Annotated in this window: 111 protein-coding genes (2 of these 111 only partly in view); 64 read left to right on the top strand and 47 right to left on the bottom strand. The window is 70.0% G+C overall.

Annotated elements, in window-relative coordinates:
* From AC1ROY_RS26570 to rpe, 9 genes are all read right to left on the bottom strand, one after another.
* Positions 1-378, bottom strand: the 5' end (the start) of a protein-coding gene (locus tag AC1ROY_RS26570; protein ID WP_493151936.1) for a class I SAM-dependent methyltransferase. It extends 582 nt beyond the left edge of the window; the window shows 378 of its 960 coding nt (coding positions 1-378); the start codon lies at positions 376-378; its stop codon lies off the left edge, out of view.
* Positions 368-1,696, bottom strand: a complete 1,329-nt coding sequence (locus tag AC1ROY_RS26565) for an aspartate aminotransferase family protein (RefSeq protein ID WP_493151935.1) — start codon at positions 1,694-1,696, stop codon at positions 368-370. Before AC1ROY_RS26565 ends, AC1ROY_RS26570 begins: the two co-directional genes overlap by 11 nt.
* Positions 1,697-1,733: 37 nt before the next feature.
* Positions 1,734-2,972 carry a NupC/NupG family nucleoside CNT transporter gene (locus AC1ROY_RS26560; RefSeq protein ID WP_493151934.1) on the bottom strand — a complete coding sequence of 413 codons (1,239 nt, stop codon included), beginning with the start codon at positions 2,970-2,972 and terminating at the stop codon, positions 1,734-1,736.
* On the bottom strand, positions 2,969-4,393 hold the full coding sequence (locus AC1ROY_RS26555; RefSeq protein WP_493151933.1) for a DNA recombination protein RmuC: 1,425 nt from the start codon (positions 4,391-4,393) through the stop codon (positions 2,969-2,971). The genes AC1ROY_RS26560 and AC1ROY_RS26555 overlap by 4 nt, the downstream gene beginning before the upstream one ends.
* Before the next feature lie 75 nt (positions 4,394-4,468).
* Positions 4,469-5,137: an aspartate/glutamate racemase family protein gene (locus AC1ROY_RS26550; protein WP_493151932.1), complete on the bottom strand. Its 669-nt coding sequence runs from the start codon at positions 5,135-5,137 to the stop codon at positions 4,469-4,471.
* Positions 5,138-5,148: 11 nt separating this feature from the next.
* Positions 5,149-6,738: a bifunctional phosphoribosylaminoimidazolecarboxamide formyltransferase/IMP cyclohydrolase gene (purH, locus tag AC1ROY_RS26545; RefSeq protein WP_493151931.1), complete on the bottom strand. Its 1,590-nt coding sequence runs from the start codon at positions 6,736-6,738 to the stop codon at positions 5,149-5,151.
* Positions 6,739-6,749: 11 nt separating this feature from the next.
* The gene (locus tag AC1ROY_RS26540; protein ID WP_493151970.1) at positions 6,750-7,859 is read right to left on the bottom strand and encodes a glycosyltransferase family 4 protein; all 1,110 of its coding nucleotides are present in this window, start codon (positions 7,857-7,859) and stop codon (positions 6,750-6,752) included.
* A gap of 16 nt (positions 7,860-7,875) precedes the next feature.
* Complete coding sequence (locus AC1ROY_RS26535; protein WP_493151930.1) at positions 7,876-9,513, bottom strand: heparinase II/III family protein; 1,638 nt, start codon at positions 9,511-9,513, stop codon at positions 7,876-7,878.
* Entirely contained in the window at positions 9,513-10,169 is a 657-nt protein-coding gene (gene rpe / locus AC1ROY_RS26530) for a ribulose-phosphate 3-epimerase (RefSeq protein WP_493151929.1), read from the bottom strand. The genes AC1ROY_RS26535 and rpe overlap by 1 nt, the downstream gene beginning before the upstream one ends.
* 110 nt (positions 10,170-10,279) lie before the next feature.
* Here rpe and AC1ROY_RS26525 point away from each other — a divergent pair, with 110 nt between their 5' ends.
* The 9 genes from AC1ROY_RS26525 to AC1ROY_RS26485 all read left to right on the top strand — a co-directional run bounded on the left by AC1ROY_RS26525 (position 10,280) and on the right by AC1ROY_RS26485 (position 17,791).
* Positions 10,280-10,654 (top strand): bleomycin resistance protein, encoded by a 375-nt coding sequence (locus AC1ROY_RS26525; RefSeq protein WP_493151928.1) that lies wholly within the window; start codon positions 10,280-10,282, stop codon positions 10,652-10,654.
* Positions 10,655-10,769: 115 nt separating this feature from the next.
* Positions 10,770-11,735, top strand: coding sequence for a Bug family tripartite tricarboxylate transporter substrate binding protein (locus tag AC1ROY_RS26520; protein ID WP_493151927.1), 966 nt, complete (start codon positions 10,770-10,772; stop codon positions 11,733-11,735).
* 203 nt (positions 11,736-11,938) lie between these two features.
* The gene (locus AC1ROY_RS26515) at positions 11,939-13,204 is read left to right on the top strand and encodes a glutamate-5-semialdehyde dehydrogenase (protein ID WP_493151926.1); all 1,266 of its coding nucleotides are present in this window, start codon (positions 11,939-11,941) and stop codon (positions 13,202-13,204) included.
* A gap of 75 nt (positions 13,205-13,279) precedes the next feature.
* Complete coding sequence (locus AC1ROY_RS26510; RefSeq protein WP_493151925.1) at positions 13,280-14,131, top strand: 2-keto-4-pentenoate hydratase; 852 nt, start codon at positions 13,280-13,282, stop codon at positions 14,129-14,131.
* The gene (locus AC1ROY_RS26505) at positions 14,128-14,751 is read left to right on the top strand and encodes a nicotinate-nucleotide adenylyltransferase (RefSeq protein ID WP_493151924.1); all 624 of its coding nucleotides are present in this window, start codon (positions 14,128-14,130) and stop codon (positions 14,749-14,751) included. Before AC1ROY_RS26510 ends, AC1ROY_RS26505 begins: the two co-directional genes overlap by 4 nt.
* A 16-nt stretch (positions 14,752-14,767) precedes the next feature.
* On the top strand, positions 14,768-15,643 hold the full coding sequence (rsfS, locus tag AC1ROY_RS26500; RefSeq protein WP_493151923.1) for a ribosome silencing factor: 876 nt from the start codon (positions 14,768-14,770) through the stop codon (positions 15,641-15,643).
* Between the two features lie 70 nt (positions 15,644-15,713).
* Complete coding sequence (locus tag AC1ROY_RS26495) at positions 15,714-16,175, top strand: 23S rRNA (pseudouridine(1915)-N(3))-methyltransferase RlmH (RefSeq protein ID WP_493151922.1); 462 nt, start codon at positions 15,714-15,716, stop codon at positions 16,173-16,175.
* Positions 16,176-16,222: 47 nt separating this feature from the next.
* Complete coding sequence (locus tag AC1ROY_RS26490) at positions 16,223-16,891, top strand: NnrU family protein (RefSeq protein WP_493151921.1); 669 nt, start codon at positions 16,223-16,225, stop codon at positions 16,889-16,891.
* A 60-nt stretch (positions 16,892-16,951) separates the two neighbouring features.
* Complete coding sequence (locus AC1ROY_RS26485) at positions 16,952-17,791, top strand: ion transporter (RefSeq protein ID WP_493151920.1); 840 nt, start codon at positions 16,952-16,954, stop codon at positions 17,789-17,791.
* Position 17,792: 1 nt separating this feature from the next.
* On the opposite strand, the gene AC1ROY_RS26480 is transcribed toward AC1ROY_RS26485, so the two are convergent.
* The gene (locus AC1ROY_RS26480; RefSeq protein WP_493151919.1) at positions 17,793-18,152 is read right to left on the bottom strand and encodes a DUF2306 domain-containing protein; all 360 of its coding nucleotides are present in this window, start codon (positions 18,150-18,152) and stop codon (positions 17,793-17,795) included.
* A 53-nt stretch (positions 18,153-18,205) separates the two neighbouring features.
* On the opposite strand from AC1ROY_RS26480, the gene AC1ROY_RS26475 reads away from it, so the two are divergent.
* Positions 18,206-18,733: a TetR/AcrR family transcriptional regulator gene (locus AC1ROY_RS26475; protein ID WP_493151918.1), complete on the top strand. Its 528-nt coding sequence runs from the start codon at positions 18,206-18,208 to the stop codon at positions 18,731-18,733.
* Between the two features lie 34 nt (positions 18,734-18,767).
* Here the strand turns inward: AC1ROY_RS26475 and AC1ROY_RS26470 are convergent, their stop codons facing one another.
* Genes AC1ROY_RS26470 through AC1ROY_RS26460 form a run of 3 tightly spaced genes read right to left on the bottom strand, consistent with a single transcriptional unit; the run spans position 18,768 to position 21,681 of the window.
* On the bottom strand, positions 18,768-19,736 hold the full coding sequence (locus tag AC1ROY_RS26470; protein WP_493151917.1) for a Bug family tripartite tricarboxylate transporter substrate binding protein: 969 nt from the start codon (positions 19,734-19,736) through the stop codon (positions 18,768-18,770).
* A 38-nt stretch (positions 19,737-19,774) separates the two neighbouring features.
* The gene (locus AC1ROY_RS26465) at positions 19,775-20,230 is read right to left on the bottom strand and encodes a GNAT family N-acetyltransferase (protein WP_493151916.1); all 456 of its coding nucleotides are present in this window, start codon (positions 20,228-20,230) and stop codon (positions 19,775-19,777) included.
* On the bottom strand, positions 20,227-21,681 hold the full coding sequence (locus AC1ROY_RS26460; protein WP_493151915.1) for a M81 family metallopeptidase: 1,455 nt from the start codon (positions 21,679-21,681) through the stop codon (positions 20,227-20,229). The genes AC1ROY_RS26465 and AC1ROY_RS26460 overlap by 4 nt, the downstream gene beginning before the upstream one ends.
* A gap of 76 nt (positions 21,682-21,757) precedes the next feature.
* Between AC1ROY_RS26460 and AC1ROY_RS26455 the strand changes: the two genes are divergently transcribed.
* Positions 21,758-22,723, top strand: coding sequence for a TAXI family TRAP transporter solute-binding subunit (locus AC1ROY_RS26455; RefSeq protein WP_493151914.1), 966 nt, complete (start codon positions 21,758-21,760; stop codon positions 22,721-22,723).
* Here the strand turns inward: AC1ROY_RS26455 and AC1ROY_RS26450 are convergent.
* From AC1ROY_RS26450 to AC1ROY_RS26440, 3 genes are all read right to left on the bottom strand, one after another.
* Positions 22,704-22,979 carry a hypothetical protein gene (locus tag AC1ROY_RS26450; protein ID WP_493151913.1) on the bottom strand — a complete coding sequence of 92 codons (276 nt, stop codon included), beginning with the start codon at positions 22,977-22,979 and terminating at the stop codon, positions 22,704-22,706. The two genes, AC1ROY_RS26455 and AC1ROY_RS26450, sit on opposite strands and share 20 nt — an antisense overlap.
* Before the next feature lie 111 nt (positions 22,980-23,090).
* Complete coding sequence (locus tag AC1ROY_RS26445) at positions 23,091-23,363, bottom strand: hypothetical protein (protein WP_493151912.1); 273 nt, start codon at positions 23,361-23,363, stop codon at positions 23,091-23,093.
* Positions 23,364-23,487: 124 nt separating this feature from the next.
* On the bottom strand, positions 23,488-24,618 hold the full coding sequence (locus AC1ROY_RS26440) for a M20/M25/M40 family metallo-hydrolase (protein ID WP_493151911.1): 1,131 nt from the start codon (positions 24,616-24,618) through the stop codon (positions 23,488-23,490).
* Positions 24,619-24,660: 42 nt separating this feature from the next.
* Between AC1ROY_RS26440 and AC1ROY_RS26435 the strand changes: the two genes are divergently transcribed.
* The gene (locus AC1ROY_RS26435) at positions 24,661-25,395 is read left to right on the top strand and encodes an aspartate/glutamate racemase family protein (RefSeq protein ID WP_493151910.1); all 735 of its coding nucleotides are present in this window, start codon (positions 24,661-24,663) and stop codon (positions 25,393-25,395) included.
* A 247-nt stretch (positions 25,396-25,642) separates the two neighbouring features.
* Here AC1ROY_RS26435 and AC1ROY_RS26430 read toward each other — a convergent pair whose 3' ends face one another.
* From AC1ROY_RS26430 to AC1ROY_RS26410, 5 genes are all read right to left on the bottom strand, one after another.
* Positions 25,643-26,632: a Bug family tripartite tricarboxylate transporter substrate binding protein gene (locus tag AC1ROY_RS26430; RefSeq protein ID WP_493151909.1), complete on the bottom strand. Its 990-nt coding sequence runs from the start codon at positions 26,630-26,632 to the stop codon at positions 25,643-25,645.
* A 46-nt stretch (positions 26,633-26,678) separates the two neighbouring features.
* A complete protein-coding gene (locus AC1ROY_RS26425) occupies positions 26,679-27,482 on the bottom strand; it encodes a class II aldolase/adducin family protein (protein ID WP_493151908.1) in 804 nt (267 codons plus the stop codon).
* A gap of 98 nt (positions 27,483-27,580) precedes the next feature.
* On the bottom strand, positions 27,581-28,486 hold the full coding sequence (locus AC1ROY_RS26420) for a LysR family transcriptional regulator (RefSeq protein ID WP_493151907.1): 906 nt from the start codon (positions 28,484-28,486) through the stop codon (positions 27,581-27,583).
* A 323-nt stretch (positions 28,487-28,809) separates the two neighbouring features.
* The gene (locus AC1ROY_RS26415; RefSeq protein ID WP_493151906.1) at positions 28,810-29,676 is read right to left on the bottom strand and encodes a DMT family transporter; all 867 of its coding nucleotides are present in this window, start codon (positions 29,674-29,676) and stop codon (positions 28,810-28,812) included.
* Between the two features lie 18 nt (positions 29,677-29,694).
* Complete coding sequence (locus tag AC1ROY_RS26410; protein ID WP_493151905.1) at positions 29,695-31,140, bottom strand: NAD(P)-binding domain-containing protein; 1,446 nt, start codon at positions 31,138-31,140, stop codon at positions 29,695-29,697.
* 109 nt (positions 31,141-31,249) lie between these two features.
* Between AC1ROY_RS26410 and AC1ROY_RS26405 the strand changes: the two genes are divergently transcribed.
* The 13 genes from AC1ROY_RS26405 (at position 31,250) to AC1ROY_RS26345 (ending at position 42,487) form a co-directional block, all read left to right on the top strand.
* Positions 31,250-32,206 carry a fatty acid desaturase gene (locus AC1ROY_RS26405; protein ID WP_493151904.1) on the top strand — a complete coding sequence of 319 codons (957 nt, stop codon included), beginning with the start codon at positions 31,250-31,252 and terminating at the stop codon, positions 32,204-32,206.
* Positions 32,207-32,308: 102 nt separating this feature from the next.
* A complete protein-coding gene (locus AC1ROY_RS26400) occupies positions 32,309-33,910 on the top strand; it encodes an ABC transporter substrate-binding protein (RefSeq protein WP_493151903.1) in 1,602 nt (533 codons plus the stop codon).
* 20 nt (positions 33,911-33,930) lie between these two features.
* Positions 33,931-34,932, top strand: a complete 1,002-nt coding sequence (locus AC1ROY_RS26395) for an ABC transporter permease (RefSeq protein ID WP_493151902.1) — start codon at positions 33,931-33,933, stop codon at positions 34,930-34,932.
* Positions 34,929-35,762: an ABC transporter permease gene (locus AC1ROY_RS26390; RefSeq protein WP_493151901.1), complete on the top strand. Its 834-nt coding sequence runs from the start codon at positions 34,929-34,931 to the stop codon at positions 35,760-35,762. The genes AC1ROY_RS26395 and AC1ROY_RS26390 overlap by 4 nt, the downstream gene beginning before the upstream one ends.
* Positions 35,759-36,703 carry an ABC transporter ATP-binding protein gene (locus AC1ROY_RS26385; RefSeq protein WP_493151900.1) on the top strand — a complete coding sequence of 315 codons (945 nt, stop codon included), beginning with the start codon at positions 35,759-35,761 and terminating at the stop codon, positions 36,701-36,703. The genes AC1ROY_RS26390 and AC1ROY_RS26385 overlap by 4 nt, the downstream gene beginning before the upstream one ends.
* Positions 36,700-37,644, top strand: a complete 945-nt coding sequence (locus tag AC1ROY_RS26380; RefSeq protein ID WP_493151899.1) for an ABC transporter ATP-binding protein — start codon at positions 36,700-36,702, stop codon at positions 37,642-37,644. Before AC1ROY_RS26385 ends, AC1ROY_RS26380 begins: the two co-directional genes overlap by 4 nt.
* Positions 37,641-37,967 (top strand): YbaN family protein, encoded by a 327-nt coding sequence (locus tag AC1ROY_RS26375; protein ID WP_493151898.1) that lies wholly within the window; start codon positions 37,641-37,643, stop codon positions 37,965-37,967. Before AC1ROY_RS26380 ends, AC1ROY_RS26375 begins: the two co-directional genes overlap by 4 nt.
* 127 nt (positions 37,968-38,094) lie before the next feature.
* Positions 38,095-38,280: a hypothetical protein gene (locus AC1ROY_RS26370; RefSeq protein WP_493151897.1), complete on the top strand. Its 186-nt coding sequence runs from the start codon at positions 38,095-38,097 to the stop codon at positions 38,278-38,280.
* 11 nt (positions 38,281-38,291) lie between these two features.
* On the top strand, positions 38,292-38,819 hold the full coding sequence (locus tag AC1ROY_RS26365) for a hypothetical protein (protein ID WP_493151896.1): 528 nt from the start codon (positions 38,292-38,294) through the stop codon (positions 38,817-38,819).
* A gap of 10 nt (positions 38,820-38,829) precedes the next feature.
* Positions 38,830-39,252, top strand: a complete 423-nt coding sequence (locus AC1ROY_RS26360; RefSeq protein ID WP_493151895.1) for an ester cyclase — start codon at positions 38,830-38,832, stop codon at positions 39,250-39,252.
* A gap of 3 nt (positions 39,253-39,255) precedes the next feature.
* A complete protein-coding gene (locus AC1ROY_RS26355) occupies positions 39,256-39,846 on the top strand; it encodes a TetR/AcrR family transcriptional regulator (protein WP_493151894.1) in 591 nt (196 codons plus the stop codon).
* Between the two features lie 200 nt (positions 39,847-40,046).
* Positions 40,047-41,333 carry a family 8 glycosyl hydrolase gene (locus tag AC1ROY_RS26350; protein ID WP_493151893.1) on the top strand — a complete coding sequence of 429 codons (1,287 nt, stop codon included), beginning with the start codon at positions 40,047-40,049 and terminating at the stop codon, positions 41,331-41,333.
* The gene (locus AC1ROY_RS26345) at positions 41,330-42,487 is read left to right on the top strand and encodes a hypothetical protein (RefSeq protein WP_493151892.1); all 1,158 of its coding nucleotides are present in this window, start codon (positions 41,330-41,332) and stop codon (positions 42,485-42,487) included. Before AC1ROY_RS26350 ends, AC1ROY_RS26345 begins: the two co-directional genes overlap by 4 nt.
* 21 nt (positions 42,488-42,508) lie before the next feature.
* Here the strand turns inward: AC1ROY_RS26345 and AC1ROY_RS26340 are convergent, their stop codons facing one another.
* The 5 genes from AC1ROY_RS26340 to AC1ROY_RS26320 all read right to left on the bottom strand — a co-directional run bounded on the left by AC1ROY_RS26340 (position 42,509) and on the right by AC1ROY_RS26320 (position 46,177).
* Entirely contained in the window at positions 42,509-43,387 is an 879-nt protein-coding gene (locus AC1ROY_RS26340; protein ID WP_493151891.1) for a sigma-70 family RNA polymerase sigma factor, read from the bottom strand.
* The gene (locus AC1ROY_RS26335; protein ID WP_493151890.1) at positions 43,374-43,838 is read right to left on the bottom strand and encodes a carboxymuconolactone decarboxylase family protein; all 465 of its coding nucleotides are present in this window, start codon (positions 43,836-43,838) and stop codon (positions 43,374-43,376) included. The genes AC1ROY_RS26340 and AC1ROY_RS26335 overlap by 14 nt, the downstream gene beginning before the upstream one ends.
* Positions 43,839-43,968: 130 nt before the next feature.
* Positions 43,969-44,721: an SDR family NAD(P)-dependent oxidoreductase gene (locus tag AC1ROY_RS26330; RefSeq protein ID WP_493151889.1), complete on the bottom strand. Its 753-nt coding sequence runs from the start codon at positions 44,719-44,721 to the stop codon at positions 43,969-43,971.
* 64 nt (positions 44,722-44,785) lie between these two features.
* Positions 44,786-45,547, bottom strand: coding sequence for a short-chain dehydrogenase/reductase (locus tag AC1ROY_RS26325; RefSeq protein WP_493151888.1), 762 nt, complete (start codon positions 45,545-45,547; stop codon positions 44,786-44,788).
* A gap of 6 nt (positions 45,548-45,553) precedes the next feature.
* Positions 45,554-46,177: an FMN-binding negative transcriptional regulator gene (locus AC1ROY_RS26320; protein WP_493151887.1), complete on the bottom strand. Its 624-nt coding sequence runs from the start codon at positions 46,175-46,177 to the stop codon at positions 45,554-45,556.
* Positions 46,178-46,281: 104 nt separating this feature from the next.
* Here AC1ROY_RS26320 and AC1ROY_RS26315 point away from each other — a divergent pair, with 104 nt between their 5' ends.
* A complete protein-coding gene (locus AC1ROY_RS26315; protein WP_493151886.1) occupies positions 46,282-47,703 on the top strand; it encodes an amidase in 1,422 nt (473 codons plus the stop codon).
* A 34-nt stretch (positions 47,704-47,737) separates the two neighbouring features.
* Here AC1ROY_RS26315 and AC1ROY_RS26310 read toward each other — a convergent pair whose 3' ends face one another.
* Positions 47,738-48,973, bottom strand: coding sequence for an argininosuccinate synthase (locus AC1ROY_RS26310; RefSeq protein WP_493151885.1), 1,236 nt, complete (start codon positions 48,971-48,973; stop codon positions 47,738-47,740).
* Between the two features lie 270 nt (positions 48,974-49,243).
* Between AC1ROY_RS26310 and AC1ROY_RS26305 the strand changes: the two genes are divergently transcribed.
* The 3 genes from AC1ROY_RS26305 (at position 49,244) to AC1ROY_RS26295 (ending at position 50,570) form a co-directional block, all read left to right on the top strand.
* Complete coding sequence (locus tag AC1ROY_RS26305; RefSeq protein ID WP_493151884.1) at positions 49,244-49,897, top strand: hypothetical protein; 654 nt, start codon at positions 49,244-49,246, stop codon at positions 49,895-49,897.
* A 98-nt stretch (positions 49,898-49,995) separates the two neighbouring features.
* Entirely contained in the window at positions 49,996-50,256 is a 261-nt protein-coding gene (locus tag AC1ROY_RS26300; protein ID WP_493151883.1) for a CopG family ribbon-helix-helix protein, read from the top strand.
* A complete protein-coding gene (locus AC1ROY_RS26295; protein ID WP_493151882.1) occupies positions 50,253-50,570 on the top strand; it encodes a type II toxin-antitoxin system RelE/ParE family toxin in 318 nt (105 codons plus the stop codon). The genes AC1ROY_RS26300 and AC1ROY_RS26295 overlap by 4 nt, the downstream gene beginning before the upstream one ends.
* Before the next feature lie 6 nt (positions 50,571-50,576).
* Here AC1ROY_RS26295 and AC1ROY_RS26290 read toward each other — a convergent pair whose 3' ends face one another.
* From AC1ROY_RS26290 to AC1ROY_RS26275, 4 genes are all read right to left on the bottom strand, one after another.
* Positions 50,577-51,785 carry an MFS transporter gene (locus AC1ROY_RS26290; RefSeq protein ID WP_493151881.1) on the bottom strand — a complete coding sequence of 403 codons (1,209 nt, stop codon included), beginning with the start codon at positions 51,783-51,785 and terminating at the stop codon, positions 50,577-50,579.
* A 76-nt stretch (positions 51,786-51,861) separates the two neighbouring features.
* A complete protein-coding gene (rlmN, locus tag AC1ROY_RS26285; RefSeq protein ID WP_493151880.1) occupies positions 51,862-53,082 on the bottom strand; it encodes a dual-specificity RNA methyltransferase RlmN in 1,221 nt (406 codons plus the stop codon).
* Entirely contained in the window at positions 53,061-53,600 is a 540-nt protein-coding gene (locus tag AC1ROY_RS26280; protein ID WP_493151879.1) for an invasion associated locus B family protein, read from the bottom strand. The genes rlmN and AC1ROY_RS26280 overlap by 22 nt, the downstream gene beginning before the upstream one ends.
* 232 nt (positions 53,601-53,832) lie before the next feature.
* A complete protein-coding gene (locus AC1ROY_RS26275; protein WP_493151878.1) occupies positions 53,833-54,156 on the bottom strand; it encodes a TIGR02300 family protein in 324 nt (107 codons plus the stop codon).
* A gap of 82 nt (positions 54,157-54,238) precedes the next feature.
* Between AC1ROY_RS26275 and aroA the strand changes: the two genes are divergently transcribed.
* The 4 genes from aroA to AC1ROY_RS26255 all read left to right on the top strand — a co-directional run bounded on the left by aroA (position 54,239) and on the right by AC1ROY_RS26255 (position 59,198).
* Complete coding sequence (gene aroA / locus AC1ROY_RS26270) at positions 54,239-55,588, top strand: 3-phosphoshikimate 1-carboxyvinyltransferase (RefSeq protein ID WP_493151877.1); 1,350 nt, start codon at positions 54,239-54,241, stop codon at positions 55,586-55,588.
* Complete coding sequence (gene cmk, locus AC1ROY_RS26265) at positions 55,585-56,220, top strand: (d)CMP kinase (protein WP_493151876.1); 636 nt, start codon at positions 55,585-55,587, stop codon at positions 56,218-56,220. The genes aroA and cmk overlap by 4 nt, the downstream gene beginning before the upstream one ends.
* 198 nt (positions 56,221-56,418) lie before the next feature.
* The gene (gene rpsA / locus AC1ROY_RS26260) at positions 56,419-58,137 is read left to right on the top strand and encodes a 30S ribosomal protein S1 (RefSeq protein WP_493151875.1); all 1,719 of its coding nucleotides are present in this window, start codon (positions 56,419-56,421) and stop codon (positions 58,135-58,137) included.
* Positions 58,138-58,472: 335 nt separating this feature from the next.
* A complete protein-coding gene (locus AC1ROY_RS26255) occupies positions 58,473-59,198 on the top strand; it encodes a response regulator transcription factor (protein WP_493151874.1) in 726 nt (241 codons plus the stop codon).
* Here the strand turns inward: AC1ROY_RS26255 and AC1ROY_RS26250 are convergent, their stop codons facing one another.
* Positions 59,199-60,635: an FAD-dependent oxidoreductase gene (locus AC1ROY_RS26250; RefSeq protein ID WP_493151873.1), complete on the bottom strand. Its 1,437-nt coding sequence runs from the start codon at positions 60,633-60,635 to the stop codon at positions 59,199-59,201. It lies immediately after the preceding gene.
* 56 nt (positions 60,636-60,691) lie between these two features.
* Between AC1ROY_RS26250 and AC1ROY_RS26245 the strand changes: the two genes are divergently transcribed.
* Together AC1ROY_RS26245 and AC1ROY_RS26240 are read left to right on the top strand one after the other, a co-directional pair.
* Positions 60,692-61,513, top strand: a complete 822-nt coding sequence (locus AC1ROY_RS26245; protein ID WP_493151872.1) for a DUF2272 domain-containing protein — start codon at positions 60,692-60,694, stop codon at positions 61,511-61,513.
* Entirely contained in the window at positions 61,510-62,625 is a 1,116-nt protein-coding gene (locus AC1ROY_RS26240) for an NADH:flavin oxidoreductase/NADH oxidase (protein WP_493151871.1), read from the top strand. Before AC1ROY_RS26245 ends, AC1ROY_RS26240 begins: the two co-directional genes overlap by 4 nt.
* A gap of 12 nt (positions 62,626-62,637) precedes the next feature.
* On the opposite strand, the gene AC1ROY_RS26235 is transcribed toward AC1ROY_RS26240, so the two are convergent.
* Positions 62,638-63,057 (bottom strand): CBS domain-containing protein, encoded by a 420-nt coding sequence (locus tag AC1ROY_RS26235; RefSeq protein WP_493151870.1) that lies wholly within the window; start codon positions 63,055-63,057, stop codon positions 62,638-62,640.
* Positions 63,058-63,138: 81 nt separating this feature from the next.
* A complete protein-coding gene (locus tag AC1ROY_RS26230) occupies positions 63,139-64,101 on the bottom strand; it encodes a Bug family tripartite tricarboxylate transporter substrate binding protein (RefSeq protein WP_493151869.1) in 963 nt (320 codons plus the stop codon).
* 61 nt (positions 64,102-64,162) lie between these two features.
* Here AC1ROY_RS26230 and AC1ROY_RS26225 point away from each other — a divergent pair, with 61 nt between their 5' ends.
* Both AC1ROY_RS26225 and AC1ROY_RS26220 read left to right on the top strand, forming a co-directional pair.
* The gene (locus AC1ROY_RS26225) at positions 64,163-64,780 is read left to right on the top strand and encodes a DUF1194 domain-containing protein (RefSeq protein WP_493151868.1); all 618 of its coding nucleotides are present in this window, start codon (positions 64,163-64,165) and stop codon (positions 64,778-64,780) included.
* Positions 64,781-64,819: 39 nt separating this feature from the next.
* Complete coding sequence (locus tag AC1ROY_RS26220; protein ID WP_493151867.1) at positions 64,820-65,734, top strand: DUF1186 domain-containing protein; 915 nt, start codon at positions 64,820-64,822, stop codon at positions 65,732-65,734.
* Positions 65,735-65,747: 13 nt separating this feature from the next.
* Here the strand turns inward: AC1ROY_RS26220 and AC1ROY_RS26215 are convergent, their stop codons facing one another.
* The 3 genes from AC1ROY_RS26215 to secA form a co-directional block, all read right to left on the bottom strand.
* Complete coding sequence (locus AC1ROY_RS26215) at positions 65,748-66,326, bottom strand: glutathione S-transferase family protein (RefSeq protein ID WP_493151866.1); 579 nt, start codon at positions 66,324-66,326, stop codon at positions 65,748-65,750.
* Between the two features lie 4 nt (positions 66,327-66,330).
* Entirely contained in the window at positions 66,331-67,314 is a 984-nt protein-coding gene (locus AC1ROY_RS26210) for a Bug family tripartite tricarboxylate transporter substrate binding protein (protein WP_493151865.1), read from the bottom strand.
* A gap of 201 nt (positions 67,315-67,515) precedes the next feature.
* Positions 67,516-70,242, bottom strand: coding sequence for a preprotein translocase subunit SecA (gene secA, locus AC1ROY_RS26205; RefSeq protein ID WP_493151864.1), 2,727 nt, complete (start codon positions 70,240-70,242; stop codon positions 67,516-67,518).
* A gap of 184 nt (positions 70,243-70,426) precedes the next feature.
* On the opposite strand from secA, the gene AC1ROY_RS26200 reads away from it, so the two are divergent.
* The 5 genes from AC1ROY_RS26200 to AC1ROY_RS26180 are packed head-to-tail and all read left to right on the top strand — an operon-like array spanning position 70,427 to position 74,981.
* Positions 70,427-71,422: a peptidylprolyl isomerase gene (locus AC1ROY_RS26200; protein ID WP_493151863.1), complete on the top strand. Its 996-nt coding sequence runs from the start codon at positions 70,427-70,429 to the stop codon at positions 71,420-71,422.
* Positions 71,419-71,973: an NADPH-dependent FMN reductase gene (locus tag AC1ROY_RS26195; protein WP_493151862.1), complete on the top strand. Its 555-nt coding sequence runs from the start codon at positions 71,419-71,421 to the stop codon at positions 71,971-71,973. The genes AC1ROY_RS26200 and AC1ROY_RS26195 overlap by 4 nt, the downstream gene beginning before the upstream one ends.
* 13 nt (positions 71,974-71,986) lie before the next feature.
* On the top strand, positions 71,987-73,216 hold the full coding sequence (argJ, locus tag AC1ROY_RS26190; RefSeq protein WP_493151861.1) for a bifunctional glutamate N-acetyltransferase/amino-acid acetyltransferase ArgJ: 1,230 nt from the start codon (positions 71,987-71,989) through the stop codon (positions 73,214-73,216).
* Positions 73,197-74,147: a bifunctional GNAT family N-acetyltransferase/(deoxy)nucleoside triphosphate pyrophosphohydrolase gene (locus AC1ROY_RS26185; RefSeq protein WP_493151860.1), complete on the top strand. Its 951-nt coding sequence runs from the start codon at positions 73,197-73,199 to the stop codon at positions 74,145-74,147. The genes argJ and AC1ROY_RS26185 overlap by 20 nt, the downstream gene beginning before the upstream one ends.
* 48 nt (positions 74,148-74,195) lie before the next feature.
* Positions 74,196-74,981, top strand: a complete 786-nt coding sequence (locus tag AC1ROY_RS26180; RefSeq protein ID WP_493151859.1) for a competence/damage-inducible protein A — start codon at positions 74,196-74,198, stop codon at positions 74,979-74,981.
* Positions 74,982-74,984: 3 nt separating this feature from the next.
* Here the strand turns inward: AC1ROY_RS26180 and dgoD are convergent, their stop codons facing one another.
* Genes dgoD through argE form a run of 3 tightly spaced genes read right to left on the bottom strand, consistent with a single transcriptional unit; the run spans position 74,985 to position 78,243 of the window.
* Positions 74,985-76,133 (bottom strand): galactonate dehydratase, encoded by a 1,149-nt coding sequence (gene dgoD / locus AC1ROY_RS26175; RefSeq protein WP_493151858.1) that lies wholly within the window; start codon positions 76,131-76,133, stop codon positions 74,985-74,987.
* Positions 76,130-77,092 (bottom strand): M14 family metallopeptidase, encoded by a 963-nt coding sequence (locus tag AC1ROY_RS26170; protein ID WP_493151857.1) that lies wholly within the window; start codon positions 77,090-77,092, stop codon positions 76,130-76,132. Before AC1ROY_RS26170 ends, dgoD begins: the two co-directional genes overlap by 4 nt.
* Entirely contained in the window at positions 77,089-78,243 is a 1,155-nt protein-coding gene (argE, locus tag AC1ROY_RS26165; RefSeq protein WP_493151856.1) for an acetylornithine deacetylase, read from the bottom strand. Before argE ends, AC1ROY_RS26170 begins: the two co-directional genes overlap by 4 nt.
* Positions 78,244-78,289: 46 nt before the next feature.
* Here argE and AC1ROY_RS26160 point away from each other — a divergent pair, with 46 nt between their 5' ends.
* Positions 78,290-79,834 (top strand): M81 family metallopeptidase, encoded by a 1,545-nt coding sequence (locus AC1ROY_RS26160; protein WP_493151855.1) that lies wholly within the window; start codon positions 78,290-78,292, stop codon positions 79,832-79,834.
* A gap of 102 nt (positions 79,835-79,936) precedes the next feature.
* On the opposite strand, the gene AC1ROY_RS26155 is transcribed toward AC1ROY_RS26160, so the two are convergent.
* The 3 genes from AC1ROY_RS26155 to pdxA form a co-directional block, all read right to left on the bottom strand.
* Positions 79,937-80,077, bottom strand: coding sequence for a hypothetical protein (locus tag AC1ROY_RS26155; protein WP_493151854.1), 141 nt, complete (start codon positions 80,075-80,077; stop codon positions 79,937-79,939).
* A 61-nt stretch (positions 80,078-80,138) separates the two neighbouring features.
* Entirely contained in the window at positions 80,139-80,858 is a 720-nt protein-coding gene (locus tag AC1ROY_RS26150; RefSeq protein WP_493151853.1) for a pyridoxine 5'-phosphate synthase, read from the bottom strand.
* Positions 80,858-81,826: a 4-hydroxythreonine-4-phosphate dehydrogenase PdxA gene (pdxA, locus tag AC1ROY_RS26145; protein ID WP_493151852.1), complete on the bottom strand. Its 969-nt coding sequence runs from the start codon at positions 81,824-81,826 to the stop codon at positions 80,858-80,860. The genes AC1ROY_RS26150 and pdxA overlap by 1 nt, the downstream gene beginning before the upstream one ends.
* A gap of 120 nt (positions 81,827-81,946) precedes the next feature.
* Here pdxA and AC1ROY_RS26140 point away from each other — a divergent pair, with 120 nt between their 5' ends.
* Positions 81,947-82,351, top strand: coding sequence for a hypothetical protein (locus AC1ROY_RS26140; RefSeq protein WP_493151851.1), 405 nt, complete (start codon positions 81,947-81,949; stop codon positions 82,349-82,351).
* On the opposite strand, the gene AC1ROY_RS26135 is transcribed toward AC1ROY_RS26140, so the two are convergent.
* Positions 82,332-83,483, bottom strand: coding sequence for an aminotransferase class V-fold PLP-dependent enzyme (locus AC1ROY_RS26135; RefSeq protein ID WP_493151850.1), 1,152 nt, complete (start codon positions 83,481-83,483; stop codon positions 82,332-82,334). The two genes, AC1ROY_RS26140 and AC1ROY_RS26135, sit on opposite strands and share 20 nt — an antisense overlap.
* 30 nt (positions 83,484-83,513) lie before the next feature.
* Here AC1ROY_RS26135 and kynA point away from each other — a divergent pair, with 30 nt between their 5' ends.
* Both kynA and AC1ROY_RS26125 read left to right on the top strand, forming a co-directional pair.
* Positions 83,514-84,332 carry a tryptophan 2,3-dioxygenase gene (gene kynA, locus AC1ROY_RS26130; RefSeq protein ID WP_493151849.1) on the top strand — a complete coding sequence of 273 codons (819 nt, stop codon included), beginning with the start codon at positions 83,514-83,516 and terminating at the stop codon, positions 84,330-84,332.
* A 72-nt stretch (positions 84,333-84,404) separates the two neighbouring features.
* On the top strand, positions 84,405-85,982 hold the full coding sequence (locus AC1ROY_RS26125) for a DUF4214 domain-containing protein (protein ID WP_493151848.1): 1,578 nt from the start codon (positions 84,405-84,407) through the stop codon (positions 85,980-85,982).
* Here the strand turns inward: AC1ROY_RS26125 and AC1ROY_RS26120 are convergent, their stop codons facing one another.
* Positions 85,983-86,438 carry an Lrp/AsnC family transcriptional regulator gene (locus tag AC1ROY_RS26120; protein ID WP_493151847.1) on the bottom strand — a complete coding sequence of 152 codons (456 nt, stop codon included), beginning with the start codon at positions 86,436-86,438 and terminating at the stop codon, positions 85,983-85,985. It lies immediately after the preceding gene.
* A 108-nt stretch (positions 86,439-86,546) separates the two neighbouring features.
* Between AC1ROY_RS26120 and AC1ROY_RS26115 the strand changes: the two genes are divergently transcribed.
* The 18 genes from AC1ROY_RS26115 to AC1ROY_RS26030 all read left to right on the top strand — a co-directional run bounded on the left by AC1ROY_RS26115 (position 86,547) and on the right by AC1ROY_RS26030 (position 108,020).
* On the top strand, positions 86,547-89,915 hold the full coding sequence (locus AC1ROY_RS26115) for an indolepyruvate ferredoxin oxidoreductase family protein (RefSeq protein WP_493151846.1): 3,369 nt from the start codon (positions 86,547-86,549) through the stop codon (positions 89,913-89,915).
* 10 nt (positions 89,916-89,925) lie between these two features.
* Positions 89,926-91,068: an acyl-CoA dehydrogenase family protein gene (locus AC1ROY_RS26110; RefSeq protein WP_493151845.1), complete on the top strand. Its 1,143-nt coding sequence runs from the start codon at positions 89,926-89,928 to the stop codon at positions 91,066-91,068.
* 59 nt (positions 91,069-91,127) lie between these two features.
* Positions 91,128-91,475, top strand: a complete 348-nt coding sequence (locus AC1ROY_RS26105; protein WP_493151844.1) for a hypothetical protein — start codon at positions 91,128-91,130, stop codon at positions 91,473-91,475.
* Between the two features lie 43 nt (positions 91,476-91,518).
* On the top strand, positions 91,519-92,397 hold the full coding sequence (locus AC1ROY_RS26100; protein WP_493151843.1) for a DUF2336 domain-containing protein: 879 nt from the start codon (positions 91,519-91,521) through the stop codon (positions 92,395-92,397).
* A gap of 124 nt (positions 92,398-92,521) precedes the next feature.
* Positions 92,522-93,577, top strand: coding sequence for a phosphate ABC transporter substrate-binding protein PstS (gene pstS, locus AC1ROY_RS26095; protein ID WP_493151842.1), 1,056 nt, complete (start codon positions 92,522-92,524; stop codon positions 93,575-93,577).
* A 59-nt stretch (positions 93,578-93,636) separates the two neighbouring features.
* Complete coding sequence (gene pstC, locus AC1ROY_RS26090; protein WP_493151841.1) at positions 93,637-94,590, top strand: phosphate ABC transporter permease subunit PstC; 954 nt, start codon at positions 93,637-93,639, stop codon at positions 94,588-94,590.
* A gap of 10 nt (positions 94,591-94,600) precedes the next feature.
* Positions 94,601-95,509, top strand: a complete 909-nt coding sequence (pstA, locus tag AC1ROY_RS26085) for a phosphate ABC transporter permease PstA (RefSeq protein WP_493151840.1) — start codon at positions 94,601-94,603, stop codon at positions 95,507-95,509.
* 66 nt (positions 95,510-95,575) lie between these two features.
* Positions 95,576-96,367, top strand: coding sequence for a phosphate ABC transporter ATP-binding protein PstB (gene pstB / locus AC1ROY_RS26080; RefSeq protein WP_493151969.1), 792 nt, complete (start codon positions 95,576-95,578; stop codon positions 96,365-96,367).
* A gap of 10 nt (positions 96,368-96,377) precedes the next feature.
* Positions 96,378-97,100, top strand: a complete 723-nt coding sequence (gene phoU / locus AC1ROY_RS26075; RefSeq protein ID WP_493151839.1) for a phosphate signaling complex protein PhoU — start codon at positions 96,378-96,380, stop codon at positions 97,098-97,100.
* Positions 97,101-97,113: 13 nt separating this feature from the next.
* Positions 97,114-97,830 carry a phosphate regulon transcriptional regulator PhoB gene (gene phoB, locus AC1ROY_RS26070; RefSeq protein WP_493151838.1) on the top strand — a complete coding sequence of 239 codons (717 nt, stop codon included), beginning with the start codon at positions 97,114-97,116 and terminating at the stop codon, positions 97,828-97,830.
* 389 nt (positions 97,831-98,219) lie between these two features.
* Positions 98,220-100,304: a 3-hydroxyacyl-CoA dehydrogenase NAD-binding domain-containing protein gene (locus tag AC1ROY_RS26065; protein WP_493151837.1), complete on the top strand. Its 2,085-nt coding sequence runs from the start codon at positions 98,220-98,222 to the stop codon at positions 100,302-100,304.
* Between the two features lie 113 nt (positions 100,305-100,417).
* Positions 100,418-101,620, top strand: a complete 1,203-nt coding sequence (locus tag AC1ROY_RS26060) for an acyl-CoA dehydrogenase family protein (RefSeq protein ID WP_493151836.1) — start codon at positions 100,418-100,420, stop codon at positions 101,618-101,620.
* Between the two features lie 6 nt (positions 101,621-101,626).
* On the top strand, positions 101,627-102,772 hold the full coding sequence (locus tag AC1ROY_RS26055; protein WP_493151835.1) for an acyl-CoA dehydrogenase family protein: 1,146 nt from the start codon (positions 101,627-101,629) through the stop codon (positions 102,770-102,772).
* Positions 102,769-103,431 (top strand): hypothetical protein, encoded by a 663-nt coding sequence (locus tag AC1ROY_RS26050; RefSeq protein ID WP_493151834.1) that lies wholly within the window; start codon positions 102,769-102,771, stop codon positions 103,429-103,431. Before AC1ROY_RS26055 ends, AC1ROY_RS26050 begins: the two co-directional genes overlap by 4 nt.
* A 78-nt stretch (positions 103,432-103,509) precedes the next feature.
* Positions 103,510-104,724: an ABC transporter substrate-binding protein gene (locus AC1ROY_RS26045; protein WP_493151833.1), complete on the top strand. Its 1,215-nt coding sequence runs from the start codon at positions 103,510-103,512 to the stop codon at positions 104,722-104,724.
* 7 nt (positions 104,725-104,731) lie between these two features.
* Entirely contained in the window at positions 104,732-106,567 is a 1,836-nt protein-coding gene (locus AC1ROY_RS26040) for an ABC transporter permease (protein WP_493151832.1), read from the top strand.
* Complete coding sequence (locus tag AC1ROY_RS26035; RefSeq protein WP_493151831.1) at positions 106,564-107,319, top strand: ABC transporter ATP-binding protein; 756 nt, start codon at positions 106,564-106,566, stop codon at positions 107,317-107,319. The genes AC1ROY_RS26040 and AC1ROY_RS26035 overlap by 4 nt, the downstream gene beginning before the upstream one ends.
* A complete protein-coding gene (locus AC1ROY_RS26030; protein WP_493151830.1) occupies positions 107,319-108,020 on the top strand; it encodes an ABC transporter ATP-binding protein in 702 nt (233 codons plus the stop codon). Before AC1ROY_RS26035 ends, AC1ROY_RS26030 begins: the two co-directional genes overlap by 1 nt.
* Here AC1ROY_RS26030 and AC1ROY_RS26025 read toward each other — a convergent pair.
* Both AC1ROY_RS26025 and AC1ROY_RS26020 read right to left on the bottom strand, forming a co-directional pair.
* A complete protein-coding gene (locus AC1ROY_RS26025) occupies positions 108,017-109,186 on the bottom strand; it encodes a hypothetical protein (protein ID WP_493151829.1) in 1,170 nt (389 codons plus the stop codon). The genes AC1ROY_RS26030 and AC1ROY_RS26025 overlap by 4 nt on opposite strands.
* Positions 109,183-109,230: the 3' end of a hypothetical protein gene (locus tag AC1ROY_RS26020; protein WP_493151828.1), read on the bottom strand. 873 nt of this gene lie beyond the right edge of the window; 48 of the gene's 921 nt are visible here — the last part of the coding sequence; the start codon falls outside the window, past its right edge — the gene reads right to left on this strand; its stop codon occupies positions 109,183-109,185. Before AC1ROY_RS26020 ends, AC1ROY_RS26025 begins: the two co-directional genes overlap by 4 nt.

Genomic DNA, 109,230 nt, shown 5'->3' with positions numbered 1-109,230 from the left:
GGCGCCGCCCTCGTAGAAGGCCTTGAGGTTCGCGCCGATGTTCTCCGGCCGGAACTTCTCGTCCGTCACCACCGACCAGTGCGGGGCATCGATCCCCATCTGCGTCCAGTAGCGCGCGAGATGCTCGAGCAGGCGCGCGAGATCGGCAGGGCCGGCCTCCACCTCGATGTCGAGCGGCGGCGCGTCCGGCGGCGGCAGGGCGTGCGGGTTGATGCCGTGGCGCTGACCGAACTCCGCGCTCGCGGCGAAGTATCGGCCGAGCGTCGCGACATCGGGCGCGCGCATGGCGTGGCCGATCACCTCCTCGCTCTCGGGCTCGCGCCCCAGCATCATGCGATAGGCGAGGACGACCTCGTCGCGCGTGAGATCACCCGGCAAGCGCTGCCTCCACCGCGTCGCCGAAGCGATCCACGATCATCTCGACCTCCTCGGCGGTGACGGTGTAGGGCGGCGCGAGGATCACGTGGTCGCCCTGCAGCCCATCGATCGTGCCGCCCATCGGGTAGCAGCCGAGGCCGCGGTCATAGGCCTCCTTCTTCACGCGCTCGTTCATCTTGAGCTTCGGGTCGAAGACGGCCTTGGTGCCGCGATCCTGCACCAGCTCGATGGCCCAGAAGAGGCCGCGGCCGCGGATGTCGCCGATGTTGCGGTGGTTGCCGAGGCGTTCGGTGAGGCGCTGCTCCAGCAGCGCGCCCATGGCCTGCACGTTGCCGAGGAGGTTTTCCTTGGCGATCACCTCCTGCACGGCCAGCGCGGCGGCGCAGGCCATGGGATGCGCCTGGTAGGTGTGGCCGTGCATGAAGCCGCCGGAGCCTTCGCGGATCGCGGCGATGACCTTCCCCTGGGCGAGGATGCCGCCGATCGGCTGGTAGCCGCCGCCAAGGCCCTTGGCGATGACCTGGATGTCCGGCGTGATGCCCTCCTGCTCCCAGGAATGCATGGTGCCGCAGCGGCCCATGCCGGACATCACCTCGTCGAGGATGAGCAGCGCGCCGTGCCGGTCGCAGACGGCGCGCATGGCCGGGAAATAGCCGGGCAAAGCGGCGACACAGCCGAGCGTCGCGCCGACGACGGTCTCGGCGCAGAAGGCGATGACATTCTCCGGGCCAAGCCGGAGAAACTCGGCCTCCAGCTCGTCGGCGAGGCGCTGCACGTAGTCGGCGTCGCTCTCGTGGTCGGCGCGGTCGCGATAGGCGTAGCAGGGCGAGACGTGGCTGAAGGCCGGGCTGAGGATCGGCGCATAGGGCTTTCTGCGCATGGCGTTGCCGCCGGCCGAGAGCGCGCCGAGCGTGTTGCCGTGATAGCTCTGCCGGCGCGCGATGTAGCGCGTGCGCTGCGGCTGGCCGATCTCGACGAAGTACTGGCGGGCCATCTTGATCGCGGCCTCCATCCCCTCGCTGCCGGAGGAGACGAAATAGGCGTGGGTCAGCCCGCCGGGCGCGTGGCCGACCAGCATGTCCGCGAGCTTTTCCGCACTCTCGCAGGAGAAGAGGGCGGTGTGGGCGTAGGTCAGCTTCTCCAGCTGCGCGCGCATCGCGGCGAGCACATGCGGATGGCCATGGCCGAGGCAGGCGACGGCGGCGCCGCCGGAGCCGTCGATCACCTCATGGCCCGAGGCCTCGCGCAGCCAGATCCCTTGGCCCGACACGGCGACGGGAGGATCGACCTTGAGGTTGCGGTGGACGAGGTTGGACATGGGCCGCTCCGGTGGGACGCCGCAGGCTAGCTTGAGCTTACGGCGGCGTCAGCACCCCGACGGCGGCGCCGAGCATGCAGCAGGCGACGGTGCCCGCTGCCAGCGCCGGCAGGCCGAGGGACACGATCTCCGCACGGCGCTGCGGGCACATGGTGCACATGCCGCCCAGCATGATTCCCACTGAACCGAAATTCGCGAAGCCGCAGAGCGCATAGGTCAGGATCAGGCGCGTCCGCTGGGAGAGGTCGGCGCCGCTGCTCCGCGCGAAGTCGAGATAGGCGACGAACTCGTTGATCACGAGCTTGATGCCGAGCGACTGGCCGACCGTCTGCGCCTCGGCGGCCGGCACGCCCATGGACCAGGCGAGCGGCCAGAGCACCCAGCCGGCGATCCGCTGGAGCGTGATGCCGAACAGGGGCTGGACGATCTCGTTGCCCAGCGCCACCAGCGCCACGAAGACCACCAGCGCGGCCATGATGCCGAGGAGCAGCTGCAGGCCGTCGGAGGTGCCCTGGACCACCGCCTCCATGCTGCTGTCGTAGAGGCGCGGCGCCTCGGCCTCGCCTTCCGTGATGCCCGTGGAGGGGATCATGAGCTGCGCCGCGAGCACCGCCGCCGGCGCACCCATCAGCGAGGCGGTGAGCAGCTGCCCCGCCGCATCCGGCACCAGCGACGAGATCATCAGCGCATAGACCACCAGCATGTTCCCCGAGATTGTCGCGAGGCCGGCGACCATGACGACGAAGAGCTCCGAGCGGGTGAGCTTGTCGAGCCAGGGGCGGATGAGCAGCGGCGCCTCCACCATGCCGACGAAGACGTTCGCGGCGACGGAGAAGCCCGCCGCGCCGCCGAGGCCGAGCAGCTTGCGCAGCGCCACGGCCAGCACGCGTACCACGAAGGGCAGCACGCGCCAGTGGTAGAGCAGCGCCGAGAGCGCGCCGACCAGCAGCAGGATGGGCAGCGCCTGGAAGAAGAGGATGAAGCTCGCACCCGGCGCTGTCTCGGCATAGGGCAGCGGCGCGCCGCCGAGATAGCCGAAGACCAGCGAGGTGCCGGCCTGGGTGGAGCGCGCCAGCGCGTCCACGGCGCGGCCGACGAGCGAGAAGGCGGCACGCAGCGGCGGGATGTTCAGCAGCAACGCGGCCAGGCCGACGGTGCCGGCCAGCCCGCCGATGACGACGCGCCAGGACACATGGCGCTTGCAGCCGCCCATGACCCAGCACAGCAGGCACAGCAGCGCGAGGCCGAGCGCCGACTGAAGCTGTGGAAGGCTCATGCTTCCTCGTCCTCCGCGCTTTCCAGCGCGAGGCCGAGCACCGCGCTGGCCTGCTCGCCCGGCAGGCTCTCCACGGTGACGAGCCTGCGGCCGATCACCTTCACGCGGGTCTGCGCCTCGCCGATGGTCTTGGACACGGTGCCGACCTGCTTGCCCAGCTTGTCGAGCACGCCGACCATCTTCGCCATCTCGGCCTTGGTGGCGCCCAGCAGCTCCCGCACCGATTCCGCGTTCTTCGAGAGCGCCAGCGTGACGTGGCCGAGCTGGATGGTCCGCAGCAGCGCCGGCAGCAGCGTGGGCCCGAGGATGAGCACGCGATGCACCCGGCCCACATCGTCGATGAGGCCTGGGATGCGGGCGACCTCGGCGTAGAGCCCCTCGGTCGGCAGGTACATCACGCCGAATTCCACCGTGCGCGGCGGGCAGATGTACTTTTGGGCGATCTTCTGGGCCTCGCCGCGAATGCGGTTCTCGAGGCCCTTGCGCGCGGCGATCTCGGCGATCGGGTCGGCGATTTCCCAGGCTGCCAGCAGGCGCTCGTAATCCTCGATCGGGAATTTCGCGTCCACCGGCAGCAGCACGCGCTCGCTGCCCGACATCGGCATGACGACGCAGAACTCGACCGAGTCCGAGCTGCCCTCGCGCAGACGCACGTTCACCTCGTAGGACCCCTCGGGGAGGATGTCGTCGAGCAGCGCCTTCACCTGGGTCTCGCCCCAGCCGCCGCGCGTCTTCACATTGCCGAAGAGCCGCTTGATGTCGCCGATCTGCGCGGTGACGGCCTGCACGTCGCCCATCGCCTTCTGCACGGCGGTGAACTGGTCGATGACGCGGTTGAAGCTCTCGTTCATCTGCTTCTCGACCGCGCCGGCGAGCTGCTCGTTCACGCTCTTCTGGATCTCGGCGAGGCGCTTCTCGCTGTTCTCGCGCATCTCCGTGAGCTTCTTGTCCAGCACGTCGCGCGAGCGCGCGGTCTCGGCGCTCATCGCCTCCTGCGTGGACTTCGCGTCGGCGGTCAGGCGCTCGAGCAGCGCCGTCTGCATCGCAGTGAGCGATTCCGCCTGCTTGAGCATCGCGGCGCCCAGCCCCTCCTGCGTTCCCTTCGCTTCGGCAGCGAAGCGCTCCAGCAGCGCTTTCTCCATCGCCGCGAGCGATCCGGTCTGCTTCAGCAGGGATTCATTCAGCAGCTTGGCCTGCTCGACCGCGAAGCCCTGGATGGCACTGCCCACCGCCGCCTCGCTGGCCGAGAGCGCGGCCCTGACCTCCCCGGTCAGCGCGCCGAGCCGCTCGCCCTGCCGCTCCTGGGCGGCCTGGAGCAGGGGAAGCGTGGGATCGCTCGCGGGCTTGCGCGTGAGCAGCAGGAGCAGCACGGCCAGCAGAAGAAGCAGGACCAGACCCAGCAGCGCAGCTTCCACCGTCACGAATCACGCCCCCGTCCGGTGAGTTCCACCCAGATCAGCCATGCCACCAACCCGGCACCGCCCACAAGCGGCGCGTCAGCCCAGGGCGGCCACGGCGATCGCTGCGGCGTGGATGGCGGCGCAGTCCAGGACGGGAAAGCCAGGCTCGGTGTCCCGAAATGCCAGTCCCAGATCGGTGCCGCCGAGCATGACCGCCTCCGCCCCGGCCGCCATCAACTCACGCCCCGCGCGGAAGAAGCAGGCGCGCTGCGCCTCGGTCGCGACGCCCGTCGTCGCCATGGCCACATAGGCATCATGCACCTGGCCCAGGAGATCGCCCTGCGGCACGAGCACCTCCGCCTCGGTCAGCGCCCCGTAGAAGCGGCTTTCCATCGCGACCCGCGTGCCGATGATCCCGAGCTTCCGGTGGCCCGCCGCCCTCGCGGCCCGATCGACCTCGGTCAGTAGGTTGATCACCGGCAGGGGCGAGGCCTTCTCGAAGACGCCGATGCAGAAGTGCCCGGCGATGGAGGTGACGGCGACGGCGCGGGCCCCGGCCGCCTTCAGCCGCTCCGTCAACCGCAGGTAGATCGCCACCTGCGCGGCCACGTCGTTCGCGATCTGGTGCCGCAGCAGCGCGCCCACATCGGCATGCGCCATGGTGAGGTCCAGCACGTCGCCACGGCTGCCCGCCGCGGCGAGGATGGAGCGGTAGTAGAGATCCGTCGCGGCAGGGCCGATGCCGACGATCATGCCGATATGCATGCGCGCGCCCGTCAGTGCCGGAAGTGGCGCATGCCGGTGAAGACCATCGCGAGGCCGGCCGCATCGGCTGCCGCGATCACCTCGGCGTCGCGGATGGAGCCGCCCGGCTGGATCACCGCCGTGACGCCCGCCGCCGCCGCCGTCTCCAGCCCGTCCGCGAAGGGGAAGAAGGCGTCGGAGGCCACGACGCTGCCCTTGGCCAGCGGTTCGGGCAGGCCGGCGGCCTTGGCGGCGGCTTCCGACTTCCAGGCGGCGATGCGGCTGCTCTCCACGCGGTTCATCTGCCCGGCGCCGATACCGACCGTCGCCAGGCCCTTAGCGTAGACGATGGCGTTGGACTTCACGTGCTTGCAGACTCGGAAGGCGAAGAGCAGATCGGCGATCTCGGCCTCGGTCGGCGCGCGCCTCGTCACGACCTTGAGCGTCTCGGCGGTCACACGGCCATTGTCGCGCGACTGCGCGAGAAAGCCGCCCGCCACGCTGCGGAAGGTGGTGCCCGGCGCCGCCGGATCGGGCAGGCCGCCGGTCAGCAGCAGGCGCAGGTTTTTCTTTCGTGCGAAGATGGCCTGGGCCGCCTCATCGGCGTCGGGCGCGATGACCACCTCGGTGAAGATGGCTGCGATCTTCTCCGCCGCCGCCGCGTCCAGCGTCCGGTTCGCCGCCACGATGCCGCCGAAGGGCGAGACCGGATCGCAGAGGAAGGCGGCATCCCAGGCCGTGGAAAGGTCCTCGGCCACCGCCACGCCACAAGGGTTGGCGTGCTTCACGATGACGATGGCGGGCTTGCCGAACTCGGCCACGCATTCGAAGGCGGCGTCCGTGTCGTTGATGTTGTTGTAGGAGAGCTCCTTGCCCTGGATCTGCCGCGCCGTGGCGATGCCGGCGCGGCTCGTGCCGCTCAGGTAGAAGCCGGCCTGCTGATGCGGGTTCTCGCCGTAGCGGAGCGTCTGCTTCAGCACGCCCGCGATGGCGAGCCGCGGCGGAAAATCCTGGCCGAGCTGCCCGGCGAACCAGCCGGAAATAGCCGCGTCATAGGCCGCCGTGCGCGCATAGGCCGCGGCTGCCAGCTCCTTGCGCAGCGCCAGCGAGGTGCCGCCCGAGGCCTCGATCTCCGCCGTCACGCGGGCGAGGTGCGATGGCTCGGTGCAGACCACCACGCCGGAAAAATTCTTGGCGGCGCTGCGGATCATCGCCGGGCCGCCGATGTCGATGTTCTCGATGCAGTCCTCGAAGGTGGCGCCCCCAAGGGACTGTTTCGCGACGGTCGCCTCGAAGGGGTAGAGGTTCACCGCCACCAGGTCGATCGGCGCGATGGCGTGCTGCTCCATCTGCGCGAGGTGCGAGGCCTCGTCGCGCCGGCCCAGGAGGCCGCCATGCACCTGCGGCACCAGCGTCTTCACGCGGCCGTCGAGGATCTCCGGGAAGCCGGTGTGCTCGCTCACGTCCTTCACGGGGATGCCGGCGTCGCGGATGGCCTGGGCGGTGCCGCCGGTGGAGAGGATTTCCGCCCCGCGGGCGGCCAGGAAGCGGGCGAACTCCACGATGCCCGTCTTGTCCGAGACGGAGAGCAGCGCGCGGCGGATGGGGAGCGAATCGGTCATGCAGACCTCCATCATAGCCCAAGCAGGTTCAGGGTGCGGTCCACGACGGCCTGCTCGGTGAAAAGGGATTTTGCGCGGGCCAGCCCCGCTGCGCCCATCCTCTGCCGCAGCCCCGGATCATCAGCCAGACGGGCCAGCGCATCGGCGAGGCCCGAAACCTGCATGGGCGGAACGAGATAGCCCGTCTCGCCCGTCACCACCTGCTCGCGGCAGCCGCTGATATCGGTGGCGACGACGGGCAGGCCGCTCAGCATCGCCTCGATGACCGACATGGGCAGGCCCTCGAAATGGCTCGGCAGGGCGAAGATATCGGCGGCCTGGAGCCAGCGGGGGACGTCGTGCCGGTAGCCGAGCATCTTCAGGCGCGGGCCGAGGACCTTGGCGGCATGGTCGAAATACGGCGTCAGATCCTCACCGTGATCCGAGGCCAGTCTCTCGCCCACCACCCAGAGGTGGGCGTTCGGCACACGCTCCATGGCCTGGAGCAGCTCCGGCCAGCCCTTGTGACGGACGAGGCGCGAGATGCCGATGACCACGCAATCCGTCTCGGAGACGCCCATCTCCGCCCGCGATGCGGCGCGGGCTTCGGCGTCTGGGTGGAAGATCGCGGGGTCGCGCCCATTGCCGGTGGCCGTGGCTTCGCGATGGATCCAGAGCCGCCGCGCATCCGCGGCCTCCTCTTCGCTGACGGTCAGGAAGGTGTCGGTCATCCGTCCGCCGACCCACTCCACGCCCAGCGACAGCCCCCGCCGCCAGAGCGGCCCCGGCTGGTTGAACAGGAAGCCGTGGCAGGTATAGGCCACGCGCGGCACGCCCTCGGCCTTGGCCGCGGCCCGGGCCAGGAAGCCGGAAATGGGCATATGCGCGTGGACGAGGTCGAAGCGCTCTTCCCTGATGATGCGCCGAAGCTCCCGGAAGGCCGGCAGTTGCGCGCGGGGGTTCAGGCTGCGCTCCATCGGCACGGGGATGATCCGGAAGCCCTCGGCGCGCGGCAGGTCCAGCAGCGGACCCTCGGCGCAGATGCCGACAACCTCGTGCCCCCGCGCCCGCGCGCCGCGCATCACCGGCAGCAGGAAGTGCCGGAGCGAGAAGTCGACGTTGGTGAGCTCGAGGACCTTGATCGCCGTCGCTCCAGCGTCAGCCGTCCGTCGGCGTCTCGCTGGTGCTCCCGCCCGAGACCACGCGGCTGATGGCCCATTGCACCGTCTCCGCCTCGCCGTCCGAGGTCAGGACGATCTGGCTCGTCCGGCGCGGATCGGCGGCGAGGTAGATGCTCTCCTCCAGATCCACCCGGGCGCCCCGCGCCCGGAAGCGCCAGCCCTGGCCGCCCGGCAGCCGCATGAGCACGCCGCCCTCCTCCTCCTGCAGCACCGCGGTCACGCCCGGATGCAGGTGGAAGCGCAGCGCCCAGGGCACGGCCGGGCCGGGGAAGGGCTCCAGCGCGTCCTCGCCGCGGAGGTCGTCGCCCGTCTCGGAGAGGTAGAGGCGGCGGCGGTGGATCACGCCATGGGTGCGGCGGTAGCCGTCATGCCCGGCTTCCAGCCATTGGGCGCCGTTGGCCTCCTGCCGCTCGATCTCGACGCGCTCGGGGCGGCGGCCGAGGCCTTCGTCCTTGAGCTCGCTGCTGTTGGTGTCGGCCAGGATGAGGGTGGAGTGCGCGGCCGTCCCGCGCAGCGCGTCGCGCCAGGCGGGGTCGGCGGCCGGGGCGGCGCCGCAATTCACGATGAGCCGGTCGCGCCCCACCGACATCTCGAAGGACAGCGTGCCGGCATGCGCGCCGCGATCCGCCCCGCGCGGCAGGCCCGAGACCGGGTCCGGCGCGCGGCCCGGCGGCGGGGCGCCGCAATCGGCGATGACCAGCGTGCGGCCAGCCGCGAGGCGGTGAAAGCCCGTCTCCTCCAGCAACATGGGCGCGCGGCCCTTGGCCTGGCCCTGGGTCAGCACGACGTCGACGATGGCCGGCGCCTCCTCGCGCGTGCCGTTGAACAGCGCGAGCGCCATGTCGCCGTGGCGGAACAGGCGCAGCGCCTGGCCCGCACGGTCGAGAGCGGTGGAGAGCTGCGCCGGCGAGTTCACGCCGCAGCCGTTCAGCAGGTTGCGGATCTCGATGAGGTCCTGCAGCGCCAGCAGCTGCGCCGCCGGGCTGCGCTCCACATGGCCGCCGTCCGGGTGGAACTGCCGCTCCAGCTCGCCGGGCAGGAAGCGCAGGGCACGGGTGAGCCAGGCCTCCTCCTCCAGCGCGACGGCGGCGGCGATGGTCCCCTTCAGCACGACCAGCGCGCCGCGATGCGCGGCCTCGGCCGGGAGCGAGGTCGCGATGGCCCGCCCGTCCATCGCCATGCGCTGGAGCAGGGCGCGACGAAAGCCGTCCTCGGCGGTGGCGGCCAGGAAGTCCCAATGGCCGAGCCAGGCGGAGATGCGGGCGGCGGCCACCTCGGGCGCCAGGGCCATGGGCTCGGCGGCGCCACGGGCCAGCCAGTCCTCGGCGAGGTCGCGCGCCTTCACCCGGGCGGCGTCGGTGCCGAGCATGCGCAGGTCGCGCAGCCAGGCGAAGCTGTGCGCCGCCTGGCGCCAGGGCGTCGGGCCGGCCGAGGGGCCCCATTCCTCGAGCTGGCGGGCGCTGCCGTTCACCTCGAACTCGCCGCGCAGCAGCCGGGCGCCGCGGTTGGCGTCTCCGGGCCAGAGGTCGCGGAAGACGCGGGCCGGGGCGTCGGGCACGCGGATCGGCTTGAGCTTGGAGAAGAGCTTGCGGGCGTTGCGGATCATGTCGGACATCAACGCCTCCCTTTCAGCGCGGTTATGGCGGCCGCGTAGTCCGGCGCGCCGAACACCGCGGTGCCCGCCACCAGAACATCCGCGCCGGCCGCAATGCAATCGGGCGCTGTCTTCGCGGTGACGCCGCCATCGACCTGGAGCGCGATCTCCCGGCCGCTGGCGTCGATCATCTGGCGCAGGGTGGCGATCTTGGAGAGCTGGCTCGCCAGGAAGGACTGCCCGCCGAAGCCCGGATTCACCGACATCACCAGGATCAGGTCCACCAGGTCCATCACATGGGCCAGGACCCCGACCGGGGTGCCCGGGTTCAGCACCACGCCGGCCTTCTTTCCCAGGGCACGGATGGTCTGGAGGCTGCGGTGCAGATGCGGCCCGGCCTCCGGATGCAGGCTGATGACGTCCGCCCCCGCCTCGGCGAAGGCGGCGAGGTAGGGGTCGGCCGGCGCGATCATCAGATGGACGTCGAAGGGCATCCGGCTGTGCGGCCGCAGCGCCTTGATGAGGCCGGGGCCGAAGCTGATGTTCGGGACGAAATGCCCGTCCATGATGTCAAGGTGCAGCCAGTCCGCGCCGGCCTGCTCGATCGCGCGCACTTCCTCGCCCAGGCGGGAGAAATCGGCGGCGAGCAGGGAGGGGGCTATACGGATCTCAGGCATCGGTCCTTGGGGGAAGGCGTGACCCTTGGACCTAAACCATTCCCCTTCCTCTGCAAACCTGTAGCTATCCGCGAATGTCCGGCCCTTCCCTCGTTCCAGAGCTTTACGTCATGGACTGCGCCCGCAGCCTCGCCTTCTGGTGCGGGATCTGCGGCTTCTCCGTGGTCTACGACCGGCCGGAGGAAGGTTTCGCCATGCTGGAGCTCGAGGGCTCGCGGGTGATGCTCGACCAGATCGGGCTGAGCCGGGACTGGATGACCGGCCCCCTGGAGCGGCCCTTCGGGCGCGGCATCAACCTGCAGATCACGCTGACCGACATCGCGCCGGTCCTGGCGGCGCTGGAGGTGGCCGGCTGGCCGCTCCACCTGGCGGTGGAGGAGAAGCGCTACCGTGTCGGCGCCGGCGGCGTCGCGGTGCGGCAATTCCTGGTGCAGGACCCGGACGGCTACCTGCTTCGCTTCTCCCAGGAGATCGGTCGGGACTGAGCTGCCCGTTTCCCGGGCGATTCCGTCGTGCAAGCCGCGTTTTGTCCGGCCGATCGTGCTTTTTTCGGGCGGGATGCCCGCCTAGCCTCGGGGCGTTCCGCCAGGGAGGCCCGCCATGATCCCCCGCCGCACCGCCCTTCTCGCCGGCCTTGCGCTGCCCGCCGTCGCCCGGGCGCAGGACTGGCCGGCGCGGCCCATCCGCGTGGTGCTGCCCTTCGCGGCCGGCGGCTCCTCCGACGTGGCGGCGCGGCTGCTGGCGCCGCGGCTCGCCGCGCTGCTGGGCCAGCAGATCGTGATCGAGAACCGCGGCGGGGGCGGCGGCAACATCGCGGCCGAGCTCGTCGCGCGGGCGGCGCCGGACGGCTACACCCTCTTCCAGGGCAACATGGGCGTGATGGCGGTGAACCCGACGCTCTACCGCTCGCTGACCTGGGATCCCGTGAACAGCTTCCGGCCGATCTCGCACATCATGGCGGTGGCCAATATCCTGGTCTGCCCGGCCGAGCGGCCCTGGCGCAGCGTGGCCGACCTGCGCGCCGCGCTCCTGGCTGCGCCCGACACCATCCGCGCCGGCAATTCCGGGCCGGGCTCCATCGGCCACCTCGCCGTCGTGCTCTTCGACCACCTCGCCGGCACGAAATCGGTGCATGTGCCCTATCGGGGCGGCGGGCCGATGGCGACGGACCTCATCGCCGGGCACCTCGACTACGGCTTCGCCACCACGCCCACCGTGCAGTCCGCCATCGAGGCCGGGCGGCTGCGGGCGCTCGCCATCGGCACCGGAACGCGCAGCCCGCTCTTCCCCGATCTGCCGACGGTGGCCGAGGCCGGGCTGGCGGGCTTTGAGGTGAGCAACTGGGATTCCTGGCTCTTCCCCCACGGCACGCCGGACGCCGTGGTGAGCCGCATGGCCGCCGCGATGCGCCAGGCGCTGACCACGCCGGAGCTGCAGGCCGAATACGCGCGCCGCGGGCTGGAGGCGTTCGCCAGCTCGCCCTCCGAGCTCGCCGCCGCCATCCAGGCCGAGACCGTGCGCTGGGCGCCGATGGTGCGGGCCAGCGGCGCCACGCCCGAGGGGTAGGCCAGCCGCCTTACTGCCTTGCCATCTTACCGAGCGAACCGCGCGGCTTTCGGACAAATGCCCGGCCCGCGGACGCCATGCGCCCGTCGATCGCGCGATCCTAGGAAAAACTCTGCGCGAAATCAAGGATTTCCGGCCGATAGAGCCTGGGCGCTGGCGGAGGCCGCCCGCCGGGCCTATGTCCTCGGGCAGGAGTGCCCGACATGAATGTCCTGACCGACGATACCGCCACGCTGCTCGACACCGCCGCCCGCGCCGCCCGCGCGGCGGCCGTCCCGCTCGCGCGTGCGGGACGACCGGCCAAGGACGCGGCGCTGCGCCATGCCGCGGCCGCCATTCGCGCCCGCTCCGCCGAGATCCTGGCGGCCAACGCGGCCGATCTCGCCGCCGCGCCCGGCCTCTCCTCCGCCTTCCTGGACCGCGCGACGCTCACGCCCGCGCGCGTCGAGGCCATGGCCCAGGGCCTCGACGAGATCGCCGAGCTGCCCGATCCCGTCGGCCGGACGCTGGCCGAATGGACGCGGCCGAACGGGCTGAGCATCGCCCGCGTCGCCCAGCCGCTCGGCGTGATTGGCATGATCTTCGAGAGCCGGCCCAACGTCACCGCCGATGCCGGCGCGCTCTGCCTTAAGGCGGGCTCGGCCGTGCTGCTGCGCGGCGGCAGCGAGAGCACGCTCTCCGCCCGTGCCATCGCGGATTGCCTGCGGGAGGGTCTGCGCCAGGCGGGCCTGCCCGAGGATGCCGTGCAGCTCGCCCCCACGCAGGACCGCGGCTTCGTCGGCGCCATGCTGCGCGCGGCGGGGCTGATCGACCTCATCATCCCGCGCGGCGGCAAGGGCCTGGTGAACCGGGTGCTGGAGGAGGCGCGGGTTCCCGTCCTCGCCCATGCCGAGGGGCTCTGCCACACCTATGTCCACAAGGCCGCCGACCCGGAGATGGCGCGGCGCATCCTGATGGATGCGAAGCTGCGCCGCGTCGGCGTCTGCGGCGCCACCGAGACGCTGCTGGTCGACGCCGAGGTCGCGCCGAGCCTGCTGCCGCTGCTGCTCGGCGACCTCGCCGCGGCCGGCTGCACCTTCCACGCCGATATCAGGGCGCGTGGGATCATGCCTGTCCTGCCGGCCGCGACCGACGAGGATTTTTCGACGGAATGGCTGGACGCGGTGCTGAACGTCGCGGTGGTGGACGGGGTCGACGGGGCGCTGGCGCATATCCGCCGCCACGGCAGCGAACACACCGAGTGCATCGTCACCGAGGACGCCGGGGCGGCGGAGAAGTTCCTGGACGGCATCGATTCCGCCGTGGGCCTGTGGAACGCCTCGACCCAGTTCTGCGACGGCGGCGAGTTCGGCTTCGGCGCCGAGATCGGCATCGCCACGGGGCGGCTGCACGCGCGCGGCCCGGTCGGGCTCGAGCAGCTCTGCACCTTCCGGTACAGGATCACCGGAACCGGCCAGATCCGTGGCTGAGCTCCGCGGCTGATTTCCGTCTTCCTTCGGCCCGCCAACAGGTTAGTCTCTCCCGAAACACGGGAGAGAACCACCATGCGCAGCCTGTTGCTCGCCGCGGCTGCCAGCCTTGCGACCCTCGGCCCCGCGCTCGCCGCCTGCCCGGGCGAGGCGGCCGTGCAGGCGCTCTCGCGGTCGATCCTGGCCAATGCCCCGGCCCCGGCGCTGACCGGCATGACGAGCCTGGCCGACGGGCAATGCGCGCAGGACAGGCTGGTGCCGCTGATGGTGCCGCATCTCGGCCAGCCGGTCGGCTACAAGGTGGGCCTCACCAACGCCGCCGCCCAGCAGCGCTTCGGCGTGGCGCACCCGGTCACGGGAACGATCTACCAGCAGACCATCGCGCTGCGCTCGGGCGGCGAGGTGCCGGCGCGCTTCGGCGCGGTGCCCAATGTCGAGGCCGATCTGCTGGTCCGCGTGAGCAGCGACGCCATCAACCAGGCGCGCACGCATCTCGACGTGCTGCGCGCCATCGACCTCGTGATCCCCTTCATCGAGATGCCGGACCTCGTGCTGTCCTCGGGCATGGACGGCCCGAACCTGCTCGCCATCAACGTCGGCGCGCGCCTCGGCGTGGCGGGCGAGGCGATCCCCGCGCAGGTGACGGAGGAGTTCGCCGCCCGGCTCGGCACCATGATCGTCACGCTCTCCAGCGACCAGCGCGAGATCGCGCGGGCTCCCGGCACGGCGCTGCTCGGCCATCCGCTGAACGTGATCCCCTGGCTCGCCGAGGACCTCGCGCGTCGCGGCCAGCGCATGCGGGTGGGCCAGTTCATCTCGCTCGGCGGCTTCTCGCCGGCCGTGGCGGTCGAGGCGGGCCGGACCTACACCGTGCGCTATGAGGGGCTGCTGGCCCAGCCGGTCACCGTGAGCGTGCGAACGCATTGAGATCAGGACCAGGACGCTTCGGCGATGGGCGCCGCCGGCGCATCGGCCTGTTGGGAGGCAGCTTCAACCCCGCCCATCACGGCCATGCGCATGTGGCGCGGGCGGCGCTGCACGCGCTCGGGCTGGACCAGGTCTGGCTGATGGTCTCGCCGGGCAATCCGCTGAAGCCCGCCAACGGCATGGCGCCCTTCGCGGAACGGCTGGCCAGCGCGCGGAAGGTGGCGGACGGCGTGCGGGTCATCGCCACCGACATCGAGCAGAAGCTGGGCTCGCGCTACACGCACCGGACGCTGTCGCTGCTGCGCAAGCGGTTCCGTCGGGCGCGCTTCGTGCTGATCCTGGGGGCGGACAACCTGATCCAGCTCCCGCGCTGGCAGCGCTGGCGGTCCATGCTGCGTCACGTTCCGCTGGCGGTCCTGCCGCGGCCGGGCTACAGCAGGGCCGCATTGCGCGGGCAGGCGGCCTCGGCGTTGCGGCACCGCCGCCGGCGCGCGGCTTCCCTGCTCAATTCGCGTTGGACGGCGGGGGCGCCCTGGTGCTTCGTGCCGGCCGCGGAGCGGGCCATCTCGGCCACCGCCATTCGGGCGGCCTCCGGGCCCATCGGCCCACCCATCGGATAGAGAAAGATTTCGGCGCATGGCGCGGACACCAGACGAGACGAAGAAGCCGGCCCGGAAGGCCCCCGCCCAGGCTCGCGGCAACGCCGCGGCGGCAAAGCCTACCCCGAAGAAGACCCGCGCCGCCGAATCGGCCCCCACGCCGCCGGCGCGCGAGCGCACGGCTGCGCCGAGGTCTCGCGCTGCTGCCGAACCCGCGGCCGCGAAGCCGTCCCGCACGCGCTCCGCTCCCGCACCGAAGTCCCGCGCCGCGGCTGAGCCCGCCGCGAAGCCCTCGCGTGCCCGCACCGCTGCGCCGAAGTCGCGCGCCGCGGCCGAGCCGGCCGCGAAGCCGTCCCGTCCGCGGGCCGCCGCGAAGCCGGCGGTCACGAAGTCGCGTGCCATCGCCAAGCCCGCCGCCGCCCCGGCCAAGCCGGCGCCGCGCACGACGGCCAATGTCCGCGCGACCCCGAAGGCGGCCGCCAAGCCGGCCGCCGCGCCCAAGGCAAAGGCTGCTCCCAAGCGCGGTCGCGCCGCCAAGACCGATCCTGACCGGCTGGCGCGCCTCGTGGAGGCGGCCCGCAAGAGCCTGGATGACGACAAGGCCGAGGACATCGTCGTGCTCGATGTCCGGTCGCGCGCCAGCTACGCCGACTGGCTGATCATCGCGACCGGCCAGGTCGACCGGCAGATCCAGGCCATGGCCTCGCATATCGACCAGGCGCTGGCCGAGGAGGGGCTGAAGCTCCGCCGCGACTCCGTGCAGTCCAGCGAGGACTGGGTGCTGATCGACGCGGGCGACCTCATCATCCACCTCTTCAAGCCGGAATCGCGCCTGAAGTTCGACCTGGAGAAGATGTGGGGGCCGGACAGCCCGCTGGGCGAGTCGGGGCCCGGGGAACAATCCCCGATCTAGCGCGCAGGGTTGGTGTGGCGGCTGCGCGCCAAGCCCGGACTCATGCGGGCCCGCCGTCAGGCGGGCCCGCATGAAGGCACGCCTGCTCGCCGTCGGCCGTTTCAAGTCCGGCGCCGAGGGAGCGCTCTTCGCGCAGTACAACGCGCGGCTCCGGCCACCGCTGGAACTGGTGGAACTGCCCGACGCGGCCGGCAGCCCGCCGGAGATCCGCCGGCGCGAGGGCGCCTCGATCCTCGCCGCCCTGCCGGCCAACGCGCTGCTGGTGGCGCTGGACCTCGGCGGCGCAGCCCCGTCCAGCGAGGCCCTGGCCGCCCTGACCACCCGCTGGGAGGAGGCCGCCCGGCCCATCTGCTTCGCCATCGGCGGGGCCGAGGGGCTGGACGAGGCCGTCACCCGCCGCGCGGAGCACCGCCTCTCGTTGGGATCGCTGACCTGGCCGCACCTGCTGGTCCGCGCGCTGCTGGCGGAGCAGCTGTTCCGGGCGCAGTGCATCCGGACCAACCATCCCTATCACCGCGCCTGGCGGCCCTGATTCGTTTCGCGTGGAAACCCGTTGGCTGCCCGGCCTAGGCTCGCGCGATGATCTGGCTCGTCCTGATGTCGCTGTTCTGGGTGGGGGTGCATATCGGCATCGCCGGCACCTCGGTCCGTTCCGCCATCGCCGCCCGCATCGGCGACAATGGCTTCCGGGGCCTCTTTTCCACCGTCTCGGTCGGCGCGATCGTGCTGCTGGTGATGGCCTGGCGGACGGCGCCGCATATTCCGCTCTGGACCCTGCCCGAGTGGTTCGACTGGCTGGTCGTGATCCTCATGCTGCCGGTTTTCCTGTTCTTCGTGGCCTCGGTCGCGACGCCCAACCCGACGGCCGTCGCCGGGAAGCTCGGCGATGCGGGGCCGCGCGGTATCCAGCGCATCACCCGGCACCCCATGCTCTGGGCTTTCGCGCTCTGGGCGGCGCTGCACGTCCTGGCGAATGGCGACGTTGCGGCGGTGCTCTTCTTCGGGGCCTTCCTGGTCACGGCGCTGGCGGGCATGCCCTCCATCGACGCCAAGCTCGCGAAACGCGATCCGGCGATGTGGGGCCGGCTCTCGGCCGCCACCTCCATCCTGCCCTTCGGTGCCGTGCTGGCCGGCCGGAATCATGTGGAATGGGGCGAGATCCCCGCCCTGGTCTGGATCCTCGGCCCGATCGCCTGGCTGGCGCTGATCGTCCTGCACCCGTGGCTCTTCGGCGCTCCCGTCCTTTGACGGGGGCTTGATCCGGCGACCCGGCGCGGCCATTCCTGTCCGGAACATGGAGATTTGGACATGCAGGAAGCGCTCACGGCGGTGCACGCCGGTGACGACCTCCGTTCGCGCGTGGCGCGCCTCGTCCTGTCGCCGGGCTTCCAGCATGCCATCACCGGGCTGATCCTGCTGAACGCCGTCTCGCTCGGTCTCGAGACCAGCGAGTCCGTGATGGCCCGGATCGGCCCCGCGCTGGAGCTGGTGGACGATATCCTGCTCTGGCTCTTCACCGCCGAGCTCGGCCTGCGCATCTACGCCTTCCGCGGCCGCTTCTTCCGCGACCCCTGGGGCCTCTTCGACCTGGTGGTGGTCGGCATCGCCTGGATTCCCGGCAGCGGGCCGCTCTCGGTGCTGCGGGCGCTGCGCGTGCTCCGGGTGCTGCGGCTGATCTCGGTGGTGCCATCGCTGCGGAACGTGGTCGAGGCGATGCTGGGCGCGCTGCCGGGCATGGGCAGCATCGTGCTGCTGATGCTGCTGATCTTCTATGTCTTCTCCGTGATGGCGACGAAGCTCTTCGGCGAGGCGATGCCCGAGCAGTTCGGCTCGCTGGGCGACAGCCTCTTCACGCTGTTCCAGCTCATGACGCTGGACGACTGGGCGAACATCGTGAAGCCGGCCATGGAGGCCGTGCCCTATGCGCTGCTCTTCTTCCTGCCCTTCATCATCCTCTCGACCTTCGTGGTGCTGAACCTCTTCATCGGCGTGATCGTGGACAGCATCCAGACGCTGCGCGAGGAGCGGGACCGGGTGGATATCGTCGCCGAGGAGGTCGCGAAGGGCGAGGAGCGGCGGGAGATCCACCTGCTCGTGCAGGAGGTGCGGGCGCTGCGGGAGGAGGTCGCGGCGCTGCGCGGCCGGTAGCTCACCCGAAGAGCATCGTGTGCAGCGTGCGCCCCGGGGCGAAGGTCGCGGCGAGCCCGGCCACGAAGAGGCCACCGGCACCGGCCAGCATGGCGCGCCTGTGCGCGCCGATGCGCCCGATCCGCGCCATCCAGATCGCATAGGGGATGTTCACCAGCACCACCACCGAGAGGATGTGCAGGTATGAGAAGTGGCCGCGCGACTGGATCGCGAAGGAGGAGAGCGCACTGAGCAGCAGCGCCGCCGCGGCCGCGCGGCCGAGGATGCGGTGCGCCCCGCGGCCCTTGGGCAGCGAGAAGATCACCAGGATAAGCACCATCGCGATCAGCGAGAGGGCGAGATGGATGTAGAGAAACGGCATGGCGCATCGCCCCGGGTTATGTTATCGACGTAAACATACCCTGGGTGTGAGCAATGTCAACATCTGAAAAGCCCTATCATCACGGCGATCTGCGCGCCGCGCTGATCGATGCCGCCGAGACCCTTCTCGATGCCGGTGGCGACATCAGCCTGCGCGAGGCCGCGCGCATGGCCGGCGTCTCGCCGACCGCGGCCTATCGCCATTTCGCCGACAAGGATGCGCTGCTGGCCGCGCTGGCGGTGCGAGGCTTTCAGGAGTTCGGCCGCGCGCTGGGCGAGGCTGCCGCCCGCAATCCCGGCCACGAGATCGCCGCGCGCGGCCGGGCCTATATCCGTTTCGCCCTCGCGCGGCCGGGCCGCTTCCGGCTGATGTTCGGGCCGCTGCTGGCCCGTGTCGCGCCGCACAATCCCGAGCTGCGCGAGACCTCGAAGCGGACCTTCGCTGCGATCGAGACGGCCACGGGCGACACGGACGAGGCGTTGCGCCGCTGGGGCATGGTGCACGGCCTGGCGCACCTGCTGCTCGACGGCGCCACGAAGACCGACGATGTCGACGCGCTGATCGACCGGCTGATCCGGTAGATCTTCCGGCGATTCCGCCCCCGCGGATCGCGCCCTACTGCTGCAGCGTGATGCCCTTCACGCGCACCACCTCGCTCCAGCGCGCGAGGTCGTTCCGCATCACCGCCGTCAGCGCGGCGCCGTCGCCCGCCACCGGCGTCGCGCCCTGCTCGATGAAGCGGGCCCGCACCTCCGGATTGGCCAGGACCTTGCCGACCTCCTCCTGGATGCGCGCCACCATCGCCGGATCCATCCCGCGCGGACCGACGAGGCCGTACCAGAAGGAATAGGTGAAATCGATGCCGAGCTCGCGCGCCGTGGGCACGTCCGGCAGCGCGGGGATGCGCCCGCCGGAGGTGCCGATCGCGATGGCCCGCGCGCGGTTGTCGCGCAGGGCGCCGAGCACGGTCGGCGGCGCCGCGATCAGCAGGCCGATGCGCCCGGCCAGGAGGTCGGCGAAGGCCGGGCCCATGCCGCGATAGGGCACGTGGGTGAGCCGGATGCCGGCGAGGTCCTGCAGGTGCTCGGTGTAGAGATGCGGGGAGGAGCCGGCGCCCATGGAGCCGTAGAAGGCCGGCTCGGCGGTCGGCATCCGCTGGCGCTCCACGAAGTCGCGCAGGCTGCGGGCCGAGGAGGCCACTGGCACGACGAAGACCGTCGGATAGTCCACCAGCAGCGAGATCGGCGTGAAATCCGCGAAGATGTCGAAGCCGAGATTGGGGTAGAGCGGCGGCGCGGTGGCGAGGGAATTGTCGGTCAGCAGCAGCGTGGTGCCGTCGGGCGGCGAGCGCACCGCGGCCGTCCAGCCGACCACGCCGCCGCCGCCGGAGCGGTTCTCGACGACGAAGCTCGTGCCGGTCTGCTCGCCGAGGCGCTGGGCGAAGACGCGGGCGACGAAATCGGTCGTGCCGCCGGGCGGATAGGTGACGAGGAGGCGGACCTGCCGGCTGCCGGGCCAGGGCTGGGCGCCGGCCGGCAAGGTCAGAAACAGCGCGGCCAGGGCCGCAAGCATGCGCAGGACCATGGATTCCTCCCGAACCCGGTCCTTATGTGGACGGACCGTTAGGTTCGCATCATGTATTGCACGCGCTTGCCGTTGCGAACATCCACGGCCTCGCCGACGGGCCGGAAGCCCAGGCGCGCATGGAAGGCCTGGCCGGCGGGGTTGGGCGGATCGAGATTCACCTCGCAGGCCAGCGGCAGGCCGCGCGCGGCGAGGTCCTCGTAGAGGGATCGCGCGACGCCGCGGCCGCGCGCCTCCGGCGCCACGACCACGCGGTCCACATAGGCGAAGCGGCCGCCGCGCGCGACGAACCAGCCGTGATTCGGGCCCTGGATGGGCGTCTCCACGCCGAAGGCCACGAGGAAGCCTGTGCCGTCGGCTATCATCCGGGCCGAGAGGGCGACGGCGACCTGCGCGGTCAGTTCTTCCAGGGTCAGCGCGTTCACCGCCGCCGCCTCGGCATTGTTGAGCGCGAGCAGCCCTAGCAGGTCGGCCGCCTCGATGTCGCGGATCATCCCTTGCGCCAGGCCTCGGGCACGTGCCGGAAGGGCAGCGCGAGCAGGTCCAGCGCCGCCGGCCCCGGCGTGTCGCATTCCACGATGGCGCTGCAGCGGCTCGCGAAGGCCGCGCGAAAGTGGTTCTTCGCCTTGTTGGCCAGCAGGCGCACCTGGGCGAGGTCGATGCCGTGCAGATCGAAGAAGGCGGGATCGACCGCGGCCTCCTTCCGGCTCGTCACCACCACGCGCAGCTTCCCGGAACGCAGCAGCGCGGTGGCGCCGAGGTCGACGGGCGCGCCATGCTCCATCGGGCCGGTGTTGAGGAAGCGGCCGTTGGTCAGCGCCTCCACCGTGCCGGAGAAGGGCACGGGCGGGCCGAAATCCGTTGTGGTCCGCCCTGCCAGCGGTCGCGAGAAGGCGCCGCCCACGCCCGCCTGCTGCGCCGCCGCCACCGCCTCGGGGTCGTGCAGGAAGCAATAGACGCATTCGACGTCGAGCCTCGCCTCTACCAGCACGCGCAGCAGGCCCGGTGTATCGGCTGCGCCGCCGGAGAGCGGGTTGTCCGCCGGGTCCAGCAGCGCCACGAGGCCGGGTGGGCCGGCCAGCGCGGTCTGCAGCGCTTCCTCCGGTGTCGGCAGGGTGACGGTGAAGCGCGAGCGTCGCGCCTCGATCTCGCCGACCAGCTTGCGTGCCAGGGCGCGTGCCGGTGCGTGCTCCTCCGCCCAGACCATGGCAGAAGGCCCGGCCGTCGGCGTGTCGCCCCAGGCGAAACCGCCGAAGAGCGAGGCGTCCAGGATCGGCGGCTTCTCCGAGGCCCAGGCCTCGGCCCAGACCTCGGCCATCGGCCCCTCGGCGTCGCGCATGTGGAAGGAGTGCAGCACCACCGGCAGCTTGGCGATGGCGCCATGCACGGCGCCGCCGGCGAGCCCGCGCTCCAGCAGCCGCAGGGCGCGCATCGCCGCGCGGTCCATGTCGACATGCGGATAGGTGCGATAGACGGAGGCGCCGTCCAGCAACCCGACCATCTGGGGTGAGATGTTGCCGTGGAAGTCGAAGCTCGCGACCAGCTTCACCCGGGGGCCGATCAGCGCGCGCACACGGCGGATGGTGGTGAGGTCCGCCTCCGGATCGCTCTCCGTCAGGCAGGCGCCGTGCAGCGAGAGGTAGACGCCGTCATAGGTTCCGGCCTTCAGCCCGGATTCCACCTCGGCGATCCAGGTGTCGTAGGCCTCGTCGGACATCGGGCCGCCGGGCTGCGCCGCCGTGCAGCGCAGGACCGTCGCCCGCCAGCCGGGCCGCTCGGCGAGAAAGGCGTCGACGGCGCCGAGCTCCGTCGCCGTGCCGCGATAGCGCTCCAGCGCCTCCGGCCCCGCCACCCATTCCCGGCCCTGGAAGGCGGCAAGCGGCGTGGGCTCCGGCGCGAAGCTGTTTCCCTCGAACCACAGGCGGGCGACGGCGATATGCGGCATGAGCCTGGTTTGATCCCTTGGTGAAAAGGCCTGCGTCGCATCTAATCCGCGACACTCCCAAAGGATAGGTGAACGAATGATGCGCCGCAGCCTGCTGGCCACCCCCGCCGCCCTGGCTCTCGCCGACGGCGCTGCCGCCCAGGCTCAGACCGCGCCGGCGCACCCGGCGCTGGCCATCTACACCGCCGGGCAGGGCAGCCCCTTCGTGACCTATGGGCGCGCCATCGCGGCTCTGCTCTCGCGGCACGGGATCACGGCCACGGTCGAGGCCAGCACCGGCTCGCTGCAGAACCTCACGGCCGTCGAGGACAATGCCAATGCGCTGGGCACGGCCTTCCTCGGCTCGGCCTGGGACGCGGTGCAGGGCACGCCTGCCGCCGGCAACCGCAAGCATGTGAACGTCCGCGCCCTTTGGCCGATGTACGAGACGAGCTTCCAGGTCGCGGCCCTGACCTCGAGCGGGCTGACGCAATTCGCCGATCTGAACGGCAAGCGCGTCGGCGCCGGCCCCGCCCGCGGCCCGGCCGAGACCTTTCTCCTCGCCGCCGCCGAGGCGGCCGGCATCCGCGTGGAGGTGGTGAGCGGCAGCCCCGCCGAGATGACCCAGGGCCTGCTGAATGGCGGCATGGACGCGCTCTGGCAGGGCGCGATCGTGCCCATCCCCTCGATCCTGGAGGCGCTGGCCCGCGCGCCCGGCGTGGTCTTCGGCCCCGGCGCCGAGGTGGTCGGCCGCGTCACGCAGCGCCTGCCCATGCTGGCGCCGACGACCCTGCCGCCCGGCACCTATCCGGGCCAGACGGCTGATATCGAGAGCTTCGCGGCCTGGAACTTCATCGTCGCCAACCGTGTGCTGCCGGAGGAGACGGCCTATGCCATCACCCGCGCGGTGCTGACGGTGGCCGATCCGGCGCGCGACATCGGCCAGGTCGCCGCCACGACGCGCAAGGAGGCCGCGGCGAACAACCGCGTCCTGCCCTTCCACCCCGGCGCCGCGCGGTTCTACCGCGAGGCGGGTGTGACGCTCAGCGCCCCTGCGGGGTAGGCTGCGGGACGTTTGCCGCCGGGCGGCCGGTGCCGTCGAAGTTCTGGTTGAGCTGCCGCTGGCGCTCGGCGCGGCGGGCGCGGTCGGCGGCCATGGTGCCGGGCGTCGGCGCGACGTTGCGGGCGTTGTTGAGGTCCTGGCCCATGGTCCAGTTCTGGCCATGGATGGCGCCGCTGCCGCTGGCGCTGGTGCCCTGGGCGAGAGCCTGGCCGGCCATCCCGGCCAGGAGGGCGGCGGTGATCGCAAAGGCGCGCATGATGTCTCCTACGAGTGGGGCGCGCCCCGGAGGAGAGGCACGGCAAGGGACTGCGCCTCCTTTAGCCCGGACTGCTGCGATGCACCACTCATGGGTGATTGTGTCCGCAGATCAGCGCGCCTGGGTGGAAACCGTGCGGATCGGCGCGCCGGTGATCGGGCGATTGAACTGGGCCTGGCGGGCGGCCCGGGCGGCGCGGTCGCGGGCCAGCGGGCTGCTCACCCTGGTCATGGCGTTCAGGCTCTCGAAATCCTGGCCCATGTTCCAGCTCTGGCCATAGATGGCGCCGGTGCTGGTCACCTGCTGGGCGGCGGCGGGGTTGGCGGCGAAGCCGAAGCCCAGGATCAAGGCCAGGGCGGGAGCGGTGAAAGCGATGCGGCTCATGGCGGGATGTCCTTCGTCTCGGGGGGCGGGGCCCTTTGCCCCGCCGGTGAGAGAAGGAATACCGCCGGCCTCACGATAGGCGTGATACAGCAAAACCTATTTTAATAATAGGCTATGCCTATCGTCAGACGCTCTGCAGCAGGCCGGCGAAGAGCTTGGCTCGCGGCACCATGCTGCTGACCTGCACATGCTCCTCCAGCGTGTGCGCCAGCGCACCCTGGATGCCGAGCCCGTCCAAGGTCGGGATGCCCATGGCGCCGGTGAAGTTGCCGTCCGAGCCGCCGCCGGCCGACTGGTGCGGCAGGCCGAAGCCGAGGCGCTTCGCGATGGTCTCAGCCGTGGCGTGCAGCGCCAGCACCTTGCCGTCCGGCTCCCAGACGGGTCGCGTCACGCCGCGCTTCACCTCGAGCTGCACGTCGTTCCCGCTCGCCTTCAGCGAGAGCATCTTCTGCACTGCCTCGTCCAGATCCTCCTGGCGCTTGGCCATGGAGAGGCTCTCCGCGTCGCAATAGGTCGCCACGCAGTTCACCCACTGCCCGCCATGGATGACGCCGACGGAGAAGGTGCAGGCCTCGGTGGTCATGTCCTCGATGGCGACGATCTGCTTGGCCATCTCGCGGATGGCGCTCCGGCCCTCGCCGAGCCGTGCGCCGGCATGGCTCGGACGGCCCGTGGTGCGCAGGTTGAAGCGCGCGATGGCGTAGCGGCCAGTGACCACGCCGCCATCGGGACGCGCGGGCTCGGGCACCAGCACGATGGAGTGGCGCGAGGCCTCGGCCTCGATCAGGTCGCGCGTGGAGGGGCTGCCGATCTCCTCGTCGCAGGTCAGCAGTACCGTGACGGGCTTGGAGGTCGCGATGCCGGCCATGGCGAGCTGGCGGATGGCCTCGATGGCGAGGTAGGTGCCGCCCTTCATGTCCTGGATGCCGGGGCCGTAGGCCTTGTCGCCCTCGCGGCGGAAGTGAAGGCCGTTCTGCAGCGTGCCGACGGGATGCACCGTGTCGAGATGCGCGAGCACCAGGATGCCGGGCTCGCTGCTCTTGTGCGGGAAGCGGGCACGGACGCAGTCGCCGAGGCCCATGCGGCCGGGAATGGTCTCGACCGAGGCGCCCATGATCGCGAGGTGGCGCGCGGCCAGCGACATCATGCGATTCACCGCCGCCGCGTCATGCGTGGGGCTCTCGCACTCGACCCAGGTGCGGAGGCCGGCGAGCATCTCCTCGGCGTCGAAGGGCAGGTCGAGCTTGGCTTCCATGAAATCCTCGTTTCGTATGGCGGCATCGCCAGGGGAATCAGGATGCGTCTGCTCGTCGCCAATGCCAACACCACCGAGGCCATCACGCAGCTCTGCGCAGACTCCGCGCGCGCGGCCGCGGCCGAGGGCACGGAGATCATTCCCGCCACGCCGCGCTTCGGCGCGGAGGTGATCTCGACGCGCGCGGAAAACATCGTCGCGGGGCATGCGCTGCTGGAGCTGCTGGCGGAGCATGCGGGGAAGGTCGATGCCGTGCTGCTGGCGGTGAGCCACGACACGGCGCTGGAGGCGGCGCGGCAGCTCATGCCCTGCCCGGTGGTGGGGATGACCGAGGCCGCCTGCTTCGCCGCCTGCCTGCTCGGCGGCCGCTTCGGGCTGGTGACCTTCGGCAGCCTGGACACCTATCGCGAGCGCATCGCCGCGCATGGGCTGTCGTCGCGGCTGGCCTCGCTGGTGAGCGTGGACGCGACGCCGCAGGAGACGGTGCACGACCCGGAGGGCGTGGCGCGCAAGGTCGCCGGCGGCATCGCGCGCGCCGTGGCGGAGGGCGCGGATGCGGTGATCCTGGGCGGCGCGGCGCTGGCCGGGATGGGGGAGCGGCTCCAGCCCGAGGCGCCGGTGCCGCTGCTCGACGGCATCGCCTGCGGCGTGAAGTTTTGCGAAGCGCTGGTGTCGCTTCGCTTGCCGAAGCCGAAGGTTGGCAGCTACGCCGCGCCGTTCGGGCGCGTCACCGGCGGGCTGTCTCCGGCGCTGGCGGCGATGCTCGGCTCCAAGTGAAGGGGTCCAGGGCCAAAAGCCCTGGCGGGGGTCGAGGGGGCTTGGACCTTATAGACTGCTCCATGCGTATCCCGCCCCGATGCTGGCCACCGGAGAATGTCGCTTTGTCCCCCGGGGTCTCCGGAAGGCCGCGTACCTCGAATTCGAATCCCACCTTCTCCGCCAGTGCAAATGCGAGCCTTGCTCTCCGCCTGAGGTGGCGCCGAACGTCCGCGCCGCTGCCTTCCGGTAGAGGACGGCTGATTCTTTATTCTGGCTTCAGTCCGGCGATCTCGATGGCGCGGCGCGCTTTCGCCAGCTCGCCGTGCAAGAAGCGGGCAAGGTAGTCGGTGGTGAGTTCCTCCTCCGTCGGCGGGTTGACGCTGAAGGACAGCAGGCGCTCGCGAATGCCGGGATCGTTTGCCGCCGCGCCGATCAGGGTCTGGATTCGGCGGATCACAGGCTCAGGCGTGCCCACAGGGGTGAAGAGGCCGACGAAGGAGGCGGCGAGGAAGTCGCGATACCCGGCCTCGATGAAGGTCGGCACATCCGGTACCTGCGGCGAACGCTGCGGCGCTGCGACGCCGAGAATGCGGCCGCGCCCGTCACGATGCAGGTCGAGCACGCTCGACAGTTCGATCAGGATGCCATCGACATTGCCGGCGATGAAATCGGGCAGGGTGGCGCCACCGCCGCGATACGGCACATGCACGAGATTGGCGCGGCTCTCCGCAACGAACAATTCCAGCGGCAGATGGTGGGCGCCCCCGATACCGGACGTCCCGATCGTGACGCCATTCGGCTGTGTCCTGGAGAACGCCACCAGCTCCGGCAGCGTGCGCACCGGCAGGGAGGGCCTGACGATGATCACCAACGGTACCTGGCCGAACATGGCAACGAAGGTGAGGTCGGTGATCGGGTCGAAGCGCCTGTTCGCCATGAGCAGCGGGCTGTTGACGATGGAGCCGGGGCTGCCGATCAGGAAGTTGTAGCCATCGGGCCGGGACCGGATCACCGCCTCCGTCCCAATGGCGCCGGATGCGCCGCTACGATTCTCCACCACGATGGGCTGGCCGAGCTGCGGCGAGATTTGGGCGGCGTAGAGTCGCGCCAGCACATCGGTGTTGCCGCCGGCAGCGAAAGGCACGACGAAGCGGATCGGTCGATCCGGCCAGTTTCCTTGCGCCGTGGCGCCGCGGGCGGACAGCGCCGCGGTGGTGGCGCCCAGCAGCAGGCGCCGCCCGATGATCGGGTTCATTGCCGTGTCCTCCCTCGAATCCGCTCTCCGGCGGATTGCCTGATGCTTAGGTCCGGTAGTCCGGGTAGCCGGAATTCTTCTGCTCGGCGTCGAGCTGCCGCAGCATGGCGTGCCATTCCAGCACGCCATAGGGGCGGCGGGCGCCAGGCTGATAGAGATGCGCGGTCCTGGCCAGCGTGGCCTCATCCGGGACGAGCAACTCCGTGCGCGAATTCATCGCATCCACCTGGGCGCGGCAGGACATTTCCAGCTGGTACATGGTGTTGAAGGCCTGCTGCAGCGTCGCGCCGCAGGTCAGCAGCCCATGGTTGCGGAAGATCAGGGCGTCATGCGCGCCGAGATCGGCGACGATGCGCTCCCGCTCCGACATATCGACGGCCGGGCCTTCATAATCGTGGTAGCCGAGGTGCCCGACGAAGCGGATCGAGGTCTGGCTAAGTGGTAGCAGCCCGCATTTCATCGCCGCGACCGCCATGCCCGCACGGGTATGGGTGTGGATCACTGCCGCGACATCCGGCCGCGCCTTGTGGATGGCGCCATGGATCACGTAGCCGGACTTGTTGATGCCGTAATCCGTGTCCGGCTTCCAGATGATGTTGCCTTCGACATCGATCTTTACCAGCGAGGTCGCGGTGATCTCTTTGTAGAGCAACCCATAAAGGTTGATCAGCAGATGCTCGGTGCCGGGGATGCGCAGCGTGATGTGGTTGTAGATGAGGTCCGTCATGCCATAGGCGCTGATCAGCCGGTAGCAGGCCGCCAGGTCGCAGCGCGCCTGCCATTCGGTGGCGCTCACCTGGTCAGTGACCGAGGGCCAGTTCGTGTCATAACGCGGGGCCGCGTTGTCCATGCCCGTGTTTCCTCATCCAGCGCGGTTGGTTGGCGCGGATAGTCTCCCGGCACGCGACCTGCGTCCAATACGAAGCTTAAGGCGAGGTATTCATCCGATTAATGCCCAGCTGGCAGCAGACCCTCTGTCCGCAGCACGTCGCGCAGGTGCCCGACGAAGCGCGCCAGCACCATGGAATCCGGCGTGCCGCGCGGCCGGATCAGCACCGTCTCGAAGGCTATGGGCGGATCCAACGGGCGGGCCACCAGCTTGGGAAAATCCAGGCTGCGCAGCATCAGCGGCTCCACCAGCGCGATGCCGGCGCCGTGCTGCGCCAGCAGGATGCCGGTAAGGGAGACGGAAACCTGTGCGACAATGCGTGGCGAAATGCCGGCCTCGGCCAGGGCCTTGTCCACATGGAAGCGGAACAGGTTCTGCGGCAGGTAGGTGATGACCGGATATTCGGCCAGGGCCGTCACCGGAATCCGCTCCTGCTGCGCCAGCGGATGGTCGGCGAGCAGCACCGCGGCGAGGGAGCTGCGCAACAGCAATTCGGTGTCCACCTCCGTGTTGCCCACGGGCTCATGCACCACGCCGAATTCCACCTCCCGGCTTGCCACCCGGTCTACCACCTGCGGCGAGGTCAGCGATTGTAGCGCCACGCGCATGCCGGGCCGGCCGGAGAGGAAGCTCGCCACCGCTCGCGCCAGATAGCCATTGGCGATCGGGAAGGCCGCTGCGACGGAGAACGTGCCGAGCCGGCCGCCGGCCAGGTCCTGCGTCAGCCGCCGCACGGCGGCCAGCCGACTGAATACCGCGTCGATATCCGGCAGTAACGCCTGCGCCTCCGGCGTCGGCCGCAAACGGCCGCCGACACGGTTGAACAGGCGGAAGCGCAACTGCGCCTCCAGATGCTTCAGGACCGTGCTGACGGAAGGCTGAGTGACGTTCAGCAGCCGCGCCGCGGCGGTGACGGAGCCGGTGCGCATGATGGCGTGGAACACCTCGAACTGCCGCAGATTCATGAGTTTCGGTGCCGTCTTCCTGCCTTGGAGGATAGGTATAAAGCCGATTGATGGAAATTGCGCGATTGGTATCTGGACGGCGCAGTCTGCCGTGGCGAGTCGCCGCCGAAGGCTCCGCCGCGGAGACGGGCCTGCAGCGCGAGCTCGACGCCATCCGGCGCCGGCTCGACGGGCTTGTGGATGCCATCGCCGCCGGGCATCAACGTCCATGGCTGCCTCGCCGCCATGCTCGCCACGGCTCAGCCGGACTTGCCCCCACACCGCCAATGCCATCGCTGCAGCCACCTTGGCGGTGAAAGATCAACAGAGGGCGGAGCCCCTCGCTATCGCGCCGCCCGCAGATTGAAGAGTCCCGCCCCCACCACCACCGCCGCGCCCAGGACGGTGAGCGGATGCAGATGCTCGCCGAAGACGATCACGCCGGCCGCCGAGGCGAAGATGAGCTGGCAATAGGCCAGCGGCTGCAGCCGGCTCGCCTCCGTCGCCGCGAAGGCGCGGATCAGCACGTAATGGCCGAAGGAGCCGGAAAGGCAGAGCAGCGCCATCCAGCCCCAGTCGCGCGGGGCGATGGGGACCCAGATCCAGGGCGTAAGCAAGGTGACCGCGACGGCCCCCGCCATGCCGGTATAGAAAAAACTCGTCTCCGGCTTGTCGTGCAGGCCGACGATGCGGGTCAGCAGCGCATAGGCGGCGAAATTCCCGGCGGCGAGCAGCACGAAGAGCGACACCGGCGAGAAGACGCCCGTGCCTGGCCGCAGGATCAGCAGCACGCCGACCGCCCCCGCCGAGATCGCGAGCCATTGCCGCAGCGTGACCTTCTCGCCGAGGACCGGGCCGGCGAGGGCCGCGACCATCAGGGGATAGCAGGCGAAGATCGCATGCGTCTCGACCAGGCCGAGCAGCGTGAAGGCCTTCACCATCATCCAGACCTGGAGCACCAGCATCACGCCGCGCAGACACTGCAGGACCGGGCGGTTGCTGTGGATCACCGACCACAGGCCGCCCGGCGCGCGCATGGCCCGCACCGTGACGAAGCCTGCGAAGAACCAGTACCGGATCAACAGCACGCCGAGCACGGAATAACCCTCGGCCAGGAAGCGCGAGAGGGCATCCTGCGTGCCGAAGATGAAGGTCGCAGCGACCATCAGCGCCATGCCGAGATGCGCGCCGTGGAGCGAGGGAAATTTCAACGGGCTACTCCGCGGCGACTATTCTGCAGCGAGGGGGGCGCTCGCGATGGAGGAGGGGTCGATCTCCACCTGCACGGTGTCGTAGGCGCGCAGGTCGGCGTAGAGCCGCGGCATGTCGGCGGCGAAGAGACCCCGCGTGACGCCGGCGGCAACGCGCGGGGCTGAGATGGTCATGGCGTTGATGGAGCTGCCGGCGGGGCCGAAGCTCATGGTCGTGCCGATGCCGAAGAGGTGGATGTCGCGGATCCAGGGAGTCTCGCCGGGGCGGCGTTCCTCGAAGGCGCTGTCGGCGTTGAGGTAGGGGTATTGCGCGAGGCGCTCGTTCCGCTCCTCGCGGGGCGGGGTGTAGCGGTCGGCCCAGACGGCGATGTTGTCGGCGCAGTTCGCGAGCTCGGGGCAGAGATGCGCGTTCATCCGCACGCCCGTGCCGGTGATGAGGAAATCGGCGGTGAAGTCGCCGAGCGGCGTATCCAGCACCACGCGTCCGTCTTCCACGCGTGCGCCGCGCCATTCGCGGCCGATGTGCATGGAAAAATTGGGGTGGCCGATGACGCGGTCGTAGTGCTCCTGCGCGAAGCCCTCGCGCAGGCCGAGGATGTAGGACATGAAGCGCCAGCGCCAATCGTCGGGCATCTCACCGATGTGGCGCAGGAAGCCGGCGAAGGTCAGCCAGCGATAGGGCTGCACCACCATCGGCGAGGTGCGGCGGCAGAAGACATGGACCTCGGCCGCGCCGTGCTCCAGCGCGACGGCCGCATTGTCGAAGGCCGAGGCGCCGGCGCCGAGCACGGCGACGACCTTGCCGCGCAGGACCGAAAAATCGATCTCGTCGTTGGTGTGCGCCCGGTATTGCTGCGGCAGGGCGGCGATGTGCTCCGGCATCCACCAGCCGCCGATCCCCTCCTGCCCCGTCGCCAGCACAACCTTGCGGGCGAAGATCCGGCCCTCGGAGGTCTCGATGGAGAGCGCGGGCAGCCCGTCATCCGTCGCGGCCGGCGAGATGCCGCCGGCACTCACGCCGTTGCGGACCTCGATACCGGTCACGCGGCGGAACCACAGAAGATAATCCTGCCAGAGCTCCTTCGGGATCCAGCGCATCGCCTCCCAATGGGCGACGCCGAAGCTGGCCTCGTGCCAGGCCTGGTAGGTGAGCGAGGCCAGCCGCAGGTCGGGCCCGGTCTGATCCTTCAGGCTGCGCAGGTTGCGCATGCGGGCATAGGTGACCCAGGGACCCTCCTGTCCGTAGGGCGCGCGGTCCAGGACCGCGATATTGTCCACCTTGTCGCGTTGCAGCGCATGCGCCACCGCGAGCCCGCATTGGCCGCCGCCGACGATCAGGCAGTCCAGCACCGGGGCGCCGCCGGCGGTCTTCGGCACGAGCCAGGGCGCGCGCGGATGCGCCGTGAGATCGAGGTCGCGCGCGACGTCGGCTTCCAGCTCGGGCAGGGTCTTGGGGGCGGGCATCCGGCCAGGGTAGGAAACGGGGGGCGGGGGCGCAATCGTCTTTGCTGCACCGCAAAAATCCGGGAAAATCCCGCTTTGCCGCGGCCGGGCGCGTCGTCATAATCCGGCCATGTCCACCACCGCCCTCTTGCCGCGCGGCGCCGTGCTGCCCGAGAACCGCGCCCTCTGGCGGCGTTGGGAGCTGCCGACCTGGGGCGTGGCCATCGCCATCTATGCGAGCTGGTTCGGCCTGCTGATGGTCCACGAGCACGTGCCCTGGCCGATCGAGGCACTGCTGGCGGCCTATATCCTCGCCTGGCATTTCTCCCTGCAGCACGAGGCGATCCACGGCTGGCGGAGCCTGCCGGACTGGCTGCGGACGGCGATCGTCTGGCCGCCGATCGGTGGCTGGTGGCCTTACGAGATCTACAAGCGGAGCCACACGAAGCACCACCGCAACACCTACCTCACCTACCCCGGCGAGGACACGGAGACGCAGTATCACAAGGAGGAGGACTGGAGCGGCTATTCGCCCTTCTTCCGGAGGGTGCTGCTGTTCAACCAGACCTTCGTGGGCCGGCTGACGGTCGGGCCCATCCTGCGGCTGCGGAAGCTCTTCATCGTCGAATTCGGCAAGCTGCGGCGCGGCGACTACTCCGACGTGCCGGCCTGGCTGCGCTTCTTCGCCGGCCTCGCGGTGGTGTTGTGGATCGTGCGGTACGTGGCCGACATGCCGATCTGGCACTACTACCTGGTCTGGGTGCTGCCGGGCATCTCGCTCGGGCTGCTGCGCGCCTTCATCGAGCACCGCTGGGGCGACAAGCCGGGCCAGCGCACGGCCTCGGTGGAGAGCAACTGGGTCTTCGGCCTGCTGTTCCTGTGGAACAACCTCCACATCGTGCACCACCTCTACCCCACCATGGCCTGGTTCGAGATCCCCGGCTTCTGGCACGCGAACCGCCAAAAACTGCTGGAGCACAACGGGCATTTCGTCTTCCCGGGCTACTACGCCATCGCCAGGCGCTGGCTCTTCACGCCGGTCTTCGTGCCCATCCACCCGGCAAGCCGCCAGACGCCTGCCGCCTGACCGGGCTTCGCCGGGGCAGCGCCCGGGCAACTCCGGGGTTTTCCTGCTGGCATCGGTGGAAAGGCTGGGCAAGACTTCGCCCCTTGGAAGAGGGGTTACCCCATGCACCGTCGTGACCTGATGCTCGCCACCGCCGGCGGCGGACTGTTGGCCGTCCCCTCGCTGAGGGAGGCCATCGCGCAATCGCGCAGCGCCACGCTGCTGTGTCTCGTGGAATCCGGCCCCAACAGCCTCGACCTTCACGCACCCGGGGCCAACCGCGCGACCCAGGCGCTGGTCTGGTCGACCTTCGACCGGCTGCTGGGCTTCGGCAACACGACCGATCCGCAGGGTCATCAGATCTACGACTACGCCAACCTCACGCCCGAGCTGGCGGAGAGCTTCCAGGTCGCCTCCGACGGGATGAGCTGCACCTTCAAGCTGCGCCGCGATGCGAAGTTCCATTCGGGCAATCCGGTCACGGCCGAGGACGTGAAGTGGTCGCTCGACCGCGCGGTGACGCTGCCCGGCTTCCCGAAGAACCAGATGAACAGCGGCTCGCTGATGGAGCCGGCGCAGTTCGTGATCGTCGATCCCTATACGATCCGCGTCGACTATGTCCGCCGCGACAAGCTGCTGCTGCCCAACCTCAGCAACGCCATCCCGAACATCTTCGACAGCAAGCTCGTGAAGGAGAAGGCGACGGCTTCCGACCCCTGGGGCGTCGAGTTCGCGCGCGCCAACAACACGGGCGGCGGCGCCTTCCGCGTGGCGTCCTGGCGGCCGGGCCAGGAGACGGTGCTGGAGCGCTTCCGCGACTGGAGGGGCGGCCCGCAGACCAATGTCCAGCGCGTCATCATCCGCGAGGTGGCGAGCGCCGCCACCCGCCGCGCGCTGATCGAGCGCGGCGATGCCGACGTGCTGCAGGACCTGCCGCCCAAGGATTTTTCCGAGCTCATCCAGGCGCGCCGCGCGACCGTCTACTCCACGCCGATGAAGAACACCTGGCGCTTCCTCGGCATGAACACCCAGCGCGCGCCCTTCAACGACAAGCGCGTGCGCCAGGCCGTCGCCTGGGCCGTGCCTTATGAGGAGATTTTCCAGGCCGCGCTCTTCGGCCGCGGCCGCAAGCTCTGGGGGGCCACGGGCGAGCCCACCGAGCTGCGCTGGCCCTCGCCGAGCCCTTATTCCACCGACATCGACAAGGCGAAGGCGCTGCTCGCCGAGGCCGGGCTGCCCAACGGCTTCGAGACCACCTTCCATATGGACATCAGTCAGGCGACGCTGCACGAGCCAATCGCGCTGCTGCTGCAGGAGGGCCTCGCCAAGGCCGGCATCCGCGTCACCATCGAGCGCGTGCCGGCGGGGCAGCTGCGGGGACAGCTGGCCAACAAGGCGCTGCCCTTCTTCGTCGAAGACTTCGGCGCCTGGTTCGACGATCCGGACTACTTCTTCTTCATTTCGTACCACGGCAGCAACGGGCCCTGGAACAGCGCCAACTATGTGAGCCCGGAGATGACGCAGCTCATCGATACGGCACGCACCGAGCGCGACGGCGCGCGCTACGAGACGCTGGTGCGGCAGATCTTCGCAAAGGCCTTCGACGACGTGCCCTTCATCCCGCTGGTGCAGCCCTTCCAGGATGTCGCGGTGAAGAACGGCACGACAGGCCATCGCTACGTCTTCCACCGGCAGCTGGAATACCGGTTCTTCCAGAAGCCGTGAGAGGGTCGCTGCTTTGGTTGGTGGGCGGCCGTATCCTGGCCGCCCTGCCGGTGCTGGCCGGCGTGGTCGTCGTCACCTTCGTGCTCACGCGCATGCTGCCGGGCGATCCGGCGGCCTATTTCTCCGGACCGTCGGACAGCTTCGCCGCTATCGAGGAGACACGGCGCGCGCTGGGGCTCGACCAGCCGCTGCCGGTGCAGTTCTGGCTCTACGTGCAGGGGCTGGCGCATGGCGATCTCGGCCGGTCATTCTCCACCGGCCGCGACGTGACGACGGAGATCCTGGAACGCCTGCCGGCCTCGTTGGAGCTGGTGTCGGTTGCGATGATTTTGGGCGCTGCGCTGGCCATCCCGCTCGGCGTGCTGGCGGCGGTGCGACAAGGCGGCTTCGCCGATCAGGCGGTGCGCGTGGTGACGACGGCGGGCGTCTCGCTGCCGGCCTTCTTCACGGGGCTGATGTTCATCTTCCTGTTCTATGTGGAGCTCGACTGGGCTCCGGCGCCGATGGGCCGGCTCGATCTCTATTCCTCGACGCCTGACAGCGTGACCGGCTTTTTCCTCATCGACGCCGCGCTGATGGGCGATTGGGAGACCTGGTGGGCCGCGCTCGGCCAGATTGCGCTGCCGGCCATCTCGCTCGGCCTCGTCACGCTCGCACCCATCGCGCGGATGACGCGCGGCGCGATGCTGGCGGCCCTCGGGGCCGACTTCGTGCGGACGGCGCGGGCGGCGGGGCTTTCGCCCTCGCGCGTGCTGTGGCGCTACGCCTTCCCCAACGCGATCCTGCCCGTGCTGACCACGCTCGGCATGGTGTTCAGCTTCTCGCTCGGCGGCGCGGTGCTGATCGAGAAGGTCTTCGCCTGGCCGGGCGTCGGCAGCTTCGCGCTGGATGCGCTGATGCAGCTCGACTACGCGCCCGTGCAGGGCTTCGTGCTGGTGCTGGGCGTGCTCTATGTGGCGCTGAACCTGCTGGTGGACCTCGCGCTGCTCTTCGCCGATCCGCGGCTGCGCATCACGGCATGAAGGACATCTGGCACGTCCTGCGGTCCAACCCGGCGACGCTCGTTGGCGTGGTGATTGTGGGCCTGCTGGCCCTCGCCGCGCTGCTGGGCCCTAGCCTGGCGCCCCACGACCCGCTTGCGACCAGCGCCGCGCGCTCGCTGCAGCCGCCCTCGGCCGCGCATTGGTTCGGCACCGACCAGGTGGGCCGCGACATCTTCTCCCGCGTCCTGGTGGCGACGCGGCTGGACCTCGGCATCGCCGTGATCGCGACCGCACTCTCCTTCGCCTTCGGTCTGATGCTGGGCGCCTCCGCCGGATGGCTCGGCGGCTGGACGGATCGCGGCGTCTCGCGCCTCGTCGACACGCTGATGGCCTTTCCCCTCTTCGTGCTGGCGATGGGCATCGTGGCGGCGATGGGCAACAGCCTCACCAACATCATCTGGGCCACGGCGATCGTGAACCTGCCCTTCTACGCCCGCGTCGCCCGCGCCGAGGTGAACGTCCGCCGCGAGGCCGGCTTCGTGGAGGCCGCGCGGCTGGCCGGCAATTCCAGCGCCTCCATCCTGTTCCGGCACCTCATCCCCAACGCGCTGCCGCCGATGATGGTGCAGGTCTCGCTCAACCTCGGCTGGGCGATCCTGAACGCGGCCTCGCTCTCCTTCATCGGGTTGGGTGTGCGGCCGCCGACGCCGGAATGGGGCATCATGGTCAGCGAGGGCGCGGCGCTGGTGCTCTCCGGGCAATGGTGGGCGGCGCTGTTTCCCGGACTTGCGCTGATGCTGGCGGTCTTCGGCTTCAACCTGATGGGCGATGGGCTGCGCGACATCACTGACCCGCGGCGCCGCACGTGACCCTGCTCTCGGTGGAAAAGCTGACGCTGCACTTCGCCACGCGGGGCGGCACGGTGCGCGCGCTGGACGAGGTGACGCTCGACGTCGCGCCTGGCGAGATGCTGGGCGTGGTGGGCGAGAGCGGCAGCGGCAAGTCCGTCACCGCCTATGCCGTGATGCGCCTGCTGGAGCGGTCGGCGCGGATCGTCTCCGGCGCGGCGATCTTCGAGGATGCCGATGTCCTGACGCTCCCCGAGCGGCAGATGCGCAAGCTGCGCGGGGCGGCCATCGGCATGGTCTTCCAGTCGCCACGCACGGCGCTGAACCCGATCAAGCGGGTCGGCACGCAGATCGCCGACGCGCTGCGGGCACACCAGAAGATCTCGCGGTCGGCCGCGGCGAAGCGCGCCGTGGAGCTGCTGGCCGAGGTCCGCATCGCCGACCCTGAAAGCCGCGCCCGCGCCTATCCCTTCGAGCTCTCCGGCGGCATGTGCCAGCGCGTGATGATCGCGCTTGCGCTGGCCGGCCGGCCGCGCCTGCTCATTGCCGACGAGCCGACCACGGGCCTCGACGTCACGGTGCAGGCGGCTGTCATGGAGCTCATCGGCGGGTTGGTGCGCGAGCGGCGGATGGGCTGCCTCTTCATCACCCATGACCTGTTGCTCGCCGCCGAGCATTGCGATCGCATCGCCGTGATGCATGCGGGCCAGGTGGTGGAGTGCGGCCCGGCCGCCGACATCTTCGAGAGACCACGCCACCCCTATACAGCCAAGCTCGTGGCGACCGCGCCGCGTGCCGGCACGACGGTGGAGCAGCTGGCGCCCATCGCCGGTGCCTTGCCCGACCTGCGCAGCGAAACGCTTCCCGCCTGCCGCTACATGGCCCGTTGCGAGCGGGCGACGGAGATTTGCGGGAAAACCCTGCCGGAGGGGCCGCAGCTGCGCTGCCACCACCCGCTGTGATCCTTGAGGTCGCGAATCTCTCGAAGCGCTTCCGGCTCGACCGCCAGCACACGCTGCATGCGGTGGAGGAGGTCGGCTTCTCCCTAGCCCCTGGTGAATCCCTCGGCATCGTCGGCGAGAGCGGCTGCGGCAAAACGACGCTCTCGCGCCTGCTCGCGCGGTTGCTCGATCCCAGCGAGGGCAGCATCCGCTTCGAGGGCGAGGAGATCGCCCATACCCCCGCTGCGCGCTTCGCCCGGCACAGGGCGCGGGCCGGCATCCAGCTTGTCTTCCAGGATCCGACGGACAGCCTGAACCCGCGCTACACCGCGCAGGATTCCATTGCCGAGCCGCTGCGCCGCCTCAACGGCCTGCAGGGCGCCGCGCTGGACGCGCGCGTCGCGGAGGCCGCGGCATTGGCCGGCTTTCCGGAGGAATTGCTGCGCCGCTACCCGCACCAGCTCTCCGGCGGGCAGAAGGCGCGCATCGGCATCGCCCGTGCCATCGCGCCGGCGCCACGGCTGCTGATCCTGGACGAGCCCACCTCGGCGCTGGACGTCAGCGTGCAGGCCACGGTGCTGCGGACGCTCGCCGACCTGCGCCGGCGCCTCGGCCTGGCCATGCTCTTCGTCAGCCACGACCTCAACGTCGTGCGCATGATGTGCGACCGGGTGATGGTCATGTATCTCGGCCGCGTCGCCGAGATCGGCCCGGCAGCCGAGGTCTTCGAGGCCCCCGCCCACCCCTATGCGCGCCTCCTGGCCGGCAGCATCCCCACGGGCCGGCCCGGCCGCCGACCCGCCGTCGCGGCCGCCGGCGAGCCCATGTCGCCCATCGACCCGCCGCCAACCGTCTGTCGCTTCGCCTCCCGCTGCCCGATGGCGGCTCCCCTCTGCCGCGAGGCCTACCCGCCGTTGCGGGAAGTCGCGCCCAACCGCTTCGCCGCCTGCCATTTCGCTTGAACAGAGATGACGGCGCCTCCATCTTTCGGGGGATGATCGAGTACCGCCCCTGTCTCCGTCGCAAGGCCATCGGCATCAGCTGCCTGGCCCTGGGCCCTGTTGGCCTGGTCCTCCCCATCCTGCCCGGCTTCATCTTCGTGGCGCTCGGCACTTTCATCCTGCGCGACCAGTACGCCTGGGCGCAGCGCAGCGTGGGCGTGGTGGATCGCCGCTGGCCGCACCTCCTCCCGACCATCGAGGCGCGCGAGCACAAGGCAATGGAGTGGGGCAACCGCAAGATCGACCGCGTGCGCGGCTGGTTCGGCCGCCCGCCGCGCAGGTAGGCTTTTCTCCGAAACCTCCGAAAGGCGGGCCTGCCCATGATGGCAGGCATGCGAGAAATTCATGTTGTTGTGAGATTTGAATCTCATTATGGATTCTGCGTCATGCCAACGCAGGGATCCCCGATCCATGTCGAATTCCGACCCTCCCGCCTTCCTTCGGCTCGGCCTCGTTCGCGGCGAAGTGCCGCCGAAACCGCGCCCTGATCTGGCCCTCTGGGTCGATCCGCCGGGCGAGATGCCGGGCCATCTGCCGCCGCAGATCCGGCAGGACTGGCTCGATGCCGCCGCGCTGCGGCTGCGCCGGGCCGCCTGAGGAGGCCCACCATGCATCGCGTGACCGGTCTCGCCCTGGTCCTCGCCGGCGCCGCTTTCATCGCCCTGGCCTGGCTGCAGACAGGGAACGAGACCGCCCGCGCCGCGGAGATCCCGCCTCGCGTCGTCGCCGCGACGCCCGAGGCCGCCGGCCGCTACCTCGTCGAGCTCGGCGGCTGCAACGACTGCCACACCCCACGCTTCGCCCTCACCAACGGCGCCGAGCCGCCCGAGCGCGAATGGCTGCGCGGCTCCGACATCGGCTTCCGTGGCCCCTGGGGCGTCAGCTACCCGGCGAACCTGCGCCTCTCCGTCCGCTCCATGTCCGAGGCGGAGTGGGTCGAGACCATGCGCGCCCGGAGCGATCTCCCGCCCATGCCCTGGCCGAGCCTGGCGCGCATGCGGACCTCGGACGTGCGGGCGATCTATCGCTATATCCATTCGCTTGGCGATCCGGGCGAGCCGGCGCCTTCCGCGCTGCCGCCGGGCGTCGAGCCTGCCACGTCCGTCTTCGACTTCGTCCCCGTGCCGCCCAGGTAGGAGCAAAGCCATGCCGCTCACCCCCGCCCAGATGGACCGCAAGATCGACGAGCATTTCGGCTTCGAGGCCCGCGACGACGTGGAGGGCGTGCTGCGCACCTTCACGGATGACGTGGAGCACGACATCGTCGGCTGGCCCACCGGCCCGACGCGCGGGCCGGACGCCGCGCGGCCCTTCTACGAGACGCTCTTCTCCGACCTCTCGGAGGGGCAGATTCGCTGCATCCGCCGCCTCTACGGCGATGGCTTCCTGGTCGATGAATCGCTCTGGGCCGGAAAAGCGCCCGGCCGTCCCTTTGGCCTCGATGGCCGCGGCCGCCCGCTCGAATTCCGGCTGCTGCACGTGGTGGAATTCGCCGAAACCGGCGATATCCGGCGCGAGAACGTGTGGGTCGACCTCGCGGCGATCCTCCAGCAGCTGCCCCAGGACTGATTCGTGGCCGAGACCGGACTGACCAACCAGAAGCGCCGCACCCGCAAGGACCTGCTCCAGGCCGCGTCCCGTCTGATCCGCCAGGGCCGCACGCCCACGCTGGAGGAGGTGGCCGAGGAGGCGCTGGTCTCCCGCGCCACCGCCTACCGCTATTTTCCCGGCGTGGAGCAGCTCCTGCTGGAGGCTTCCTTCGACGTCGCGACGCCCAGTCCGGAGACGCTGTTACAGGGCCTGCCGCCCGGCGACGCGGCGTCGCGGCTGGAGCGCGTGGACACCGCGCTGCACGACATGACCCTCGCCCATGAGGGCACCCTGCGCGTGGTGCTGGCGCACAGCCTCCAGCATGCGGGCGAGGAAGGCGTGCCGCCGCGGCAGAACCGCCGCTCGCCGCTGATCGAGGCGGCGCTGGCCCCCGCGGCCGGAGACTTCGCGCCGGAAGAGCTGGACCGGCTGTCCAAGGCGCTCGCGCTGGTCATGGGGCCGGAGGCGATGATCGTGATGAAGGACGTGCTGCAGCTCGACGACGCGGAGGCGCGCGCGGTGAAGCATTGGGCCATCCGCGCGATGGTCGGCGCCGCGCGGCGCGCGGCCTGACACCGCGATCCGGAGGCCCGGGCTTTCAGGCCGGGCGATCGCCGGCGGGTTCCACGGAATGGGAGCCCCGGCCCCTAAAGGGAGCCATGGCGAAGGCATGCAACCACGAGAAGAAAATACACGCATAAGTAGTTGATATCCGTTGTCACAGTCGGATAGCGTGCGAGCACAGAACGAAAAACAAGCTGGGGAGATGCTCGGTGTTCTCAACCAGACTCTGCGTGCTTCGGGCATGCCTCGTCGCTCTGCTGGCAACCTTGGCCTGGCATGCCGCATCCGCCCAGGGGCCATCGGCCGGCGCGCCCGTCGATGCCGAATGGCGGGCCTTCCGGATCCGCTATGTCACCGTCCCCGGCCGGGTCATCGACACCGCCAATAACGGGATTTCGCACAGCGAGGGTCAGGGCTACGGCATGTTCTTCGCCGTCCGGTTCGGCGACCGTCCCAACTTCGAGCGCCTGTGGGGCTGGACCCAGCACAACCTGGCCCGCCGGCAGGACGGCCTCTTCGCCTGGCGGTACGATTCCCGCAGCAACTTCCCCGTGTCGGATACGAACAACGCGACGGATGGGGACATCTACATCGCCTGGGCCCTGGCTCTGGCCGCGGAGCGCTGGGAGGTTCCGGACTATCGTGCCGCCGCGACCCGCATGGCCGAGGACATCCTGAAATGCTGCGTGACCGAGGTGCGGGGCCGGATGGTCCTGCTGCCCGGCACGGCCGGCTTCCGCAGCGCCGAGGGCACCGTCGTGAACCTCTCCTACTACGCCTTTCCTGCGCTCCGCGCGCTCTCGCGCCTGGTGAGCGACCGCCGCTGGGCGCGGCTGGAGCGGGACGGGCTGGAGATGATCCGGGATGCGTCCCTGGGTCGCTGGCGCCTGCCCCCCGACTGGCTGCTGCTGCCGCAGTCCGGCGGCCACTCGATGCCGGCGCCGGCCTGGCCGGCCCGCTTCTCTTGGGACGCGCTGCGTGTGCCGCTGAACCTGGCCTGGCTCCAGGTCGATCACGAGACGATTGGGGCCGCGCGTCGCTTCTGGAACGATCCCGGTCATCGCCAGCGCCCGCCGGCCTGGGTCGACCTGCGCACGGGTGAGATGCCCCCCTATGCCGGCCACGCCGGGGTGCGCGCGGTCCAGGCCCTGGTGGGCCCGGGGGAGGGCCAGCGGCCGCAGGTGTCGATACGTGTCGAGGAGGCACCGGACTATTTCGGCGCCGCCCTCGTTCTGCAGGCCCGCATCGCCTCGACCACTCCGCCGGAGCCTCCCGCCCTGGAGCCGCCGGAAGAGGCCAGGCCCGCAGGACGCGGCGAGGGTGTCGCGGCCGCCGTCGGAAGCGCGATCCTGGCCTGGATGGCGCCCGCCCCCGCCCAGCAGAGCCGTGATCCCGAGCCCGAGCCGCAGGCCCAATGGGCGCGCCCGGAGTTCCAGGGCGTGCAGCAGGTTCGCGGCGTGCGGCCGGGCCTCCGTGGCCTCGCGATGCCCCGATGAGCGCGGGGAGCCGTCGTGCGCTGCTCACCGGCGCCCTTGCCCTCCCGGCCGCGCGGGCCGCGGCGCAGGACCGTCCGATGCAGCGTCTGCGCGTGTCGATCCCGTTGGACCGACTGGACGAGTTCCTGCCCCTCCTCCGGAGCTTCGCCGCTTCGAACCGCGATCTCTACGTCGAGACCTTCGTGCGGGATGACAATACACGCCTGATCGCCCCGCAGAGCACGGAAGCCCCCGGCCCAGGACAGTTGCACGCCGATGCCGCCCTGACCGACATTCTCGGCCTCGCCTGGGGCACGACGCGTGGGGCCTGGCGATCCCTCCCCGCATCCCTGCACGAGGCCGGCACGGCTTCGGCAGGCCGCCTGTCGCAGCTCATGCAGCCCCTTGCGGGCGAGGAGGCGATGCTTGTCTCGGCCGATCCCGGGGGACCGGTCCTGCTGCATCGCCGGCAGATCCTGCCCGATCCGCCGCGCGATGCGGTCGCCCTGCTGGATTATGCCCGCCAGAATCGCGGGCGCTTCCTCTATTCGCGGCCTTCCGAGTCCGCCTACGGCCGGCTGTTTCTCATGGTCCTGCCGCATCTCCTCGGCGATCGCGACCCGTCGGATGCGCAGACAGGCTGGACGAACACCTGGTCCTGGCTCGAGGAGCTGGGCCGCTACATCGACTACTATCCCAGCAACGACGAGGCCGCCTTCGAAGAGCTCGCCGCGGGCGAGATTCACCTGTTCCCGGCGCCGCTGACCGCCTTCCTGCGCGGGCGCCTGGACGGGGCGCTGGCCGAAGAGACGCGCTTCGTGATCTTGAGGAATGCGCCGGCCATCCCGCAGGGTGTGTTTCTTGTCCTTCTTCGCGCCACCGCGGACGAGCGGCTCCCGCTGATCGAGCGGTTCGGGCAATTTCTCCTGCGTCCCGGGATCCAGTCGCGCTTCTTCGGACGGGGGCTCCTGTCGGATGGGCTGGGCTTCGGCCTGGGCGAGGCCGCTCCGCGAACCGACGCGGAACGAACGGCCCTGGGCAGCATCCTGCCGACGGTGGAGGCGGAGCGCGTCGTCGCGACGCCCCTTGCTCCGCGCCTCAACTCCTATCAGCTGACCTTCCTGCTCCGCCGCTGGGACGAGCTCATCGGAGCCCGGCACGGCGAGCGCCAGTGACGGCAATCCCGACCGATCGCCTCAGATCACCGATGCCGTCACCACCCGCGCCAGCTTGTCGGGGTTGCGGGTGATGTAGATGGCGGCGATGCGCCCGTCCTCGATCTCGAAGGCAGTGGTCTGCAGGATACCGCGCTCCAGGCTGACGAAGCCCGGCAGCCCGTCGATCCATTGCGGCTGCATCCACGGCGCGGGGGCCGGCCGGAATTTCCGGGACAGGCCTTCATACAGCCGCAGCGCCCTCTCGAGCCCGAGGATGGGATTGCGGAAGGCCAGCACCTTGCCGCCGCCATCCGAGTGGATCACCACGTTCTCGGCCAGCAGGCCGCGCAGCGTGCCGATGTCGCCATCGTGCGAGGCGCGGAAGAAGGCCCGCGCGATCCGCTCGCCCTCCTCGCGGGGAACGGGGTAGCGCGGCCCCGCGTCGCGAACATGCTTGCGGGCGCGGACGGCCAGCTGGCGGACGCTGGCGGATTCGCGCTCCAGCGTGCTCGCCACCTCGTCCAGCGGCACGCCGAAGACGTCGTGCAGCAGGAAGGCGGCGCGCTCCAGCGGCGAGAGGCGCTCCAGGGCCAGCATCAGCGTGAGCGTCAGCTCGTCGGGACGCATCTCCTCGTCCTCCTGGGGATCGAAGATCGGTTCGGGAAGCCAGCTTCCGACATAGGCCTCGCGCCGTGCGCGGGCGGACTTCATCACGTCCAGGCAGAGCCGCGTGACGGTGCGGGTGAGGAAGGCCGCAGGCTCGCGCACCTCCTCGCGGTCGACGCGGCGCCAGCGCAGCCAGGCGTCCTGCACCACGTCCTCCGCCTCGGCCATGGAGCCGAGCATGCGGTAGGCGAGGCGCAGCAGCCGCGGCCGCTGCGCCTCGAAGGCTTCGGTGCCCGTGTCAGGCGGCGTCACGCACCTTCTCCACGGGGTGCGCGGCGCGGAAGCCCACCTGCACCCGGTTCCAGGTGTTGATGACGCCGATGGCGAAGGTGAGGTTCACCTGCTCGCTCTCCGTGAAATGGGCCTTGAGGAGCTCGTAATCCGCATCCGGCGCGCCCGTCTGGGCGACGAGGGTGAGCGCCTCGGTCCAGGCCAGGGCGGCACGCTCGCGGTCCGTGTAGAGCGAGGACTCGCGCCAGGCGTCGAGCATGTAGATGCGCATCTCCGTCTCGCCCAGCTTGCGGGCGTCGGTCGTGTGCATGTGGAGGCAGAAGGCGCAGCGGTTGATCTGCGAGGCGCGGATCTTCACCAGCTCCAGCAGGCTGGGCTCGAGGCCACTGGCCGCGACCGTGGTGCTGAGCGCGAGCATCGCCTTGACGGTCTCGGGGGCGGATTTGAAGGGGTTTGGCAGGCGAGGTGTCATCGGGGTCTCCATCCGTGCGGCATGCACGTCTGCCCTCATGACGAGACGGCGCCGGCGGATGTGACACGCGCCGCGAAAAATCCGGCCGGATGCGCTGGCGGTCCTGGCTGCCGGCGCATCCGATGACGTCTCAGTGAAAGGTCCGGCCGGAATCGATGACGACGGTCTGTCCGGTCATCGTCTCCGTGCGGCACATGGTCACCACCATGTCGGCGCAGTCGTCCTTGTCGGCCGGCTTCTGCAGCAGCGAGCTGGCAGCCGAACGCTCCACCTGCTCCGGCCGGAGATTGGCCGTCGCGCGCGTGCCTTCCAGCAGGCCGGGCGCCACGCAGTTCACCAGCACCTCGGGCGCCAGCGCCACCGCCATGCACTTGGTCAGGTGGATCAGGCCCGCCTTGGAGACGGCATAGGCGATGGACGAGCCGGTCGGCCCCAGGCCCGCAACGGAAGAAATATTCACGATCCGCCCGCCGCCCTGCGCCTTCATCCCCGGCCCGGCCGCCTTGAGCAGCCGCATCGGCCCGGTGAGGTTCACGTCCAGGATCTTGTCCCATTCCTCCATGGTCATCGCATCGAGGTCGGGGAAGGGGATCGACTTGTTGTAGGCGGCGTCGTTGATGAGGAGGTCGATACGGCCGAAGCGCGCCACCACGTCAGCCACCACCTTCTGCACGGCGGCGCCGTCGGTGAGGTCGCAGGCGAAGGCCGCGGCGTTCACCTGGTAGCTGGAGGCCAGCTCGCGCGCGACGCTCTCGGCCTGGTCCCTGCTCTTCGCGTAGATGACGGCGATATCAGCGCCTTCCCTGGCCAGCGCGTGGCAGATGCGCTGCCCCAGCCCGCCATTGCCGCCCGTCACCAGCGCGACCTTGCCCCTGAGCTCCATGGAACCCCCTCCCCGTTCGTTGCGGGGTGAGAGTGCTCTTCAATCGCTCAGGCCGACAAGATGCTCACTTGAACCAGCCGCCGCCGTCCACGTCGATCACCGTGCCGGCGATGTAGCCGCCGCGCGGCGAGGCGCCGAAGACGGCGAGCTCCGCGATCTCCTTCGGCTCGATGGGGCGGTCCAGCGGCAGGCCGGTCAGCGTCTCCATCCAGCGCTCCGGGTCGCCGAAGGCCACCTGCGCCCGCTGCCGCGCCTGGGTCTCCATGCGCCCGGTCTTGGTGGCCGCCGGATTGATGCCGAAGACGCGCACGCCGTCCGCCTGCGCCTCGCCGCCCACGGCCGAGGTGAAGGCGATCAGCGCGGCATTCCCAGCCGTGCCCGCGATGTAGTTGTGCTTCCAGGCGCGCCCGGCCATGCCGATGATGTTCACGACCACGCCCGACTTTCTCGCCCGCATGTCGGCGACGAAGAGCTTGGTCAGATGAAAATAGCCGAAGACCTTGAGCGCCCAGGCCTGCTCCCAGGTCTCCATGTCCAGCACGGCGAGGCTGCCGGAGGGGATCGCGCCGGCATTGTTCACCAGGATGTCGGCGCCCAGCGTGGCGGCGTGCAGCTTCACGCGGTCGGCGGGCTTCGACAGGTCGAGCGCCATCGCCTCCACCCGCACCTGGTACTTCTGCCGGAGCGTCGCCGCCGCTTCGTCCGGCGTACGCGCGGCGAGCACCACGTCGCAGCCCTCGGCCGCGAAGGCCTCCGCGCAGGCATAGCCGATGCCCTTGGAAGCGCCCGTGATCACCACGCGCTTCCCCGTCAGCTCCATATCCATTCGATGTCAGCCCCCGTCCCGTGCCTCGCGCATGGCCTGGGCCAGCGCTGCGTCCTCCGCCCTGAGCCCCTCGATCGCGCCGTCGCGGTCCGGGGCACTGCGGTTCTGGGAGAGCTTGCGCTTTCCGGTGAGGGTTTCAACCGTCAGCACCACGCCCACGATGCCCTTGAGCTGCGCCTGCACGAATTCCGCCGGCGCGTCGTCGACGGACCAGGGCGCGGCGGACCCCGCCTCGTGCTGATCGGTCAGCGCGGCGACGATCTCGCGCAGGCGCTCCGCATCCTCGACGATCTCGACGGGCCCTTCGGCATGGACGGCCTCGTAATTCCAGGTCGGCACGACGCGATGGTGCTCGGCCTTGGAGGGGTAGGAGTTGGGCGAGATGTAGCCCTCCGGCCCCGGAAAGATGGCGATGGCGCGCCCGGCCTCGCGCAGCGCCTTCCAGTGCGGATTGGCGCGCGCCAGATGGCCGACGACGCGCTTGCCGTCGGTCTGCAAGGGCAGGTGGGAGACGTCCGGCACGCCCGAAGCGCCATTGCTGACCAGGGTGCAGAGGCCGGCCTGCCGCATGAGGCGCAGGAGGATCTCAGGGCGCTCCTCGCGGAACGCAGGGGGATTGTAGAGCGTCATGCGGCTCTATTAGCAGGAACGAAGCAGGGAGCCTGCCCCGTTTGCCTGACCGGTGGATCTCATCCAGTTTTTCACTTTCACAGCAGCAAGGGCTCGTCCCCTCCATGGCATCCACCCCGCTTTGGCAGCTTTCCGCCACCGAGCTCAGCGGCCTGATCCAGTCCGGCCAGGTCAGCGCGGTCGAAGCCGTCCGGTCTTCGGTCGATCGGATGCACGCAGTCAATGCAGGCCTGAATGCCGTGGTGACCGATCTGTCGGAGTCGGCCCTGGAGCGCGCGAAGGCCCTCGACGCCGCGACCGGACCGAAGGGTCCGCTGCATGGCGTGCCGGTCACCATCAAGATCAACATCGACCAGAAGGGCGAGGCCAGCTCGAACGGCGTCGTCGCGCTCAAGGATCTCATTGCGCCTGACGACGCGCCGCTGGTGAAGAACCTGCTGAATGCGGGCGCCGTGGTGATCGGCCGGACCAACGTGCCGGAGTTCTCGCGCCGCTGCGACACCGACAACCCACTGTTCGGACGCACCTGGAACCCCTGGGGCAAGCATGTCAGCCCGGGCGGATCGTCCGGCGGCGCGGGCTCGGCGGTGGCGGCCGGGATCGGCGCGCTGGGCCATGGCAACGACATCGGCGGCTCGCTGCGCTTTCCGGCCGCGGCCAACGGTCTCGTCACGGTCAAGCCGGGCGTCGGCCGGATCCCGGTCTACAACCCGTCGGCAAGCGCCGAGCGCGGCATCCTGGCGCAGCAGATGTCGGCGCAGGGTCTGCTCGCGCGTTCGGCGCGCGACCTGCATCTCGCCATGCCCGTGATGATCGAGCCCGATGTGCGCGATCCCTTCCATGTGCCGCTGCCCTGGCGCGGACCGGCCCTGGAGGGCCCGGTCAAGGTCGGCTTCAGCCTGGAGGCCCCTGACCTGCCGCTGCACCCCGAGGTGGAGAAGGCGCTTCTGGACGCCAAGGCCGCGCTGACGGAGGCCGGCTACGTCGTCGAGGAGGTCGTGCCGCCCTCGCTGCGCGAGATCGCCTTCGAGGGCCGGACCGCGCTGATGACGGAAAGCTTCGCCCTGATGTGGGAGGATGTCGAGAAATACGGCTCGCCCGACATCGTGAGCGTGTTCCAGCAGAACGCCCGCCGCACGCCCTCCGTGGAGATGCCGAAGCTGCTGCAGCTTCTGGCCCAGCGGACCTTCTATGCGCGGCAATGGTCGGTGCTGATGGACGAGTATCCGCTCTTCCTCTCGCCCTTCTACCCGCTGCCCTTCTACGCGCCGGGCCGCGATGCCGAGGGCCCGGAAGGGCTGCGGGAGACCATGGGCCAGGCCCACTGGTCCACGCTCGGCAACTACCTCGGCCTGCCGGCCGGCAACGTGCCGGCGCGGCTGGGCGAGTTCCCCGAAGGGCCGAAGCCGATCGGGGTGCAGATCCTCGGCCAGCGCTGGCGCGAGGACCTGGTGGTGGATGCGATGGTGGCCATCGAGGATCGGCTGGGCACTCTGTCGCGCCAGCTCTGGTCACGCATGGGGTGAGGTGGAATGCGAGGGGGGCAAGGCCCCCCTCAAGTCAGAGCGAGCCGCCGCGGCGGCCGGCCATCGCGCCCAGCCGCAGCCGCAGGGCGTTCAGCTTGATGAAGCCCTGGGCGTCGAACTGGTCGTAGGCGCCCTGGTCCTCGTCGAAGGTGACGTGCTTCATCGAGTAGAGGCTCTTCGGCGACTCGCGCCCGGTCACGATCACGTTGCCCTTGTAGAGCTTCATCCGCACCGTGCCCTCGACGCTCGCCTGCGAGGTGTCGATCAGCGCCTGCAGCATCCGGCGCTCCGGCGAGAACCAGAATCCATTGTAGATGCACTCCGCGTAGCGCGGCATCAGGCTGTCCTTGAGGTGCGCGGCCTCGCGATCCAGCGTGATGCTCTCGATCGCGCGATGCGCCAGGTGCAGGATGGTGCCGCCCGGCGTCTCGTAGCAGCCGCGGCTCTTCATGCCGACGAAGCGGTTCTCCACCAGGTCCAGCCGGCCGATGCCATTGGCCTTGCCGAGCGCGTTCAGCCGCGTCAGCAGCGTGGCCGGGCTCAACGCCTCGCCGTCGATGCCGACCGCGTCGCCGTTCTTGAACTGCACGGTGATCTCGGTCGCGACGTCGGGCGCCTCCATGGGACTGATGGTGCGCTGCCAGACCATCTCCGGCGGCTCGTCCCAGGGCTCCTCAAGGATCTTACCCTCCGAGGAGGAGTGCAGCAGGTTCGCGTCCACGGAGAAGGGCGCCTCGCCGCGCTTGTCCTTCGCGATGGGGATCTGGTTCTCCTCGGCGAACTGGATGAGGCGCGTGCGGCTCGTCAGGTCCCATTCGCGCCAGGGGGCGATGATCTTCACGTCGGGCTTGAGCGCGTAGTAGCTCAGCTCGAAGCGCACCTGGTCATTGCCCTTGCCGGTGGCGCCGTGGGCCACGGCGTCGGCGCCGACCTGCTCCGCGATCTCGATCTGGCGCTGGGAGATCAGCGGCCGCGCGATCGAGGTGCCCAGCAGGTACAGCCCCTCGTACAGCGCATTGGCGCGGAACATCGGGAAGACGAAGTCCTTCACGAAGGTCTCGCGCAGGTCGTCGATGAAGATGTTCTCCGGCTTGATGCCGAGCAGCAGCGCCTTGTCGCGCGCCGGGCCGAGCTCTTCGCCCTGGCCGAGATCGGCGGTGAAGGTCACGACCTCGCAATTGTAGGTGGTCTGGAGCCACTTCAGGATCACGGAGGTGTCGAGCCCACCGGAATAGGCCAGCACGACCTTCTTCACATCTTTGACCCGCATGTCGGGAGCCTTTCGGGAAAACTATTCGGCGAAGGCGGGCTGGATGCCAGTGGACGGCCGGCCCCGCAACCCCGCCAAGGTCCCGGATCGCGAAAGCCGGGCCCGGCGGAACGGTTCCATCACCCTGCATGCGATGGGCCCTGATCGCCCGGACCGATCCGCCCGATAGGCGGCAACCGATTGTCAGGCGGGGAGAAATTTCAGCATTCTTCAACCATCAGGTGTCAGAACCGAGTCCCGAAGGGACCGGTGGGTTGGAGGGTCAGTCACATGGCGAAGGTCTGGGTCTATTGCTGGGATCACGTCCGCGGCGGGGAGGGCGCCTCCTGGGGCCATTCCTCCCTGCAGATCGAGGGGGGCGCCTATATCTCCTGGTGGCCCTCGAACACCGAGGAGCGCAACTACACGGTGAACGCCAAGAAGAACCCCACCCTCGCGAAGATCATGCGCAAGTTCATCGGCACGACCAACGTCTACACGGTGACACACCGCTGCAATCCGACCCTGCAGGCCGACGTCCACCAGGAGGGCCGGGCTGCGGATGACGTGATCGAGATCGCCGACGGCGTGCTGGACACGCGCAAGATGAGCCTGTGGTGGACGGGCTACGAGTACGAGAAGGCGACCTACCACTCGATCAAGAAGAACTGCTCGACGACGGTGATCCGCGCGCTGCGCGCCGGCGGCTCGGACAAGGCGATCAAGACCGTGAGCATCGACTGGTTCTCGAAGCGCGGCGGCTGGGAGCCGACGGATATCATGGCCTATCTGCGCCAGATGAACCGGGCGCTGGGCGACGCCAAGGTGAACCTGCGGGGCCAGGCGGCGACCACGCCGCCGCGGCGGAACTCGATGGTGGAGGGGACCGGCGTGGCGATGTGCGAGGCGCATGGGCAGCCGCTGATGAGCTGCTCGGATTGCTGAAGGGGGGGCGTAAGGGGACTCGCACCCCCCGGCAGCCCATTGTGGACGGGCGGTTGTGTTGACATGTACACAAGTCAGCACAGCCGTCGGAGCCTGAGATGCCCTCCAGCACCACCCTGACGATCCGGGTCACCCAGGAGGTGAAGGACCAGCTCGACCGCCTCGCAGCTTCGACCCATCGCTCCAAGTCCTTCCTGGCGGCCGAGGCCATCGCGACATACGTGGAGCGGGAGGCCGGGATCCTCCTGGGGATTGAACGCGGCCTCGCAGATGCGGAGGCCGGGCGGCTGGTGCCGCAGGATGAGGCCATGGGCCGTCTGGAAGCGACCATCGCGGCCGCCGAACGAGGAAAGCGTTGAAACGACCTGTCTTCTGGGCCGCGGCCGCGCTGGAGGAACTCGATCGAAGCATCGCCTACATCGCCGAGCGCAATCCCTCCGCCGCCCGACGGGTGCTGGCCGAGATTCGCGAGGTCGCGGAGCGGCTGGGCATCGCCGCCACGGGTCGGCGCGGCCGTGTGAGTAGCACCTACGAGAAGATCGTCGCCGGCCGCCCTTACGTCGTCGCCTATGCCATCCGAAGCATGCCGGGAGGCGGCGAGGGCATCGTCATCCTCCGCATCGTCCATGCGGCCCGGGACTGGCCGGAAGGCGAATGGCCGCCGGCGTCCTGATGACCGTCACGAGCGGCTGGAGACGCCTCGGATCCAGACCGCGAACACCGCCATGCCCATCGCCGACAACAGGAAGCACGTCCGGTATCCTCCCGTGGCGATCACCCCCGCGAACACCAGCGACCCCGTCGTCTGCCCCAGGAACAGCGACATGGCGAAGCAGGACACCGAGGTGCCCCGCGCCTCAGGCAGCGCTTCCGTTGCGCGCGCCTGCAGCACCCCATGGAAGCTGTAAAAGCAGAAGCCCAGCAGCAGCTGCAGCGCCAGCACCAGACCCCACCACGGCGACAGCGCCGTCAGCGCCAGCCCCGCCGAGAGCCCGAGCCCGCCGCCCAGCAGCAGCCCGCGCTCGCCGAAGCGCCGCACCATCCGCCGCGCCAGCCGCGTATAGGCCAGCGCGCCCAGCCCGAAGACGGCCACGATCAGCCCCGCCTCGCCGGCCGAGAGCGAAAAATCCTCGATGAGGTAGGAGGCCACGAAGGGAAAGGCTCCGCCGAAGAGGAGCGCCCCGTCCAGGAAGGCCGCGAACATCAGCCGCCGCGCCGAGGGGATTTTCAGGATCTTCGCATAGGCGAGAAAGCCGCTCTGCCCGCGCCCGCCCGCTGGCGGGCCCTGGAACAGTGCCGGCCCCATCAGCGTCGCCATGATCACGCCCACCGTGAGGGTGAAGGCGCCGAAGGCCAGGTAGCTTGCCTGCCAGCCGAAATGCTGCCCGATCACGCCCGAGATCGGCCCCGTGACCAGCTGCGCCATCACGTTGCCGATCAGGAACTGCCCGATCACCGCCTGCCGGTCGGCATAGGGCACGGTGTCGCCGATATGCGCCAGCAGCAGAGGGATGATCGCGCCCGCCACCAGCCCGCTCGCGCCGCGCAGCACCGCGAGCTGCGTCACGCTTCCGGAAAACTCCGCGAGGATGGTGAAGGTGCCGAAGAGCATCAGCGCCACCGTCACCACGCGCAGCTTGCCGAGACGGTCGCCGAGCGGCCCCGTCGCCACCTGGCCGCTGCCGTAGAACAGCATGAAGGCCGCCACGATCACCGCGACGGTCGAGACCGTGACGCCGAAATCCGCCGCCACCATCGGCATCAGCGGGTCCATGATCCGCATGCCCGAGGAGGAGGCGAAGCTGGCCAGCGAGAGCAGCCAGATGGCCACCTTCGGCCGCGGCGCGACCTCCGGCGGGTCGGTGACGCTGGAGCGGCCTTCGGTCATTCAAACTCTCGGATCGGATGGGCCTGGGCATGTTCCGGGGCGCCGGGCGAGGCCGGCGGGCGGGAACATGCGGAACTCACGCGGCGGTGGTGCGCCGCGCGCGCTCGCTCTCGGTCTTGAGCTGCCCGCAGGCGGCGAGGATGTCGCGCCCGCGCGGCCGGCGGATCGGGCTGGAATAGCCGGCGTCGTTCAGGATGGCGGCGAAGCGCCGGACGGCCTCGGGCGTCGAGGTCTGGTAGGAACTGCCGGGCCAGGGATTGAAGGGGATCAGGTTCACCTTGGCCGGCAGGTCCCGCAGCAGGCGGACGAGCTCATGCGCCTCGGCCTCGCTGTCGTTCACGCCGCGCAGCATGACGTATTCGAAGGTGATGCGCCGCGCGTTGGAGGCGCCGGGATAGCGCCGGCAGGCGGCCAGCAGCTCGGCAATGGGATACTTGCGGTTCAGCGGCACCAGCTCGTCGCGGAGGTCGTCGCGCACGGCGTGCAGCGAGACGGCCAAGTTCACGCCCAGCTCCTCGCCGCACTTGTCCATCATCGGCACGACGCCGGAGGTGCTGAGCGTGATCCGCCGGCGCGAGAGGGCGATGCCCTCGTGGTCCATCACGATGTTCAGCGCGCGCGCGGTCGCCTCGTAATTGTAGAGCGGCTCGCCCATCCCCATCACGACGATGTTGGAGACGCGCCGGCCTTCCTCGCCCTTGGGCGTCGGCCATTCGCCGTAGCTGTCGCGCGCGGCCATGAACTGGCCGATGATCTCCGCGGTGCCGAGGTTGCGCACCAGCTTCTGCGTGCCCGTGTGGCAGAAGGAGCAGCTCAGCGTGCAGCCCACCTGCGTCGAGATGCACAGCGCTCCGCGGTCGTCCTCGGGAATGTAGACGGTCTCGACCTCCTGCCCGTCGCGCCACTTGAACAGCCACTTGCGGGTGCCGTCGGTGGAGGTCTGCTCGGTGGTGATGCCGGGGCGGCCGATGGTGAAGCGCTCGGCCAGCTTCGCCTGCAGCGGCCGGGCGATGCTGTTCATGACCGAGAAATCACGCACGCCCTGGTGATAGATCCAGTGCCAGAGCTGCTTGGCCCGGAAGGGCTTCTCGCCGATCGCGGCCATTTCCTCGGCCAGCTGCTCGCGCGTCAGCCCGACCAGCTCGCGCCGGCCTTCCTCGTCCGTCATGGGCGGCGGCGAGAAGATCGCGGATTTGGCGAGGATGCGCAGCCGTTCCGCCTCGGTCAGGCCATCCGGCGGCTGGGCCACGCGGTTGGCGGGCGGGAAGGCGTTGCTCACCTGCGCGGCGCCGGACATTCGCGCGAGATCGCGTCGTAGGCCTGGGTGAAGCCGGCGAGGCCGAAGGTGTCGGTCGCCTGGCCGCGGCCGTTCGGGCCCGGGCCGCGGCCGAGCGCCTCGCGCCCGCCGCGCAGCGCCGCCACGACGGCACGGCCGTCGCGGGCGAAGGCGGTGTCGCTCGAGGTGTAGAAGGCCAATTCGTTCGAGCCGACGAAGAGCTTCGCCTCGGCGTTGCGCGGGAAGGCGTAGCCGACGCGGAAGGCCACCTGGTCGCGGCTGCCGGGCCGGTGCGTGACGACGAGCATGACGTTGTTCTGCTCGCGCCCCGGCACGCCCTCGATGCTGCGCGCGCGGGTGAAGGCGTAGCAGACCTTCTGGCCGCCCTCGGTGTGGGTGGCCGCGGTCCAGGCCTGGAAGGCGCCGAGTTGTGCGGGCCGCGCCGCGGCGGCGGGCGCGCTTCGCTGCTGCGCCTCGGCGGCGGGGACCGCGAGCATCAGCAGGGAGGCCAAGGGGAAGGCGAAAGCGAGACCGCGCATGGCTCGCTAGATACGAGCGCGGGGGCCGCACCGCAACCGGAGCCGGACGCAGGGCTGCCTGGACTTCCAGGGAGCGCAGGCGGCTGGCTACTGGAGAAAAGTTAACGCGCCGTGGCGGAATCCGGCCGCACAGCGGCCGGCGCCGCCGAAATGACCTACCGGCCGGGCGCCTCAGCGGCGCGGCGAAGCCAAGGCCGCGGACGCGGCCGCCCGGCGTCTGAGGGCATTAAATTTAAGTCTCTTCCTCGCGGTCGGTCTCGACCTCGATCTCGTCGGCGATGACCTCGTCCTCGTCCTCGAGCTCGTCGGCATCCTCGACCGCATCGGCCTCGACGTCCTCCAGCTCGACGTCGTCGCCATCCGCCTCCGTCGCCGCGACGGCCCGCTTCTTCAGCTTCTCGTCCGGGACGATATTGGCCGAGCGACGGGGGCGCGGCTGCTCCGCCGGCTGCTCGGTGCCGCACTTCGGGCAAACGGCCGGCTGCTTGCCCATGTCGTAGAACTTCGCGCCGCAGGCCACGCAGGTGCGCTTCAAACCAAGTTCAGGCTTTGCCATGGAGCCCTCTGATTCCTTCTGCCCCATTGGGCAGCGGCGCGCATTGCCACGGGCCGCGCGTCGGTGTCAAACGGGGGCTCCCATGTCGCATGACCCGAATCCCACTCCGCTGCGCTCCAGCCCGGCCCCGAAGGGCCTCTCCGGCCGCCTCACGGTGCCCGGGGACAAGTCGATCAGCCACCGCGCGCTGATGTTCGGCGCGCTGGCCGTGGGCACCACCGAGATCGAGGGGCTGCTGGAAGGCGAGGACGTGCTGCGCACGGCCGCCGCCATGCGCCTGCTGGGCGCGACGGTGGATCACCTCGGCCCAGGGCGCTGGCGCGTGGCGGGCCGCGGGATCGGCGGGCTGACCGAGCCGGCCGATGTGCTCGACATGGGCAATTCTGGCACCGCCGCGCGGCTGATCTGCGGGCTGCTGGCCGGCCATCCGATTTTTGCGGTCATGACCGGCGACGCCAGCCTGCGCCGCCGGCCGATGCGCCGCGTGACCGATCCGCTGGCCGCCTGCGGGGCGCGCTTTTCCTCCCGCGAGGGTGGCCGGCTGCCGCTGGCGATCGAGGGCGCGCGCGATCCGCTGCCGCTCGACTACACGCTCCCCGTCGCTTCCGCCCAGGTGAAGAGCGCCTGCCTGCTGGCCGGGCTCTGCGCGCCCGGCATCACACGCGTGGTGGAGCCCGAGGCGACGCGCGACCATTCGGAAAACATGCTGCGCCATTTCGGCGCGACGGTGCGGGTGGAAACCAGGGGGCACGGCCGCGTCATCGAGCTGGCCGGCCAGCCGGAGCTGCGCGCGGCGGCGGTGAACGTGCCGGGCGATCCCTCCTCGGCCGGCTTCTTCCTGGTGGCGGCGCTGATCGTGCCCGGCTCGCGGCTGGTGATCGGCAATGTCGGGCTGAATCCGCTGCGAACCGGCCTCTTCGCCTCGCTGCGCGAGATGGGGGCCAGGCTGGAGGTGGGTGATCCGAGGCTGGAGGGCGGCGAGCCGGTGGGAGACCTGACCGTGGAATTCACCGAACTTCATGCCGTCGACGTTCCGCCCGAGCGGGCGCCGAGCATGATCGATGAGTACCCGATCCTCGCCGTCGCGGCGGCCTGCGCGACTGGGACCAGCCGCTTCCGCGGTCTCGCCGAGCTCCGCGTGAAGGAGAGCGACCGCCTCACCGGCACGGCCGAGCTGCTGCGCGAGGCCGGCGTGCGCTGCGAGATCGAGGGCGACGACCTGCTCGTCCATGGCTGCGGCGGGCCGCCCCCCGGCGGCGGCCTGGTGGCGACGCAGATGGACCACCGCCTGGCCATGAGCGCCCTGGTGCTGGGCCTCGCCTGCCAGGCGCCGCTCTCGATCGACGACGGCAGCTTCATCGCCACCAGCTTCCCGAATTTCCTCCCGCTGATGCGCGGCGCCCTCGGCGCCGAGACCATGGTCCCGGCGTGACGGCGCCCCTGGTCATCGCGGTGGACGGCCCCGCGGCGGCCGGCAAGGGAACGCTGGCGCGGCGCCTCGCGACGCATTTCGGACTGCCCTATCTCGACACGGGCCTGCTCTACCGGGCCACCGGCCGCCGCGTGCTGGACGCCGGCGCCGATCCCGCCGATCCCGCCGCCGCCGAGCAGGCCGCGCGCACGCTCACGCCCGCCGACTTCACCCGCAGCGACCTGCGCAACCCCGCCGCGGACGCCGCGGCCAGCAAGGTCGCCGCCATCCCGGCCGTGCGCGCGGCGCTGCTCGACTTCCAGCGCAGCTTCGGCGCGGCGCATGGCGCGGTGCTGGATGGGCGCGACATCGGCACCGTCGTCTTCCCCGAGGCGCGCGTGAAGCTCTTCGTCACCGCCAGCGCCGGGGAGCGCGCGCGCCGCCGCCACGCCGAGCTCGCCGCGCGCGGCGCCGGGCCCAGCCTCGACGAGGTCGCCGCCGAGATGGCGGCCCGCGACGCGAGGGACGCGGCGCGCGACGTGGCGCCCCTGGTGCCCGCGGCGGACGCGATCCTGATCGACACGACCGGCCTCGACGCGGAACAGGCCTTCGCAGCTGCAGTGCGAATCGTGGAATCCTCACAAGGCAAGTGATTTCCGCTTGACGATGGGGACATCAGAGCAGATGTAACGCGCGTCACTTGAATGTGGCCGGATCGGTGCGGACCGTCACGCGCGCCAGCTCCTCGGCGGATCTTTCCGCAAGCCGTGACCGCCCGGACGCCGGGAGGTGGCGCAAGACCCGGACTGCGGGGCCTCTGCCCCGCGCTCGACTCAGGACAACATCGCCACATGGCATCTGCCACCAGCCCCGCCACGCGCGGCGGCTCCGAAGACTTCGCCACGCTTCTCGACGAGATGCTGGGCGCCAACACCGGCTTCGCCGGCTCCGTCGTGTCCGGCAAGATCATCCGCATCGATGATGACTTCGCCGTCGTGGACGTGGGCCTCAAGAGCGAAGGCCGCGTCCCCCTCAAGGAATTCGCCCCCGCGGGCATGAAGCCCGAGATCAAGCCGGGCGACGTCGTCGACCTCTTCGTGGAGCGCTACGAGGACCGTGACGGCTCCATCGTGCTCTCGCGCGAGAAGGCGCGGCGCGAGGAGGCCTGGACCAATCTCGAGAAGGCCTTCGCCGCCAACCAGCGCGTGAACGGCGTGCTGTTCGGCCGGGTCAAGGGCGGCTTCACCGTCGACCTCGGCGGCGCCGTGGCCTTCCTGCCGGGCTCGCAGGTCGACATCCGCCCCGTGCGCGACGTCGGTCCGCTGATGGGCCAGTCGCAGCCCTTCCAGATCCTCAAGATGGACCGCGCCCGCGGCAACATCGTCGTCAGCCGCCGCGCCGTTCTCGAAGAGACTCGCGCCGAGCAGCGCGCCGAGCTCGTCCAGGGCTTGAAGGAAGGCATGGTGCTCGACGGCGTGGTGAAGAACATCACCGACTACGGCGCCTTCGTGGATCTGGGCGGCGTGGACGGCCTGCTGCACGTCACCGACATCGCCTGGCGCCGCATCAACCACCCGAGCGAGGCCCTGACCATCGGCCAGCAGGTGAAGGTGCAGGTCATCCGCTTCAACAGCGACACGCAGCGCATCAGCCTCGGCATGAAGCAGCTGATGTCCGATCCCTGGGACGGCGTGGCCATCAAGTACCCGGTCAATGCCAAGTTCTCGGGCCGCGTGACCAACATCACCGACTACGGCGCCTTCGTGGAGCTGGAGCCGGGCGTCGAGGGCCTCGTGCACGTCAGCGAGATGTCCTGGACGAAGAAGAACGTCCACCCCGGCAAGATCGTCGCGACCTCCGAGCAGGTGGACGTGCTGATCCTCGACGTGGACGAGCCGAAGCGCCGCATCTCGCTGGGCCTCAAGCAGGCCCAGGGCAATCCTTGGGAAGTGTTCCTGCAGGATCACCCGCTGGGCAGCGAGATCGAGGGCGAGATCCGCAACATCACCGAGTTCGGCCTGTTCATCGGCGTCGGTCCGGATGTGGATGGCATGGTCCATCTCTCCGACCTCAGCTGGGACCTGCCGGGCGAGACCGCCATCGCCAACTACAAGAAGGGCGACGTGGTGAAGGCGAAGGTTCTCGACGTCGACGTCGAGAAGGAGCGCATCTCGCTGGGCATCAAGCAGCTCGAGGCCGATCCGGCCGCCGAGGTGCTGGACAACGTGAAGAAGGGCGACATCGTCACCTGCACCGTCACCAAGATCGAGACCAATGGGATCGAGGTGAAGGTCAACGACGTGCTGACCGGCTTCATCCGCCGTGCGGAGCTGGCGCGTGACCGCCAGGATCAGCGCCCCGACAAGTTCGCCATCGGCGAGAAGGTCGATGCGAAGATCACCGCCGTGGACCGCGCCGCCCGCCGCCTCTCCCTGACCGTGAAGGGCAAGGAGATCGAGGAGGAGCGCGAGGCCGTGAAGGAGTACGGCACGGCCGACTCCGGCGCGTCGCTGGGCGACATCCTCGGTGCGGCCATCCGCCGCCGCCGCGAGATGGCCGGCGAGGAGTAGGAGCTTCCGGACCGGCTTCGGCCGGCCGGACTCAGGAACGAGGGCGCGCCCGTGCAGGGCGCGCCCTTTTTCGTTGGTGGGTCCCGTCTCGGATCTTGCGCATGAATCTCATAAATTGAGGCGTTTTGGCTGTCTGTGCCGTTTTCCGCCACGAACCCAAAGATTGGCTGAATCCTGACCCCTCGGCCGCCAGTTTTCGCGCAAAACACGCCGTTAAGTCTGTTTTAATGTCGGTAATTTTTTTAAATACACAACAAAGCCTGAAAACCGCTTGGCGAGCACACGCATGGGTGGTATCTCTCCACACGCAAAACGTGTGCTGGAGAAACCCCCCGATGCGTATCCTCCTGGTCGAAGACGATCGTTCCGCCGCGCGCGGCATCGCGTTCCAGCTGCAGCAGCACCGGATGGTGGTGGATGTCGCGGATTGCGGCGCCGAGGCGCTGGAGCTGGCCCGCCTCTACGACTATGACGCCGCGGTCGTGGACCTCATGCTGCCGGACATGGAGGGCTATGAGGTGGTCTCCAAGCTCCGCGCCTCGCGCGTCGAGGCGCCGGTGCTCATGCTTTCCGCGGTCTCCCGTACCCAGGCCAAGATCCGCGGCCTCTCCGTCGGCGCCGATGACTACCTGTCCAAGCCCTTCGAGCCCGATGAGCTGGTCGCCCGCCTCCAGGCGATGATCCGCCGCTCCAAGGGCTTCTCCCAGCCGCGCATCCAGCTCGGCGCCCTCTCACTGGATCTCGGCGCCAAGGAGGTGGCCGTACAGGGCCGGACGGTGCACCTCACCGGCAAGGAGTACGCCATCCTCGAGCTGCTGCTGATGCGCCGCGGCACGGTGCTGTCGAAGGAGAATTTTCTGGACCACCTCTATGGCGGCATGGACGAGCCGGACAGCAAGATCATCGACGTCTTCGTCTGCAAGCTGCGGAAGAAGCTGCAGGTCGCGGGCGCGGCGAACGTGATCGGCACGGTCTGGGGCCGCGGCTACATCATTCGCGACGGTAGCGGCCCTTCGGCCTACCGCCCGCCGCTGCCGGAAATGCGCCTCAGCGCGGCGTGATCAGGCCGCGTCCCGCGCCGAGCTCCGGTCGGAGAGATGGACGCCACCCTGCCGCAGCCCCGCCTGGAGCTCGGCGATCGGCACCGCGCGCGGTGCGACGCCTCGGTTCGCGGCGATCGCCGCCGCCACGCCGGCGGCCTGGCCGGTGAGCCAGCACTGCGGGATCTCGCGCAGGAAGGAGTGGCTGTTGGGGTCGCAGCTCAGATGGCGCCCGGGGGCAAGCAGCCCGTCCAGCTTCTCCGGCACCAGCGCGCCATAGGGCACGGAGACGTTCGGGAATTTCGGCGCGAGGCTGGGGGAGACGCCGATCTCGTCGGCGCACACCCGCCCATCCCAGTCGGAGCGGAGCACGCTGCCCATCCCGCGCAGGCGGCGTGAGTGGCGGATGCCGATCTGCGGGGCGGAGAGCATCATCCAGGCGTTCTGGAAGCCGGGCGCCTCGGCGCGGTAGTGCTCCAGGTGCTGCGCCATCAGCCGGTGGCTCTGGATCTCGACGGCGGTGAGGTCGTCCACGTCCACCGCCGAGTAGCCGGAGAGACGGGGGCCGAGGAACAGCGCCACGTCGTCGCGCCAGGAGGCGAAGGCGCGCTCGAAGTAGCGGAACCGCTCGCGGCCGCGCTGCATGAAGGCGCCGAAGGCTTCGGGCTCCTCGGCACGCCAGCGCTGGTAGCGCGGCATGTTCACGCCGCCGAAGAGCCAGCTCGTGTTCATGCAGTGGTGGATGTCGGCCTCGTCGATGTCGGCGTCGTAGGCGGCGCCCGCGCGGGCGAAGAGATCACCGTCGCCCGTCGCATCCACGACGCAGGTGGCGCGGATGGCGCGGCGGCCCTGCTTGGACTCGAAGAGCGCGCCGCACACGGCGCCACCCTCCATGAGGGGTTCCGCGCCCCAGGCGTGGAAGAGGATCTCGGCGCCGGATTCCAGCACCATCTCCATGGCCGTGAGCTTCATCACTTCAGGGTCGCAGGTGGGGGAATGCGTCACCACGCCGTGGAAGGCGGCGGTGCGAAGCTGCCACCACGCGGCCGTCGCGGCGTCACGGCTGCCCCAGGCGGCGGGCGGCGGGCCGGCCACGGCCTCGCGGGGAAGGCGTGCCAAAAATTCCTCGGCGAAGCCGCGGATGACTTTTCTGCCGGACCAGTCGGTCATCCGGTCGATCCAGACCACCAGCCCGCCGGTAGAGAGCCCGCCCAGATGGTTGTTCCGCTCCAGCAGGATGGTGCGCGCGCCCTGGCGTCCCGCGGCCACCGTCGCCGCCACGCCGGCGGGGCCACCACCGACCACGAGCACGTCGCAGGTCGCATGCACGGGGATCTCGCGCGCGGCCTCCGTCACCGTCTCCCCTGTCGGCGGGCGGCGATGTCGCGCGGCGTCACTCGCAAAAGTCTCGCTGCGGAAGAAGAGACGGCCGCCCTCGGCTTCGGAATTCGTGCCCATGACCGTACAAATAGACCGTCTTGCCGCCGATGACAGCCTTTGGCAGACAGGCTGACGTGTTGCGCCTCCTGCCCTTGCTCCTGTTGCTGGCCGGCTGCGCCGTCCAGCCCCGGGTCGCGACCATCCCGCCGCCGCTGAGCTATCCGCCGGCGGCCCGCGAACGCATGATCCGCCTGGCGCTGAACGAGTGGCGCGACTGGGGCTGCGCCGTCACCGGAATGCCGGCGCCCAGCCTTGCCCCCTGCGACAATCCCGGCACCCCACGCCCCGAAAGCGCGCCCGAGAATTTTCCGCGGGTCCTGGCCTACTGGCGCATCGTCCCGAACGCCGAGGGCGCCATCCCCGCCAACCGCGGCCGCTATATCGCCGCCCTCCGCGGCGAGGCGACGTCTCCCGCCCTCTGGGCCTCGCCCTTCTGGTCGGCGGCCTTCATCTCCTGGGTCATGGCCTCCGCCGGGGTGGACACGCCGGAATTCGCACCCGACGCCGCGCATTCCCGCTATCTCGACCATCTCGACACGCTGGCCGCCGCCTGGCCGAACCTCGCGCCCTTCCTCCCGCGCGATCCGTCAGCCTATGCGCCCCAAGCCGGCGACCTCGTCTGCCGCGACCGCTCGCGCCGTCCGCTCGCCGCCTGGTCGGAGCGTGCGCTTGAACGCGGCCAGTTCCGCCCCATGCATTGTGACATCGTGGTCGAGGTGGGAGCCGGGGTGGTCGAGGCCGTGGGTGGCAATGTGTCCGACAGCGTGACGCTTTCGCGCTGGCAGACGGACGGGGCCGGGCGGCTGGCGCCCCTGGCCGATCATCCCCCGGCTCTGGTCATCATGGAAAACCGCCTCGGCCGCACATCCCCCTGGTCCCCGGAGTCCCGCTCATGACCGATCTGTTCAGCCCGCTCATCCTGCGCGGGGTCACGCTCCGCAACCGCATCGGCGTCTCGCCCATGTGCATGTACTCCTGCGCCGAGGACGGGCTGCCGACCGACTGGCACATGGCGCACCTCGTCTCGCGGGCAGTGGGCGGCGCCGGCATGACGATGGTCGAGGCCTCGGCCGTGCTGCCCGAGGGGCGCATCACCCCGAGCGACGTCGGCATCTGGAGCGATGCGCACACCGCGCCGCATGCGCGTCTCGCCGCGGCGATCGCCGCGGTGGGCTCGGTGCCGGCCGTTCAGATCGCTCATGCGGGCCGCAAGGCCAGCCGCTCGCGTCCCTGGGACACCCCCGCGCCGGCCGAGCATGGCTGGCCGATCGTCGGCCCCAGCGCCGCTGCCTTCGGCGACTTCCTCACGCCCAAGGCGCTGAGCGAGGCCGAGATCGCGGAGGTCATCGCCGCCTTCGCCGCGGCGGCCAGGCGCTCGGTGACGGCGGGCTACAAGCTGATCGAGATCCATGGCGCGCATGGCTACCTGATCCACCAGTTCCTCTCGCCCATCTCCAACCAGCGCAACGACGGCTGGGGCGGCGATTTCGAGGGCCGCACGAAGCTGGCGCGCGAGGTGGTGAAGGCCGTCCGCGCCGCCATCCCGGACGATCTCGCCCTCTCCATCCGCATCTCGCACACCGACTGGGTCGAGGGCGGCTGGAACACCGAGGAGAGCATCGGCCTCGCGAAGCTGCTGAAGGGGCTGGGCGTCGACATCGTGGACGTCAGCTCCGGTGGCCTGGATGCAGGCCAGAAGATCCCGATGGGTCCGGGCTACCAGGTGCCGGGCGCCGAGGCCGTGAAGAAGGGTGCGGACGTCCCGGTCATGGCGGTCGGCCTCATCACCGAGCCGGCGCAGGCGCAGGCGATCCTCAATGAGGGCAAGGCGGACCTGATCCTGCTCGCCCGCGCCTTCCTGCGCGATCCCTACTGGACGCTCAACGCCGCCGTGGCGCTGGGCCGGACGGAGGCGCTGGCCATTCCGCCGCAATACGACCGGAGCTGGAGCACGCCGGCGCGGCTCAAGCTGAACCAGAAGATCGGCGAGCCGCTGCCGGCGCTGTAGTGCCGGGCGGCGCTATCGCATCGTCTCGAAGAAGCCGGTCTCCTCGTTGAGCCGGCCATGCTCCTGGGCCCGGAAATCGTAGCGCGACACGATACCCAGGAGCTTCCCCTCCTGCACCACCGGCAGGTGCCGGAAGCCGCCATCGTTCATCAGGCGCAGCGCCTCGATCGCCTGGCAATCCGCGCTCAGGCAGCAGGGCTTGGCCGTCATCGCCTGGCCGAGCAGCGTCCGATGCGGGTCCAGCCCCACGGCCAGTGCATGCACCGCGTCCCGCCCCGTGAAGATGCCGACGAGATCGCCGTGGTCGACGATCAGCACCGCGCCCACGCGGCGCTGGTACATCGCGACGCAGGCGTCCTGGACGGTCGCGCCCGGCGGCAATGTGAGGGGATCCTGGTGGCGGACCATGTCCGCCATGTTGCGTTCCTGCATGGTCTCGACTCCCGTTGTCATGGGATTGCCATATCAACGCCGTGCGGGATGCTGCGCTGGATCAGCCGGGATGAATTTTCGCTATTCCGGCTGGAAGTTCGCGATTCGCAGCAACTCCTGCGAGCGGGCGAAGTCGCGCTGGATGAAGCCGGCGAAATCCGCGCCCACCTCCGCCAGGGGCTCGATGCCGAGGCTCGCCACCCGCGCCTGCACGTCGGGCTCGAACATGCCGGTGCGCAGCACCTCGCCGATCCGCGTCGCGATCTCGGCCGGCGTGCCGCGCGGGGCCCAGAGGCCCCACCAGCTCTGGATGTCGAGGCCGGGCATGCCACCCTCGGCCGCCGTCGGGATGTCGGGCGCGGCCTGGGAGCGGTGGGCGGCGGTGATCGCCAGCACCTTCACGCTGCTGCTGCGGTATTGCGGAAGCGTCGACAGGATGGGGTCGAACATCAGCCGGGCGTTGCCGGCCACCACGTCGGTCATGGCGGGCGCCGTCCCGCGATAGGGCACCACCACGATGTCTGCGCCGGCCTGGCGCACGAACTCGATGGTGGCGAGGTGTCCCGCCGAGCCCAGCGAGGACACGGCGAAGGGCCAGTCGCGCGGGTCGCGGCGGCAGGCGGCGAGCACCTCGGCGAGCGTGTTCTCCGGCCGCGCCTTGTTCATGATGAGCAGCAGCGGCCCCTGGCCGGTGCGGACGACCGGCAGCAGGTCGGTGATCGGATCGTAGCCCGGATTGCGCATGACCAGCCGCGCCATGACCTGGATCGAGGCCGAGGAGCAGAGCGTGTAGCCGTCCGGCGCCGCCTGGGCGACCGCCTGCCCGCCCACCGCGCCGTTGGCGCCGGGCCGGTTCTCCACCACGAAGATCTGGCCGAGCTTCTCCTGGAGCTTGGCCGCCGTGACGCGCGCCATGCCGTCGGTCGCGCCGCCCGGCGTGAAGGGCACGATCACGCGGACCGGTCCGCGCGCAGGCCAGGCGGGCTGGGCAAGGGCCGGCGCCGCGAGGGGGATGGGCAATGCGATCAGGTGGCGTCGCCGCATGGGGGAATCGAATCCTGCGAGGGGGCTTGGAAAGCCTGCCACAGGACGCGAGCTTCGCCACATGGAAGATGTGGATGTGGCCCTGGTGCTGGCGATCGACGTCTCGGCGAGCGTCGACTACGACGAGTTCGCCCTGATGGTGAACGGCCTCGGCCGCGCTTTCCTCGATCCCGACGTGATCGCCGCGGCCACGGGCGGCCCGCGCGGCGCCGTGGCGGTGGCCGCCCTCTTCTGGTCCGACGGGCAGGAGGTGGCGCTGCCCTGGCAGCGCATCGCCGGCGCGGCGGACGGCGCCGTCATCGCCGAGGCACTGGAAGCGGCGCCACGCCTGCCGCGTCCCGGGGCCACTGCGTTGGGCGAGGGGCTGGTCGCCGCGCTCCGGCTGCTGGCGCAATGCCAGGCCGGGGCGACGCGGCTGGTGGTGGATGTCTCGGGCGACGGCGCCAGCAACCGCGGCCGGCCGCCGGGACCGATCCGCGACGTCGGGGTCGCGGGTGGGGCCACGATCAACGGGCTCGCGGTGCTGAACGAGGAGCCGGACCTGCTGGAGCACTACCGCCAGGAAGTGATCGGCGGCCCCGGCGCCTTCGCCATGGACTGCGCAGACTATGCCGACTTCGCCGATGCCATCGGCCGCAAGCTGGTGCGGGAGATGCGGGGGACGACGGGAACGGTCTAGACTGGCGCCTCCTCCCGGAGGGCGTGAAAGGGATACGGCATGTCCAGCAAGCAGCGCATCTCGCTGAGCGACCTCGGCCTCGACGGGGTGTCCATCGAGGAGCATCTGCGGGCGGTGGCGACCGCGCCTCGGCTGCCGGACCTCGCGATCGGGCTCTGCACCCTCGGGATCGAGGAGAGCGGCCCCTCACTGCTGGCGGTCCTCGAGCGGGCGGCCGGCGGGGAGGTCCTGTCCGAGGAAGAAGAGCAGCTGCTCTTCCGCGGCGTGTATATCCTGGGCGCCGCCCGCTACACCCGGGCCTGCGGCCCGCTGCTGCGCCTCCTCCGCCTCCCCGACGACGAGCTGGACCGGCTGCTGGGCGACGCCATCACCGTGGACATGGCGCGCATCGTCGCGGGGGTGTTCGACGGCGATGCCGAGGCGGTGTTCCAGATCGTCGCCGATCCCTCGGTCGGCGAGTTCGTCCGCAATAGCCTGCTGGGGGCCGCCACCTTCCTGACCTGGGAGGGCGGCATCCCACGCGACCGAATGAGGGAATTTCTTCTGCGCTTCCACGACGAACGGCCGGCGCCCGACGGCGACATGGTCTGGGGCGGCTGGACCACGGCGATTGGCCTGCTCGGCCTGCGCGACCTGGCGCCGCTGGTCCACGGCGCCTGGGACCGGCTCCCGTGGCGCCTGATGGAGCGTGAGCATTTCGAGGCGGATCTCGCCGCCGCGGAGCAGCGGCCCGACGACATCGAGCGCTTCAGGAGCAATAGCCTCGGCCTGATCGACGACGTGCTCGAAGCCATGCAATGGACCGACGCGGAACCGGAGGAGGAGAAACCCCGGACGGGCCAGCCGCTCCCGCTGAACGTTCCGGCGGTGAATCCCTGGCGGCACGTCGGTCGCAACGACCCATGCCCTTGCGGCAGCGCCAAGAAAGCGAAGAAGTGTTGCCTCGCGGGCTGATGGGCCGGCCGGATCAGGCCGGCAGCTCGTAGCCCGCCTTCTTCTCGGCCTCGATGGTCTTCCGCACGGCATCGCGCGCCATCATGCGGGCATAGAGCGCATCGAGCGCCGGGAAGGCGCCGGGCGGCTGCTCCAGCGAGCCCCGGAAGCGCCAGTAGAGACGGAAGAGGTGGATGTCGGCGACGGAATACGGGCCCACGCACCACTCGCGGCCCGCCAGCTTCCGCTCGACGATGCGATAGACGCTCACCGCATGCTCCACGCCCTGGCGCCGGGCCGGGTGGATGGTGGAGGCGCAGAAGGACATCCAGGACACCACCTGGGCCTGCGCCTCGATGTCCTCGGGCAGCAGCTTCGCCTCGGGGAAGCGGCGCGCGAGGTAGAAGAGGACGCCTGCGACCTCGGTGAGGGGGCGCCCGTCGACCAGCAGGGTCGGGACCTTGCCGGCCGGGTTGATCGCCAGGAACTCCGGCGTCTGCGTCTCCTTGCGGTCGAGGGAGAGCGGGATGGTCGTGAACTCCGCCCCCACCTCGTGCAGCGCGATATGCGCGGCCATGGAGCTCGAGCCGGGCGAGTAGTACAGCGTCAGCATGCGGTCAGGCATCCGCCCGGATGTTGTTGGCGCGCACCAGCTCGCCCCAGCGGTCGTAGTCGGCGGCCATGATGCGGGCCATCTCGTCCGGCGTGCCGCCGCCGGGCTCGTCGCCGCGGCTGGTCACCCGGCCGCGCAGCCCGGCATCGGCCATCGCCGTGTTCAGCGCGGCATTGAGGCGCGCCACCACCGGGGCCGGCGTCTTGCGCGGCGCGAAGAGGCCGATCCAGGCCGTGAAGGCGAAGTTCGGCAGCCCCTGCTCCTGCGCCGTCGCGACCTGCGGCATGGCCGGGCAGCGGTTGGGGCCGGTCACCATCAGCCCGTCGAGCGTCCGCCCGCGCAGCGCCGGCGTGGCGGCGGAGGCGGTGTCGAAGATCAGCTTGGTGCGCCCGGCCAGGAGCTCCTGCAGCGCCGCCGCCGAGCCGCGGCAGGGCACGTGCGTCATCGGCGGCCCGCCCAGCCGCTCGCGCAGCAGCTCCATGGCGAGATGCGGCAGGCTGCCCTTGCCGGGGGAGGCGTAGGAGACGGGGTGGCCCTGCCGCCCGGCGATCCAGCCGCGGAGGCCCGCGAGGTCGTGCAGCCCCAGCGACGGATGCGCGCAGAGCAGGAGCGAGGACTTCCCGACCAGCCCGACCGGCACCAGCTCGCGCGGATCGAGCGTCATGCCCTCGACCGTGTGGGGGTTGATCGCCATCGGCCCGACGCTGCCGAAGAGAAGGGTGTAGCCGTCGTGCCGGGCCGACATCACCGCCTCGGTGCCGAGGTTGCCGGCGTCGCCGCCGCGGTTGTCGATCTCGATGGGCACGCCGAGCGCAGCCTGCAGGCCGGGGACCAGCATGCGGCAGGCGACATCGGTGCGGCCGCCCTGCGGGAAGCCGACCACCAGGGTGATGGGACGCGTCGGATTCCAGGCGCCCTGCGCCAGGGCGGGCGTGGCAAGCGCGCCGGCGGCGAGCGCCAGGGCGGAGCGGCGCGTGATCGCGCTCATGGGGATGGTTCCTCCCGTGTCATCCGAACGTAATCCGGCACGGTGGCAACTCCAAGGCGATGAGGGGCACGGCACTGCCCGACCCTTTGGCGCGCCGTGCTTCCCGAGGCCCTGTTTCGTTGCCGCCGGATGTCATCTGGGCAACAAAGCAGGGAATAGCTTCAGGAACAATGTATTCATTGGCAGACAATTGGGCCCGGCTCAGCCGCGCCCGTGGCAGTGCTTGTACTTCTTGCCCGAGCCGCAGGGGCAGGGCGCGTTGCGCGGCGTGGCGGACCAGGTCGCGGGGTCGTTCGGATCGACCTCGGCGGCCAGGAGTCGCGTGTCGCTCCCTTGCGCCGCCGCGCCGTAATCCGAGTTGAGCGGCTCCATCGCGTAGTCCTCGGCCGGCAGCGAGGCGTGCCGCATGTCGGTGACGCGGATGGGCTCGGGCTCCGGCAGCGGCGCGTTGGGCTGGAGCTCGAGACGCAGCAGCAGGGAGGTCGTGCGCTCGCGCAGGTCCTCCAGCATGTTGTTGAACAGCGCGAAGGCCTCACGCTTGTACTCGTTCAGCGGGTCGCGCTGGCCATAGGCGCGCAGGCCGATGCCCTGGCGCAGGTGGTCGAGCTGGAGCAGGTGCTCCTTCCAGACCTGGTCGAAGATCTGCAGCAACAGGGACTTCTCGACCATCCGCATGAAGTCGGGGCCGAGATTGGCGGCCTTGGAGGCGGCGGCCTGGTCGGCGGCGGCCATGATGCGCTCGCGGATCTGGGTCTCGTCGATCCCCTCCTCGCGGCCCCAGGCGACGACCGGCAGGTCCAGGCCCAGCACGTCCTGGACGCGCTTCTCCAGCCCCGTGAGGTCCCACTGCTCGGGATAGGCGTTCTCGGGGATGGCCTTGTCGACCATCCCGTCGATGGTCTCCTGCCGCATCTCCTGGATGGTCTCGGAGAGGTCGTCCGTCTCCATGAAGGCGCGGCGCTGCGCATAGACCTCGCGCCGCTGGTCGTTCATCACGTCGTCGTACTTCAGCAGGTTCTTGCGCGTGTCGAAGTTGCGCGCCTCGACCTTCTTCTGGGCCTTCTCCAGCGCCTTGTTGATCCAGGGGTGGATGATGGCCTCGCCTTCCTTGAGGCCGAGCTTGGTCAGCATCCCGCCCATGCGCTCGGAGCCGAAGATGCGCATCAGGTCGTCTTCGAGGGAGAGGAAGAAGCGGCTGCCGCCGGGGTCGCCCTGGCGGCCGGAGCGGCCGCGCAGCTGGTTGTCGATGCGGCGGGACTCGTGCCGCTCGGTGCCGATGACGAAGAGGCCGCCAGCCGCCTTCACGATGGGACGCGCGAGCTCGACCTCGCGCTTATGGCGGGCCAGCACCTCCTGGTAGTCCTCGCCATGGCCCTCGGGCACCTCGGCGCGGGCGAGCATGTCGGCATTGCCGCCGAGCTGGATGTCGGTGCCGCGGCCGGCCATGTTGGTGGCGATGGTGACGGCGCCCGGGCGGCCGGCCTGGGCGACGATGCCGGCTTCCTGCTCGTGGTAGCGGGCGTTCAGCACCTGGTGCGAGATGCCGCGCTGCTTCAGCAGGGTGGAGATGAGCTCCGACTTCTCGATGCTCGTGGTGCCGACGAGGCAGGGCTGGTTGCGCTCCTTGCACTCGCCGATGAGCTTGATGACGGCCTCGTACTTCTCCATCGCGGAGCGGTAGACCTCGTCATCCTCGTCGAGGCGCGCGACGGGGACGTTGGTCGGAATCTCGACCACCTCCAGCTTGTAGATTTCCGCGAATTCATCCGCCTCGGTGGCGGCCGTGCCGGTCATGCCCGAGAGCTTGGGGTAAAGCCGGAAATAGTTCTGGAAGGTGATGCTGGCGAGCGTCTGGTTCTCGGGCTGGACGGTGACGTGCTCCTTGGCCTCCAGCGCCTGGTGCAGCCCGTCGGAGTAGCGGCGGCCCTCCATCATGCGGCCCGTGAACTCGTCGATGATGACGATCTTGTCGTTGCGGACCACGTATTCCACGTCGCGCTTGAACAGCACATGCGCCCGCAGCGACTGGTTCACGTGGTGGACGATCGAGACGTTGTGGCTGTCGTAGAGGTTGCCCTCGACCAGCACGCCGGCCTCGGTCAGCAGGCGCTCGATGTCTTCGCCGCCCTTCTCGGTCATCGAGACGGTGCGCTGCTTCTCATCCTTGTCGAAGCGCTCGGGATCGGTGACGAAATCGACCATCACGGTGTCGACGCGGCGGTAGAGGTCCGATGTGTCGTCGGTCGGGCCGGAGATGATGAGCGGCGTGCGCGCCTCATCCACCAGGATGGAGTCCACCTCGTCGACGATGGCGTAGAAGAAGGGCCGCTGGACCATCTCGTCCAGCCGGTACTTCATGTTGTCGCGCAGGTAGTCGAAGCCGTACTCGTTGTTGGTGCCGTAGGTGATGTCGCAGGCATAGGCCTCGCGGCGCTGGTCGTCGCTGAGGCCCTGGACGATGACGCCCGTGGTCAGGCCGAGGAAGCCGTAGACCTGGCCCATCCACTCGCTGTCGCGGCTGGCCAGGTAGTCGTTGACGGTGACGACGTGGACGCCCTTGCCGGGCAGGGCATTCAAGTAGACGGGCAGGGTGGCGACCAGGGTCTTGCCCTCGCCGGTCTTCATCTCGGCGATCTTGCCGTCGTTCAGCACCATGCCGCCGATCATCTGCACGTCGAAATGGCGCATGCCCATGACGCGCTTGGCGGCCTCGCGGACGGTGGCGAAGGCCTCCTCGAGAAGGTCGTCCAGCTCCTCGCCGGCGGCAAGGCGAGCGCGGAACTCGACGGTCTTGCCCTTGAGCTCCTCGTCGGACAGGGCGGCGAGCTTGGGCTCGAAGGCGGTGATGGCAGGGATACGCGCCTCGTACCGCTTCAGCGAACGCTGGTTCGCGGAACCGAAGATGGCACGGGCAAGACGGGCGAACATGGGTTTAGGGACTCTCCGGGCGCCGCACGCGGGGCGCGCGGATAGGGGGCGGGTGACAGGTAGGCGCGGCATGCCCCCTGGTCAACGTGTCATGGAATTGCCGCCTGTAACCCCTCCCGGGGCCGCGGGTTGTGGGGCGCATGGGCATCCGCCATTGTCCGCCCAACGAATGGACCCCCGACCTATGATCCGCACCCCCCTCGCCGCCCTCCTGCTCGCATCCGTCGCCTTCGGCGCGAGTGCTCCCTTGATGGCCCAGACCGTGGCGCCCGCCCCCACCGCGCCCGCGCCGGCCGCCCCCCCGGCCGCCGCGGCCACCCCCGCGCCGGAGGACGCCAATCCGGTCCTCGCCCGGGTGAACGGCGAGGAGATCCGGCTCGACGAGGTGATCGCCGCCGCCGCCGAGGCCATGCCGCCCGAGCTGCGCCAGGTGCCCCCGCACCTGCTGCGCTCCATGCTGCCGCCCCAGGTCTTCGAGCAGCTTGTGGACCGCGCCATCACCGACCGCGTCATGGTCCAGGCCGCCCGGGCCGCGGGCCTCGACCGGGATCCGGAGGTCCGCCGCCGGCTGCGCCTCGCCGAGGACGCCGAGCTGCGCGACCAGATGCTCCGCCGCGAGGTGCTGCCCCGGGTGACCGACGAGACCCTCCGCGCCCGCTACGAGCGCGACGCCGCCAACCGCCCGGCCGAGGAGGAGGTGCGCGCCCGCCACATCCTGGTGCCGAACGAGGCCGACGCCCGCGCCATCCTCACCGAGATCCAGCGCGGCGCGAGCTTCGAGGAGGTGGCCCGCCGCCGCTCGACCGACCCGGCCGCCCGCAACGGCGGCGACCTCGGCTTCTTCCGCCGGGGCGACATGGTGCCGGAATTCGCCAATGCCGCCTTCGGCTTGCAGCCCGGCCAGGTCAGCCCCAACCCGGTGCGGACCCAGTTCGGCTGGCACGTGATCAAGGTGGAGGAGCGCCGCTCCTCGCGCGGGCCGAGCTTCGAGGACAGCCGCGACACGCTGCGCCAGACCATGATCGAGGAGGAGGTGCAGGCCGCCGTCCAGCGCATCCGCTCGGGCGCGCGGATCGAGCGGGTGGACCCGCCGGCCGCCCCTGCGGCGCCGGCCCCGGCCGTCCAGGCCGAGCCGCCGCCGCCGGCCACGCCGCCGGGCCGGACGCAGCCCCGGAGATGAAGGTCCTCGCGATCTGCGGCAGCCTGCGGAAGGGCAGCTACAACCGCAGCCTCCTGAAGGCCGCCGCCGGTGTCGCGCCGGCCGGCATGGAGGTCGAGATCGTCGGCATCGAGGGCATCCCGGTCTTCAGCGAGGATCTGGAGAAGGAGGGCATGCCCGAGGCCGTGGCCGAACTGCGCCTCAAGGGCAAGGCGGCGGACGGGATCCTCTTCGGCTGCCCGGAATACAATTACGGCATGGCGGGGCCGCTGAAGAACGCCTTCGACTGGCTCTCGCGCTCGCATGGCGAGCCGAAGACGCCCTTCGTGGGCCGGCCGGTCGCCATGATGGGCGCCTCGCTGAGCATGATGGGGACCGCCCGCGCGCAGCTCCAGCTCCGCCAGTCGCTGCAGGCCTGCGGGGCGCTGACCATGCCGTCGCCCGAGGTCTATGTGATGCGCGCGCAGGACAAGTTCGACGCCGAGGGTCAGCTCACCGACAAGCCGACGCATGATGCGGTGGCGAAGCTGATGACCGCCTTCGGCGCCTGGATCGCCAAGCTGAAGGGCTGAGAGAGACTCGACCATGGACATCGCCGTTTCCCCCCTGGCCCTCCCGCTGCCGGAGATGCCGCCGATCGCCGGCGCCGAATGCGCGAGCGTGGCCGCCGGCATCCGCTACAAGTCGCGCGAGGACATGACGGTCTTCCGCTTCGCGGCCGGCACGACGGTCGCGGGCGTCTTCACCCAGAACAAGTGCCCCGGCGCGCCGGTGGACTGGTGCCGCGCGGCGCTCAAGGGCGGCAAGGCGCGGGCGCTGGTGGTGAATGCCGGCAATAGCAACGTCTTCACCGGCCGCGCGGGACGCGAGACCTGCGAGCGCACGGCCGCCGAGACGGCGAAGCTGGTGGGCTGCAAGCCGAAGGAGGTCTTCATCGCCTCGACCGGCGTGATCGGCGAGCGGCTGCCGACCGACGTGCTGCTGGCGGCGCTGCCGGGCGCCGTGGGCAAGCTGGAGGCCGATGCCTGGCAGGGCGCCGCCAAGGCCATCATGACGACCGACACCTTTGCCAAGGGCGCCACGCGCACCGCGAAGATCGGCGAGGCGACGGTGACCATCTGCGGCATTGCCAAGGGCAGCGGCATGATCGCCCCGGACATGGCGACGATGCTCTCCTTCATCGCCACCGACGCGAAGATCCCCGCCGCGGCGCTTCAGAAGCTGCTGTCGAAGGGTTCGGCCAAGAGCTTCAACTGCGTCACGGTCGACAGCGACACCTCCACCTCCGACACGGTGCTGCTCTTCGCGACCGGCCAGGCCAAGCACCCGCGCGTGCCGGCCGAGGGCGGCCCGATGCTGCGCGACTTCGCCCGCGCGCTGGACGAGGTTCTCCATGAGCTGGCGCTGATGGTGGCCCGGGACGGCGAGGGGGCCCAGAAGCTGGTCACCATCGACGTGACGGGCGCGGTCAGCGCCAAGTCGGCGCACCGGATCGCCATGGCCATCGCGAACTCGCCGCTGGTGAAGACGGCGATCGCCGGCGAGGACGCCAACTGGGGCCGCATCGTCATGGCTGTCGGCAAGGCGGGCGAGCCGGCCGATCGCGACAAGCTGTCGGTGGCCGTGGGCGGTACCTGGATGGCGCGCGAGGGCGGGGTGATCCCGGGCTACGACGAAGCCCCCGTCGTTGCCCACATGAAGGGGCGCGAGGTGGAGATCACGGTCGATATCGGGCTCGGCCGCGGGAAGGCGCGCGTCTGGACCTGTGACCTCACGCATGGCTACATCGACATCAATGGATCCTACCGCAGCTGAACTCCCCATCGTCACGGCGCGGCTGGTGCTGCGCCGCCTGGTGCCCGGGGATGCGGCCGACGTCACGCGGCTGGTGAACGACTATTCGGTCGCCGGCAATCTGGCGCGCGTGCCCTTCCCCTATCGCGAGCAGCTGGCGCTGGACTGGATCGCCTCGGCCGGCGAGCAGATCGATTCGGGCGACGCCTATCACCTCGCGATCACGCGCGAGGGCGCGCTGGTGGGCTGCATCGGCCTCACGCTGAAGCGCAACGCCCTGCCCGAGATCGGCTACTGGATCGGACGGAAATTCTGGGGGCAGCACCTCGCGCGCGAGGCCGGCGCGGCGCTGCTGGACTGGGCGGAGCACAGCCTCGGCGTCAAGGAGGTCGAGGCCAGCGCGCTGACGGACAACCTGGCTTCGCAATCCGTGCTGCGGCATCTGGGCTTCGTCGAGAATGGGCCGGGCGTGCAGCAGTTCCTGTCGCGCAACCGCAACATGCCCGTCGTCATGTTCAGGCGTGTCGCCGCGCCGCCGAAGCCGGCCGCGGCCAAGCCCATCCTGCTGGTCGTCGCCTGCGCGCTGGTGGACAGCGACGGCCGCATCCTCCTGGCGCAGCGGCCGGAAGGAAAATCGATGGCCGGGCTCTGGGAATTCCCGGGCGGCAAGCTCGACGAGGGCGAGACGCCGGAGGCCGCGCTGATCCGCGAATTGCGGGAAGAACTTTCCATCGAGATCAAGGAATCCTGCCTCTCGCCGCTCTTCTTCGCGAGCCATTCCTACGCGAAGTTTCATCTGCTCATGCCGCTCTACATCTGCCGCAAGTGGCAGGGGCGCGTCGCCTCCGCGGAGGGCCAGGCGCTGGCCTGGGTCCGGCCCGAGAAGCTTGCGGACTATCCCATGCCGCCGGCCGATATCCCGCTGGTCGCCCTGCTGCGCGACTTCCTGTGAAGGTCCGCCCGGACTAGGCTCCGTCCCGTCGCCGAAACGAGGACGTCCATGAATCCCATCGCCTGCCTGCTCATCATCGGCAACGAGGTGCTCTCGGGCCGCACGCGCGACGCCAACCTGCAATTCCTCGCGACCAGGCTCGGCGAGATCGGCATCCCCATGCGCGAGGTCCGCGTCATCCCGGATGTCGAGGAGACGATCGTCGCGACGGTGAACGAGGTCCGCACGAAGTACGACCACGTCTTCACCACGGGCGGCATCGGACCCACGCATGACGACATCACCAGCGAATGCGTCGCGAAGGCCTTCGGCGTGCCCTGGGTCGTGCACGAGGAGACGCGCGCGCTGATGGCCGCCGACTACGCCCGCCGCGATCCGCCGGTGGAGATGAACGCGGCGCGCCTGCGCATGGCGACGCTGCCGCTGGGCGCCGAGCCGATCCGCTGCGCGATGACATCGGCGCCGGGCTTCACCATGGGCAATGTCCATGTGATGGCGGGTGTGCCGCGCATCATGCAGTCGATGTTCGAGGCGCTGGCGCCCTCGCTGCAGGGCGGCGTGCCGGTGGTCTCGCGCGCGGTGCACGCGATCGGGGTCTTCGAGGGGAACATCGCGGAAGGGCTGGAGGCGATCCAGAAGCGCTATCCGGCGCTGGATATCGGCAGCTACCCCTTCTACCGGCAGAACACCGGGGCTTCCGGCTTCCCGGGCGGCGGCGTGGCGCTGGTGTCGAAGGGCATCTCGCTGCCGGACGTGGAGGCCGCGACGGCGGAGATCACCGCGATGCTGGTGGCGATGGGCGCCAGCCCGGTGCAGGGTGAGCCTACGGCGTAAGTCTCACCACTCGGCGAAGCTGCCGTCCTTGTGGCGCCAGACCGGGTTGCGCCAGCGATGGCCCTCGGCGGCCATCTTCCGCACGAAGTCCTCGTTGATCTCGATGCCCAGCCCCGGCCCCTGCGGGATCGCGACATGCCCGTCGCGATACGCGAAGACCGAGGGGTCCACGAGGTAGTCCAGCAGGTCGTTGGTCCTGTTGTAGTGGATGCCCAGCGACTGCTCCTGGATGAAGGCGTTGTAGCAGACCGCATCCAGCTGGAGGTTCGCCGCCAGCGCGATCGGCCCCAGCGGACAGTGCAGCGCCAGCGCGACGTCGTAGGCCTCGGCCATGGCCGCGATCTTGCGCGTCTCGGTGATGCCGCCGGCATGCGACGGATCGGGCTGGATGATGTCCACGCAGCCCGCATGCAGGATGTTCTTGAAGTCCCAGCGCGAGAACAACCGCTCGCCCAGCGCGATGGGCGTGGAGCAGTGGTTCGCGATCTCCTTCAGCGCCTCGGCATGCTCGCTGAGGACGGGCTCCTCGATGAACATGAGCTTGAAGGGCTCCAGCTCCTTGGCGAGCACCTTCGCCATGGGCCGGTGCACGCGGCCATGGAAATCCACCGCGATGCCGAAATGCGGACCGAGCGCGTCGCGGATCGCCTGCACGCGGGCCAGCGCGGCGTCGATCTTGTCGTGCGTGTCGATGAACTGCAGCTCCTCGGTGCCGTTCATCTTCACCGCGGTGAAGCCGCGATCGGCGCAGTCCTTCGCCATGCGCGCCGTGTCGTCCGGCCGGTCGCCGCCGATCCAGGAATAGACCCGGATCTTGTCCCGCAGCTGTCCGCCCAGCAGCGCATGCACGGGAACGCCCAGCGCCTTGCCCTTGATGTCCCACAGCGCCTGGTCGATGCCGGCCAGCGCGCTCATGTGCACGGCGCCGCCGCGGTAGAAGCCCGCGCGGTACATCACCGTCCAGTGGTCCTCGATGAGCCCGGGATCCTTGCCGATCAGGTAGTCCGCCAGCTCGCCCACCGCCGCCGCGACGGTGTGCGCGCGTCCCTCCACGATGGGCTCGCCCCAGCCGGTGATGCCCTCGTCGGTCTCGACCTTCACGAAGCACCAGCGGGGCGGGACGATGAAGGTGGCAAGCCCCACGATCTTCACGGCTCGATCCTCGCCAGCCGCACCGCCGTCTGGCCGGGCTGCGTGAGCAGCATGGGCATCACCAGCAGGCAGCCGTCATGCGGCGTGCGGATCTCCTCCTCGCCGTCCATGGCGATGAGCGTGCCGGCATCGGGGATCACCACGCCCCCCCGCCAGGGCTGCACGAAGGTGAAATCCTGGCTGCGGGCCGTCACCCGCTGCGTCACCCGCGCGAAGCGCGGTGCCGGGAAGGCCGGGACCTCGCCCGGCACCACGCCGGTGAGCGCCAGCAGCCGGCGTGCGGCCTGCTCCATGCGCGCGACCGTCTCCGGCTCCCAGTGCCAGCCGCCTTCCAGCAGCAGGCTCTGCCGGCCGCGCGTGGCCGCGTAGTCGATCAGCCGCTGGCCCGCCTCGTGGCCGTGGTCGGCGACGACCATCGGCGGATCGCCCAGCGACGCGGCGAGCGGCATGGAGGCGCCGCAGGCGCCGGTGAGGAAGAGCGGGTCCGAGGGCCAGAGCATGGAGTGCAGGTCCAGCACCACATCCGCGGAATCCAGCACGGGCCGCAGGGCACGCGCGCGGCGCAGCTCGCTGGAGCGGCGCGGGCCCTCCAGGACGGCCGGATCCCAGACGCGGTTCAGGTCCTCCTCGAGGAAGCGCGAGGCGGTGGGGTCCTCGGGCTCGAAGCGCGAGAAGGCGTCGAGATTGGCGAAGACCAGCGTGAGGCGGCCGCGCGAAGGCCGCAGCGCCTCGTGCAGCAGGCGGTCGAGCACGATGGCGCCGGCGATCTCGTTGCCATGGGTCAGCGCCACAAGGCAGACATGCGGGCCCGCCACATGGCTGTCGAAGCTCCAGACGCCGGGCAGCACGTTGCCCGCCCGCCAGCGGCCGATGTCGGGCGCGACGAGGCGCACGGTCGGCGAGGCCGCGCCGGCGTCGCGCAGCAGCGCGTCGAGCGTGGGCGGAAGCGGGAGCCTCATCTGGCCTGGTCCTCGATGAGGCGTCCGAGGAAGGCGCAGCAGGCCTCCATTTGCGATTCGGCGATCCACTCCTCGGGCTGGTGCGCCTGCGCGATGTGGCCTGGGCCGCAGACGATCGCGGGGATGCCGACGCGCTGGTAGAAGCCCGCCTCCGTGCCGTAGCTGACGAAGCCGAGCGAGTTGCTGCCCGAGGCGCGCTGCGTCAGCGCCAGCAGCGGGTGAGAATCGTCGAGGTCGAGCGCGGGCGCGACGGTGCGCGGCGTGACGGTCATCGTGCTGGACGGATGGACGGCGCGCAGCTCCGGCAGGATCGCCGATTCCACATGGGCCAGGAAGCGCGCGAGGACGTCCTCCGCCGAGTCGCCCGGCACGTTGCGGACCTCGAAGGTGAACTCCGCGCGGTCCGGCACGATGTTGAGCACCGTGCCGGAATGGAAGGTGCCGGCATGCACGGTGGTGTAGGCGGGCGTGAAGCCCGCCACGCGGCGGCCCTGCGTGGCGAATCGCCGCGCCTCGCCCTTCAGCCAGGCCACGGCCTCGGCGGCCGCCATCAGCGCATTCGCCGTCTCGTCCGCGCGCGAGGAATGGCCGGAGAGGCCGGTGAAGACCACGTCCCAGCCCGCATAGCCCTTGTGCGCGACGATGGGCGCCATGCCGCTCGGCTCGCCGACGATGCAGAGCGCAGGGGGCGGGCCGTCATGGCCGAGTTCGTCCATCAGCCGGTCGGCGCCGCGGAAGGTCGTCTCCTCGTCATGCGTCAGGCAGAGGTGGAACGGCCGCGCGAGATCGGCCGCCACCATCTCCGGCACCATTGCGAGGACGCAGGCGACGAATCCCTTCATGTCGCAGCTGCCGCGGCCGATCAGGTGGCCGCCTTCGCGGCGCAGCACGAAGGGGTCGGCGAGCCAGGCCTGGCCCTCCACCGGCACGCAGTCCACATGCGCGGAGAGGGCGATGCCGCCGGCGACGCGCGGCCCGATGATGGCGTGGAGGTTGGCCTTCTCGCCCTCCATCATCACCCGCGATTCGATGCCGTGCGCGGCGAGCTCCCCGCGCACGAAGGCGATGAGATCAGCGTTGCTCCGCGCGCTCGTCGTGTCGAAGCCGACGAGACGTTCCAGCAGGGAGATGGCGCGCGTGATTGACGACATGATCGGGAGCTTATCCACTCGCGGCCTCGCGTCCATCCGGGGGGTCATGAAGTTGAAACGAGCGCCGCGCATCGCAATCCTGGGCCTGCACCTGGAGGCGAATGCCTTCGCGCCGGTCACGCGGCTTGAAGATTTCGAGCGTCAATGCGTGGTGCGCGGAGAGGAGATGACGCGGCTCGTGCGCGCCGAGGCCTCGCCCATGCCGGCCGAGATCGGCGGCTTCTATCGGCGGATGGACGCGACCGGCGGCTGGACGCCCTGCCCGGTGATGGTCGCCGCTGCGCCGCCGGGCGGGCCGATCGACCAGGCGCTGTTCCTGTCCTTCCTTGACGAGTACCGTACGGGCCTGGCCGCCGCGCTGCCGCTGGACGGCGTCTATGTCGCGAGCCACGGCGCCAGCAGCGCGACCGGCGACGAGGACAGCGACGGCACGATGCTGGCGATGATCCGGCAGGTGGTGGGGAAGGCCGTGCCCATCGTCGTGACGCATGACCTGCACTGCAACGTGAGCGAGAAGCTGGTCGAGAACTGCGACGCCTTCATCGCCTACCGCACCAACCCGCATGTGGACATGGCCGCGCGCGCCGCGGAGGCGGCGGATGCGATGCGTGAGCTGCTCGGCGGTCTCAGGACCGCGAAGGCCTTCCTGCGGCTTCCGCTGACGCCGCCCTCCGTCACGCTGCTCACCGCCGAGGGCCCTTATGCCGACCTCGTCCACGACGCGGAGGCGATCATGGCGTCCGAGCCGGCGATCCTGAATGCGAGCGTCACCGGCGGCTTCACCTTCGGCGACCTGCCCAAATGCGGCATCACCATCACCGTCACGGCGCGCCACGGCGACGAGGGCGCGGCCAGGCGCGCCTGCGCGAAGCTCGCCCGGCGCGGCTGGGCGGAGCGCACGCGGCACACGCGGCGCCTGCTGAGCCTGGACGAGGCGGCGGCGCTGGCGGTCTCGGCGGGCAAGGGCGAGGTGGCGCCGGTGATCTTCTCCGACGCCGGCGACAATCCCGGCGGCGGGGGGCGCGGCAGCACGGCCTATACGCTGCGGAAGCTCCATGAGGCGCGCGCGCAGGGCGTGGTGCTCGGCCTCTTCGTCGATCCGGCGCTGGCGGCCGAGGCGCAGGCGCTGGGCGAGGGCGCGCATTTCCATGCCGTCTTCAATCGCGAGGAGAGCGAGTTCTCGAAGCGCTTCGAATCCGGCGCGCGGGTGGTGAAGCTGACCGACGGCAAGGGCAAGGGGCGGCGCGGCACCATGGCCGGCCGGCTCTTCGACCTCGGACCGACAGCGCTGCTGGAGCTCGACGATTCCGGCCTGCGCGTGGTGGTGATCAGCCTGCGCCGGCAATGCCATGAGCCGCGCACGCTGGAGATGCACGGCATCGACATCGCCGCCGCGAGGACGGTGGTGGTGAAGTCCCGCGGGCATTTCCGCGCGGGCTTCGACGAGTTCTTCCCGAACGAGCGGATCTTCGAGGTGGACAGCCCCGGCCTCACCAGCCCGGTGCTGACCAACTTCGCCTGGAAGCGGCTGCCGCGGCCGACCTACCCGCTGGACCCGGAAGCGGGCTGGACCGACCCCGGCTGGAACTGACGCGGAGCGCGAGCGTCTTCGGCTCCAGGCTGAACCGCCAGCGCGGCGTCGGCATGCCGAAGGCCCGATCGAGCAGGGCGCTCCAGAAGCGGCGGGGGAGCTTCAGAACCGCAGCCCCGCGAAGAAGCAGATGACGAGCATCACCCCGATGCCGGCGAAGCCCGTGCCCCAATAGGCCAGCGCGGAAGGCTGCTCATCCTGCGCGGGGCTGCGGGAAAGCTGGGTGACGGCATTGGTCTGCATGGCCTGCTCCGGGGGAGGTTGCGATGACCCCTACGGAGCAGGCGCCGTGCCAGGTGCGCGCTCAGCCGCGTGCGGCGGCGATCAGCCCTCGCATCCGCGCGATGGCGGCCGGCAGGCCCTCGAAGACGGCGGTGGAGATCAGGAAATGGCCGATGGAGACCTCGGATATCTCCGGGATGGCGGCGATGGGCGCGATGGTGTCGTAGCTCAGCCCATGGCCCGCATGGCATTGAAGTCCCAGGGATTTCGCCAGCCGGGCCGCCTCGGCGTGCTTTGCGGCCAAGGCGGGGCGGGCCGCGGCCGGGGCTTCGGCATAGGTGCCGGTGTGGAGCTCGATCGCCTGGGCGCCCAGCTCGGCGGCTCTTGCAATTTGCAATGCATCCGGCTCCACAAAAAGCGAGACCTCGATGCCCAGGCCTGAAAGCCGGCGGATCGCCTCGGCCAGGAAGGGGCCGGCCTTGACGGCGTCGAGGCCGCCCTCGGTGGTCAGCTCCTCGCGCTTCTCGGGGACGATGCAGCAGGCCGGCGGGCGGAGGCGCTCGCAGATCGCGACCATCTCCTCGGTGGCCGCCATCTCGAAGTTGAGGCGGGTGTCCACCTCGGCCGCCACGCGCTCCAGGTCGCGGTCGCGGATATGGCGGCGGTCCTCGCGCAGATGCATCGTCACGCCATCCGCGCCCGCCGCCATGGCGATGCGCGCGGCCTCGACAGGGCAGGGGAAGGTGCCGCCGCGGGCGTTCCGCAGGGTCGCCACGTGGTCCACGTTCACGGAGAGGCGCATCAGGCCCTTTTCCTTCGGTTTTCAGCGAGTTGAGCGGCCAGCCGGATCGCCGCGATCAGGCTGTCGGGGCTGGCCACGCCCTTCCCGGCGATGTCCAGCGCGGTGCCGTGGTCCGGGCTGGTCCGGACGATGGAGAGGCCGAGGGTGACGTTCACGCCGCCCGCCATGTCCAGCGTCTTGATCGGGATGAGCGCCTGGTCGTGGTAGAGGCAGATGGCGGCGTCGTAGGTCGGCCGGGCATGGGCGGTGAACATGGTGTCCGGCGGCCAGGGGCCGGTCGCGAGAATCCCTTGATCCCGCAGCATCTTCACGGCGGGGGCGACGATGGCGTCGTCCTCCTTGCCGAGCGTCCCGGCCTCGCCGGCATGGGGATTCAGGCCGGCCACGGCCAAGCGCGGAGCGGCGATCCCGAAGTCGCGGATGAGCGCCGCATGGGTAATTCCCGCATGTTCCACAATGAGTTCCGGCGTCAGCCGGGCGATGGCGCGGGCCAGCGGCTCATGGACCGTCACCGGCACGACGCGCAGCTCCGGCGAGGCCAGCATCATGACGGGCGGCACGCCGGTGCCGGCCAGCTCGCCCAGGAATTCCGTGTGGCCGGGATGCGGGAAGCCGGCCGCCGTCAGCACCGACTTCTGGATGGGATTGGTCACCATCCCGCTGATCTCGCCCGATTTCGCCAGCGCCACTGCCTCCTCGATGGCGGCCAGGACGGCGCCGGCGGTGGCGGTGCTCGGGCGGCCAGGGACGACAGCCACCGGCAGGGGGCGGTGCAGGACCGGAAGCGACCGGGGAAACACGGATTCCGCCTCGGCGGCTGAAGCGATCCGGGTGACGGGGACGCCGGAGATCCGGTCCGCATCGTCGATCAGGAAGAAGGCCGGGCCATCGGCGCGCAGCGCCTGCCAGGCCTTCGCGGCGATCTCGGCGCCGATCCCGGCGGGCTCCCCCATGGTCAATGCCAGCATGGCACGGATCTAGCAGAGCACGCCCCGCCGCACGATAGGCGCCGGCCATCCCGGGGGATGGAAGCGACGATTGGATTGGCGAGAGGGCCCGGAGCAGTCTGGGCGGAGAAGGAAGAGACCATGGCCACCCGCTTTCCCGTGATCGCGATCTGCGTAGCCGCCCTGGGCGCCAGCTTCGGCGCGGCCTTCCTCGCCTCCGCGGCCCCCAACGAGGAGCGGGCCTGCACGGCCGACGAGCTCCGGGCGGAGCGCGTCTTCGCCATCGAGACCACGGACGAGGAAGGCGCGCGGCGGGCCTCCTACTTCGTGGAGCTCGGCAATGCGCAGGCCCGTCCGCAGGTCTTCACCCTCCGCTTCGAGGCCGGCGGCGTGCAGGACGCCCAGACCGGCACCCGGGCCGCGAGCCTCCTCGGCCGCCAGAACATGCCGATGATGCTGGGCACCCAGCCGCTCGAGGCCGGCGCGAAGCCCATGGCGCCCGAGGCGATCGCCCAGGCGATCCGGCTCAACTGCCGGAGCTGGTGAGCCGGGCGAGGAGGGCGTCCACCTCCTCGGCCGTCTGGTAGGGGCCGAAGCCGAAGCGCAGGCGGGCGCCGCGCCGGTCGGTCACGATGCCCAGCGCGTCCAGCCGGGCGGACCAGGCCTCGGCATCCGACAGGTCGAAGGTGAGGAAGTTGCCGCGGCGATGCTCCGCCAGCGGGACCACCAGCCGGGCCGGATCGAGGTCCGTACCGGCCAGCCCCGCGACGAAGCGCGCCTGCAGCGCATGGGCATGGGCGTGGATCGCGGCGACGGTGACGCCCTCCCGCTCCAGCAGCCGCATGGCGGCGTTCAGGCGGAACAGGCCGGAGGAATCGAAGGTCGCGCCCATGAAGCGCATGCCGTCCCCGGCATAGGGCACGCCGGCGCCGCGCTGCGCGAGCTGGCCGAAGGCGGCGAACCAGCCGGTGTCGCGCGGGCGCGGCAGCCAGCCCGGCGGGGCGTGCAGGAAGCAGGCGCCCTCGCCGGCCATCGCGTATTTGTAGCCGCCGGCGAGGTAGAAGGCGCGGCTCGCGAGGGCGCCGAGGTCGGTCGGCAGAGCCATGAAGCCGTGATAGCCGTCGATGACCAGGACGGCCTCGCCGGCAGCGGCGGCGAGGTCGGCGAAGCCGTCGAGCGGCTGGCAAAAGCCGCTGTCGAAGAAGACATGGCTGGACCAGATCAGGTCGAAGCCTGCGCGCGCGGCCTCGATCATCCGGGGCAGGCATTCCGGGCCGGGCTCTGAGGGGATCCGGGTCACCTGGACGAGCCCCTCCTCCTCCAGCCGGGCGACCTGGCGGGCGAAGGAATGGAATTCGCCTGTCGTGGTGAGGATGCGCGGCCGCTCCGGCAGCGCGCTCAGCAGGCGGACCACGAATTCATGCGTATTGGGCGCGAAGGCGAGGGTCGCCGGATCGGGCAGATTCAGGTGCCGCGCCACATGGCCGCGTGCCTCCTCCCAGACGGGGCCCAGCACCTCCTCCCATTTGTGGTCGGCGCGGGCGGCGGCGAGGTCCCAGGCGGAGAGATGGGCCTCGCGCGTGACGTCGGGCCAGGGGTGGTGGCTGTGCGCGGCGAAGTGCAGCCGGCTCGGGTCGGCGCGGAGGAATTGCGAGAAGTGCGGCCGAAGGTCGATCATGCCGACTGCATAGGAACACAGGGGCCGCGAATGGAAGAGGGCATCACCACCGATTTCCGGAAGAGGATGAGCTACGGCGACTATCTCGGCCTCGACGCGCTGCTGGCGGCCGCGAAGCCGATCTCGCCCGAGCATGACGAGATGCTCTTCATCACCATCCACCAGGTGCAGGAGCTCTGGATCAAGCTGCTGCTGCACGAGCTGGAGCTGGCGATCCGCTGCATCCAGGCGGACCAGCTGCGGCAGGCCTTCAAGGCCATGGCGCGGATGGGGCGCATCCAGCGCCAGCTCATCGAGGCCTGGGAGGTGCTGGCGACCATGACGCCGCGCGACTACCTGGCCTTCCGCGTGCATCTCGGCAGCTCCTCGGGCTTCCAGTCCTGGCAGTACCGCGCGCTGGAGTTCCGGCTGGGCGAGAAGAACCCGGCCATGCTGAAGCCGCACGAGCATCGGCCGGACCTGCTGGCGCAGCTGCAGGCGGCGATGGCCGCGCCCTCGCTCTACGACGAGACGCTGCGGCTGCTGGCGCGGCGCGGCTATCCCGTGCCGGAGGACGTGCTGGAGCGCGACCTCTCGCAACCCTACGCGCCGCGGCCGGAGGTCACGGCGATCTGGGCCGGCATCTATGGCAGCAACGATTCGGAGTTCGACCTCTACGAGCTGGCCGAGGAGCTGGTGGACATCGAGGACGCCTTCCAGACTTGGCGATTCCGCCACATGCGGACGGTGGAGCGCATCATCGGCATGGCGCCCGGCACCGGCGGCAGCGCGGGCGTGCCCTATCTGCGCCGCGCGATCGAGCGGCGCTTCTTCCCCGAGCTCTACGAGGCGCGCACCGCCATGGCGTGAAGCTTTCGCCTTTACCGGATCTTCAGGATCGCCGGTGGAGACTGGGCCACGACCAAAATGGCCGAGGACGACATGACGATCCAACTGACGGGCTCGATTCCGGGGCTGATCAACGAGAACACGCCCCTGTGGGACTGGACGGGGCAGCTCCGGCTCTCGATGGACCCATCGCTGATCCGCTTCGTGGACATCACGGGAACCGGGGCGGACTATTTCGACGCCACGCTGAACCGGGCCACGGGCATGATCGAGATCACGCCCATCGCGCAGGCCGACTACGAATCCTTCAGCGCCGGCGGCCGCTCGCCGACGCTCAGCCTCGGCCTGCGGTTCTTCATGGCCGACGGCACGGTGCAGACGAGTCAGAACGCCTATTCCGTGACTGTGCTGAACCTGGACGACACGCCGCCGCAGTCGCTGCGCTTCTCGAGCGGGGGCAAGGTGGAGGCCAGCCAGGCCGGCGCCGTGATCGGCTCTCTGGCCGTGACGGATCCCGACACGATCTCGGGATTCACCTATACCGTCCGTGAGGACGACCAGTGGGTGTTCGAGATCGTCGGCGGCGTGCTCAAGCTGCGCGCTGGCGTCTCGCTCTCGGTGACCGACGGGCCGACCCGCTCCGTCGTGATCGACGTCTGGGACGGCACCCAATCCTCCGCCTTCACGCTGGACTTCCAGGTCACGCTGCCCGGCTCGGGCGGTCAGGCGATCGACCTCTTCGAGAGCCATGAGCGCGTGGACGGCTTCTCCTGGAGCAACGGCTCCATCATCGGCAACCATATGAGCTGGGAGATCGCCTCGCTGCGTGACCAGGGGACCTACACCACGCTCACCATGCGGGACGGGCATTCCCTGATCTTCAACGAGCCGAACTCGCTGCAGCTTCTGGACGGGGCGGTGTATTTCAGCGGCGACAGCAAGGCGGCCTGGCTCTGGTCGATGGCGGACACGATCCTCAACCGCGAGCACACCAACAAGGAAATGTACTGGAACTACAGCCTTCTGGGCAGCGTCGTCTCGGAGAAGGACTTCATCAATATCCTTCTCGGCTCCGCCGAATTCCAGCAGAGCTTCGGCGTGCTCAACAACAAGCAGTTCGTCGAACGGCTGTATCTCAACACCACGGGAGAGATCAGCGCCTCGGGCGTGACGTACCATAGCCAGCGCCTGGACAACGGCTACGCGCGCGCGGACCTGGTTGTGGATTTCATGAATTTTCGCAAAGGCCTGGGCCAGACGGAGGCCCGCGCGGATCAGGGCATCTTCGTGCCCAACTTCAACACGCAGCAGATCGACACGCTGCTGCGGGTGGGCGCCAACACCCAGGACGCGGACCAAACACGCTTCTGGTCCGAATACTATACGGCGGGTCTCGTCTCCGTCGCCGCCATCGCCGACGGCATCACCCTGTCCGACGGCTACAAGGCCCATATGGGGGCGCTCGATACGCGGAGCTTCGTCCAGCAATTCTATCTCAAGGCCAACGGCTCCGTGCCCGAGGCGTGGTTCACCGATCTCTTCACCTCCGTCATCGACGGGGGCGCGATGACGCGGCCCCAGTACATGGTCGGGATCGTCTCCAGCCTCGATACCCACGACAGCTTCGTCTACCAGCGCCCGGACGGCGCCGCCTTCGCCAATCCCTGGTAGTCATCCCGGCAGCGGCGTGAAGAGCTGCTTCAGGCATCGCAGCCCGAAGGCCGTGCGCGTGTGGCGCACGCCGGGCAGGCGGTAGATCTTCTCCCGCAGGAGCCGCTCGTAGCCGGCGGTGCCGCTCACTGCGGCTTTCAGGATGTAGTCGTATTCGCCGGTGGCGAGCCAGGCCTCAATCACTTCCGGCATGTCGGCGATAGCCTGCTCGAATCGCTTGAGCTGTTCCTCGTCGTGCTTCTCGGTCATCACCTCGATGATGACCGTGTCGGGCAGGCCGAGCTTCGCTTGGTCCAGCTCGGCGCGGTAGCCGCGGATGACGCCCGACTGCTCCAGCCGCCGCACGCGCGACCAGCAGGGCGAGGGGGAGAGGCCAACCCGCTCGGCCAGCTCGGCGTTGGTGAGGCGTGCCTCGCCGTGCAGGGCACGGAGGATACGGCGGTCGATGGCGTCCATCGCGGAAGATCCTTCTGCCAGTTCGGCGGTGCACCACAGAATGCGGCAGGAACTCTTGCGCGATCCGGCTCAAGCTTCCAGCCTATATCCGACTTCCGGAGGCGTCCCATGAACAGCATCATCCGGCCCGATATCTCCCTCGAGGAGCGATGGGACTCGGCCGGGCGCGAGACCCTGCTGACCGGAACCCAGGCGCTGGTCCGCCTGCCGCTGCTGCGGCGGAGCCTGGACGACGCGCAGGGGCTGGATACCGCGGGCTATATCAGCGGCTACCGCGGCTCGCCGCTCGGCGGCTACGACAAGGAGCTCTGGAAGCAGAAGGCGCGGCTGCGCGCGGCGAATGTCATCTTCGAGCCGGGGCTGAACGAGGATCTCGCCGCCACCGCCTGCTGGGGCACGCAGCAAGTGGCGCTGCATCCCGGTGCGAAGCAGCAGGGCGTCTTTGCCATCTGGTACGGCAAGGGGCCGGGCGTGGACCGCAGCGGCGACGTGTTCCGGCATGCCAACGGTGCCGGCACCGCGCCGGAGGGCGGCGTGCTGGCCCTGGCCGGCGATGACCCGGCGGCGAAATCCTCCACGGTGACCAGCGGTTCCGAATATGCCTTCGCCGATCTCGAGATGCCGATGCTCGACCCGGCTGATGTGGGCGAGGTGCTGGAATACGGCGTGAAGGCCATCGCGCTCTCGCGCTTCAGCGGTCTCTGGGTCGGCATGAAATGTGTCGCCGAAACCATGGACGCGACGATGAGCCTCACCGTCGATCCGGCCTCTTTCGCGACGCTCACGCCCAATGGTGTCGAGATCCCGCCCGGCGGCCTGCACATCCGCATGCGCGACACGGCGCTCGCCATCGAGGAGCGGGTGCGCCGCTACAAGCTGCCGGCGGCGCTGGCCTTCGCGCGGATCAACGGCTTCAACCGCATCGTGCAGGAGGCGCCGAATGCGCGGCTCGGCATCGCCGTTCGGGGAAAAGCCTGGTCCACGCTGCGCCAGGCGCTCGCGGATGCCGGCATCACGCCGGAGCTGGCGCGGATGGGGGGCTTGAGGATCTGGAAGGTCGGCCTGGCCTGGCCGCTCGATATCGAAGGTGCGCGGGAATTCACGCGGGGGCTGGAGGCCGTGCTGGTCGTCGAGGACCGCCGTTCCTTCCTGGAGATGCAGCTGCGCGAGGCGCTCTACGGCGATTCCGTCCGCCCCGAGATCCACGGCAAGGACGTGCTGAGCGACGTCTCCGAGCTCGATGCCGCCATGATCCTGCGCGGCTTGGCCCGTGTGCTGCCCGAGCCGCTGCGGACCGAAAAACTCGCCGCGCGCCTCGTCGAGCTGGACGCGTTGGCCGCCGCGGCTGCCGAGCCCATCGCGCTCCGCCAGCCCTATTTCTGCCCGGGCTGCCCGCACAACACCTCCACGAACGTGCCCGAGGGCAGCCACGCGCTGGCCGGCATCGGCTGCCACTACCTCGTGAAGGACATGAACCGCGAGAGCGAGCTGTTCAGCCATATGGGCGGCGAGGGCGCGGCCTGGCTCGGCCAGCGGCACTTCACGGAGACGCCGCATGTCTTCGCGAACATGGGCGACGGGACCTATGCGCATTCGGGCGCCATGGCGATCCGCGCGGCGATCGCGGCCAAGGCCAACATCACCTACAAGATCCTGGTGAACTCGGCTGTCGCCATGACGGGCGGCCAGCCCGCGGAAGGCGAGGTCACCGTGCCGCGCATCGCCGCGCAGGTCTGGGCCGAGGGCGTGATGCGCCTCGCCATCGTCGGCGACGATCCGGAGCGCCACCAGGGCGACCCGCTGATCCCGACAGGCACCACCTTCCATCCGCGGGCCGAGCTCGATCAGGTGCAGCGCAGGCTGCGCGAGATCCCCGGTGTCACCGCACTGATCTACGACCAGCAATGCGCGACCGAGCGGCGCCGCCAGCGCAAGCGCGACCTCGCGCCCAAGGCGAAGAAGCGCGCCGTCATCAATCCGCGCGTCTGTGAGGATTGCGGCGACTGCTCGCGCGTCTCGAACTGCATCGCGGTGGAGCCCGTCGAGACGGAATGGGGCCGCAAGCGCCGCATCGACCAGTCCGCCTGCAACCAGGATTTTTCCTGTGTCGAAGGTTTCTGCCCGTCCTTCCTGACGCTGGAGGGCGCGGAGCCGGTGAAGCCCGCGACGCCCGTCATCTCCATCGAGGCCGCGCTGCCGGAGCTGCCGGAGCCGAAAGCCGGCGAGGCCTGGAACATCCTGCTCGCCGGCGTCGGCGGGCAGGGCGTGACGGCGCTCTCCGCGATCCTGGCCATGGCCGCGCATCTGGAGGGGCGGCCGGTCCGCACGCTGGACATGCTCGGCCTCGCCCAGAAGGGCGGCGGCGTCTATGCGCAGCTCCGCGTGGGCCGTCCGGGCGAGGAGGTGTCGAGCCCGCGCATCGGCCAGGGCCAGGCGGATGCGATGATCGCGGCCGACCTCGTCGGCGCGCATGGCCGCACGGCGCGGCCGCTGCTGGGCCCGGGCCGCTCGCGCGTGGTGGTGAGCACCGAGGTCTCGCCGACCGGCCGCTTCGTGCTCGATCCGGAGACGCGCGAGAACCCCGCCGGCATGCTGGCCAGCCTGAAGGCGGCGGCGCATGACGTGGTGGCGCTGGACGCCGCGCATGAGGTGGAGCGCGATTTCGGCGACCTCATCTTCCTCAACATCTTTCTCCTAGGCGCCGCCTTCCAGCGTGGCATGATCCCCATGTCGCGCGAGGCGCTTCGGCGGGCCATCGAGCTGAATGGCGCGGCGGTGCCGAAGAACCTCGCGGCCTTCGAGGCCGGGCGGCTCGCGGTGGAGGCGAAGCCGGCCGCACCGGAGACGCTGGATGCGCTGATCGAGCGCCGGGTCGACGACCTGCGAGGCTACCAGAGCGCACGCTACGCCTCTGTTTATGCTGACTTCGTTGCGCGGGTGCGCGCGGCGGAAGAGGCGGTCATGCCGGGCGAGACACGGCTGACCAAGGCCGTCGCGACGCAGCTCTACCGGCTCATGGCCTACAAGGACGAGTACGAGGTGGCCCGCCTGCACGCCGATGCGGACTGGCAGGCGAAGCTCCAGGCCGGTTTTTCCGGGACGATGCGGATCAACATGCACCTCGCCCCGCCGCTGCTGGCGCGCGAAGGGCGCGGCGGCCGCCCGCAGAAGATGGCCTTCGGCCCCTGGATGCTGAAGGCCATGGGCTGGCTCCGCCATGGCAAGGTGCTGCGGGGCACGGTCCTCGACCCCTTCGGCCGCACCGAGGAGCGCCGCACGGAGCGTGCCCTGATCGACGAGTACCGCGCAGGCATCGAGCATCGGATGGCAGGGCTGCACCCCACCAACCACGCGAAGGCCTGCGACTGGGCCGAGGCGGCGGCGGGCATCAAAGGTTTCGGGCCGATCAAGGCGCGCAACATCGCCGCGACCCGGGCCCGCTGGGGAATGCTGGACTCGGCCGCGGCGGCGGAGTGACATCGTCCGGATGTTCGACCTGACGCCAGACACCAAGGCCCTGCGCGAAACGGCGCAGGATTTCGCCCGCGAGCGCATCGCGCCGAACGCGATCGCCTGGGACCGCGACCGCCACTTCCCGCTCGACGTCTTCCGGGAGGCGGCGGCGCTCGGCATGGCCGGTCTCTATGTCCGCGAGGAGAGCGGCGGCGCCGGCTTCTCGCGCCTCGACGCGGCGGTGGTCTTCGAGGCGCTGGCGACGGGCTGCCCGACCATCAGCGCCTTCCTCTCCATCCACAACATGGTCGCCTGGATGACCGACCGCTGGGGAACCGACGCGCAGCGGGATGAGTGGCTGCCAGGGCTGCTGACCATGGAGAAGGTGGCCTCCTACGCCCTGACGGAACCGGGCTCGGGCAGCGATGCCGTAGCGCTGACCACGAGGGCGCGCCGCGACAACGAGGGCTATGTGCTGGACGGCGCCAAGCAGTTCATCAGCGGTGCCGGTACCTCGGACCTTTATCTGACCATGGTCCGCACGGGCGGCCCTGGGGCGGACGGCGTGTCCGCGCTGCTGATCCCGAAGGAGACGGCGGGCCTGAGCTTCGGCGCCAACGAGCGCAAGATGGGCTGGAACGCCCAGCCCACCCGGCAGGTCCTGTTCGAGGCCGCCCGCGTCCCCGCCGAGGCGCTGCTGGGCGAGGAGGGCCAGGGCTTCCGCTATGCCATGGCCGGGCTGGACGGCGGACGGCTGAACATCGCGGCGTGCTCGCTGGGCGGGGCGCAGGCGGCGCTCGACATCGCGCTGGACTACGTGAAGACGCGCCGCGCCTTCGGCAAGGCGGTGTCGGACTTCCAGGCCACCCAGTTCCGGCTGGCCGACATGGCGACCGAGCTGGAGGCGGCACGCAGCTTCCTCTGGCGGGCCTGCGCCAAGCTGGACGAGGGGGCGCCCGACGCCACCACCTTCTGTGCCATGGCCAAGCGCTTCGTGACCGACACGTGTCACCGCATCGCCGACGAGGCGCTTCAGCTCCTCGGCGGCTACGGCTACCTGGCGGATTACGGAATCGAGAAGATCGTGCGCGACCTCCGGGTCCACCGGATCCTGGAGGGGACCAACGAGATCATGCGCGTCATCATCGCGCGGCAGCTGGTCGGCCGCCCCGGCTGATCGGGATGTTGATTTCATTTCACCTTGCTGCGATGGCAAGGATGCGGCACAACCCAACCATGCGTTGCATCGCCCTCACGCTCCTCGCCTTCGTCGTGGCCGGACCGGCCGTGGCTCAGCAGCGCGTGGTGGTGGTTCCGGCCGGCGTCGAGGTGGCGGTGCCTGCCCGCGGCGCCCCCGGCCCGCGGCTGGTGAACGCGCCACGCCCCCGCATCCCCTCACGCAACGCCGCGCCCATGTCCAACCCCGGCGTTCGGCCGATGCTGGAGAGCGGCAGCTCGCTGGGTGGCTCCGGGCTGGCCATGCCGGCGCTGATCGCCCTCCCGATCGCCGCCATCGCCGCGGCGGCCGCTTCCATCCCCGGCGGCGGAAACAGCAGCACCTCGGCCCCCGCGCGCACCCGCTGATATCCTTCATTCTTGCGAAAGCCTTTCCCGCGACACTGCCGGGATGGCGCCGTTCGACCAGCCCCATGCCGACACCCACATTGCCTTCCGTGGCTCGCTGACGGAGCGCGTGGCACTGGCCGGGCGGCCGGATGCGGCGCCGGAGCTGCTTGTCCTGCTCGCGGCCGACGAGGCGGAGGCGGTGCGCCGCACCGTTGCCGAGAATCCCGGCACGCCCTCCCATGCCGACCGCCTGCTGGCCCAGGACGCCGTCGCGTCCATCCGGATCGGCCTCGCCCGGAAGCTGGCGGGACAGGCGGCCGAGCTGGCGCAGGGGCTCGCGGGCGGCCGGGTCCGGCTGGCCTGGGACGCGCTCCTGCTCCTGGCACAGGATCTGCGGAACGAGGTGCGCCATGCCGTCGCCGACACGCTGGCCGACCTGCCGGGCGCGCCGCACGACCTCGTGCTTGCCCTGGCCAGGGACGCCGTCCTGCTGGTCTGCGAGCCGCTGATCCGCCTTTCCTCGGCGCTGACGGAGGGAGACCTCATCGGCCTGGTGCGCGATCCGCCGGGCACCGGCACCTGCATCGCCGTCGCGCGGCGGCTGCAGCTCGCCGAGCCGGTCTGCGAGGCGGTGGTGGAGAGCGGCGACCTTGCCGCCATGGCCGCGCTGCTGCGCAACCCGACCGCGCGGATTCCCCTCGGAGCCCTCGCTGCCCTGGTGGAGCTGGCCGGCCGGCATCCATCCCTCCAGGAGCCGTTGACGGGCCGGCCGGCGCCGTTGGCGGCTCGGCTGACGGAGCTCGTCGCCGATGGGGTCCCGTCACAATCGGCGATGCGCGCCGACCTGCAACCTGGGGTTGCCGAACGCCTGTGGTCAGGCGAGCCAGGAGGGGAGGCCGTTCCGGAGCCGATTTGTCAGGTCGTGTGGACAACAAGTTAGTTGAAAGGTCTAAGTCATATAAGCTTCACAAATATGAAACACCTCCGTCTTTCTGGGCGCCTATCCGCTTCGCCGGAAGGCAGCCGGCTCCCCCGCCGGCGCCTGCAGTCCGATGGAGACGCTAGTGAATCGACGCAACCTTCTGGCCCTCGCCGCCGGCGTGGCGGCCACGCCTGTCCTGTCTCGCCCCGGCTTCGCGCAGCTCGCCGCCATCACCGGCGCCGGCGCCAGCTTCCCCCGCCCGGTCTATGAGCGCTGGGGCCAGGCCGCCCGCGAGGGCGCCGGCATCCAGCTGAACTACCAGTCGATCGGCTCGGGCGGCGGCATCAACCAGATCACCAACCGCACCGTCGATTTCGGCGCCTCCGACGCCCCGCTGCCGGCCGACCAGCTCCGCGAGCGCAACCTCCTGCAGTTCCCGACGGTCATGGGCTCGGTCGTGCTGATCGTGAACCTGCCGGGCGTGGCCGACAACGCGCTGAAGCTGACGCCGGAAGTCGTGGTCGACCTGTTCATGGGCCGCATCACGCGCTGGAACGACGCGAAGATCGTCGAGCTCAACCGCGACCTGCGCCTGCCGAACCTGCCGGTGTCGCCGGCCTACCGTGCCGATGCCTCGGGCACGACCTTCGTCTTCACCACCTACCTCTCCCGTGTCTCCGAGGCCTGGAAGTCGGGCCCCGGCGCCGCGACGAGCGTCCAGTGGCCGGTCGGCAACGGCGCCCGCGGCAATGAGGGCGTCTCCAACGCCGTCCGCAACACGCCCGGCGCCATCGGCTACACCGAGAACGCCTATGCCACGGTGAACCGCCTGATCACGACGCAGCTGCGCAACAAGGCCGGCGCCTTCGTCCGCCCGACCATGGAGTCCTTCCAGGCCGCCGCCGGCGCCGCCGACTGGTCCACGCCGAACTTCGCCGCCGACATGGTGGACCTCGCCGGCGCGACCGTGTGGCCGATCGTCTCGCCGACCTTCATCCTGCTGCCGACCAACCCGGTCGCCGACCGGGTCGTGGGCAGCCAGAACACGATGAAGTTCTTCGACTGGGCCTTCAAGAACGGCGGCGAGGCTGCCCGCCGCCTCGAGTACATCCCGCTGCCGGACTCGGTGCACACCGCGATCCGCGCCGCCTGGAGCGCCGTGAAGAACCCGTCCGGCGCTTCGATCTGGACCGCCTGAACGTTTGACGCGTAGACCGGGGGCGGGCCCGTGCCCGCCCCCCTTCATGAGGTTCCGGCGTGCAGCAAACCGTCACTTCCCCACGCATCAGCGGTGCGGTCGGGGACAAGATCTTCGAATGGCTGTGCCGCGGCGCCGGCCTCCTCGTCCTCGGCCTTCTCGGCGCCATCATCCTGACGCTCTTCATCGGCGGCCTGCCCGCCTTCCGGGAATTCGGCCTGCCCTTCCTCTGGTCCACCGACTGGAACCCCGTCGAGGGCCGTGAGAGCTACGGCGCGGCCGTGCCGGTCATCGGCACCATCGTCACCGCGATCCTGGCCATCCTCATCGCCGTGCCCGCCGCCTTCGGCATCGCCTTCTACCTGACCGAGCTCGCGCCCGAATGGATCCGCGGCCCCGTCGGCACGGCGATCGAGCTGCTGGCCGCCATCCCCTCGATCATCTTCGGCATGTGGGGCCTCTTCATCCTGGTGCCGATCATCCAGAACTGGATCCAGCTCCCCTTCGGCGAGATCCTCGGCAACATCCCGGTGATCGGCGTCATCTTCGACAGCAACAACTTCGCCGGCACCTCGCTCTTCGCGGCCTCCGTGGTGCTCGCGATCATGATCCTGCCCTTCATCGCAGCCACGATGCGCGACGTCTTCCTGACCGTGCCCCCCGTCTACAAGGAGAGCGCCTACGGCCTCGGCGCCACCCGGTGGGAGGTGATGCGCGGCGTGGTCATCCCCTACACCCGCGTCTCGGTGGTGGGCGGCATCATGCTGGGCCTCGGCCGCGCGCTGGGCGAGACCATGGCGGTCACCTTCGTCATCGGCAACGCGAACCGCATCGCGACCTCGATCTTCGATCCCTCGACCACCATCGCCTCGGTGGTCGCCATGGAGTTCCCGGAGAGCCTCATGGGCAGCCTCAAGCAATCCTCGCTGCTGGCGCTCGGCTTCCTGCTCTTCGTGATCTCCTTCATCGTGCTGGCGACGTCGCGCTGGCTCCTCCGCTCGCGGCTGAAGTGAGGCGCGTCCCATGAGCACCACGACCTTCGACATCGCGACAGCCCCCGCCAAGAACCAGGCGACCGCCCGCGCCCTCGGCGCCCGCCGCAAGATGGTGGACCGGCTGGTCCGCTGGGCCTGCATCGGCTCGACCATCATCGGCCTGATCTTCCTGGCCTCGATCCTGATCACGCTGATCTACCGCGGCTTCTCCGCGCTGGACTGGACGGTGCTGACCAAGGAGTTCGAGCCGACCACCTATGGCGACGATACCGCCCCGCGCGGCGGCCTCGTCCATGCCATCATCGGCTCGCTGATCCAGACCGGCATCGGCACCGCCGTCGGCACGCCGATCGGCTTGCTGGTCGGCACCTACCTCGCCGAATACGCGCGCGGCTCGAGGCTGGGCGAGGCGGTGCGCTTCGTCTCGGACGTCCTGCTTTCCGCCCCCTCCATCCTGATCGGCCTCTTCATCTACCAGATGGTGGTGCTGCCGATGGGCGGCTTCTCCGGCCTGGCCGGCTCGCTGGCGCTGGCCATCATCGTCATCCCCGTCGTCGTCCGCACGACGGAGGACATGCTGACGCTCATCCCCAACACGCTGCGCGAAGCGGTCGTGGCGCTGGGGGCGCCGAAGTGGAAGATGATCATCCTGGTGACCTGGCGCGCCGCGCTCTCGGGCATCGTGACCGGCATCCTGCTCGCCTTCGCGCGCATCACCGGCGAGACCGCGCCGCTGCTGCTGACGAGCTTCGGCAACAGCGTGACCAGCTGGAGCCTCGGCCGTTCCATGGCGAGCCTGCCGATCGCGATCTACCAGCAGGCCAATTCCGGCTTCCCGGACCTCATCGACATCGCCTGGGCGGGAGCGCTGCTCGTCACGCTCGGCGTCCTCTCCGTCAACATCGTCGCGCGCATCCTGCTGCGCAAGCGCAAGTAAGCCAGGGGCAGACCCATGAACTCCGAGACCCAGCCCATCGCCGATACCTCCGGGAGCTTCGGCGGCATGCAGGTTCGCTCCGACGCGGCCCTGAACACCCGGAATCGCATCGAGATCCGCAACCTCGATTTCTATTACGGCCCGAACCTGCCCAAGGCGCTGAAGGGCATCGGCCTCAATTTCCCCGATCGCCAGGTGACCGGCATGATCGGCCCCTCGGGCTGCGGCAAGTCGACGCTGCTGCGCGTGATGAACCGCATGTACAGCCTCTATCCCGGCCAGCGCGCCGAGGGTGAGGTGCTGCTCGACGGCGAGAACCTCATCGACCCGCAAATGGACCTGAACGAGCTGCGCTCGAAGATCGGCATGGTCTTCCAGAAGCCCACGCCCTTCCCGATGACCATCTACGAGAACATCGCCTTCGGCGTGCGCCTGCACGAGAAGCTCTCCAAGGCAGAGATGGACCAGCGGGTGGAATGGGCGCTGACGCGCGCCGCCATCTGGACCGAGGTGAAGGACCGGCTGGGCGCCTCGGCCATGGGGCTCTCGGGCGGCCAGCAGCAGCGCCTCTGCATCGCCCGTACCATCGCGGTGCGGCCGGAGGTCATCCTGTTCGACGAGCCGACCTCGGCGCTCGACCCGATCTCCACGCTGAAGATCGAGGAGCTCATCGACGAGCTGAAGCGCGACTTCACCATCGCGATCGTGACGCACAACATGCAGCAGGCCGCGCGCTGCGCCGACCAGGTGGCCTTCTTCTACCTGGGCGAGCTCATCGAGGTGGCGCCGGCGGCGGCGATGTTCACGGCGCCCAAGCACCCGAAGACGCAGGAATACATCACCGGCCGGTTCGGCTGAGGAGACTGAGATGCCGAACAATCCGCGGAGCCATATCGTGACGAGCTACGGAGAGGACCTCAGGCGCCTGCGCGAGATGATCGCGCGCATGGGCGGGCTGGCCGAGCGGCAGGTGGCCGATTCCGCCCTGTCGCTGGTGCGCCGCGACAGCGACCTCGCCGCCGAGGTCGTGATGCGCGACGCGCAGCTGGACGCGATGGAGCGCGAGGTCGAGCAATACTGCGTGCGCCTGCTGGCGCTGCGCCAGCCGATGGCCGCCGACCTGCGCCTCATCATCGCCTGCATGAAGATCAGCCAGGACCTGGAGCGCATCGGCGACTACGCCCGCAACGGCGCGAAGCGGGCCATCGTGGTCGCGCAGCAGCCGCTGATGGGCAGCCTCAACGGCTTCGAGCGCATGGCCGAGCTGGTGCAGGAGAACCTCAAGGGCGCGATCGACGCGCTGGTCGAGGACGACGCCGCCAAGGCCGACGAGGTCTGGGGCAACGACGAGCCGATCGACGGCATCTACAACGGGATCTTCCGCGAGATGCTGACCTTCATGATGGAGGATCCGCGCAACATCACCTCCGCGACGCATCTGCTCTTCATCGCGAAGAACCTGGAGCGGATCGGCGATCACGCGACGAACATCGCCGAGCGCGTGCACTTCGCGGTTCTCGGGGAATCGCTGACGGAGGAGCGACCGAAGGCGGACATCTCCTCCTCGGCCGTGGTCAACCCACCTGGCTAAGGAAGCGACGCGGATGCCCGAAGGCTTCACCGGCAACGGCAAGCCCACCATCCTGGTGGTGGAGGACGAGGCGGCGCTGCTCGCGCTGCTGCGCTACAACCTGGAACGCCAGGGATTCAACGTGGAAGAGGCGACGGACGGGCAGGAGGCGCTGCTGCGCATCGCCGAGGCCAAGCCGGACCTCGTCCTGCTCGACTGGATGCTGCCGGCCATGTCCGGCATCGAGGTCTGCCGCCAGATCCGCCGGCGGCCCGCCACGCGCGACCTGCCGGTGATCATGGTCACCGCCCGCACCGAGGACCAGGACGCGGTGCGCGCCCTGGACACGGGCGCGGACGATTACATCGCCAAGCCCTTCGCGGTGGAGGCGCTGCTGGCGCGCATCCGGGCGCTGCTGCGCCGGGCGTCGAACGTCTCGGCCAAGGGCAGCATCGCCTATCTGGACCTGGCGATGGACCAGGACGCGCACCGCGTGACGCGCAACGGCCGCGCGCTGCACCTGGGCCCGACGGAATACCGGCTGCTGGAATTCTTCCTCTCGCATCCGCGGCGGGTCTTCACGCGCGAGCAGCTGCTGGATGCAGTCTGGGGGCGCGACATCCATGTCGAGCTGCGGACCGTGGACGTGCATATCCGCCGGCTGCGCAAGGCGATCAATGCCGATGGCGAGGTGGACCTGATCCGCACCGTGCGCTCGGCTGGCTACGCGCTGGACGCCGATAACGGCTAACGCCGTTATCGGTTTTGCCGCCCTCAGGCGCCGGGCGCCGCCTACGGCGGCTTGACTTGGCCGCGCTGCTGGTGTGCCCGGCCGGCAGGTGGAGTGGGCGGTGCCGGCCGCTGTGGGGCCGGATTCTCCTGACGGAGCTCCGGCCTCCGGTCGCCGTCGACCCTTGCGTCATCGTACCGTTTCGTGTGGCAGCAGGTCGCGGCCTCCGTCCGGAATTGCCATGGTCCGGACGGCTTCCCGACCTTCCGGTCGGTCGGGGGCTCCCGCGAATCGCCCGTGAAACCTCGCTTTCCGCGCTGCGGCCTCCAGGCCCGGCCCGTGCCCGTTGACATCGGCGAGGCCTCAGCGAGAAAGTCCCATGAACAAGGTTGGATGAGGAAGCCGGGTCCATGGTCGAAGAGCGCTTTGTCGAACACGCGCGCGACGGGGATATCCATATCCTGCGGATCGCCAATCCGCCGGTCAACACGTTGCGCACGGGCGTGCGCGAGGGTCTGCACCTCGGCATCCGCGCCGCCGTGAAGGAGGGCGCCCGCGCGATCGTGCTGATCGGCGACGGCCGCATGTTCTCCGCCGGCGCCGAGATGACCGAGTTCGGCAAGCCCCGCCAGCCGCCCAGCCTCAACGAGGTCTTCGACGAGATCGAGAACTGCCGGGTTCCGGTCGTCGCTGCCATACATGGCTCGGCGCTGGGCGGCGGGCTGGAGCTGGCGCTCGCCTGCCATGCCCGCGTGGCGCTGGCCTCGGCGCAGGTGGGCCTGCCCGAGGTGAAGCGCGGCTTCGTGCCCGGCGCGGGCGGCACTCAGAGGCTGCCACGCCTCATCGGCGGCGAGGCGGCGCTGAAGATCATCGTGACGGGCGAGCCGGTCTCGGCGGCGGAGGCGGTGAAGCTCGGCTTCGTCGATGCCATCGTGGACGAGCCGCTGGAGGCTTCCGCCGTCGCCTGGGCGCGCAAGCACGCGGGCGACACCTTCGTGCTGGCCCATCATCGCACGGACAAGATCAAGGGTGCCGACCTCGCTGCCTTCGATGCGGCAGCGGCCAACCTGCTCAAGCGCACGCGCGGGCAGGAGAGCCCGAAGGGCTGCGTCACCGCCGTCCGCGCCGCGCTGACGCATCATTTCGACGAGGGCCTCGCCATCGAGCGCGAGCAGTTCCAGCGCCTCGTCGCCGGCGAGCAGAGCCAGGCGCTCCGCCACGTCTTCTTCGGCGAGCGCGAGGCGCAGCGCATCCCGGGCATGCCCGAGGGCACGAAGTCGCTGCCGGTGAAGAACGCGGTCGTGATCGGCGGCGGCACGATGGGCGGCGGCATCGCGATGAACTTCGCGAACAACCACATCCCCGTGACCATCGTGGAGACCTCGCAGGAGGCGCTCGACAAGGGCCTCGCGCGATGCGAGGCGAACTGGGAGCGCACCGTGAAGAGCGGCCGCCTCAGCCAGGCCGAATACGAGAAGCGCCGCTCCTTCCTGAAGGGCAGCATCAGCCTCGACGTGGTGAAGGACGCCGACCTCGTGATCGAAGCCGTCTTCGAGAACATGGACGTGAAGAAGGAGATCTTCGCGAAGCTGGACAAGCTGGCGCGGCCCGGCGTCGTGCTGGCTTCCAACACCTCGACGCTCTCGATCGACGAGATCGCCTCGGCCACGAAGCGGCCGGAACTGGTGATCGGGATGCACTTCTTCTCGCCGGCCAACGTCATGCGGCTGCTGGAGAACGTGCGGGGCGCGAAGACCAATTTCGAGGCCATCGCGACGGCGACCGAGGTCGGCAAGCGCATCGGCAAGCTGCCCGTGCTGGTCGGCAATTGCGACGGCTTCGTCGGCAACCGCATGACCGGCAAGCGCACGCCGCAGGTGGAGAAGCTGCTGCTGGAGGGCTGCCTGCCGCAGGACATCGACCGCGTGATGGAGACCTACGGCATGGCCATGGGTCCGCTCGCGACCGGCGACCTCGCCGGCCTCGATATCGGCGCCGCGGTCCGCAAGGCGCGCGGCACGGTGGCGCCGATCGCCGATGCCGTCGTCGCCCGAGGCCGCTTCGGCCAGAAGACCAGCAAGGGCTGGTACATGTACGACGAGAAGCGCACCCGCCTCGTCGACCCTGAAGTCGAGGCCATCATCCTCGACGTCGCGGAGAAGATGCAGATCCGCCGCCGCAAGATCGAGGATCAGGAGATCCTGGAGCGCATGCTGCTGCCGATGGTGAACGAGGGCGCGCGCATCCTGGAGGAGGGCGTGGCCTACCGCGCCGTCGACATCGACGTGGTGTTCTGCAACGGCTTCGGCTGGCCCGCCTGGCGCGGCGGCCCGATGTTCTGGGCCGACCGCATGGGCCTGAAGGCCGTGCGCGACCGGCTCGAGCACTATGCCGAGCTGACCGGCGACGCCAACCTCAAGCCCGCCAAACTGATCGAGCAGCTCGCGGCCGAGGGCGGCAGCTTCGCTACCATCGGCGTCAAGCGCGCGGCCTAGAGTGCGATGCCTTCGCTTGCGCTCACGCATCCCCCTCTAGGTCTTTGTTCAACGCGCGATTCAGACCTGCGGCGCTTCGCGCCTTCGGTCATCACGCTTTAGGAGACGCCGACATGGAACTCCGTTTCACCGACGCCGAGGCCTCCTTCCGCGATGAGGTTCGCGCCTTCCTCGCGGCCGAGGTCCCTGAGGCCACGCGCCAGCACATGATCTCCGGGAAGTCGCCGACCAAGGAGATGGTCGTCGAGTGGCAGAAGAAGCTGAACGCCAAGGGCTGGGCCGCGCCGGAATGGCCGGTGGAGTACGGGGGGCCCGGCTGGACGCCGGCCCAGAAGTACATCTTCCGCGAGGAGCTGCAGATGTGGCCGGCGCCCTCGCCGCTCGGCTTCAACATCAACATGTGCGGCCCGGTGATCATCCAGTTCGGCACGCAGGAGCAGAAGGACCGCTTCCTGCCGCGCATGCGCAACCTGGATGACTGGTGGTGCCAGGGCTTTTCCGAGCCGGGCGCGGGTTCCGACCTCGCGGGCCTCAAGACCAAGGCCGTGCTCGAGAACGGCGAGTGGGTCATCAACGGGCAAAAGACCTGGACGACGCTGGCGCAGCATGCCGACTGGATCTTCGTCCTCGCCCGCACCGATGCGGCGGCGAAGAAGCAGGAGGGCATCTCCTTCTTCCTGGTCGACATGAAGACGCCCGGCATCACCGTGCGCCCGATCATCACGATCGAGGGCGGGCATGAGGTGAACGAGGTCTTCTTCGACGACGTGAAGGTGCCCGCGAACCTTCTGGTCGGCGAGGTCAACAAGGGCTGGGATTGCGCGAAGTACCTGCTCGGCAACGAGCGCTTTGGCCAGGCCCGTGTCGGCGCCTCGCGCGAGCGCATCCGCCGGCTCAAGACCATCGCGAAGGACACGATGGATGGCGGCCGCCCGTTGATCGAGGACCCCGAATTCCGCCGCCAGGTGACGGAAATGGAGGTCGAGCTCAAGGCGCTGGAGATGACCGTCATGCGCGTCATCGCCAACGAGACCAAGCGCGCCGGCACCGGCAAGCCCGATCCCACGACCTCCGTGCTCAAGATCAAGGGCACGGAGATCCAGCAGGGCGTGTCCGAGCTGCTGATGAAGGCGGCCGGCCCTTATGCCTGGGTCGACGGCGATCCGGACGCGGAAGGCACCAACGAGTGGGACGTGGCGCCCGACTGGGCCTTCGGCCTCGCCGGGATCTACTTCAACTGGCGCAAGCAGAGCATCTATGGCGGGTCCAACGAGATCCAGCGCAACATCATGGCCAAGGCCTTTCTGGGACTCTGATGCATCATGGATTTTGATCTGAACGAGTCCCAGTCCCTCCTGCAGGACAGCGTCCGCAAGAGCCTGACCGCGAAGTACGGCTTCGAGAACCGCAAGGCCTATCTGGCCAGCGAGACCGGCTGGAGCCGCGAGATGTGGGCGCAGTATGCCGAGCTCGGCCTGCTGGGCCTGCCCTTCTCCGAGGATGACGGCGGCTTCGGCGGCGGTCCCGAGGAGACCATGCTCGTCGCCGAGCAGATGGGTCGCCACATCACGCTGGAGCCCTGGTTCAGCACCGTCGTGCTGGGCGGCGGCTTTCTTCGCCACGGCGCCGATGCGGCGCTGCGCGGCGAGCTGGTGCCGGAAGTGGCCTCGGGCGAGGCGCTGATGGCGCTGGCCCAGGTCGAGCGCCAGTCCCGCTACGATCTCTTCGACGTGGCGACCACGGCGAAGAAGGACGGCGAGGGCTATGTCGTCACGGGACGCAAGGGCATGGTCCTGCACGGCGACACGGCCGACTGGTTCGTCGTCTCCGCCCGGACCTCCGGCGGCCAGCGTGACAAGGGCGGCATCGGCCTCTTCCTCGTCTCCGCCAAGGCGCCGGGCGTGGATATCAGAGGCTTCCGCATGGTCGACGGCGGCCGCGCGGCCGAGGTCGATTTCACCGGCGCCCGCGCGCATGCCGTGCTGGGCGAGCCCGAGGGTGGCCTCCCCATCCTCGATCGCGTGGTGGACGAGGCCATCGCGGCCCTGGCCGCGGAGGCGGTCGGCGCCATGGACGTCGTGAACGCCATGACGCTCGACTACATGAAGACGCGCCAGCAGTTCGGCCGCGCCATCGGCAGCTTCCAGGCGCTGCAGCACCGCGCGGCGGACATGCTGGTGGCCATCGAGCAGTCGCGCAGCATGGCCTATTTCGCGACCATGGCCGCGCAGGGCAGCAACGCCGTCGAGCGCCGGAACAACATGCACGCGGTGAAGGCCCAGATCGGCCGCTCGCAGCGCTTCGTGGGACAGCAGAGCATCCAGCTGCATGGCGGCATCGCCATGACCATGGAGTACGGCGCCGGCCACTACTTCAAGCGCCTCACGGTGAACGAGGCGATGTTCGGCGACACCGACCATCACCTCCGCGCCCTGGCCGATGCCGGGGGCCTCGTTCAGGCGGCGTGACCCGAACCCAGCGCATCGCTGCCGGCGAGGAGGTCTTCGGATCCTCCATCGACGCGCTGGTGCGCCGGATCGACGCGCGGATCGGCCCGGCGGAACGGCCGGGCTTCGAGGAACTGGTCGAGACCTGGCCTGAGGCCGACGCGGATGGGCTCTACCACCGGCTGACTGCGCTGCTGGATGGGCTGCCGCCACCCGCGCCGCCGTCGGGGCGCGAGCCGGGCTCCGCGGGGCGCGGCGTCTTCGGTGCCGTGCTCGGCGGCCTTCTGGGCTTTCCGCTCGGCTTCCTCGCCTACATGATCCTGCGCGAGACGGTGCTCTCCACCAGCCTCTGGTCCTCGGACGGGCTGATGTGGGCGGTCATCCTGGCCGTCGCACTCGTTTGCGCCGTCGTCGGCGGGTGGCAGGGCAGGCGGCCCAGCCGGGCGGGCCACGCCCTCTTCCGGGCGATGCTCGGCTTCTTCCTGGGGGCGGCCTCCTGCGCGATCGGCGGCGTGCTGATCGCCTTTACCCTCGGCGAGCTCCTCGGCGTCTCGCAGAGGGAGGGCGCCTTCGCCATGGGCGTTATCTTCGGGATCGGGCCGATGGCCGGGCTGCTCGGCGGCATCGCCATGGCGATCTGGTGGGGCGCGCGCGCCTGGCGCCGCTGGGCCCGTGCGTAAAGCGCTGATTTTCGGCATTTCGCATTGCGGCGCCGCCCACCGCTTGCTTGGATGCGGCCAGCAATCCGGAGCCCCGCCATGACTTTCGCGCTTCCTCGCCGCACCGCGCTTCTCGGCGCCGCGGCCACGCTGGCCGCCCCGCCGGTCCTGGCGCAGGAGGGGCCGATCCGCATCGGCGAGATCAACTCCTACTCGGCGCAGCCCGCCTTCCTCACACCCTACCGCAACGCCTGGACCATGGCGCAGGAGGAGGTGAACGCGGCCGGCGGCGTGAACGGCCGCCGAATCGAGACCGTCTTCCGCGACGACGCCGGCAAGCCCGAGGACGCCGTCCGCCACGCCGGCGAGCTCATCAACAACGAGCGCGTGCATCTGCTGGCCGGCGGCTTCCTCTCCAATGTCGGCCTGGCGCTGGGCGATTTCGCCAACCAGAACCGCCGCCTCTTCGTCGCCTCCGAGCCGCTGACCGACGCGCTCGTCTGGGCCCGGGGCAACCGCTACACCTTCCGGCTCCGCTGCAGCACCTACATGCAGGCCGCCATGCTGGTGGAGGAGGCGGCCAAGCTGCCCCCCATGCGCTGGGCGACCGTCGCGCCCAACTACGAGTACGGCCAGTCTGCGGTCCGCTGGTTCAAGGAGCTGCTGCTGCGCGCCAAGCCCGGCACCACCTTCGTCGCCGAGCAGTTTCCGGCGCTCGGCCGCATCGACGCCGGTGCCACGGTGCAGGCGCTGGCCGGCGCCAACCCGCAGGCGATCTTCAACGTCACCTTCGGCGCGGACCTCACCAACTTCGTGCGCCAGGGCAGCACGCGCGGGCTCTTCGAGCGCCGCACCGTCGTTTCCATGCTGACCGGCGAGCCCGAATACCTGGACCCACTGGGCGACGAGGCGCCGGAGGGCTGGATCGTCACCGGCTATCCCGCCGCCGAGATCAACAACCCCACGCACACCCGCTTCCGTGACGCCTATCGCCGCCGCTTCAACGAGCTGCCGAAGCTCGGCAGCATCGTGGCGGCGGATACGGTGACGGCCATCGTTGCCATGCTGAAGAAGGCCAATTCCACCGAGACGGATCCGATGGTGGACGCCATGTCCGGCCTGAAGTTCTCCGGCGCTTTCGGCGAGGCGGAGACGGAGTTCCGCGCCATCGACCATCAGTCCACCATGGGCGCCTATGTCGGCAAGACCGCGCTGCGCGGCGGCCGCGGCGTGATGGTGGACTGGCGCTACGCCGACGGCCGGAACTACCTGCCGACGGACGAGGTGGTGCGGACGCTGCGCCCGCAAGGCTGACGCGCTCTTGCTGGAAAACCTGCTGGTCCAGGGGCTGAGCGGGCTGGCCTCCGCCTCCTCGCTCTTCCTGGTCGCCTCCGGGCTGACGGTCATCTTCGGCGTCACGCGCATCGTGAACTTCGCGCATGGCAGCCTCTACATGCTGGGCGCCTACCTCTCCTGGACGCTGGTGACGAACCTGCCGCGCGGCCATCTCGGCTTCTGGGGCGGGGTGCTGGTGGCGGCGCTGATCGTGGGCGTCATCGGCATGCTGATCGAGGTGCTGCTGCTGCGCCGGATCTACAAGGCGCCGGAGCTGTTCCAGTTGTTGGCCACCTTCGGCGTGGTGCTGATCGTGCAAGACCTCGCGCTGATGATCTGGGGACCGCAGGACCTGCTCGGCCCACGCGCGCCCGGGCTGCGCGGCGCGACCGAGATCCTGGGCGTCCGCTTCCCGCTCTATGAGTTGTTCCTGATCTGCGTCGGGCCGGTGGTGCTGGCCCTGCTCTGGCTGCTCTTCAACCGCTCGCGCTGGGGCACGCTGGTGCGCGCAGCGACGGCGGATCGCGAGATGGTCGGCGCGCTCGGCGTGAACCAGCGCATGCTCTTCACGACGGTCTTCTTCCTGGGCTCGGTGCTGGCCGGGCTCGGCGGCGCGCTGCAGATCCCGCGCGAGAGCGTGAACCTGCAGATGGACCTCGCCGTCATCTCGGAGGCCTTCGTGGTGGTGGTGGTCGGCGGCCTCGGCTCGCTGCCCGGCGCCTTCCTCGCGGCGCTGCTGATCGGGGAATTGCAGGCCTTCGGCATTCTCATCTTCCCGCGGATCACGCTGGTCCTGGCCTTCCTGGTGATGGCCGTGGTGCTGGTGATCCGCCCGCACGGGCTGCTGGGCCGCGCGCCCTCGGCATCGCACGGCGCGGCAACCATTGAGCCGCCCTACCCGCCGGCGTCGCCTTGGCTGCGGCGGATCGGCCTGGCCGCGCTGGTGCTCGCCGTGGTCGTGCCTCCCTTCCTCGGCGACTACGCGCTGATCGTCTTCACCGAGATCGCGATCATGATCCTCTTCGCGGCGAGCCTGCACTTCATCATGGGCCCGGGCGGCATGGCGAGCTTCGGCCACGCCGCCTATTTCGGCTTCGGCGCCTATGGCGCGGCCCTGCTGCTGCGGCATTTCGCCGCACCCATGGAGGTCGGGCTGCTGGCTGCGCCCTTCGCCGCGGGTCTGGGCGGCTTCGTCTTCGGCTTCTTCTGCGTGCGGCTTTCCGGCGTCTATGCGGCCATGCTGACGCTCGCCTTCGCGCAGATCGCCTGGTCCACCGCCTTCCAATGGGTCGAGCTGACCGGCGGCGACAACGGCATCCTCGGCGTCTGGCCGAGCGCCTGGGCGCAGTCGAAGCTGGTCTACTACTACCTTGCGCTGATCTTCTGCGTGGCGGCGACGCTGCTGTTGCGCCGGGCGATCTTCGCGCCCTTCGGCTACGCGTTGCGCGCCGGCCGCGACAGCCCGCTGCGCGCCGAGGCCATCGGCATCGACGGCTTCCGGATCCGCTGGGCCGCCTTCGTCCTGGCGGCTGTTGCGGCGGGCATTGCCGGCGGGCTTTTCGCCTATGCCAAGGGCAGCGTCTTCCCGACCTATATGAGCATCTCGCGCTCCGTGGACGCGCTGCTGATGGTGCTGCTCGGCGGCGTGCAGACGGTGAGCGGGCCGATCCTCGGCGCGCTGGCCTACACCTGGCTGCACGAGCAGCTCATGCGCGCCTTCGATCTGTGGCGATTGTTCCTCGGCGCAATCATCCTGGCGCTGGTGCTGTTCTTCCCGCAGGGGCTGGCGGGCGCCTTGCAGCGCGGGGAGAAGCGGTCGTGACGCTGGAGGTCCGCGACCTACATAAATCCTTCGGTGGCGTGCAGGCCGTTTCCGGTGTGTCGCTGAGCGTCGCGGCCGGCGAACTGCTCGCGCTGATCGGCCCGAACGGCGCGGGAAAGTCCACCTGCTTCAACATGCTGAACGGTCAGCTCCGGCCCGACCGAGGCACGGTGAAGCTGAAGGGGCAGGACATCACCAGCCTGGCCCCGCGCCGCATCTGGCGGATGGGTGTCGGCCGCACCTTCCAGATCACCGCGACCTTCGCCTCCATGTCCGTGCTGGAGAACGTGCAGATGGCGCTGCTCAGCCACGCGCGCCGCCTCTTCGACATCTGGAATCCCGTCGCCAAGGAGGACCCCGCCCGAGCCATGGCGCTGCTGGACCGTGTCGGCATGTCCGCCCAGGCTGCGCGGCCCTGCGGCGTGCTGGCCTATGGCGACCTCAAGCGCGTCGAGTTGGCCATCGCGCTGGCCAACGACCCTGCGCTCCTCCTCATGGATGAGCCCACCGCAGGCATGGCGCCCGCCGAGCGCGTGGCGCTGATGGAACTCACCGCCAACATCGCCCGCGAGGGCGGCATCGCGGTCCTCTTCACCGAGCACGACATGGATGTCGTCTTCGCCCATGCCGACCGCCTGCTGGTGCTCGACCGCGGCAAGCCCATCGCCGAGGGCATCCCCGCCGAGGTCCGCCGCGACCCCCGCGTGCGCGAGGTCTATCTCGGCACCGGCGCCACGCACGGCTACACCTGATGCTCGAGGTCCGCGATCTCCACGCCCATTACGGCCGCGCCCATATCCTCCAGGGCGTGACTCTCGCTGCGCGCGAGGGCGAGGTCCTCGCGCTGCTCGGCCGCAACGGCGCGGGAAAGAGCACGACCATGAAATCCGTCATGGGCCTGGTGCGTCCCACCTCCGGATCCGTGCGCTTCTGCGGCGAGGAACTCGCCGGCCGTGAGCCTTTCGAGATCGCCCGCCGCGGCATCGGCTACGTGCCGGAGGAGCGCCGCATCTTCACCGAGCTCTCCGTGATGGAGAACCTGGAGGTCGGCCGCATGCCGGCCCGCGACGGCATCCCCCCCTGGACACCCGAGCGCGTCTTCGCCCTCTTCCCGAGCCTCGGTAACATGCGCGCCCGTGCCGGCGGGCGCATGAGCGGCGGCGAGCAGCAGATGCTCACCATCGGCCGCACGCTGATGGGCAACCCGCTCCTCATCCTGCTCGACGAGCCGAGCGAGGGCCTGGCGCCGGTCATCATCGAGCGCATGGCCGAGGCCATCCTGGCCCTGAAGCGGGACGGACTGACCGTGCTGCTTAGCGAGCAGAACCTGCACTTCGCGCGCCTCGTCTCCGACCGCGCCTGCGTGCTGGAGAAGGGCGCGATCCGCTGGGAAGGCAGCATGGAAGCGCTGATGGCCGACGAGGCCGTCCGCGCACAGTACCTCACCGTCTAAAGGCGGGCCTCGAGCACACGCCCGACGAAATGCGTGATGCCGCGCTGCCAGGCCCAGGCGATGACCACCGGCGTGTCGGCGCCCAGCAGCACCACGCGCGAACGGTCGGCGGGCAGCGCGGCATCCCACGTCGCGCGCGCCGCACCATCGCCCGACAACAATTCGGGCCGGAAGCGCAGCCGCAGCATCGGCAGGTCCAGCCGATGCGCCGGCAGGAGCGGCAGCAGCGCCGGCTCCATCTCGTCCAGCCCGAGCCGCCAGCCGCGGCGCTGCGACAGGTCGCGCACCAGCGCGAAGCCCGCGGGGTCGGCGAGCAGCTCCTCCGCCGGCACGCAGACCACCAGGTGGCCCCGCCCCTGCGGCCCCAGCACGGCGTCGAGTCGCAGGAACTCCACCTCCGTCACCGCGCCCAGGCCGAGCGGGAGGCAGGCCGCGCCCAGGGCCCGCGCCTCCTGCGGCCGGGCCAGATCCGCCAGCATCCGTCGCTCCGCGGCGTGGCGGAACCGGCGCGCATAGCCGGGCGTCGTGGCCAGCGACCGGCCCGGCAGCAGAGCCGCCGCGACATCCGCCACATGCGGCCGCAGCTCCGTCCAGACCGGTTGCGCCTGCTCGTCGCCCGAGGCCAGCCGCCACACCGTCTGCCGCCGCAGGAATGAGGCAAGGTTCGAGGTCGCCAGGGCTCGCAGCGCTGCATCCGTCTCGGCACCCGAGGGCGGCGGCGATCCGGGTGCAGGATCGGGTGTCGGCAGCGAGGCACCATCGAGACCAAGCGCCGCCTCGACCAGCGTGAGCAGACGCGCTGCCTCGGCCGGCAGCCGCAGCGTGGGCAGCAGGGTGTCCGCCGCGATCTCCGGCATCAGGCGGGACAGGCTGCGCCGCACCTCCTCCAGATGCTCGCCCGGCGGGGGCGAGAGCACGGCGAGGTCGCCGCCGGGCAGCTCGTAGAGCCGCGCCCGCGTCGGGCGCAGCACTGGGGTCAACGCCTCGCGCACCATGCGCAGGTGGCGCGGCTCGCGCAGCCGCCCGGGCAGCAGCGAGAGCCGCAGGTACAGCGCCCGCCGCTCGACGCCGGAGGTCACGCATTCGCGCGCCAGCGTCGCCAGCGCCATGGCGTCGCGCATGGGTGCGCTGCCGTCCCAGGCGAGGTCCGCCGCGGCGAAGCTCATGACGCGACTCCCTCGTGCAGGATGCCCGGCGCGCGGCACCAGCC

The organism is Roseococcus sp. GW821-FHT12F05, assembly GCF_058806835.1.
Note: the sequence above shows the minus strand (reverse complement) of the source record. Positions and strands in the feature narration are given on the sequence as shown.

Excerpts from the sequence above, each read along its gene's own strand:
- AC1ROY_RS26460 (WP_493151915.1), bottom strand. The coding sequence starts at position 21,681 with ATGCCGCATATCGCCGTCGCCCGCCTGTGGTTCGAGGGAAACAGCTTC.
- phoB (WP_493151838.1), top strand. The coding sequence starts at position 97,114 with ATGCCCGAAGGCTTCACCGGCAACGGCAAGCCCACCATCCTGGTGGTG.
- AC1ROY_RS26565 (WP_493151935.1), bottom strand. The coding sequence starts at position 1,696 with ATGTCCAACCTCGTCCACCGCAACCTCAAGGTCGATCCTCCCGTCGCC.
- AC1ROY_RS26445 (WP_493151912.1), bottom strand. The coding sequence starts at position 23,363 with ATGAGCCGCATCGCTTTCACCGCTCCCGCCCTGGCCTTGATCCTGGGC.
- AC1ROY_RS26060 (WP_493151836.1), top strand. The coding sequence starts at position 100,418 with ATGGAACTCCGTTTCACCGACGCCGAGGCCTCCTTCCGCGATGAGGTT.
- AC1ROY_RS26195 (WP_493151862.1), top strand. The coding sequence starts at position 71,419 with ATGAAGGTCCTCGCGATCTGCGGCAGCCTGCGGAAGGGCAGCTACAAC.
- AC1ROY_RS26185 (WP_493151860.1), top strand. The coding sequence starts at position 73,197 with ATGGATCCTACCGCAGCTGAACTCCCCATCGTCACGGCGCGGCTGGTG.
- AC1ROY_RS26300 (WP_493151883.1), top strand. The coding sequence starts at position 49,996 with ATGCCCTCCAGCACCACCCTGACGATCCGGGTCACCCAGGAGGTGAAG.
- AC1ROY_RS26435 (WP_493151910.1), top strand. The coding sequence starts at position 24,661 with ATGCGTCTGCTCGTCGCCAATGCCAACACCACCGAGGCCATCACGCAG.
- AC1ROY_RS26115 (WP_493151846.1), top strand. The coding sequence starts at position 86,547 with ATGAACAGCATCATCCGGCCCGATATCTCCCTCGAGGAGCGATGGGAC.
- AC1ROY_RS26200 (WP_493151863.1), top strand. The coding sequence starts at position 70,427 with ATGATCCGCACCCCCCTCGCCGCCCTCCTGCTCGCATCCGTCGCCTTC.
- AC1ROY_RS26365 (WP_493151896.1), top strand. The coding sequence starts at position 38,292 with ATGCATCGCGTGACCGGTCTCGCCCTGGTCCTCGCCGGCGCCGCTTTC.
- AC1ROY_RS26465 (WP_493151916.1), bottom strand. The coding sequence starts at position 20,230 with ATGATCCGCGACATCGAGGCGGCCGACCTGCTAGGGCTGCTCGCGCTC.
- AC1ROY_RS26120 (WP_493151847.1), bottom strand. The coding sequence starts at position 86,438 with ATGGACGCCATCGACCGCCGTATCCTCCGTGCCCTGCACGGCGAGGCA.
- AC1ROY_RS26400 (WP_493151903.1), top strand. The coding sequence starts at position 32,309 with ATGCACCGTCGTGACCTGATGCTCGCCACCGCCGGCGGCGGACTGTTG.
- argE (WP_493151856.1), bottom strand. The coding sequence starts at position 78,243 with ATGTCGTCAATCACGCGCGCCATCTCCCTGCTGGAACGTCTCGTCGGC.
- AC1ROY_RS26150 (WP_493151853.1), bottom strand. The coding sequence starts at position 80,858 with ATGCGCCTCTCCGTGAACGTGGACCACGTGGCGACCCTGCGGAACGCC.
- AC1ROY_RS26025 (WP_493151829.1), bottom strand. The coding sequence starts at position 109,186 with ATGAGCTTCGCCGCGGCGGACCTCGCCTGGGACGGCAGCGCACCCATG.
- AC1ROY_RS26525 (WP_493151928.1), top strand. The coding sequence starts at position 10,280 with ATGGACTGCGCCCGCAGCCTCGCCTTCTGGTGCGGGATCTGCGGCTTC.
- AC1ROY_RS26370 (WP_493151897.1), top strand. The coding sequence starts at position 38,095 with ATGTCGAATTCCGACCCTCCCGCCTTCCTTCGGCTCGGCCTCGTTCGC.
- AC1ROY_RS26135 (WP_493151850.1), bottom strand. The coding sequence starts at position 83,483 with ATGATCGACCTTCGGCCGCACTTCTCGCAATTCCTCCGCGCCGACCCG.
- AC1ROY_RS26110 (WP_493151845.1), top strand. The coding sequence starts at position 89,926 with ATGTTCGACCTGACGCCAGACACCAAGGCCCTGCGCGAAACGGCGCAG.
- AC1ROY_RS26520 (WP_493151927.1), top strand. The coding sequence starts at position 10,770 with ATGATCCCCCGCCGCACCGCCCTTCTCGCCGGCCTTGCGCTGCCCGCC.
- secA (WP_493151864.1), bottom strand. The coding sequence starts at position 70,242 with ATGTTCGCCCGTCTTGCCCGTGCCATCTTCGGTTCCGCGAACCAGCGT.
- AC1ROY_RS26420 (WP_493151907.1), bottom strand. The coding sequence starts at position 28,486 with ATGAATCTGCGGCAGTTCGAGGTGTTCCACGCCATCATGCGCACCGGC.
- AC1ROY_RS26480 (WP_493151919.1), bottom strand. The coding sequence starts at position 18,152 with ATGCCGTTTCTCTACATCCATCTCGCCCTCTCGCTGATCGCGATGGTG.
- AC1ROY_RS26490 (WP_493151921.1), top strand. The coding sequence starts at position 16,223 with ATGATCTGGCTCGTCCTGATGTCGCTGTTCTGGGTGGGGGTGCATATC.
- AC1ROY_RS26305 (WP_493151884.1), top strand. The coding sequence starts at position 49,244 with ATGGCGAAGGTCTGGGTCTATTGCTGGGATCACGTCCGCGGCGGGGAG.
- AC1ROY_RS26210 (WP_493151865.1), bottom strand. The coding sequence starts at position 67,314 with ATGAGCGCGATCACGCGCCGCTCCGCCCTGGCGCTCGCCGCCGGCGCG.
- pstA (WP_493151840.1), top strand. The coding sequence starts at position 94,601 with ATGAGCACCACGACCTTCGACATCGCGACAGCCCCCGCCAAGAACCAG.
- AC1ROY_RS26475 (WP_493151918.1), top strand. The coding sequence starts at position 18,206 with ATGTCAACATCTGAAAAGCCCTATCATCACGGCGATCTGCGCGCCGCG.
- AC1ROY_RS26215 (WP_493151866.1), bottom strand. The coding sequence starts at position 66,326 with ATGCTGACGCTGTACTACTCGCCCGGCTCGAGCTCCATGGCCGCGCAT.
- AC1ROY_RS26360 (WP_493151895.1), top strand. The coding sequence starts at position 38,830 with ATGCCGCTCACCCCCGCCCAGATGGACCGCAAGATCGACGAGCATTTC.
- AC1ROY_RS26125 (WP_493151848.1), top strand. The coding sequence starts at position 84,405 with ATGACGATCCAACTGACGGGCTCGATTCCGGGGCTGATCAACGAGAAC.
- AC1ROY_RS26240 (WP_493151871.1), top strand. The coding sequence starts at position 61,510 with ATGACCGATCTGTTCAGCCCGCTCATCCTGCGCGGGGTCACGCTCCGC.
- AC1ROY_RS26255 (WP_493151874.1), top strand. The coding sequence starts at position 58,473 with ATGCGTATCCTCCTGGTCGAAGACGATCGTTCCGCCGCGCGCGGCATC.
- AC1ROY_RS26170 (WP_493151857.1), bottom strand. The coding sequence starts at position 77,092 with ATGAGGCTCCCGCTTCCGCCCACGCTCGACGCGCTGCTGCGCGACGCC.
- AC1ROY_RS26330 (WP_493151889.1), bottom strand. The coding sequence starts at position 44,721 with ATGGAGCTCAGGGGCAAGGTCGCGCTGGTGACGGGCGGCAATGGCGGG.
- AC1ROY_RS26105 (WP_493151844.1), top strand. The coding sequence starts at position 91,128 with ATGCGTTGCATCGCCCTCACGCTCCTCGCCTTCGTCGTGGCCGGACCG.
- AC1ROY_RS26140 (WP_493151851.1), top strand. The coding sequence starts at position 81,947 with ATGGCCACCCGCTTTCCCGTGATCGCGATCTGCGTAGCCGCCCTGGGC.
- purH (WP_493151931.1), bottom strand. The coding sequence starts at position 6,738 with ATGACCGATTCGCTCCCCATCCGCCGCGCGCTGCTCTCCGTCTCGGAC.
- kynA (WP_493151849.1), top strand. The coding sequence starts at position 83,514 with ATGGAAGAGGGCATCACCACCGATTTCCGGAAGAGGATGAGCTACGGC.
- AC1ROY_RS26335 (WP_493151890.1), bottom strand. The coding sequence starts at position 43,838 with ATGACACCTCGCCTGCCAAACCCCTTCAAATCCGCCCCCGAGACCGTC.
- AC1ROY_RS26220 (WP_493151867.1), top strand. The coding sequence starts at position 64,820 with ATGTCCAGCAAGCAGCGCATCTCGCTGAGCGACCTCGGCCTCGACGGG.
- AC1ROY_RS26250 (WP_493151873.1), bottom strand. The coding sequence starts at position 60,635 with ATGGGCACGAATTCCGAAGCCGAGGGCGGCCGTCTCTTCTTCCGCAGC.
- pstB (WP_493151969.1), top strand. The coding sequence starts at position 95,576 with ATGCAGGTTCGCTCCGACGCGGCCCTGAACACCCGGAATCGCATCGAG.
- AC1ROY_RS26230 (WP_493151869.1), bottom strand. The coding sequence starts at position 64,101 with ATGCGGCGACGCCACCTGATCGCATTGCCCATCCCCCTCGCGGCGCCG.
- AC1ROY_RS26235 (WP_493151870.1), bottom strand. The coding sequence starts at position 63,057 with ATGCAGGAACGCAACATGGCGGACATGGTCCGCCACCAGGATCCCCTC.
- AC1ROY_RS26155 (WP_493151854.1), bottom strand. The coding sequence starts at position 80,077 with ATGCAGACCAATGCCGTCACCCAGCTTTCCCGCAGCCCCGCGCAGGAT.
- rlmN (WP_493151880.1), bottom strand. The coding sequence starts at position 53,082 with ATGTCCGGCGCCGCGCAGGTGAGCAACGCCTTCCCGCCCGCCAACCGC.
- AC1ROY_RS26225 (WP_493151868.1), top strand. The coding sequence starts at position 64,163 with ATGGAAGATGTGGATGTGGCCCTGGTGCTGGCGATCGACGTCTCGGCG.
- AC1ROY_RS26100 (WP_493151843.1), top strand. The coding sequence starts at position 91,519 with ATGGCGCCGTTCGACCAGCCCCATGCCGACACCCACATTGCCTTCCGT.
- AC1ROY_RS26560 (WP_493151934.1), bottom strand. The coding sequence starts at position 2,972 with ATGAGCCTTCCACAGCTTCAGTCGGCGCTCGGCCTCGCGCTGCTGTGC.
- aroA (WP_493151877.1), top strand. The coding sequence starts at position 54,239 with ATGTCGCATGACCCGAATCCCACTCCGCTGCGCTCCAGCCCGGCCCCG.
- AC1ROY_RS26425 (WP_493151908.1), bottom strand. The coding sequence starts at position 27,482 with ATGGACAACGCGGCCCCGCGTTATGACACGAACTGGCCCTCGGTCACT.
- AC1ROY_RS26160 (WP_493151855.1), top strand. The coding sequence starts at position 78,290 with ATGAAGTTGAAACGAGCGCCGCGCATCGCAATCCTGGGCCTGCACCTG.
- AC1ROY_RS26180 (WP_493151859.1), top strand. The coding sequence starts at position 74,196 with ATGAATCCCATCGCCTGCCTGCTCATCATCGGCAACGAGGTGCTCTCG.
- AC1ROY_RS26315 (WP_493151886.1), top strand. The coding sequence starts at position 46,282 with ATGGCATCCACCCCGCTTTGGCAGCTTTCCGCCACCGAGCTCAGCGGC.
- AC1ROY_RS26280 (WP_493151879.1), bottom strand. The coding sequence starts at position 53,600 with ATGCGCGGTCTCGCTTTCGCCTTCCCCTTGGCCTCCCTGCTGATGCTC.
- AC1ROY_RS26345 (WP_493151892.1), top strand. The coding sequence starts at position 41,330 with ATGAGCGCGGGGAGCCGTCGTGCGCTGCTCACCGGCGCCCTTGCCCTC.
- AC1ROY_RS26455 (WP_493151914.1), top strand. The coding sequence starts at position 21,758 with ATGATGCGCCGCAGCCTGCTGGCCACCCCCGCCGCCCTGGCTCTCGCC.
- AC1ROY_RS26440 (WP_493151911.1), bottom strand. The coding sequence starts at position 24,618 with ATGGAAGCCAAGCTCGACCTGCCCTTCGACGCCGAGGAGATGCTCGCC.
- AC1ROY_RS26325 (WP_493151888.1), bottom strand. The coding sequence starts at position 45,547 with ATGGATATGGAGCTGACGGGGAAGCGCGTGGTGATCACGGGCGCTTCC.
- rpsA (WP_493151875.1), top strand. The coding sequence starts at position 56,419 with ATGGCATCTGCCACCAGCCCCGCCACGCGCGGCGGCTCCGAAGACTTC.
- AC1ROY_RS26055 (WP_493151835.1), top strand. The coding sequence starts at position 101,627 with ATGGATTTTGATCTGAACGAGTCCCAGTCCCTCCTGCAGGACAGCGTC.
- AC1ROY_RS26550 (WP_493151932.1), bottom strand. The coding sequence starts at position 5,137 with ATGCATATCGGCATGATCGTCGGCATCGGCCCTGCCGCGACGGATCTC.
- AC1ROY_RS26275 (WP_493151878.1), bottom strand. The coding sequence starts at position 54,156 with ATGGCAAAGCCTGAACTTGGTTTGAAGCGCACCTGCGTGGCCTGCGGC.
- AC1ROY_RS26535 (WP_493151930.1), bottom strand. The coding sequence starts at position 9,513 with ATGTCCGACATGATCCGCAACGCCCGCAAGCTCTTCTCCAAGCTCAAG.
- phoU (WP_493151839.1), top strand. The coding sequence starts at position 96,378 with ATGCCGAACAATCCGCGGAGCCATATCGTGACGAGCTACGGAGAGGAC.
- pdxA (WP_493151852.1), bottom strand. The coding sequence starts at position 81,826 with ATGCTGGCATTGACCATGGGGGAGCCCGCCGGGATCGGCGCCGAGATC.
- AC1ROY_RS26320 (WP_493151887.1), bottom strand. The coding sequence starts at position 46,177 with ATGACGCTCTACAATCCCCCTGCGTTCCGCGAGGAGCGCCCTGAGATC.
- AC1ROY_RS26405 (WP_493151904.1), top strand. The coding sequence starts at position 31,250 with ATGTCCACCACCGCCCTCTTGCCGCGCGGCGCCGTGCTGCCCGAGAAC.
- AC1ROY_RS26515 (WP_493151926.1), top strand. The coding sequence starts at position 11,939 with ATGAATGTCCTGACCGACGATACCGCCACGCTGCTCGACACCGCCGCC.
- AC1ROY_RS26065 (WP_493151837.1), top strand. The coding sequence starts at position 98,220 with ATGGTCGAAGAGCGCTTTGTCGAACACGCGCGCGACGGGGATATCCAT.
- rsfS (WP_493151923.1), top strand. The coding sequence starts at position 14,768 with ATGGCGCGGACACCAGACGAGACGAAGAAGCCGGCCCGGAAGGCCCCC.
- AC1ROY_RS26450 (WP_493151913.1), bottom strand. The coding sequence starts at position 22,979 with ATGCGCGCCTTTGCGATCACCGCCGCCCTCCTGGCCGGGATGGCCGGC.
- AC1ROY_RS26390 (WP_493151901.1), top strand. The coding sequence starts at position 34,929 with ATGAAGGACATCTGGCACGTCCTGCGGTCCAACCCGGCGACGCTCGTT.
- AC1ROY_RS26290 (WP_493151881.1), bottom strand. The coding sequence starts at position 51,785 with ATGACCGAAGGCCGCTCCAGCGTCACCGACCCGCCGGAGGTCGCGCCG.
- AC1ROY_RS26310 (WP_493151885.1), bottom strand. The coding sequence starts at position 48,973 with ATGCGGGTCAAAGATGTGAAGAAGGTCGTGCTGGCCTATTCCGGTGGG.
- AC1ROY_RS26470 (WP_493151917.1), bottom strand. The coding sequence starts at position 19,736 with ATGGTCCTGCGCATGCTTGCGGCCCTGGCCGCGCTGTTTCTGACCTTG.
- AC1ROY_RS26410 (WP_493151905.1), bottom strand. The coding sequence starts at position 31,140 with ATGCCCGCCCCCAAGACCCTGCCCGAGCTGGAAGCCGACGTCGCGCGC.
- rpe (WP_493151929.1), bottom strand. The coding sequence starts at position 10,169 with ATGCCTGAGATCCGTATAGCCCCCTCCCTGCTCGCCGCCGATTTCTCC.
- AC1ROY_RS26030 (WP_493151830.1), top strand. The coding sequence starts at position 107,319 with ATGCTCGAGGTCCGCGATCTCCACGCCCATTACGGCCGCGCCCATATC.
- argJ (WP_493151861.1), top strand. The coding sequence starts at position 71,987 with ATGGACATCGCCGTTTCCCCCCTGGCCCTCCCGCTGCCGGAGATGCCG.
- AC1ROY_RS26430 (WP_493151909.1), bottom strand. The coding sequence starts at position 26,632 with ATGAACCCGATCATCGGGCGGCGCCTGCTGCTGGGCGCCACCACCGCG.
- AC1ROY_RS26510 (WP_493151925.1), top strand. The coding sequence starts at position 13,280 with ATGCGCAGCCTGTTGCTCGCCGCGGCTGCCAGCCTTGCGACCCTCGGC.
- AC1ROY_RS26495 (WP_493151922.1), top strand. The coding sequence starts at position 15,714 with ATGAAGGCACGCCTGCTCGCCGTCGGCCGTTTCAAGTCCGGCGCCGAG.
- AC1ROY_RS26485 (WP_493151920.1), top strand. The coding sequence starts at position 16,952 with ATGCAGGAAGCGCTCACGGCGGTGCACGCCGGTGACGACCTCCGTTCG.
- AC1ROY_RS26045 (WP_493151833.1), top strand. The coding sequence starts at position 103,510 with ATGACTTTCGCGCTTCCTCGCCGCACCGCGCTTCTCGGCGCCGCGGCC.